General features: G+C 55.4%; 76 protein-coding genes and 4 pseudogenes (1 of these 80 only partly in view). 52 read left to right on the top strand and 28 right to left on the bottom strand.

Translation table 11 applies throughout. From position 1 onward, the window contains the following. The 16 genes and pseudogenes from PGR09_RS07690 to PGR09_RS07615 form a co-directional block, all read left to right on the top strand. On the top strand, positions 1–582 hold a 582-nt coding region (locus PGR09_RS07690), incomplete at its 5' end, for a carbohydrate porin (RefSeq protein WP_430916006.1). Between the two features lie 401 nt (positions 583–983). Then, a complete protein-coding gene (gene tssB, locus PGR09_RS07685) occupies positions 984–1,475 on the top strand; it encodes a type VI secretion system contractile sheath small subunit (protein ID WP_049060966.1) in 492 nt (163 codons plus the stop codon). A gap of 42 nt (positions 1,476–1,517) precedes the next feature. Further along, positions 1,518–3,053: a type VI secretion system contractile sheath large subunit gene (gene tssC, locus PGR09_RS07680; RefSeq protein WP_430916005.1), complete on the top strand. Its 1,536-nt coding sequence runs from the start codon at positions 1,518–1,520 to the stop codon at positions 3,051–3,053. A gap of 119 nt (positions 3,054–3,172) precedes the next feature. Then, positions 3,173–3,664 carry a type VI secretion system effector Hcp gene (gene hcp / locus PGR09_RS07675; protein ID WP_380378152.1) on the top strand — a complete coding sequence of 164 codons (492 nt, stop codon included), beginning with the start codon at positions 3,173–3,175 and terminating at the stop codon, positions 3,662–3,664. Positions 3,665–3,829: 165 nt separating this feature from the next. Continuing rightward, the gene (tssH, locus tag PGR09_RS07670; protein WP_430916004.1) at positions 3,830–6,460 is read left to right on the top strand and encodes a type VI secretion system ATPase TssH; all 2,631 of its coding nucleotides are present in this window, start codon (positions 3,830–3,832) and stop codon (positions 6,458–6,460) included. A gap of 145 nt (positions 6,461–6,605) precedes the next feature. Then, positions 6,606–6,881: pseudogene (locus tag PGR09_RS07665) on the top strand (contractile injection system protein, VgrG/Pvc8 family); the annotation flags it as partial. 41 nt (positions 6,882–6,922) lie between these two features. Next, the gene (tssA, locus tag PGR09_RS07660) at positions 6,923–8,497 is read left to right on the top strand and encodes a type VI secretion system protein TssA (RefSeq protein ID WP_045398046.1); all 1,575 of its coding nucleotides are present in this window, start codon (positions 6,923–6,925) and stop codon (positions 8,495–8,497) included. Between the two features lie 54 nt (positions 8,498–8,551). Next, positions 8,552–8,848 (top strand): annotated as a pseudogene (locus PGR09_RS07655) (type VI secretion system baseplate subunit TssF); the annotation flags it as partial. A 19-nt stretch (positions 8,849–8,867) separates the two neighbouring features. Continuing rightward, complete coding sequence (locus PGR09_RS07650) at positions 8,868–9,053, top strand: hypothetical protein (protein ID WP_015705642.1); 186 nt, start codon at positions 8,868–8,870, stop codon at positions 9,051–9,053. A 203-nt stretch (positions 9,054–9,256) separates the two neighbouring features. Next, positions 9,257–9,805: a DUF3304 domain-containing protein gene (locus PGR09_RS07645; protein WP_430916003.1), complete on the top strand. Its 549-nt coding sequence runs from the start codon at positions 9,257–9,259 to the stop codon at positions 9,803–9,805. Then, positions 9,778–12,204, top strand: coding sequence for a T6SS phospholipase effector Tle1-like catalytic domain-containing protein (locus PGR09_RS07640; RefSeq protein WP_430916002.1), 2,427 nt, complete (start codon positions 9,778–9,780; stop codon positions 12,202–12,204). Before PGR09_RS07645 ends, PGR09_RS07640 begins: the two co-directional genes overlap by 28 nt. 108 nt (positions 12,205–12,312) lie before the next feature. Then, positions 12,313–12,882 carry a DUF3304 domain-containing protein gene (locus tag PGR09_RS07635; RefSeq protein ID WP_430916001.1) on the top strand — a complete coding sequence of 190 codons (570 nt, stop codon included), beginning with the start codon at positions 12,313–12,315 and terminating at the stop codon, positions 12,880–12,882. Between the two features lie 6 nt (positions 12,883–12,888). Beyond that, positions 12,889–13,130, top strand: a pseudogene (locus tag PGR09_RS07630) (type VI secretion system baseplate subunit TssG); the annotation flags it as partial. Beyond that, entirely contained in the window at positions 13,111–13,647 is a 537-nt protein-coding gene (gene tssJ, locus PGR09_RS07625; RefSeq protein WP_316422433.1) for a type VI secretion system lipoprotein TssJ, read from the top strand. The pseudogene PGR09_RS07630 and the gene tssJ, both read left to right, overlap by 20 nt. Before the next feature lies 1 nt (position 13,648). Next, positions 13,649–14,092 (top strand): type VI secretion system baseplate subunit TssE, encoded by a 444-nt coding sequence (gene tssE, locus PGR09_RS07620; protein ID WP_015705635.1) that lies wholly within the window; start codon positions 13,649–13,651, stop codon positions 14,090–14,092. A 20-nt stretch (positions 14,093–14,112) separates the two neighbouring features. Beyond that, on the top strand, positions 14,113–15,453 hold the full coding sequence (locus PGR09_RS07615; protein ID WP_430916000.1) for a VasL domain-containing protein: 1,341 nt from the start codon (positions 14,113–14,115) through the stop codon (positions 15,451–15,453). A 67-nt stretch (positions 15,454–15,520) separates the two neighbouring features. Here PGR09_RS07615 and PGR09_RS07610 read toward each other — a convergent pair whose 3' ends face one another. Further along, entirely contained in the window at positions 15,521–16,087 is a 567-nt protein-coding gene (locus PGR09_RS07610) for a DJ-1/PfpI family protein (RefSeq protein ID WP_045397511.1), read from the bottom strand. A gap of 461 nt (positions 16,088–16,548) precedes the next feature. Here PGR09_RS07610 and PGR09_RS07605 point away from each other — a divergent pair, with 461 nt between their 5' ends. Next, positions 16,549–17,307, top strand: a complete 759-nt coding sequence (locus tag PGR09_RS07605; RefSeq protein WP_063416110.1) for a hypothetical protein — start codon at positions 16,549–16,551, stop codon at positions 17,305–17,307. Between the two features lie 79 nt (positions 17,308–17,386). Here the strand turns inward: PGR09_RS07605 and PGR09_RS07600 are convergent, their stop codons facing one another. Beyond that, entirely contained in the window at positions 17,387–17,581 is a 195-nt protein-coding gene (locus PGR09_RS07600; RefSeq protein ID WP_045397506.1) for a hypothetical protein, read from the bottom strand. 249 nt (positions 17,582–17,830) lie between these two features. Here PGR09_RS07600 and PGR09_RS07595 point away from each other — a divergent pair, with 249 nt between their 5' ends. Continuing rightward, positions 17,831–18,808, top strand: a complete 978-nt coding sequence (locus PGR09_RS07595; protein WP_430915999.1) for a threo-3-hydroxy-L-aspartate ammonia-lyase — start codon at positions 17,831–17,833, stop codon at positions 18,806–18,808. Beyond that, the gene (locus PGR09_RS07590) at positions 18,805–19,431 is read left to right on the top strand and encodes a helix-turn-helix transcriptional regulator (protein WP_430915998.1); all 627 of its coding nucleotides are present in this window, start codon (positions 18,805–18,807) and stop codon (positions 19,429–19,431) included. The genes PGR09_RS07595 and PGR09_RS07590 overlap by 4 nt, the downstream gene beginning before the upstream one ends. 44 nt (positions 19,432–19,475) lie before the next feature. Here PGR09_RS07590 and PGR09_RS07585 read toward each other — a convergent pair whose 3' ends face one another. The 5 genes from PGR09_RS07585 to PGR09_RS07565 all read right to left on the bottom strand — a co-directional run bounded on the left by PGR09_RS07585 (position 19,476) and on the right by PGR09_RS07565 (position 25,926). Continuing rightward, positions 19,476–20,558: an oxidoreductase gene (locus PGR09_RS07585; protein WP_430915997.1), complete on the bottom strand. Its 1,083-nt coding sequence runs from the start codon at positions 20,556–20,558 to the stop codon at positions 19,476–19,478. A gap of 13 nt (positions 20,559–20,571) precedes the next feature. Further along, complete coding sequence (locus tag PGR09_RS07580; RefSeq protein WP_430915996.1) at positions 20,572–21,318, bottom strand: DeoR/GlpR family DNA-binding transcription regulator; 747 nt, start codon at positions 21,316–21,318, stop codon at positions 20,572–20,574. A 188-nt stretch (positions 21,319–21,506) separates the two neighbouring features. After that, positions 21,507–23,324 (bottom strand): ABC transporter ATP-binding protein, encoded by a 1,818-nt coding sequence (locus tag PGR09_RS07575; protein WP_430915995.1) that lies wholly within the window; start codon positions 23,322–23,324, stop codon positions 21,507–21,509. A 3-nt stretch (positions 23,325–23,327) separates the two neighbouring features. Further along, complete coding sequence (locus PGR09_RS07570; protein ID WP_063416108.1) at positions 23,328–24,779, bottom strand: M81 family metallopeptidase; 1,452 nt, start codon at positions 24,777–24,779, stop codon at positions 23,328–23,330. A gap of 13 nt (positions 24,780–24,792) precedes the next feature. Further along, a complete protein-coding gene (locus PGR09_RS07565; RefSeq protein WP_289577718.1) occupies positions 24,793–25,926 on the bottom strand; it encodes an ROK family transcriptional regulator in 1,134 nt (377 codons plus the stop codon). A 232-nt stretch (positions 25,927–26,158) separates the two neighbouring features. Here PGR09_RS07565 and PGR09_RS07560 point away from each other — a divergent pair, with 232 nt between their 5' ends. The 4 genes from PGR09_RS07560 to PGR09_RS07545 are packed head-to-tail and all read left to right on the top strand — an operon-like array spanning position 26,159 to position 30,412. Continuing rightward, the gene (locus PGR09_RS07560) at positions 26,159–27,691 is read left to right on the top strand and encodes an ABC transporter substrate-binding protein (protein ID WP_430915994.1); all 1,533 of its coding nucleotides are present in this window, start codon (positions 26,159–26,161) and stop codon (positions 27,689–27,691) included. A gap of 24 nt (positions 27,692–27,715) precedes the next feature. Further along, positions 27,716–28,636 carry an ABC transporter permease gene (locus PGR09_RS07555; protein ID WP_045397480.1) on the top strand — a complete coding sequence of 307 codons (921 nt, stop codon included), beginning with the start codon at positions 27,716–27,718 and terminating at the stop codon, positions 28,634–28,636. 1 nt (position 28,637) lies between these two features. Further along, positions 28,638–29,498, top strand: a complete 861-nt coding sequence (locus PGR09_RS07550; protein ID WP_047048947.1) for an ABC transporter permease — start codon at positions 28,638–28,640, stop codon at positions 29,496–29,498. Beyond that, the gene (locus PGR09_RS07545) at positions 29,495–30,412 is read left to right on the top strand and encodes an ROK family protein (RefSeq protein ID WP_430915993.1); all 918 of its coding nucleotides are present in this window, start codon (positions 29,495–29,497) and stop codon (positions 30,410–30,412) included. The genes PGR09_RS07550 and PGR09_RS07545 overlap by 4 nt, the downstream gene beginning before the upstream one ends. A 403-nt stretch (positions 30,413–30,815) precedes the next feature. Here the strand turns inward: PGR09_RS07545 and PGR09_RS07540 are convergent, their stop codons facing one another. Next, positions 30,816–31,259, bottom strand: a complete 444-nt coding sequence (locus PGR09_RS07540) for a GNAT family N-acetyltransferase (protein WP_047079062.1) — start codon at positions 31,257–31,259, stop codon at positions 30,816–30,818. Between the two features lie 180 nt (positions 31,260–31,439). Between PGR09_RS07540 and zntB the strand changes: the two genes are divergently transcribed. The 3 genes from zntB (at position 31,440) to dbpA (ending at position 34,281) form a co-directional block, all read left to right on the top strand. Next, positions 31,440–32,423: a zinc transporter ZntB gene (gene zntB, locus PGR09_RS07535; protein WP_045397470.1), complete on the top strand. Its 984-nt coding sequence runs from the start codon at positions 31,440–31,442 to the stop codon at positions 32,421–32,423. 287 nt (positions 32,424–32,710) lie between these two features. Continuing rightward, a complete protein-coding gene (locus tag PGR09_RS07530) occupies positions 32,711–32,893 on the top strand; it encodes a hypothetical protein (RefSeq protein WP_071596126.1) in 183 nt (60 codons plus the stop codon). A gap of 14 nt (positions 32,894–32,907) precedes the next feature. Continuing rightward, the gene (dbpA, locus tag PGR09_RS07525) at positions 32,908–34,281 is read left to right on the top strand and encodes an ATP-dependent RNA helicase DbpA (RefSeq protein ID WP_430915992.1); all 1,374 of its coding nucleotides are present in this window, start codon (positions 32,908–32,910) and stop codon (positions 34,279–34,281) included. A 48-nt stretch (positions 34,282–34,329) separates the two neighbouring features. Here dbpA and ttcA read toward each other — a convergent pair whose 3' ends face one another. The 4 genes from ttcA to nifJ all read right to left on the bottom strand — a co-directional run bounded on the left by ttcA (position 34,330) and on the right by nifJ (position 41,101). Continuing rightward, positions 34,330–35,265, bottom strand: coding sequence for a tRNA 2-thiocytidine(32) synthetase TtcA (gene ttcA, locus PGR09_RS07520; protein ID WP_015366315.1), 936 nt, complete (start codon positions 35,263–35,265; stop codon positions 34,330–34,332). A gap of 213 nt (positions 35,266–35,478) precedes the next feature. Next, complete coding sequence (gene uspF, locus PGR09_RS07515; protein ID WP_015366316.1) at positions 35,479–35,913, bottom strand: universal stress protein UspF; 435 nt, start codon at positions 35,911–35,913, stop codon at positions 35,479–35,481. A 144-nt stretch (positions 35,914–36,057) separates the two neighbouring features. Further along, positions 36,058–37,212, bottom strand: a complete 1,155-nt coding sequence (ompC, locus tag PGR09_RS07510) for a porin OmpC (RefSeq protein WP_047048936.1) — start codon at positions 37,210–37,212, stop codon at positions 36,058–36,060. A 361-nt stretch (positions 37,213–37,573) separates the two neighbouring features. Next, positions 37,574–41,101: a pyruvate:ferredoxin (flavodoxin) oxidoreductase gene (gene nifJ / locus PGR09_RS07505; RefSeq protein ID WP_315710724.1), complete on the bottom strand. Its 3,528-nt coding sequence runs from the start codon at positions 41,099–41,101 to the stop codon at positions 37,574–37,576. Between the two features lie 655 nt (positions 41,102–41,756). On the opposite strand from nifJ, the gene PGR09_RS07500 reads away from it, so the two are divergent. Further along, positions 41,757–42,023 (top strand): putative hemolysin, encoded by a 267-nt coding sequence (locus PGR09_RS07500; protein ID WP_032711780.1) that lies wholly within the window; start codon positions 41,757–41,759, stop codon positions 42,021–42,023. A gap of 16 nt (positions 42,024–42,039) precedes the next feature. Here PGR09_RS07500 and hslJ read toward each other — a convergent pair whose 3' ends face one another. From hslJ to PGR09_RS07485, 3 genes are all read right to left on the bottom strand, one after another. Continuing rightward, positions 42,040–42,462, bottom strand: a complete 423-nt coding sequence (gene hslJ, locus PGR09_RS07495; protein ID WP_047048931.1) for a heat shock protein HslJ — start codon at positions 42,460–42,462, stop codon at positions 42,040–42,042. A 125-nt stretch (positions 42,463–42,587) separates the two neighbouring features. Continuing rightward, complete coding sequence (locus PGR09_RS07490; protein WP_032711778.1) at positions 42,588–43,577, bottom strand: 2-hydroxyacid dehydrogenase; 990 nt, start codon at positions 43,575–43,577, stop codon at positions 42,588–42,590. Positions 43,578–43,723: 146 nt separating this feature from the next. Next, a complete protein-coding gene (locus PGR09_RS07485) occupies positions 43,724–44,224 on the bottom strand; it encodes a DedA family protein (protein ID WP_032708230.1) in 501 nt (166 codons plus the stop codon). Positions 44,225–44,410: 186 nt separating this feature from the next. Between PGR09_RS07485 and PGR09_RS07480 the strand changes: the two genes are divergently transcribed. The 3 genes from PGR09_RS07480 to PGR09_RS07470 are packed head-to-tail and all read left to right on the top strand — an operon-like array spanning position 44,411 to position 47,557. Then, positions 44,411–47,044 carry a YdbH family protein gene (locus tag PGR09_RS07480; RefSeq protein ID WP_047048928.1) on the top strand — a complete coding sequence of 878 codons (2,634 nt, stop codon included), beginning with the start codon at positions 44,411–44,413 and terminating at the stop codon, positions 47,042–47,044. Further along, complete coding sequence (locus tag PGR09_RS07475) at positions 47,041–47,226, top strand: YnbE family lipoprotein (protein ID WP_015366326.1); 186 nt, start codon at positions 47,041–47,043, stop codon at positions 47,224–47,226. Before PGR09_RS07480 ends, PGR09_RS07475 begins: the two co-directional genes overlap by 4 nt. A gap of 7 nt (positions 47,227–47,233) precedes the next feature. Then, a complete protein-coding gene (locus PGR09_RS07470) occupies positions 47,234–47,557 on the top strand; it encodes a YdbL family protein (RefSeq protein ID WP_047048925.1) in 324 nt (107 codons plus the stop codon). Here the strand turns inward: PGR09_RS07470 and feaR are convergent, their stop codons facing one another. Continuing rightward, positions 47,558–48,466 carry a transcriptional regulator FeaR gene (feaR, locus tag PGR09_RS07465; protein ID WP_047048921.1) on the bottom strand — a complete coding sequence of 303 codons (909 nt, stop codon included), beginning with the start codon at positions 48,464–48,466 and terminating at the stop codon, positions 47,558–47,560. Between the two features lie 235 nt (positions 48,467–48,701). Here feaR and PGR09_RS07460 point away from each other — a divergent pair, with 235 nt between their 5' ends. Then, positions 48,702–50,201: an aldehyde dehydrogenase family protein gene (locus tag PGR09_RS07460; RefSeq protein ID WP_047048918.1), complete on the top strand. Its 1,500-nt coding sequence runs from the start codon at positions 48,702–48,704 to the stop codon at positions 50,199–50,201. A 275-nt stretch (positions 50,202–50,476) separates the two neighbouring features. Next, complete coding sequence (locus PGR09_RS07455; RefSeq protein ID WP_348874633.1) at positions 50,477–51,427, top strand: zinc-dependent alcohol dehydrogenase family protein; 951 nt, start codon at positions 50,477–50,479, stop codon at positions 51,425–51,427. Between the two features lie 2 nt (positions 51,428–51,429). Here PGR09_RS07455 and tynA read toward each other — a convergent pair whose 3' ends face one another. Both tynA and paaZ read right to left on the bottom strand, forming a co-directional pair. After that, on the bottom strand, positions 51,430–53,697 hold the full coding sequence (gene tynA / locus PGR09_RS07450) for a primary-amine oxidase (RefSeq protein WP_047038140.1): 2,268 nt from the start codon (positions 53,695–53,697) through the stop codon (positions 51,430–51,432). A 278-nt stretch (positions 53,698–53,975) separates the two neighbouring features. Further along, positions 53,976–56,021 (bottom strand): phenylacetic acid degradation bifunctional protein PaaZ, encoded by a 2,046-nt coding sequence (paaZ, locus tag PGR09_RS07445; protein WP_430915991.1) that lies wholly within the window; start codon positions 56,019–56,021, stop codon positions 53,976–53,978. Between the two features lie 286 nt (positions 56,022–56,307). Here paaZ and paaA point away from each other — a divergent pair, with 286 nt between their 5' ends. The 13 genes from paaA (at position 56,308) to paaY (ending at position 67,457) form a co-directional block, all read left to right on the top strand. Next, the gene (paaA, locus tag PGR09_RS07440; RefSeq protein ID WP_025713674.1) at positions 56,308–57,237 is read left to right on the top strand and encodes a 1,2-phenylacetyl-CoA epoxidase subunit PaaA; all 930 of its coding nucleotides are present in this window, start codon (positions 56,308–56,310) and stop codon (positions 57,235–57,237) included. An 11-nt stretch (positions 57,238–57,248) separates the two neighbouring features. Continuing rightward, complete coding sequence (gene paaB, locus PGR09_RS07435) at positions 57,249–57,536, top strand: 1,2-phenylacetyl-CoA epoxidase subunit PaaB (protein ID WP_004224492.1); 288 nt, start codon at positions 57,249–57,251, stop codon at positions 57,534–57,536. A gap of 7 nt (positions 57,537–57,543) precedes the next feature. Next, positions 57,544–58,299 carry a 1,2-phenylacetyl-CoA epoxidase subunit PaaC gene (paaC, locus tag PGR09_RS07430; protein WP_430915990.1) on the top strand — a complete coding sequence of 252 codons (756 nt, stop codon included), beginning with the start codon at positions 57,544–57,546 and terminating at the stop codon, positions 58,297–58,299. 11 nt (positions 58,300–58,310) lie between these two features. Further along, positions 58,311–58,808, top strand: a complete 498-nt coding sequence (paaD, locus tag PGR09_RS07425) for a 1,2-phenylacetyl-CoA epoxidase subunit PaaD (protein WP_047079065.1) — start codon at positions 58,311–58,313, stop codon at positions 58,806–58,808. A gap of 7 nt (positions 58,809–58,815) precedes the next feature. Next, on the top strand, positions 58,816–59,886 hold the full coding sequence (paaE, locus tag PGR09_RS07420) for a 1,2-phenylacetyl-CoA epoxidase subunit PaaE (protein WP_315710714.1): 1,071 nt from the start codon (positions 58,816–58,818) through the stop codon (positions 59,884–59,886). After that, positions 59,883–60,650, top strand: coding sequence for a 2,3-dehydroadipyl-CoA hydratase PaaF (gene paaF / locus PGR09_RS07415; protein ID WP_315710712.1), 768 nt, complete (start codon positions 59,883–59,885; stop codon positions 60,648–60,650). The genes paaE and paaF overlap by 4 nt, the downstream gene beginning before the upstream one ends. A gap of 2 nt (positions 60,651–60,652) precedes the next feature. After that, entirely contained in the window at positions 60,653–61,441 is a 789-nt protein-coding gene (gene paaG, locus PGR09_RS07410; protein WP_045393862.1) for a 2-(1,2-epoxy-1,2-dihydrophenyl)acetyl-CoA isomerase PaaG, read from the top strand. A 3-nt stretch (positions 61,442–61,444) separates the two neighbouring features. Continuing rightward, positions 61,445–62,866 (top strand): 3-hydroxyacyl-CoA dehydrogenase, encoded by a 1,422-nt coding sequence (locus tag PGR09_RS07405; RefSeq protein ID WP_430915989.1) that lies wholly within the window; start codon positions 61,445–61,447, stop codon positions 62,864–62,866. Then, a complete protein-coding gene (paaI, locus tag PGR09_RS07400) occupies positions 62,856–63,278 on the top strand; it encodes a hydroxyphenylacetyl-CoA thioesterase PaaI (protein ID WP_023279988.1) in 423 nt (140 codons plus the stop codon). The genes PGR09_RS07405 and paaI overlap by 11 nt, the downstream gene beginning before the upstream one ends. Next, positions 63,278–64,483 (top strand): 3-oxoadipyl-CoA thiolase, encoded by a 1,206-nt coding sequence (gene pcaF, locus PGR09_RS07395; RefSeq protein WP_025713681.1) that lies wholly within the window; start codon positions 63,278–63,280, stop codon positions 64,481–64,483. The genes paaI and pcaF overlap by 1 nt, the downstream gene beginning before the upstream one ends. Positions 64,484–64,509: 26 nt before the next feature. Further along, positions 64,510–65,826 (top strand): phenylacetate--CoA ligase PaaK, encoded by a 1,317-nt coding sequence (gene paaK / locus PGR09_RS07390; protein ID WP_047067822.1) that lies wholly within the window; start codon positions 64,510–64,512, stop codon positions 65,824–65,826. A gap of 98 nt (positions 65,827–65,924) precedes the next feature. Continuing rightward, on the top strand, positions 65,925–66,851 hold the full coding sequence (gene paaX / locus PGR09_RS07385; protein WP_026612287.1) for a phenylacetic acid degradation operon negative regulatory protein PaaX: 927 nt from the start codon (positions 65,925–65,927) through the stop codon (positions 66,849–66,851). A gap of 9 nt (positions 66,852–66,860) precedes the next feature. Beyond that, positions 66,861–67,457 (top strand): phenylacetic acid degradation protein PaaY, encoded by a 597-nt coding sequence (gene paaY, locus PGR09_RS07380; RefSeq protein WP_047048885.1) that lies wholly within the window; start codon positions 66,861–66,863, stop codon positions 67,455–67,457. Positions 67,458–67,539: 82 nt separating this feature from the next. Here paaY and PGR09_RS07375 read toward each other — a convergent pair whose 3' ends face one another. The 6 genes and pseudogenes from PGR09_RS07375 to PGR09_RS07350 all read right to left on the bottom strand — a co-directional run bounded on the left by PGR09_RS07375 (position 67,540) and on the right by PGR09_RS07350 (position 73,045). Next, entirely contained in the window at positions 67,540–68,007 is a 468-nt protein-coding gene (locus PGR09_RS07375; RefSeq protein WP_047048882.1) for an HTH domain-containing protein, read from the bottom strand. Between the two features lie 46 nt (positions 68,008–68,053). Continuing rightward, positions 68,054–68,992, bottom strand: coding sequence for an HpcH/HpaI aldolase/citrate lyase family protein (locus PGR09_RS07370; RefSeq protein WP_047079068.1), 939 nt, complete (start codon positions 68,990–68,992; stop codon positions 68,054–68,056). Continuing rightward, positions 68,992–70,065, bottom strand: a pseudogene (locus PGR09_RS07365) (cysteine protease StiP family protein). The gene PGR09_RS07370 and the pseudogene PGR09_RS07365 overlap by 1 nt, the downstream one beginning before the upstream one ends. Position 70,066: 1 nt before the next feature. Next, positions 70,067–70,840 carry a hypothetical protein gene (locus tag PGR09_RS07360; protein ID WP_045393878.1) on the bottom strand — a complete coding sequence of 258 codons (774 nt, stop codon included), beginning with the start codon at positions 70,838–70,840 and terminating at the stop codon, positions 70,067–70,069. Then, positions 70,833–71,963, bottom strand: a complete 1,131-nt coding sequence (locus PGR09_RS07355) for a phosphoribosyltransferase domain-containing protein (protein WP_226473728.1) — start codon at positions 71,961–71,963, stop codon at positions 70,833–70,835. The genes PGR09_RS07360 and PGR09_RS07355 overlap by 8 nt, the downstream gene beginning before the upstream one ends. After that, the gene (locus tag PGR09_RS07350; RefSeq protein ID WP_315710698.1) at positions 71,960–73,045 is read right to left on the bottom strand and encodes an ATP-grasp domain-containing protein; all 1,086 of its coding nucleotides are present in this window, start codon (positions 73,043–73,045) and stop codon (positions 71,960–71,962) included. The genes PGR09_RS07355 and PGR09_RS07350 overlap by 4 nt, the downstream gene beginning before the upstream one ends. A gap of 283 nt (positions 73,046–73,328) precedes the next feature. Here PGR09_RS07350 and PGR09_RS07345 point away from each other — a divergent pair, with 283 nt between their 5' ends. The 6 genes from PGR09_RS07345 to PGR09_RS07320 are packed head-to-tail and all read left to right on the top strand — an operon-like array spanning position 73,329 to position 77,858. Beyond that, positions 73,329–73,919 (top strand): TerD family protein, encoded by a 591-nt coding sequence (locus tag PGR09_RS07345; RefSeq protein ID WP_315710696.1) that lies wholly within the window; start codon positions 73,329–73,331, stop codon positions 73,917–73,919. Next, on the top strand, positions 73,919–75,058 hold the full coding sequence (locus tag PGR09_RS07340; RefSeq protein ID WP_430915988.1) for a TerD family protein: 1,140 nt from the start codon (positions 73,919–73,921) through the stop codon (positions 75,056–75,058). Before PGR09_RS07345 ends, PGR09_RS07340 begins: the two co-directional genes overlap by 1 nt. Before the next feature lie 21 nt (positions 75,059–75,079). Beyond that, the gene (locus tag PGR09_RS07335) at positions 75,080–75,535 is read left to right on the top strand and encodes a tellurite resistance TerB family protein (protein WP_045393888.1); all 456 of its coding nucleotides are present in this window, start codon (positions 75,080–75,082) and stop codon (positions 75,533–75,535) included. A 22-nt stretch (positions 75,536–75,557) separates the two neighbouring features. Next, positions 75,558–76,598 carry a TerC/Alx family metal homeostasis membrane protein gene (locus PGR09_RS07330; RefSeq protein ID WP_045393891.1) on the top strand — a complete coding sequence of 347 codons (1,041 nt, stop codon included), beginning with the start codon at positions 75,558–75,560 and terminating at the stop codon, positions 76,596–76,598. 46 nt (positions 76,599–76,644) lie between these two features. Next, positions 76,645–77,223: a TerD family protein gene (locus tag PGR09_RS07325; protein ID WP_430915987.1), complete on the top strand. Its 579-nt coding sequence runs from the start codon at positions 76,645–76,647 to the stop codon at positions 77,221–77,223. Between the two features lie 59 nt (positions 77,224–77,282). Then, positions 77,283–77,858 carry a TerD family protein gene (locus PGR09_RS07320; protein ID WP_045393896.1) on the top strand — a complete coding sequence of 192 codons (576 nt, stop codon included), beginning with the start codon at positions 77,283–77,285 and terminating at the stop codon, positions 77,856–77,858. Positions 77,859–77,905: 47 nt separating this feature from the next. Here the strand turns inward: PGR09_RS07320 and azoR are convergent, their stop codons facing one another. Further along, positions 77,906–78,511, bottom strand: a complete 606-nt coding sequence (azoR, locus tag PGR09_RS07315) for an FMN-dependent NADH-azoreductase (protein WP_045393899.1) — start codon at positions 78,509–78,511, stop codon at positions 77,906–77,908. 202 nt (positions 78,512–78,713) lie between these two features. Here azoR and hrpA point away from each other — a divergent pair, with 202 nt between their 5' ends. Further along, on the top strand, positions 78,714–82,616 hold the full coding sequence (gene hrpA, locus PGR09_RS07310; RefSeq protein ID WP_289577699.1) for an ATP-dependent RNA helicase HrpA: 3,903 nt from the start codon (positions 78,714–78,716) through the stop codon (positions 82,614–82,616). A 60-nt stretch (positions 82,617–82,676) separates the two neighbouring features. Here the strand turns inward: hrpA and PGR09_RS07305 are convergent, their stop codons facing one another. The 3 genes in view from PGR09_RS07305 to PGR09_RS07295 are tightly spaced (each overlapping or abutting the next) and all read right to left on the bottom strand, a layout consistent with a single transcriptional unit that may run on beyond the window. Continuing rightward, positions 82,677–83,351, bottom strand: coding sequence for an O-methyltransferase (locus PGR09_RS07305; protein ID WP_080957283.1), 675 nt, complete (start codon positions 83,349–83,351; stop codon positions 82,677–82,679). Further along, on the bottom strand, positions 83,352–84,731 hold the full coding sequence (locus tag PGR09_RS07300; protein WP_430915986.1) for an efflux transporter outer membrane subunit: 1,380 nt from the start codon (positions 84,729–84,731) through the stop codon (positions 83,352–83,354). After that, a protein-coding gene (locus PGR09_RS07295; protein ID WP_020078647.1) for an HlyD family secretion protein crosses the window boundary here: on the bottom strand, positions 84,728–85,753 show its 3' portion. The gene runs 60 nt beyond the window's last position; the window shows 1,026 of its 1,086 coding nt (coding positions 61–1,086); its start codon lies beyond the right edge, outside the window; it ends in the stop codon at positions 84,728–84,730. The genes PGR09_RS07300 and PGR09_RS07295 overlap by 4 nt, the downstream gene beginning before the upstream one ends.

Raw genomic sequence — 85,753 nt, 5'->3', positions numbered from 1 at the left:
GAGGTATATGCCAACTACGGCTTTGACTCAAAAGCGGTGGACAGCGACGCGCGCCTCGATGCCTGGCAGGGCGGGCTGGTACTGAGCCATAGCAACGACAGCGGGGTGAACAAAGTTATTCTGCGCTACTCCGACAACTCGGATAACAGCGTCTATAACAAGACCGACGAACTGACCACGGTCTATGCCAGCTTCGAGGGTAGCCATAAATTCACCCAACAGGCGCAGATCGAGTATCTGCTGGCCTTCCACGACTACGACAACGGCAAGGACAATACCGATAACCGTAAAAACTACGGCGCGATCGTCCGGCCGATGTACTTCTGGAACGACGTGCACTCGACCTGGCTGGAAGCGGGCTACCAGCGCGTTGACTACGACCAGGGCGGGGATAACCACGGCTGGAAGCTGACGCTGTCGCAGAACATCGCCATCGGCATGGGGCCGGAGTTCCGCCCGATGCTGCGCTTCTATGTTACCGGCGGCCAGGTGGATAACGAGCACACCGCGAAAGTAGACGGCACCAGCGACGAGCGGCTGGATTCGCTGAACATCGGCGGTATGTTTGAGGCCTGGTTCTGAGAGAATGTTTTTTACGGGAATACCAGACTGGCCTACGCCAGTCTGGTAGTTTTTGACACCCAGAATGCTATTTTATTAACGTCTCTATTAATAGTTCCTTTTAATAATTCATTTATTAAAAGGAATGAGTTTATTTCGACGCTGAAAGTTGAATTTATCACATTTAAATAGTTTCCATCTGTGATTGAGTGAATTATATATTGGTTATCGTGTTGAGATTGCATAAGTTATTGGTTGAAATGATTGCTTGCCGGCGATATTGATCTATGCCAATTAAATGACTTGTTATATCTGGATCTTCGTATCTGCTGGTTGATATATTGCCCTGATTTCTTTAAACATAACGTTGTGAATAAAACGAAATTAACTCCACAATCATTCCTTAAGGAAAAGGGACCGCTATGGCTGATTCATTCCAGAATGAGGTGCCGAAGGCACGTATTAATTTAAAATTATCCTTACATACCGGGGGGGCGCAGAAGAAGGTTGAACTACCGCTTAAACTGCTCACCGTTGGTGATTTCAGTAATGGAAAAGAGTATCGACCATTGGCCGAGCGCCAGAAAATAGATATCAATAAGAATAATTTTAATAGTGTGCTTTCTGAATTTAACCCAGAGATCAATCTCACCGTTGAGAATACGCTGGCTGGGGATAACTCAGAAGACAATGTTAAACTGCGTTTTTCCGATATAAAAGACTTTGAGCCCGAACAGGTTGCCCGGCAAATCCCTCAACTCCGCGCCATGCTGGCGATGCGTAATTTATTACGCGATCTCAAATCGAACCTGCTTGATAACGCTACTTTCAGAAAAGAGCTTGAGAGAATCCTTAAAGATCCAGCTCTGTCCAGCGAATTACGCGCCGAAATGAGTGCCCTTGCCGGGAAGTAAACGGCGGTCATCTCTTTTAATGGATTAACCGGGAATATGCTGATGTCTGTAAATACTGAAACGAACCCCGCACAGGGGCAAACTGCCGTAATGAACAAAGAAAGCGTTTACGCTTCTCTGTTTGAAAAAATCAATCTGAGCCCGGCATCAAGCCTTGGCGATATTAATGTCTTTCTGGACGACACGGCGCTATCAGAGGCCACGACGGGGGAACGCCTGACCGCGGCGATGCAGGTTTTTATGGACTGCATTCGTCAATCCGGCCAGCAGGTGGAGAAACTCGATAAAACGCTTATTGACCACCACATCGCGGACCTGGATTTTCGTATAAGCCGTCAACTTGATGCTGTTATGCATCACCCGGAGTTCCAGAAGGTGGAATCTCTGTGGCGCGGCCTGAAGCAACTGGTAGATAACACCGACTATCGCCAGAACGTGAAAACCGAAATCCTCGATGTGTCCAAAGACGATTTACGTCAGGATTTTGAAGATGCGCCAGAGCTGATACAGAGCGGCCTGTACTGGCATACTTACACCGCCGAATACGACACCCCCGGCGGCGAGCCGATAGGATCGGTAATATCGGCGTACGAGTTTGACGCCAGCCCGCAGGACATGGCGCTGTTGCGTAATATTTCGAAAGTCTCCGCTGCGGCGCATATGCCATTTATCGGCGCCGTAGGGCCGAAATTTTTCCTCAAGGATTCAATGGAAGAAGTCGCGGCAATTAAAGATATCGGCAACTATTTCGATCGCGCTGAGTACATTAAATGGAAATCGTTCCGCGATACCGATGACTCGCGCTATATCGGCCTGGTCATGCCGCGGGTATTGGGCCGTCTGCCGTATGGGCCGGACACGGTTCCGGTGCGCAGCTTTAACTACATTGAGCAGGTAAAGGGGCCGGATCACGAAAAGTATCTGTGGACCAGCGCGTCATTCGCCTTCGCCTCGAACATGGTACGCAGCTTTATTCAAAACGGCTGGTGCGTGCAAATCCGTGGCCCGCAGGCGGGCGGCGCGGTGAAAGATCTTCCCATCCACCTCTATGATCTCGGCACAGGAAATCAGGTGAAAATCCCTTCCGAGGTGATGATCCCGGAAACCCGTGAGTTCGAATTCGCCAATCTGGGCTTTATTCCGCTGTCTTATTATAAGAACCGTGACTATGCCTGCTTCTTCTCGGCTAACTCAACTCAGAAACCCGCGCTGTACGACACCGCGGATGCGACAGCCAATAGCCGTATCAACGCCCGCCTGCCGTACATCTTCCTGCTATCGCGCATCGCCCACTACCTGAAACTGATCCAACGCGAGAACATCGGCACCACCAAAGATCGCCGCCTGCTTGAGCTGGAGCTCAATAGCTGGGTTCGTGGCCTGGTTACGGAAATGACCGATCCGGGCGACGAGCTGCAGGCCTCACATCCGCTGCGTGATGCGAAAGTGGTAGTGGAAGATATCGAGGATAACCCTGGCTTCTTCCGCGTCAAGCTGTTCGCGGTGCCGCACTTCCAGGTGGAAGGCATGGACGTCAATTTGTCTCTGGTTAGCCAGATGCCGAAGGCGAAAGGGTAACACGCCTGTCACTATCCAAGTCGTCTGGCTCGACAGGCTACAGCCTGTCTGGCGACAGACAACACACCTGCGCCATCTCAGGATGATGGCGTGTTAAAAAATGAAATGGAGTAATTAACATGGCAATACCAGTCTATTTATGGTTGAAAGACGACGGCGGGGCGGACATTAAAGGTTCCGTAGATGTGAAAGATCGTGAAGGCAGCATCGAAGTAGTGGCGCAGGAGCATAACCTGTACATCCCGACCGACAACAACACCGGAAAGCTAACCGGCACGCGTATCCACACGCCGTTTCTGTTTACCAAGGAAATCGACTCCTCAAGCGCCTATCTCTACAAGGCGGTGACTACCGGCCAGACGCTGAAGTCTGCCGAATTCAAGTGGTACAAAATCAATGATGCTGGTCAGGAAGTGGAATACTTCAACACCAAACTGGAAAACGTGAAAGTGGTGAAGGTCAATCCGCTGATGCACGACATCAAGAACCCAGCCTACGAGAAACACAGCCATCTTGAGCAGATTGAACTGCGCTACGAAAAAATCACCTGGACCTATAAAGACGGCAACATCATTCATTCCGATTCATGGAATGAACGAACGACAGCCTGACGCCCGAAGCAGGCGGTTCGCCGTCTGCTTTTTTGCTAAGCGCCAGTGACCGTTGGCTTTTAGCAAAAATAATCAGCCTGCCCGACCTTGTGCGCTTTGGTCTCCTGCATCACGGGAAACGGCGATGGGCGGTAGCGTGTCCGGAATCGACAAAGAGAGAGCCTCATGGAAAACCCAGCCATTCTGTTACGCCGTTTAAACCCTTATTGCGCCCGCGCCCTGGAAGGCGCCGCTTCGTTGTGCCAGGCCCGCGCGCATGCGCAAATCCTTCCCGAACACTGGCTGCTAAAACTATTGGAGCAGGGCGAGGGAGACCTGACCGTATTAGCGCGGCGTTATGAGTGGGATATGGACGCTATCTGGCAGGATCTGCTCTCTTTTCTGGAAACGCTTCCGCGCTCGGTACACAGCCGGCCGCAGCTGTCCGGCAGCATCCAGAGCCTGATGCAGGAGGCGTGGTTAAGGGCCTCACTGGCGGGCGAGACCTCTCTACGCAGTGTTCATCTACTGATGGCGTTAGTCAGCAACCCAACGCGGGTGCGCTGTGACAGTCTGTGGCCGCTGTTAACGTTGGGACAAGCGCAGCTTGAACACCTGCGACCACTATTAGATATGCAGTCTGATGAGCGCCCGGAATTACAGCCAGATGAACCAGGCTACGTTGGCGATGTGGAGTTTGTCGGCCGCCCCGTGGAATCGGCCGTGAAGTCCGCTGAGATGACCCCTGCGTTACAGAACGCGCTGGACAAATTTACCCTTGATATCACTGCTCGTGCCCGCGAAGGCAAAATCGACCCGGTCTTTGGTCGCGATAACGAAATTCGTCAAATGGTGGATATCCTGTCGCGCAGGCGAAAAAACAACCCAATCCTGGTTGGCGAACCCGGAGTCGGCAAAACTGCGCTGGTCGAAGGGCTGGCGTTGCGTATCGCGGAGGGCAACGTGCCGGACAGTCTGAAGCCGGTTTCATTGCGTACGTTGGATCTCGGCTTACTGCAGGCCGGCGCAGGCGTTAAAGGGGAATTCGAACAGCGGCTTAAGAACATTATCGAAGCGGTACAGCAGTCTCCTGTTCCGGTGCTGCTGTTTATCGATGAAGCTCATACTATCATCGGCGCAGGCAACCAGGCCGGTGGCGCGGATGCCGCTAATTTGCTCAAACCGGCCCTGGCGCGCGGCGAACTGCGAACTATCGCCGCCACGACCTGGAGTGAGTATAAGCAGTACTTCGAGCGTGATGCCGCGCTGGAGCGCCGCTTCCAGATGGTCAAAGTCGACGAACCGGACGATGACACCGCCTGTCTGATGCTACGCGGGCTGAAATCTCGCTATGCTCAGCATCACGGGGTACATATCACCGATGAAGCCATTCGCGCTGCCGTGACACTTTCCCGACGCTATCTCACCGGCCGCCAGTTGCCAGATAAAGCGGTGGACCTACTGGATACCGCATCGGCCCGCATTCGCATGGGAATCGATACGGTGCCGGAATTGTTGACGCGTATGAAAGCGCAAATCACGGCGCTGGAAATGGAAAAACAGGCGTTGCTGGAAGATGCCATGGTCGGTAGCGGTAGCGACGAAGCGCGGCTGGCGGCAATTGAGCTGGAAGAATCGCGTATTATTTTACAGCTTGGTGATCTGGAAACGCAGTACGGCCTGGAACTGAAGCTGACCGAGCAACTGCTGAGCTGCCGAGCCGATCCTTCCCGCCGCAAGGAGATCGGCGCATTACAGAGCCAACTTGCCAGCGTCCAGAATAACCATCCGTTGCTGGGGCTGGATGTCGATTTACGTACCGTAGCAACGGTGATTGCCGACTGGACCGGGGTACCGCTCTCTTCATTGCTGAAGGACGAGCAGACGGAACTGCTGAGTCTCGAATCTCATTTGGATAAACGAGTGGTGGGGCAGGATATGGCGCTAAACGCCATTGCCAAGAGACTGCGGGCGACCAAAACCGGGCTTGCACCGGATAACGGCCCGCAGGGCGTATTTCTGCTTGTCGGTCCGAGCGGCACTGGAAAAACGGAAACCGCGCTGGCGCTGGCTGATGAGCTGTTCGGTGGTGAGAGATCGCTGATTACCATCAACCTTTCCGAATATCAGGAGCCGCATACGGTGTCCCAACTGAAAGGTTCGCCTCCCGGTTATGTCGGCTACGGTCAAGGGGGTATTCTCACCGAAGCGGTACGCAAACGCCCGTACAGCGTGGTACTGCTTGATGAAGTGGAAAAAGCGCATCGTGATGTGATGAATGTGTTCTACCAGGTGTTCGACCGTGGCTTTATGCGCGATGGCGAGGGACGCGAAATCGACTTTCGCAATACGGTGATCCTGATGACCTCAAACCTCGGCAGCGATCGGCTGATGCAGAGGCTGGAGGAGCGGCCGGAAGCGACAGAATCCGATTTACATGACCTGTTGCGCCCGGTGCTGCGAGAACATTTTCAACCAGCGCTGCTCGCGCGTTTCCAGACCATTATTTACCGTCCGCTCAGCCAACTGGCGATGCGCAAAATTGTCAACATGAAACTCAACCAGGTCAGCCAGCGTTTGTATCGTCACTACGGTATGACAACCGATATTGCCGAAAGCTTGTACGACGCGTTGACGGACGCCTGCCTGCTGCCGGATACCGGCGCGCGTAACATTGACAGCCTGCTTAATCAACAAATTCTACCGGTGCTGAGTCAGCAACTGTTGAGCCATCTGGCGGCAGGGTTGAAGCCGCAGAGCCTTTCTCTGGATGTCGATGAAGAAGGCGACGTGGTCATGGAATTTAGCCACTCCTGATGAGAATTTCTTAGCGTCAACCCCATCCCGGTACAGGATGGCGCGGGCGATGGGCAAGCAGAACACTATCTGCAGGGCATTGCGGTCTTATGGAGAAAAAATATGACCTGGATGAGTTCGTTGGGCCGTGAGCGCAACACAACCGCAGGAGCATAACCTGCATGGTTGGGAATATGAATTTAATCTCAAGCAAAGCTACCCAAAACGCGAACAGATAAACCAGTATCGCGAGAGCGACCTGGCGTTTATTCAGCGCCTGCTGGCTGAAGTCGGCATATTCTATTATTTCACCCTGCAGGAAGAGGCGCAGAGCGAAGTGGTGAATTTCGCCGATGCGCAGCGCACGTTGATATTTGGTAAGACACTCCCCGTCAACAGCCCGTCGGGAATGAGCGACAGCGGGGCGGAGTCCGTATGGGGCTGCGAGGCGGAGAGTGAACAGCGCAGGGAGGATCTTTATTAATGGCATCAGTTCTTACATTGATTAGTGCGAGCCAGGTAGCGCCGGAAGCGCTGGCCGCACAGACCCAGCAGCGTTTGCTGCTGTGGGAAAACTGGCTGCAGCCGGTCACGACCGAGCAACCAACGGGCGATGATCCCGGCTATGACGATGATTTCCAGTTGATGCGCGAAGAAGTGAATAAGCTATCCGGCGCCAATACCGATCTGATTTGTCAGCTTGCGGAAAAGCTGCTGACCACCGTCACCCAGGATATCCGCGTCGCCTCATACTACGCCTGGGCCCGCCTGCACCGCGATGGCGAAGCGGGTCTGGCTGATGGGCTGGAATTACTGGCTGGATTAATGCAGCGTTTTGGCGTGAGTCTACACCCGCAGCGGGATCGCAGCAGGAGAGCTGCCCTTGACTGGCTGGCGAGCCAGCGCATGCTCGACAGCCTGTCGTTATACCCGGAGGTATGCAACAGCGATGCGCTACGTATCACCGGCGCGTTGCTGATCATGGAGCAGACGCAAGAAGGGGCGGTCCCCGGCGCGTTGTGCGCCGCCCTCGAAACCCGGTTAATGAAATCCGGCGGGCCAGAAGCTGTGGTCCCGCAGAATATCAGCGATGCGCCGCTAGCGGCGGTGGGGGGCAGCGCGCCAGTGCTCAGCGGTATCACCTCTGGTCAGGAGCTGCTGACGCAGGCGCGGGTGCTGGCAAAGTATCTCAGCGACCAGCCGGATGGCTGGCTCTCTGCCCACCACCTGATAAAGAGCATTCGCCATGATACGCTGCATCAGTTGCCGCCGTTACTGGCGGACGGCAGAACTCGTATTGATCCGCCAAAACCGGACCAGCGGGCGCTGCTGAAAAGGCTGTATCTCCAACAGAGCTGGATGGAATTACTCGAGCAGGCCAGCGAGATGTTTTCCCGCGGCGCAAACCATCTGTGGCTGGATCTGCAGTGGTATGTTCACCAGGCGCTGTTGAAATCCGGGCGCGACGCGCAGGCCGCTATTATTCAGCATGATCTGCAAGGACTGCTGGCACGTTTGATCGGCCTGGAAGGGTTGGCGTTTAACGATGGTACGCCGTTTGCCGATGAGGTGACGCTGAACTGGATACAGCAACAGGTGCTGGATAATGCAACCATCTGGCTGGACGACACCGCTTCCCGCGCCGTCACCGCTTCCGGCGACGACAACATCCTTCAGTTAGAGCCGGAGGCGCTGGCTCTGGTCGACAGCGATGGCGCTGAGGCGGCGCTGACCTGGCTGCAACATCGTCCGGGTATCACCACCCCCAGAAGCCGCTGGTTACTGCGATTATTGATGGCGCGGATTGCCGAGCAGAGCGGGAAAAACGAACTGGCGCAACATCTGCTGGCGGAACTGGACGTGCTGGCAGCCACGCTGTCACTGGCGCAATGGGAACCGGAACTACTGTTTGAAGTCCGAGCGCGTCATCTGCGGCTGTTGCGCGGTAAGGCCGGACGCAGCGAAACGGAAAGAGCTCGTCTGCAGTCGCAGATGGACCGTTTGCTGGCGGACCTGATTGCTATTGACCCCGCCCGCGCGGCGGTGCTGTGCGTTTAAACGCCTGATGCTCGTCATGGACGAGTAACGGATAACATACGATCGATGATTTAACCTTGTGCTATTTCGATGCTGGATCTCGACAAAGCCGGTACGCCGGATCCCTACGTAGAGCGTCTGTTTGAAGGGGTTGCTTTTTCCATGGAGCGCTTGCGGGAAAAGATTGATGACGACCTGCCTGAGCTTACCGAAGGGCTGGTTAGCATGCTGTGGCCGCACTATCTGCGCACCATTCCGTGGCTATCGGTGGTGGCGCTGACGCCGGAACTACCGACGATGAAGATGGCGGAAACGGTGCCTGCCGGGCTGGAGATATATTCCCGCCCGCTGGGGCCGAAAAATACCGTCTGCTGCGCCGCCTGCGCAGAGCGTGGGGCCGCGTGAGGTACCGTTTATCGACAAGGATCGGCTGGACCACGCGGCGTGGGGCTATGACTTTGCCCACACCGGCATCGTGGCGCAGCTGGGTTCGCCGCAGATGCTGGATTTTTACGATAATAGCGTCCTGCCGGGCCTGCGAGTAAAACAATTATTGAACTTAATATCGGCGAAATAATTAATACACGCACGAACGGATATGAAATAACTGCTGAGAATATTTATCGTGGCCAATATTCATTGACCGCTACAAATATCATCATCAGTTATATATGGAGGTTCATCTATTAGCATAAATACAAGCATTTAATTACGCCATTTATTAATAAGTCATCACTTTGTATTTGTAAGGACACATCAAAGATAAAGCATATCCGTATTTTGCCCGGCGGGCTGGCGGTGCTGGCCGCCGTTTTTCTCTGCCTGCTGACGGCCTGCCGCGACCACAGTCGCGACGGCATGAGCGGCGCTGATATAAATGTCTATAACCACGGTCCGGATGCCATTGTTTCGGTGCAGGTGAACGGCTACGGCGGGCCTGGAGCCAATTCCTACGGCGGCGGCGGCGGCTTCTGCTGTGTGATGGTGCCCAACGACTGGCGGCCGGGGCTGACGGCAAAAATCACCTGGACTTCCGACCCTAACTCCTGGATGAAAATAAGCGATATGCCTGACAACTATTCACAATACTATCAGCGCCATGGACCGATCACCGTTCCCATTGAGCGCTGGGAGAAGGGACAGGCCTGTGGCTTTGAAGTGCATATTTTTCCCTGCGATAAGGTAAGAATTGTTCGTTCTTGTCACGATCGCTCATCTCCGGAATATCCGATACATCGTGCGCCCGATGAGGATGAAAAAGCGAAAAAAATATTATTTGACCATGTTAAGGAGAACATCGTATGTCCGACACCGCAGACTCCACGCTGAATGCCCTGAAGGCGCTTATTGCGGCTTTTCAGACCGGTGCCACTCCGGTCGCAGTCAAAACCTCCACCGCAGAAGCGGCCAGCCTACCGCCAAAGTTTCCCGGGCCGGATGACAAAAAGCCCGCGGATAACTCCACGCAGCAGAAAACCGAATACAACGAGCGCGGCCGCCTGCCAGCGAGCAGAACGCAGACCGAAGGCAACTACGCCAGGCAGTACCTGGAGGGGTATGTTAAAGAGTCCGATCATCAATCGGACAAAAAAACGGAACCGGGCTGCCCCGCCAGCCTGCATATCAGCCTGTTCTTTGACGGTACCTGCTGTAATGAAGAAGATGGTAATGAAGTGTACGGCTCGCGAAACCCGCCGCTGACCAATATCGGCCGTCTCTACCATGCCGCAAACTGGTTAGATAAGGCGGAGAACGACGGCTACTTCAGCTATTACTTTCCCGGCTGCGGGGCGCGCTTTCCGCAGATTGGCGAGAACGAATACTCGCTGGACGGCGAGCTGTTTGCCAACGGCGGTGAGGACCGTATCAACCAGGCGCTGCTTAAAACCTACAGCAGCATTTGCTATGCGGTGAAAAAGGAAAGGATCGAGGACAGCGAACTGGATACCTTTCGGCCTCAGATGGCCACCGTCTGGCCCTTCTCGCGGCTGACCCAGAAGTTCAACCGTAAAAGCGCGCTCGATGAGTTCTGCAACAAGCATCTGGGTGCCGTGGTCAATCAGTGGCCGCGGCAGCCAACACGGCTGCATATCCAGCGCTCGCAGCGGCGCATTGCCAAAATCAAGCTGTTCGTCTACGGCTACTGCCGGGGGGCCGCCACCGCCCGCGCCTTCGCCCGCGGGCTGGAGTCGCTGCTCGATGACGCTAAAATGCCGCTCGATGCGACAAATATGCTGCCGGCGGGGACGGTGGTTCCGGGGGGACCCACGCTGCTGGGCATTCCCGTCAGTATCGAGTTTATGGGACTGCTGGATTCGGTCTCGGCGGTTGGTGTGCCGCATATCCTGCCGTCGGCCACCGGGCATCTGGGCTGGGCGGCCAACAGCCTGCGGCTGCCGACCACCAAAGGCTTCTTAAAAAGCTGCTACCACTTTGTCGCCGGCCACGAGCAGCACGGCGACCTGCCGCTGGACTCCATTCGCGGTCCGGATGGTAAATACCCGGCGGGAGCGGTGGAGGTGGTCTACCCCGGGATGCATGCCGATGTCGGCGGCGACTGTAAGCCTGCGGAGCTCGGCAAGGTGCAGACCGACGCCCGCAGCCTGTTGTCAAAGATCGTGCTGCATGATATGTATGCCGCCGCCTTCGATGCCGGGGCGCCGCTGAGCGTACCTGAAGAAGTATTACCCGGTGGGGCTCAGGACAAAAAATATCGGGTAATGCAAGGCTACGTTGCTGATTATTTCAAAATCTCCGAACAGGCGATCGCCCTGTTTAACGCCTGGCAGCAGGCCGGGGCGCAGCAGGCGGGGGCGAAGACCGAAACGCCGGCCGTCAACGAGGCGGAGGTGGTGGCCATCGCCGTGGCTCAGGGCCGGGATCCGGTCGCCGCGCTGAAGGCGGCTCACGACAAGGCGGATAGCGATAAGGCGAAAGCTGCGGCCGCCGCCGCGAAGCCGCCGGAGAACGGTCCGCTGGGCAAACTGCCGGATCCGGTGTATGTGCCGCTGAAGGCCAAAGCGCTGGAGGTGATGCTGGCGGACCAGCTGAGCTGGATCACCGCCTGGCGCACCGAGCGCTTTGCCAGCCCGCAATACGCCGATAAGTATTATCAGCGTAAGCCTTTTTATCAGCAGGCGCTGAATGAGCAGACCGGCGCGCTGCCGTCGGCGACGGCGCCCGCGGAAAGCGAAGGGCCGCGAGAAGTGCCGTTTATCGATAAGGATCGGCTGGACCGCGCGGCGTGGGGTTATGACTTTGCCCATACCGGTATCGTGGCGCTGCTGGGCCAGGTGCTGCTGGATGTGATCCCCACCACGCAAACCGACCAGCTTGGCGGTCCGCTGGTGGCGGCGCAGGAGTCGGAATATATCCAGATCAAGAAAAGCGGCGATGCCCGGCGGGCGGCGCTGATGGGCTCGCCGACGATGCTGGATTTTTACGATAACTACGTGCATGACACGCTGGCCAAATATAATCATGATCCGCTGCATTCCTCGTTTTCCCACGGTTATTTTGCGTCGCGGACGATTTACGATAACGATGACGATACGTGGGATTCGGTGAAACAATTTGGCCAGCGGGTAAAAGCGATTATTGATATTAATGTTGGCGATATATTAGTGCAGGCGCGAACGGATATGAAAGATCTGAATACGGTATCGGGCGTGCTGGGGAAAATATATCGGGATATAAAAAGCGAGGCTTTTAAAATACTGCTTCCCTGACACTTTAATTACCATATTACTATGGACGGCGTCGTAAAAATAAAAATCTGAAATTACGTCATCTCTTAATAATTCATTACTTTATTTTATTTTTGTAAGGATACATCAATGATAAAGCATACCCGTATTTTGTCCATAGGGCTGGCGGTACTGGTCGCCGTTTTTCTCTGTCTATTGACGGCCTGCCGCGATCACAGTCATGACGGCATGAGCGGCGCTGATATAGCCGTATTAAACCACGGACCTGATGCCATCGTTTCGGTGCAGGTTGATGGCTACGGAGGGCCCAGGGCGAATCCCTACGATGGCGGTGGCGGATTCTGCTGCGTGATGGTGCCTGATGTCTGGCGCCCGGGACTGACGGCAAAAATCACCTGGACCTCCGATCCTAATGCCTGGATGAAATCGAGTGAGATGCCCGATGATTATGAGACTCACTATCAGAAACATGGGCCGATTACTGTCCCCATTGAACGCTGGGAGAAGGGGCAGGCGTGCGGTTTTGATGTGCATATTTTCCCCTGCGATAAGGTGCGGATAGTCCGTTCCTGCTACGGTCGCGCAGATCCGAAATACCCGATACTTCCTCATCCTGATGAGGATAAAAAAGCAGATAACGTTATTTTCAAACATATCAAGGAGGAGATCGTATGTCCGACACCGCAGACTCCACGCTGAATGCCCTGGCTGGGCGCCCATTTGGATGTACGGCTACAGCTGTATGTGGCCCGCCATTTATTACCGGCTGCGCAACGCTCTTGCCAACCCAAAAACGCGGCGCGGTTAGGGCGGACCGCGGTACTGCGCCCGCTTAACGCGCAATACCCTGCTACTGACATTATCACCATTCATCTGGGGCGTTATCAGCGCGTCCGAAAAATATTCACCGAAGGGAGAACGATGAAGATGGCAACTATCGTTGGTAAAAATTGCGCCACATTGCTGCCCATCACTCTCACTGCAGCCTTAACCGGCTGCGGCCTGACGCAGAGCGTAAAAGATGGAGCCGTCTCAGTGACCTACGCTATTTTTTATAAACAGATCAAAACGCTGCATTTGGATATTCGGGCCCGGGAAGGGGTGAACCACAATGCGCAAGGGGCGTCATTGGCAACCGTAGTGCGAATTTACCAACTCAAAGAGCGCAAAGCGTTTGACGCCAGCGATTATCCCTCGCTATTTGCTGACGATAGCCGGGCAATACCAAGCGATTGGCTGGCCCAAAAAGATATCCGTCTACACCCGGGGGAATCCGTGGCGCTGGATATGCCGCTGGAGACGGCGGCGCAATACGTCGCGGTGGCGGGGATGTTTATCGCGCCGGATCGGGTCAAGGACAGCTGGCGGTTAGTGTTGACCCGCGACGACCTCGACCCCGACAAGCCGCGTATTATCGAAGCCGGTCACAACCGGCTGACGCTGCAACCGTTAAAAGGTAACTAAAATGCCGCGCCCCTCACTTTACGACACCCTGTTTGGTAATTTCTCCGGCGGTCTCGATCTGCATCAGATCGGTGAAGAAAATCAGGTCATTTTATCGGTGCTTGATAATATGCAGCGTATCCTCAACTGCCGGGCTGGCACGCTGGCGCATCTTCCGGATTACGGTCTGCCGGATATGACAAAAATTCTCCAGGGGATGCCGGGTAGCGCGCACCAGTTAATGACCACGCTGTCCGCGGTACTGCTCAAATACGAACCGCGGCTGAACAGCCTCCGTGTGGAGATGCTCGAACAGACACAGCCAGGCGAACTGCGTTATGCCATCGACGCGGAACTGAAGGAAATTGGTCTGGTACGCTATGGCACGGAATTTATGCCTGAAGGCAGGGTTCTCCTTCGCCATCTGAAACAGCAACAGTATCTGAATGCCCGCACCGCTATTTAGCCCTCACTCTGGTTACCCCTATGACAACTTATCCTAAGCGTCACCTGATTACCGGCGGCGACCCGCGCACGCTGGCAGACTACGCAAAGCTGCGTGAAGAAATGCACAAACTCAGCCACCCGGCGCGCCCCGACGTTGACTGGCTATACGCAGAACGGCTTTGCCTGTCATTATTTGACCGTAACGGCGTAGAGCTGCAGACCGCGGCTTGGTATACGCTTGCCCGTACGCAGTTAACCGGCTTATGCGGGCTGAATGAAGGACTGGCTATCCTGGAAACGCTGATTACCCGTCAGTGGGGGAGCCTTTGGCCACAGCCGGTACACGCGCGGATGGAAATCCTTAGCGGTTTGGGTAAACGGCTACTGCAAGCGCTGCGTACGCTGACGCTAGCCTATGTCGATCTTAGTTTGATTTATGAGGCGGAAGTGCATCTGAAAGCGCTGGATGCTGCGCTGCAGCGTCTGGAATTAAAGCACGCCAGTCAGTTTGATGCGTTGCTCAATTTTATGCATAACGCGGCTGTACGGCTGGAGAATAGCGATGGCGTGACCAGCGCTGATACCCTACCGCACGTAGTCACGATGGAGAACGCGTCCACCCATTTGGATGAGCGGGTTGAGCGAACAAAGTGGGTTTATATTGCGCCGCCGGAAACGCTGCCAAACGTGCAAGTCGGCAATGAGCGTCAGAACTCTGAAAAACGATGGCGACCTTTTATGGCCGGTATGCTGACGATGCTGGTGCTGACCGCAGCGGCAGGGTGGGGGTGGCAGGCGATGAATCAACCAGATCCGGAACAGCAGCAATTCGCTCTCAGTCTGGCGCCATTGCCGACGGTACTTTCGCCAGATCAGTTACGCTCCTTTTCTCTGCACGCACCGTCAGCAGACAGTGGGATAAAGCAGACCCGGCAGCAGCTTACACATCTGGCTCAACTCAAACCTAATTGGGCCATCGACTATGGCGATCAACTGGTACAACAGGCACTGGCGCTATGGCCGGAGCAGGCGAAAACATTGTCCTCGCAGTGGCGGCAGCAGATCATAGCCGCCGCGCTGCCGGCGGAAAACCTCACCGGGTGGTATCAGGGAATGCAGCAACTGCAGCAATTAACTCAGCGTCTGAATGCCCTGGATGAGCAGAAGGGACAATACCTGACGGTCAGTGAACTAAAATCCGCGGTGTTCGCCATTACTCAGTCCCTTAATCGAACCGTTCCGGCTGAAGAACAGTTACGCCAACTAACGGCGATGACAGAAGGGCAAATCAGCCGCGCCTCGCAGCAGCAACAAGCGGAACAGCACCTGCAGCAGCTGATAGTCTCTTATGCACTAGTAAAAAATAAAACCGTGGAATAGCTTCGCGCAAGGAGTAAGGGCTGGGGGGCATATTGTACCGTAGCGACTCCAGCCCTGGAAAAGGCGCTTACCGCTGCAACACCTCGGCAAATTTAGCAAGCCACTGCGGGTGGGCGGGCCAGGCGGGAGCGGTCACCAGATTGCCATCAACGTGCGCCTGGTCGATACCGATATCGGCGTAATGTCCGCCACTGAGGCGAACTTCGGGAGCGCAAGCTGGATAAGCGCTGCAGGTACGGCCTTTAAGAATGCCGGCGGCCGCGAGAAGCTGTGGGCCGTGGCAGACGGCGGCAATCGGTTTACGCGCAGCGTCAAAAGCCTGTACCAGCTTAATCACCTGCTCATTCAGGCGCAGATATTCTGGCGCACGGCCGCCGGGGATGAGCAGTGCGTCGTAGTCTTGCTCATTGGCGCTATCGAAGTCAGCGTTCAGTACGAAGCGATGACCGGGTTTTTCGCTATAGGTTTGCGCGCCGTCAAAATCATGAATCGCCGTCATAATATAGTCGCCTTTGTTTTTATCCGGGCAGACAGCATCGACCTGATGGCCAATCATCTGTAATGCCTGAAACGGGACCATGGTTTCGTAATCTTCAGCGTAATCACCCACCAGCATTAAAATTTTCTTGCCCATTGCAACAGATCCTTGATGAATAATGATGCCTAAGGTATAGCCTGGTAAAATGAATAATGCCAATGGTTAATGCATGAATAAGAATGAAAGCAGCAATGTCGATAAAATATAGACCTGATGTATCGGATCAAGAGAAATAAATTTAACGCATGAATTAAATTCCGCACCAGGGAAGTTTACATTAAAAAGAAATGATGCCTGAATATTGCGTTTTGCTTTTTTTGTTGACGGGGAGGGGGTATTTGTTAATATCGGCTGGCTCTTTTTATTGGCGTGCGAATCTTTGGGGTATATTCTTTATCTTATGTGTGTGTTGTCTTTTTTACATGCGAGAATATATTCGGATATTTCGAATTGTTGAACGGCGTCAGGTGTTAAAAATGCCTTTTGTTATTGGCGGCATAGTGTAAACCTATTAATTAAATTAATATGTTACGATGAGTAAGCATAATGGAGTATGAATGAATAAAATTCACCGTCTGACATTGATTGGTATTATAATTAACTTAGCCATGTTTCTTTTGGTGCTCAATGAGGTCAACTCGCTTTCAGATTATTATGGCTACGATCGAACGCTGCGTTTGATTAAAGATTTGGTCACAATTGTACTTCCCCTTGCTATAGTTGTTCAGGTGGTAAGCGTTTTTTTATTACCGAAAGTCCCGCGTGTTGGTATTGTGTTTGCTTATATCGGTGGGATTGCTATGGTGCCGATTGGTTTGTTGTTTTTAATCGGTTATCTTTTTAGCTACGAAAGATACTGCAATGCAAACCTTGATGTTTATAACCCTGAAGCAGAGGTTGATATATCTAAGCCTGAAGATAAAAACTATAAATTAACATGCGATACATCCCGATTTGCGCCTACTGGTGCTATTGCTTTATGCATGGGAGTTATTGTGCTGGTGATGGGCGTGGGAATTGGCTATTTATTGGTCGCAGTAGGCATTCTCAATATCTGGAATGGGGTACGCCTCAAGGAGAGCGTTATGATTGGTCTTTCTGGTGATAAATTGATAGTTAAACCAAAATTGTACTCAGATACTTTTATCGTACCGCTGAATGAAATCGTATTAACAGGAAAAGGTGTTACTAATGACACTGTCTCCCTAAAATTCTTACGTACAGGCCGGGCGTTTAGCGTGCGGAAGAAAATGCTGGCAGGTGAGAATATTGATGAATCACTCGAATATATTATTTCAAAAATCCCCACCGCCTGATTGGTTCTCACCAAAGTGAATATAAAACGGCACCTTTGAGGTGCCGTTTAGTCTTTTCTGGCGATATCAAAGGGTTGTGTTAATCCACGTTAGTAAAGTAATCGCGAGCGACGGCTTCCACACGCTTTGCTTCCAGGCCGGTCTTTTCGCTGATCCCGGCGATAAACGGCTTGAACTGCTCGGCCATCACGTGACCGCCGTCCCAATGAGCAACGTAGTAACGGCACTGATAGCGATAAAAGTGGAGGGTCTTTTCTCCTAACGTGTAATACATGACATTCTCCTGTCCAGTGTGTCGGGTTGCGTCCGAAGAAGCTGATGGGGCGTTACCACAATAATCAGGTATTTGATTATATCCTGCTCCCAAATGTGGGAAATTTCCAGCAGGCAATAGGCAAGCGGAGCACATTTTCTTCTGGTTGCGATCGATGCCATTTGCGGTTGAATATTGATCACACATAATGTATTTAATTAGACGAATTGTATTAAATCCTGGTTACTCATTGAACAACAAGGTGAAACAATGACTCTACAACTTCCCGATTATCGCGATGTGGCAGCCGCCGCCCGGCGGATTGCCGGTTACGCCAACTCTACTCCTGTGATGACCTCCCGTACCCTGGATGAGCAATACTCAGCGCAGCTGTTTTTAAAGTGTGAAAATTATCAGCGCATGGGGGCATTTAAATTCCGCGGCGCGATGAACGCGTTGCAACAGTTTAGCCCAACGCAAAAACGGGCCGGGGTAGTGGCGTTTTCTTCTGGTAATCACGCGCAGGCCATTGCACTAGCGGCTAAACTGCTGGACATTCCGGCGACTATCGTCATGCCACACGATGCGCCTGCGGCTAAAGTCGCCGCCACCCGGGGCTACGGTGGTAAAGTCGTTTTTTATGACCGCTACACGGAGGATCGCGAGCAGATCGGTCGCGATCTGGCGCAACAGAATGGGCTAACCCTTATCCCTCCTTACGATCATCCGCACGTGATTGCCGGGCAGGGGACGGCGGCGAAAGAGCTAATAGAAGAGGTCGGTCCGCTGGATGCGCTATTTGTCTGCCTCGGCGGCGGTGGGCTGTTGTCAGGCTCGGCGCTGGCGACGCGTCATCTGTCTCCGGGGTGTAAAATCTATGGCGTAGAGCCCGAAGCTGGCAATGACGGCCAGCAATCTTTTCGTTGCGGCAGCATTGTGCATATTGAGACGCCGAAAACCATCGCCGATGGCGCGCAGACCCAGCATCTGGGGCAATATACTTTTCCGCTAATACAGCAATACGTCGACGATATCCTGACCGTGAGTGACGATGAATTGGTCGCAGCGATGAAATTTCTCGCCGAGCGGATGAAAATGGTGGTCGAACCGACCGGCTGTCTGGGCTTCGCTGCCGCACGGGGCGCCATGGCGCATCTGCGGGGTAAAAAAGTCGGCATTATTATCAGCGGCGGTAATGTGGATATGAGTCGTTACAGCGCTTTATTGGCCACCGGGAACGAATTATGAGTAGCGAGATGTCGCCCTTGCTGGCACAGCTTGATCTCATCGCCCAGGGGTTAAGCGAAACCTTCGCGCCGTTTTGTGAAGTGGTCGTCCATGACCTGACGCATCCTCAACAGGCCATTTTATCAATCCACAATAATCTCTCCGGCAGAGAGGTTGGTCAGCCGGCGACCGAGATGGGGTTAGCGCGGATTGCCAGCGCCGAGTTTCCGGCCGTCGTTGCCAACTATGCCAATCAATTTGCCGATGGCCGTGCGGTGAAAAGTACCTCCATCGGTATTAAGGGCGATAACGGTGAATATGTTGCCGCCCTCTGTCTTAACGTCGATATGACGTTGTTTCGCGGTATGCAGAGCGCGTTGGCGCGCTTTACCGCCACGGAAAGCGCCACGGTGGTTGAGCATCTTGAACCGGGCGGCGCAGCGGCCATTCGCCAACGAATTGATACATTCGCCGCCGAGCGGGCGACGACAGCCAGGGCGCTGAGTGCGACGGATCGTAAAACGGTGATTCAACAATTGCGTAAAGAGGGGCTATTAGATCTGCGCAAATCAATGGAAATGGTCGCGCAGCATCTTGGCATTTCGCGGGCGACCGCCTATTTATACGCCCGACAGGAGAGATAAGCGTAGCGGCCGCGCGGAGCTGCAGCCGCTATTCCATCAAGGAGTTACTGAAGCCCGGTCAGTTCGTCGGTGGTTAACGCCAGCTTTTGCACGCTGCCGCTTTCTGCTGAAGCAACGGCGGCTTCCAGCACCGCCATCACCGCCAGCGCCTGTAGCGGCGGCACCGGGTTGGCGATTTTGCCCTGCAGGGCATCGCGAACCTGAATATAGTACTGACGCTGATCGCCTTTCGGCGTGGCGAGCGTGTGCGCCTGCAGGCTGGCGTCGAACAGCGTCATGCTGTCGTCATCCTGGCCCCAGCTTTCGCTCCCTGGGATGACCCCAGCCAGCAGCTGGCTCTCTTGCTGGTCTGCTTTCAGTTTCACGAGGCTGCCGCTATCGCCGTGGACCGTGAAGCGCGAGACGCCGCCGGCCACCAGCATGCTACAGTGCAAAACCACTTTGTGCTGCGGATAATTCAGCACCACGTGCGCCCAATCGTTGATCTCCGCGCCCTGTCGCAGAGTGGCTATATTGCCTTGTACCGATTGCGGCAGGCCGAAAAGTTGTAGCGTCTGGTCGATCAGGTGCGGGCCGATGTCAAACCACAGGCCGCTGCCGGGCACGTTTTGCTCGCGCCAGCGAACGCGTACTTCCGGGCGGAAGCGGTCGATATGCGACTCGAAATGCTTAACCTTGCCGATCAGCCCCTGCTCGATGGCCTGCTTAACGCCGAGATAATCGCTATCCCAACGGCGATTGTGGAAGACTGAAAGCAGTCGTTGCTTTTCGTCCGCCAGCGCGATCAGCTCGCGCGCTTCCTGCATATCGAGAGTGAAGGGCTTATCCACCACCACGTGCTTACCGGCGTTCAACGCCAGTCGAGCCAGCGGGGCGTGGGTGGCGTTCGGCGAAGCGAGTACCACCAGATCGACATCCGGATGCTGAATGGCCTCTTCCGGAGAAGCGATTACCGTGACATCTGGCAGGTCCTGCTTCACTTTGGCTTCATCGCGGGAGGCGACGACGGCAAGCTTTAACCCCTCGACCGCGTTGATGAGCGGCGCGTGAAACGTTTTGCCGACAAATCCATAGCCGATCAGCGCAATGTTAATAGGTTTACCTGCGCCGGTGATAACTTTATGCATGACTTTCTCCACGTTATTCAGCGTCAGCAATGCTGACCTGCATTGAATTGTCTTCGCCAAGCGCGTGCCATGGCTTGTCGAGGAACAGACGATCGATGTGTTTCAGTTCGGCGACCAGGTATGGCTCGCAGCGATTAAGTTTCAGATGGTCAGCCACCAGCCAGTGCTCGACGCTGGCTGCCAGCATCGCGCGCTTTACCTCCGCATCCGCTTCCTGGCTGGCGCTAAGCCCTTGTTGCGCATGGATCGCGCAGGCGCCGAGAATGGCGATATCCGCGCGGTAACGAGAAAGCAGCGCCAGCGTGGCGCTACCGGCAAACAGCCGCTGCCGCATATCCCATTTTCCGCCAAGTAAAACCAACTCGATATCGGGCCGTTCGCTAAATAGTTGGGCAATATCCAGCGAAGGGGTGATGACCGTCAGCGGTCCTTTTAGATGAGCGGCGACGGCCAGTACCGTGCTGCCGGCGTCTAAAAATAGCGTTGATCCTGGAGGAATCTCACGGGCGACCAGCGCGCCGAGGCGTAGCTTAGTCTCGGGCAGCAGCGCATTGCGCGCCTGACGATTCATAGCTGGAAGATCGAGAGCGATAGCGCCGCCATGGTTTTTCTGTACCAGTCCGCGTTTTTCCAGGTCACTAAGATCGCGGCGAACGGTATCGGGCGAGACCTGCAATCGTTCGACCAGTTCGCTGATACTAATTTGACCGTTTTCGCTCAGTAGTTCGAGTAAAAACTGTTGTCGGGCGGTTTTATGCATAATCGTTGTTCCTGCAAAAGACTGCAATAAGCCGCATAATACAGCATGAAGTGAGAATGTGAATCGCAAAAAGCAGCAAAAAATGCGTTGCCAGCTAAAAGGGGGGATTGTGCATCGCTTTTTGGGAAGGGGGACCGGCTCAGCGCAGACTACAGAGCGTTAAGCCGGTCTATTTAAAGGTACTCCGCTCAGCGCATTACCCAGTGCTGATTACCGACTTGTTCGTAGCGGCGCGTCGGCGGCTGCCAGTCTTTATCGCGAAACGGCGAGGGTAGTTCATCGTTATTGGCTTCGCGCAGAAGATGTCGGCGAGACGGATCGGTTTTCGGGATCGCCGCAATTAACTTCTGCGTATAGGGGTGTTGCGGATTGGCGAAAATTGCCTGCCGCGGGCCAATTTCGATGATTTCGCCGAGATACATGACCGCTACCCGGTGACTGATGCGTTCAATCACCGCCATATCATGCGAGATGAACAGAAAGGCGATTTTCATCGTTCGTTGCAGTTCGATAATCAGGTTGACCACCTGCGCTTTGACCGACACATCCAGCGCCGACACCGACTCGTCGGCGATAATCACCTTGGGATTCATCGCCAGCGCGCGGGCAATGCAGATGCGCTGGCGCTGACCACCGGAAAATTCATGCGGATAGCGGTTAAGCACCGCGACGCTGAGTCCCACTTTCTCAATCAATTCATGGGCGCGCGCCAGCGCCTGCTGGCGTGTGGCGAGGCCATTTTCCAGCAGTGGTTCAATCAACGTTTCCTGGATTTTCAGCCGTGGATTCAGGCTGGCGAACGGATCCTGAAAAATCATCTGGATATCCTGACGCATCCGCTTTTGCTGTTGGCGCCCGGCTTGCAGGACGTCATAGCCATTAAGGCGAACATGGCCGGATTGCGCCTGGACCAGGCGAATGAGACTGCGACCGGTGGTCGATTTACCGCAGCCGGATTCGCCCACCAGCGATAGCGTTTCTCCGGGCCATAGATCAAAGCTAACGTTTTCTACGGCGTGGATATGCCCGGCTAACTGATTAAAAAAGCCTTTTTTAACTGGAAAACGGGTGACCAGATTTTTGACCGATAATACCGGCTCGTTGCTGGTCAGGCTGAGGTCAGGCTCTGGCGGGTAACGACGGATTTCCCCGGTTTGCAGGTTCACCGATGGGAACTTACAGGGGGTCGAGCTTATATCCATTTCACCTGCCGCGGGTACCGAGGCCAGCAGCGTACGGGTATAGGGCTGCTGCGGGGTGGCGAATAGCGTCGGCGTACGCTCGCATTCGATGGCATCGCCGCGAAACATCACCAGCGTATCGTCGGCGGTTTCCGCGACTACGCCCATATCATGGGTAATAAACAGCACCGCGGTATTGTTTTCTGCCTGTAGGGTTTTAATCAGATCGAGGATTTGCCCCTGGATAGTGACGTCCAGCGCGGTCGTGGGTTCATCGGCGATCAGCAGTTTCGGCTTCAGGGCCAGCGCCATCGCGATCATCGCACGCTGGCGCATACCGCCGGAAAACTGATGCGGATATTCATCGAAACGTTGCGCGGCATGCGGAATGCGGACTTTTTCCAGCAGGGCGATGGCCTCCTGCTTCGCCTGCCGCGCCGATAAGCCCTGATGGCGGATAAAAACTTCCGCTATCTGATTGCCGATAGTAAATGCCGGGTTAAGACTGGTCATCGGCTCCTGAAAAATCATCGCCACCTCGGCGCCGCGCACGCGACGCATCTCCTCTTCAGGAAGGTCGAGCAGGGATTTGCCGCCGAGCAGCACCTGTCCCTCGGTACGGCTATGCCGGGCAGAAAGCAGACGCATAATGGCCATCGCCGTCACGCTTTTACCCGAGCCGGATTCGCCGACGATCGCCAGCGTCTTACCTGGATAGAGGCTAAAACAGATATTACGCACCACTTTCTGCCAGCTATCGCCGTGGCGGAATGCGACGCTCAGATTGTCGACGGCCAGCACTGGCGCAGGCGTTTCACGGTTCATGAGTCAGCACTCCCCGGCAAAGGGCGCGCGAGCGGAAACCCGCACCAGTGGGGTGAATTCGAGATCACGCTTAAATGGCCAGGTCGGTGTCAGCATCCGCAGACGCGCCACCCGTTCAATATCCTGATCGACCACCCCTTCCGAGAGCGCCATCAGGTTCGGATTGGCCAACGGCGCCAGCTCCGGCGATAAATAGCCGGATTTAACCACCAGGATTTTCACCTGCCGCGGGTTGAGCCCCAACGCGCTAAAGTCAGCGATATCGTGATACGGGCGTCGGCGGTCGGCTACCACCACGGTAACACCGCCTGTCTGTAGCACCGCCTGATTGGCCGGGCGCTGCGGATCCGCCGCCAGCAGACCGGTGACGGTAAAACGCGCGCTCGCGCTGATACCCGCCGGATCGAGGCTGGCGCCGATAGTCAACTGCAGTTCTGCGCCAATGCCGGCCTCAAAGGCCGCACGCGTCGCCGGCGCGTCGGTAATGCCGGCCACCAGGGTATTTTGCGCCTGCTGGCGTAGCAGTTCGGCGAGCACATCGCCGCGATCGCCGACGCCGCCGCCGGTTGGATTATCGCCAGAATCCGCCAGGATCACCGGGCCCGTGGCGCTGGCGATGGCCTGAGCGACGCATTCGGCGACGCTGCCCGTCCGACAGCCGAAAACAAAATCTTCCCGCGCATCCCAATAGGCCTGCGCCAGTTTTGCGGCCTGTTGCTCCAGTACCGCTCGATCGGTGCCGGTAAAAATGGCCGCGGCGGTGGCGCGCGGTTCATCGGCCCACACGTAGCCGACCATTAATGAGCTATCGAGTACGCCGTCGATCTGGTCGCTGTGCGGCAACATGGCGTACAGGCTTTTTGCCGGTTCATCTTCCGTACTGGTTCGCTCGCCAGGCAGTAATACCGGGATAGGGGCCCACACTATGCCCGGGCGCACGCCGTTTTGCAGACTATTCACCAGCATACTGACCGAACGGCGCATGGTCTCTTCGATATCGATATGCGGCGCGGTGCGATAGGTTGAGTAGATATCGATGGCGTCGATGATGCGCTGGGTCACGTTACCGTGAAGATCGTAGCTGACGGCAATCGGGCAGTCATCGCCGACGCAGGCGCGGGCGGCGGTGATCCAGTCGCCTTCAGCGTCTTCCATACCTTCAACGTACATTGCGCCGTGCATCGCAAGGTACAGGCCGTCGATTGGCAGTTGCGCCTGCAGCCGGCTTAAGAATTCGGCCTTGAACTGTTCATAGGTCTCTCGCGCCACCGGGCCTCCGGGAATCGCCCGGGTGTGCAGCGTCGGCAGAAATGTCGCCGGATAATCGCGTAAAAACTGAAAGTGAGGCGCTTCCAGCAGGGCTTCGCCCTTGACGGTGCGAAACTCCGCTTCATGAGTCAGGACCGGATTAAACGTGCTGCATTCAATATGTATTCCGCCAACGGCAATGCGCATAAGGACCTCGAAATTATCCTGGAAAGAGAACGTGAGTCAGCGCGACGCTCGCCGCGGCGAGCGCCCAGCTGTCCTGAGCCAGCGGACGATAGATAAGCGGCGTTTTTCCCGCCATCCCCGGCAACAGGTTGGTTTCAATGGCTTGTTGCATCACGGTATTCAGTAAACCGTTAAAGCTTTCCGGCTGGTGGGCAAGCATGATCGCCGCCGGATCGTGAGTCTGGATCTGATGTGAAATGGCTAACCCTAACGCATCGCCGGCCCGATGCAGGATCTGGATGGCGGCGCTGTGGCCCTTACGCGCCATGGCTTCCAGTTCATCCAGTTGGTTAGTGTCGATACCGGCCATACGCGCCTGTTCAAAGATGGCGGTGAGAGACGCAATGGTGTCGAGACAGCCACGCTTCCCGCAGCGACAAGGCGTGCCCGCCGGCACGATGGTGCAGTGGGCTATTTCTCCCGCGCCGCCGTGGGCGCCGCGCCAGATTCGGTTACAGATGACCGCCGCGCTGCCGATGCCGCTGCCGTGAGAAATCACCACTGCGCTCTCCAGCTTGCGTAGATGGCCAAAAGTTTTCTCCCAGTTCGCCAGCGCCCGGGTGTCGTTTTCAATCAATACCGGGATCCCGCCGGTCGCGCGGCTTAACAGTTCAGCTAGCGGCACCTGATGCCAGCCCAGCAGCGCCGACTGTACGCAGACCGATTGCGCGGCGTCGACAAAGGCAGACAGGGCAAAACCGATGCCGACCAGCCGTTGGCGCTCGATAAGCGTATCGTTTAACAAACTGCGGATTTCATCCGCCAGTTGCTGGATTAAGGCGGGGATTTCAAGCTGCGGCGTGAGCAGCCGCTCGGCGATTTTCTCACCGCTGGCATTCATCAGTACCAACACCAGCTGATTATCAATCAGCGAGATGCCGATGGCGTAAGCGGCGTCCGGCGCCAGCGAAAGGGTGACGGAGGGGCGCCCCTGGCCGCCGGAAGCGGCCATATCGCTCTCCTCTAGCAGCCCATCGGCCAGCATCTCTTTTACCAGTGCGCCAATGGCCGCTTTACTCATACCCGTCAGGCGGGCGAGGTCTGCGCGGCTGGCGCCTTCCTCGCTACAGACCAAATGAATCAATTGTTGGTGGAGTTTGTTCAGCATAGTTACTCAGCCATAACGCTTTTTTCTGAACATAATCGCGGGCTGGCGCTTTAGCAACCAGTTTATTTTCAAAAATAACTAAACAATCACATATAAGTTAAATTTATTACCTAATTAAGCGTTAATCATGGCTAATATCACATTTATGGGACTCTGTTTTGGGTAAAAAGAAAACCTAATCGCAACATAACAGCCACAACTGGCGACATAACAGACAGGTAGGGGTTAACGGATGAAGGCAATTATGAATAAATTTCGACTTGCCATTCTGGCAGGCTTACTGGCAACCGGCGGGGCGACGGCGCTGCAGGCAGCGACGCTGAACGTGATGCAAAACGAACCTCCGCGTAGCATGGATCCGGGCGACCAAACCGCGACCTTTACCGATACCGTTTTAAAACCGATGTATGAAGGTCTGGTGGATTTGTCGCCGGATTTCAAAATCGCCCCGGCGCTGGCCACCGCCTGGAAGGTCAGCGCTGACGGTAAAGTCTGGACTTTTACCCTGCGTAAAAACGTCACTTTCCATGACGGCTCGCCGTTCAATGCCGATGCGGTCGTCGCCAATATTGAACGACATATCGACCCGAAAGGCGGACTGGCAGCCAGTTCGCGGATGCGCAACGTGATCGCTTCCGTGAAGAAGCTCGATGATGACAACGTCGAGATTACGCTGAAAAAGGTCTATCCCTCTTTCCTCAATCTGTTGACCGGCGGCTCGGCGAAGATGGTGAGCCCCACGGCGGCGAAAGCCGGCACCATTGGCCGTAAAGCGGACGGTACCGGTCCATATATGCTGCAGGAGTATAAAACCGGTGAATACGTGCTGGAGAAGAAAAACCCGAAATACTGGGGCGAGAATCACGGCCCGGATGAGATTAAGTGGACCTGGAGCGCGGAGCCGTCGGTGATGAATATGGCGCTGCTTTCCGGCCAGGTCGATGTGATTAACCCGGTACCGCCGCAGTTTGGTCTGCAGTTGAAAAGCAACCCGCAGGTGAAGCTGGAGCAGGGGCAGGGAGCGTCGGTATTCTGGGTAGCGCTCAACGTTGAGCAAAAGCCGCTGAATGATGTCCGCGTGCGTCAGGCGCTGAACCTGGCGACCGACAAAGAAGCGCTGCTGAAGGCGGTGATGTTTGGTTTTGCTTCTGCCGCCAACTCGCCGCTGGCGCCGGTGAACGAAGGATATGATAAAACCCTCAACGACTATCCGTGGGATCTCGATAAAGCGAAAGCGCTATTAAAAGAGGCCGGGTACCCGCAGGGCTTTGAGATGAACATCGCCGTGCAGGGACCGGATGCGCGTACCGCGCAAATCCTGCAGGCGATGTGGGGCAAAGTTGGCGTGAAACTTAACATCCAGCAGATGGAGAGCGGCGTCTGGAGCAAAGCGGCGTTTGCCCCGGCGGCGGAAAAGTTGGCCAACCGTACCGATGCGGTGCTGGCCTCCTGGTCTTCCGGCCTTAATGGTTCTGATTTGCAACTGCGCCCGCTGTACTACTCACAGAGCGCCGCGCCGGCCGGGGCTAACCTTGGTTTCTACCGCAACCCGCAGGTAGATGAGCTGTTAGATAAAGCCGCGACCACCATGGATAACAACGCGCGTATCGCCGAATATGTGGCGGCGCAAAAGGCCATTATGCAGGACGCGCCGCATGTGATGCTCTATTTCCAGGACGATCTGTACGCCACCCGCGCCACCATTAAAGGCGTGCGGATGGAGCCGGGCGGCGAAATTATCGTAACCGAAGCGCAAAAACCGTAACGCTGGGGTCAGGGTGGAGTTGTTATGAAAGCTTATGTGATTAAAAAACTGCTTTCTTTGCCGCTGATCCTACTGGGCGCATCGCTGATTGTCTTTCTGGCGATCAGGATGCTCCCCGGTGACCCGGCCCGCCTGATGGCAGGGCCGCAGGCCACCCAGGATGATGTCAGCCGTATGCATACGCGCCTCGGCCTGGACGATCCGCTGGCGGTGCAGTATGGCCATTTCGTCAGCGGAATGCTGAAGGGGGATTTTGGCACCTCGCTGAAGTCCGGCCAGCCGGTCTCCACCGAAATGAGCGAGCGGGTTCCTTATACCTTAGGCCTGGCGCTGCTGGCGTGGATGATGGCGGTGATCCTCGGTATTCCCATGGGGATGTGCGCGGCCATTTACCGCAATCATGTTGCCGACCATGTGCTGATGCTGGTGGCGATTGCCGGCGCGTCGATAGCCAACTTCTGGCTGGCGCTGATCGCCATGGATACTTTTTCGGTGAAGCTGGGCTGGCTGCCTTTGCTGGGCGCGGATGGCTGGAAAAGCTATATCCTGCCGTCGGTCTGCCTGGGGATTTTCCCAATGGCGGTAATGTCGCGGATGACCCGCTCCAGTATGGTTGACGTGTTAGGCGAAGATTATATCCGCACCGCGCGGGCCAAAGGGCTGGCGCCGTTTCAGGTCTATTTCAAGCATGCGCTGCGTAATGCGCTGATCCCCATCGTGACCATTATCGCACTCAACTTCGGCAGCCTGATCGGCGGCGCGGTGGTGACCGAGTCGGTGTTTAACTGGCCGGGGATAGGCCGCTATCTGGTGGATTCGGTGCGCTATCGCGATTATCCCGTTATCCAGGGCGTGACGATGATTACGGTGGCAAGCGTGGTGGTGATGAACCTGGTTGGCGAGATGATTATCGCCAGAATCAACCCGAAAATAAGGTTTGACTGATATGTCGGAAATTTCACTCGCCAAATCGCGCAGCGGCGTACTCAGCGGCCTGCGCTGGGGGATGGAGCATCCCTCGCTGACCCTCGGCGGCATCATCGTCGCTTTAATCCTGATATGCGCCATCTTCGCGCCATGGTTAAGCCACTACGATCCCTACGCGCAAGACCTGCTGAATATTCTCTCCGCGCCGTCGGCCGACCACTGGTTGGGCACCGATGACTATGGCCGCGATATCTTTTCCCGCACTATTTACGGCGCCAGGATCTCACTGATTGAAGTGGTGGTCAGCGTGGCGCTGTCGCTACTGATGGGGCTGCCTCTGGGCATCATCGCCGCGTTGTGCGGGAAAAGTGTCGATCACCTGATTATGTGGGTGATGGATGTCATTTTCGCTTTTCCCGGCATCGTGCTGGCTATCCTGCTGGTCAGCGTCCTCGGCGCAGGGTTGCTGAATATGCTGTTGGCGATCGCTATCTTCTCCGTGCCGGTTTACGCGCGCCTCAGCCGTAACCTGACCTTGGGTATCAAGAATATGGAGTACATGGAAGCGGCGCGGGCGCTGGGAATTGGCTATCGCCGACAGATAATTCACTACATTCTGCGTAATACCCTGGGGCCGATTACCGTGCAGGCGACATTGACCGGCGGTTCGGTGATCCTGGCCGCCGCTTCGCTCTCCTTCCTCGGCATGGGCGTGCAACCGCCGATGCCGGAGTGGGGAACGATGATGAGCGACGGGCGTAACTTCCTTGGCATCAGCCTGGGGATTTCGCTGTGGCCGGGGCTGGCTATTGTCTTTTCGGTATTAGGCTTCAACCTGCTGGGCGATGGCCTGCGTGACATCATGGACTCTCGCCTATGAGTAATAGCGTGCTGTGCCTGGATATTGGCGGAACCTTTATTAAAAGCGCTATCTCTCCGGCGCCTGGCCAGGTAGTAATGCCGCGTCAGCGGGCGATGCCGCTGACTTCCTGGCCGGCATTCATCGACGCCGTACAGGAGATTATCGCGCAATATGGCGATGCGATTAGCGGACAGAGTCCGTTGGCGCTCTCCTGCGCCGGAGTGGTGGATGTTGCCAACGATCGTATTCTGTCGAGCAACATTCCGCCGTTTGCCGGTATCGATATTATCCAATCCCTGCAGGCTGAGCTCGGGCGCCCGGTGGCGATGGCTAACGATGCTGATTGTTTTACCCTGGCCGAAGCGCGTTTCGGCGCGGCAAAAGATCTGCCGGTGGTGTTGGGGGTGATCCTCGGCAGCGGGATCGGCGGTGGGATTGCCATCAACGGCAAAATCCTCTACGGCAATCAGGGGATCGGCGCCGAGTGGGGGCACGGACCCATTACGCGCACTCATCTGCGGGGAGTTGAGTTGCCGCGGCTGCCCTGCGGCTGCGGACAGCAGGGATGTCTTGACACCCTTGGCGGGGCCAAAGGGATGCAGCGGCTGCATCAACTGCTCAGCGGTCAGGCGCTAAGCAGTGTCGAGATCGTGACGCAGGGCATGGCCGGAGAAGAGACAGCGGCGTTCACCCTTGAAGTATGGCTTGATCTGGTGAGCGAACCGTTGGCACATGTGGTGAACATTCTCGGGCCGCATAAAATCGTCGTAGGCGGCGGGCTGGCGAGCGAAACGTCGTTGCTGGCGCGCCTTGATATCGCGTTGCGGGCAAAGATTCTGCTGAAGAGCGCCGAGCCACTACTGGTCGCCGGGCAATTTAGTCGCGAAGGGGGATTACTGGGGGCATCGGTGCTGGGCTGGGAAAAATTTTAGCCAGGAATGTGGCAAATCTGACGGAAGCTTCTAGGATTAGAGCCTATCCCAGTAGGCGTAATTGGCGCAGCCAGTTTGAACACGGACAGCGCGCAGAAACCGGAGCGTACACGTAGTACGTGAGGATTTCGAGCACTGCCCTGGTTCAAAATGGCAAGTAAAATAGCCCTAATGGGATAGGCTCTTAGTCTGCTTATAAAAATGGAGTAATAACCATGTGCACCAATTTACACGATAACGCCCGCCGCTATGCGGAAGAGAAAAAATGAACGCTTGCTGCTAATCCCGTCCTGTGCCCGCCCAGACGATGGCAAGGGTTACTACTGTGGATTAGCCGACGACTGATACGAACTAATAAGAACCCGCCAATGGCGGGTTCTCCCTTTATGACGGCCTGACCAACTTACTTGAGCATTTTGTTATAGACGTAAAAATCCGTATCACGTACGAAGCCGCTACGCTCGTATAACGCCTGCGCTTTAGTATTATCGGTTGCCGTGCTAAGCATAATAAATGCTGAATCACTCTCTTTTGCCAGCTGTTCGGCACGGGCAATCAACTGCTGCGCTACGCCGTGCTGGCGGGCAGACTCATCAACGTACAGATCGTAAAGCAGCCAGATGCGCTTCATTTCCAGCGAGCAGAACAGGGGATAGAGCTGGGTAAAGCCCACCGCTTTGCCGTCCATTTCTGCGAAGAAAATGACCGACTCATTCAGTTGCAGGCGCTTAAGGATGAACTCCCGCGCCTGAACGAGATTTTCTTCGACCTGATAGAAACGACGATAGGCGAGATACAGCGGCAGGACGGTATCGACATCCTGGGGCTGGGCTTGATAAATATTCATACTAAAACCTCATTAAAATCACGGATATAATTGTAATACAAATATGATCAGCTGTCGCCAAAAGCGGTATGCTGCCTATTTGTTAGGCGATTGCGATGATTGCGGGAGGCGAAATTCAGCTGAATAGCGTACCTTATGGATTATTCACGCTTTTTACAGGCATGCATTAATGGAGGTTCAGTGGACGCGATTAAGGGCTCGGAGCTGAAAGTGCCGGACGCCATCTTTGCATGGGTGCTCGACGGGCAGGGCGGCGTAAAGCCGCTGGCTGATAACGATAATATCGATAAGAGCAATCCCTGCTGGCTACATCTCAATTATACCCATACCGACAGCGCCGACTGGTTAGCCGCCACGCCGCTGTTGCCGAATAACGTTCGCGACGCGCTGGCCGGGGAAAGTACGCGCCCGCGGGTGACGCGCATCGGCGACGGCGCGCTAATCACCTTGCGCTGTATTAACGGCAGCACCGATGAACGCCCCGATCAACTGGTGGCGATGCGTCTGTATATGGACGAGCGGCTGATCGTCTCCACCCGTCAGCGTAAAGTACTGGCGCTGGATGATGTGCTGGGCGATCTGCAGGAGGGCAACGGGCCGACGGATTGCGGTAGCTGGCTGGTGGAAATCTGCGATGCGTTGACCGATCACGCCAGCGAGTTTATTGAACAGCTGCACGACCGGATTATCGACCTTGAAGATGACCTGCTCGACCAGCAGGTGCCGCCGCGCGGTTTTCTGGCGTTGCTGCGTAAGCAGCTTATCGTGATGCGCCGCTATATGGCCCCGCAGCGCGATGTCTACGCCCGCCTCGCCAGTGAACGCCTGCCGTGGATGAGTGACGATCATCGTCGCCGGATGCAGGATATTGCCGACCGTCTTGGACGGGGGCTTGATGAGATTGACAGCTGTATTGCCCGCACGGCGATCATGAGCGATGAAATCGCACAGATTATGCAGGAGTCGCTGTCGCGGCGGACTTACACGATGTCGTTGATGGCGATGGTCTTTTTGCCCAGCACCTTCCTGACCGGGCTGTTTGGCGTCAACCTTGGCGGTATCCCGGGGAACAGCTGGCATCTTGGTTTTTCGATTTTTTGCGTAATGTTAGTTGTTCTAATTGGTGGTGTTACTTGGTGGTTACATCGTAGTAAATGGTTGTAAGAAATTGTCTTTACAGGCGATTTTGCCGTTGAAACCCCGGCAATATTTGAGCGAAATCAATAAACCTTCTACCCATTCAGGGCAATATCTCTCTCGCAGGTGAATGCAACGTCAAGCGATGGGCGTTGCGCTCCATATTGTCTTACTTCCTTTTTTGAATTACTGCATAGCACAATTGATTCGTACGACGCCGACTTTATTGAGTCGGCTTTTTTTTTGCCCTCTGCCAGCTAACTTCTACGCTTAAAGAATAGTCCTGTAAAGAGAGGGGATAAACTATGCGTAAAATGGCGCTATCATTGCAGTCGATACCCATCGGCCCTGAGCCTAACGATCCGGTGCCCGTTCCCGATCCGCGGCCTCGTCCACACCCGCTTCCCGACCCGCCGCCGGACGATGACCCGATTAAATTGTCGCATCAAGAGCGGAGATCTGCGAGGATACGCGCCTGCAGATTGTCCGCCCTTTAATGCGAGAAAACATTGTGACCGCTTTTTCAACACTGAACCTTTTGCCCGAAGCTCAACTGAACAACCTTAACGAACTGGGATACCACGCGATGACGCCGGTGCAGGCCGCCGCGTTGCCGGCAATCCTGGCAGGGAAGGATGTGCGCGTACAGGCGAAAACCGGCAGCGGTAAAACGGCGGCCTTTGGTCTGGGATTGCTGCAGCACGTTGACGCCGGTCTGTTCCAGACCCAGTCACTGGTTCTGTGCCCGACCCGCGAACTGGCGGATCAGGTTGCTGGCGAACTGCGTCGCCTGGCGCGCTTTTTGCCAAATATTAAAATATTAACCCTCTGCGGCGGCCAGCCTTTCGGCGCCCAGCGCGATTCCTTACAGCATGCGCCGCATATTATTGTCGCCACGCCGGGTCGCCTGCTTGACCACCTGCAGAAGGGGACCGTGTCGCTGGATGCGCTGCAGACGCTGGTTATGGATGAAGCCGATCGCATGCTTGATATGGGCTTCAGCGATGCTATCGATGAAGTGATTCGTTATGCGCCGGCTTTGCGCCAGACTTTACTATTCTCCGCGACCTGGCCGGAAGCCATCGCTGCGATCAGCGGCCGGGTGCAGCGGGATCCGCAGACGATCGAAATCGATAGCGTTGATGCGCTGCCGTCTATTGAACAGCAGTTCTTCGACGTTTCGCAAAGCGGTAAAATCAAGCTGCTGCAAAAATTGCTCAGCCAGCATCAGCCGGCTTCCTGCGTGGTATTTTGTAATACTAAGCGCGATTGTCAGGCGGTGTGCGATGCATTGAACGCTGCCGGCCAGAGCGCGCTGTCGCTTCATGGCGACCTGGAACAGCGTGACCGCGATCAGACGTTGGTACGTTTTGCTAACGGTAGCGCCCGCGTACTGGTGGCGACCGATGTCGCGGCGCGCGGCCTGGATATCAAATCGCTGGAGCTGGTGGTTAACTTTGAACTGGCGTGGGATCCTGAAGTGCACGTCCACCGTATCGGGCGAACCGCCCGCGCAGGCGAAAGCGGCCTGGCGATTAGTTTCTGCGCGCCGGAAGAGGCGCAGCGCGCTAACATTCTTGCCGAAATGCTGCAGATCAAACTCAACTGGGCTAACGCGCCGGCGGGTAATCATATTGCGCCGCTGCAGGCGGAGATGGCGACCCTGTGTATCGATGGCGGTAAGAAGGCGAAGATGCGTCCGGGCGATGTGCTGGGGGCGTTAACTGGCGATATGGGGTTTGATGGCGCCGATATCGGTAAGATCAACGTTCATCCCGCGCATGTTTATGTCGCTATTCGCCAGGGCGTGGCGCAGAAGGCGTATAAGCAGTTGCAAAACGGCAAGATTAAAGGCAAGTCCTGCCGCGTACGTCTGCTGAAGTAAGGGGCGGCAAGTGACGGTCTCCGGCGGTTGCCGGAGACGTGTTGCCTGTTATTTTACTTCAACCACATTCAGACGCAGTTCATCTAACTGAGCGTCTTCTTCTTCCGGCTGCCAGCCCGCAGGCTGCAGCGGGATCTCTTCGCGGTCAAAAGCCAAATCGCCTCCGTCAACCACCGCCGATCCGTGAGTGATGGATTTAAAATCAAACAGATTGACGTCGCTCAGGTGCGACGGCACCACGTTCTGCATTGCGCTAAACATGGTTTCGATACGGCCAGGATAGCGTTTATCCCAATCGCGCAGCATATCGGCGATCACCTGACGCTGCAGGTTAGGTTGGGATCCGCACAGGTTGCAAGGAATGATCGGGAAGCCTTTGGCCTGCGAGAAGCGTTCGATATCTTTTTCGCGGCAGTAGGCCAGCGGGCGGATAACGATATGCTTGCCGTCATCGCTCATTAGCTTCGGCGGCATACCTTTCATTTTGCCGCCGTAGAACATGTTGAGGAACAGCGTCTGCAGGATATCGTCGCGGTGATGGCCGAGCGCGATTTTGGTCGCGCCCAGTTCGGTCGCCGTACGGTAGAGAATGCCGCGGCGCAGACGAGAGCACAGTGAGCAAGTGGTTTTGCCTTCCGGGATTTTCTCTTTAACGATGCCGTAAGTGTTCTCTTCGACAATCTTATACTCAACGCCCAGCTGTTCCAGATACGCCGGCAGAATGTGCTCCGGGAAGCCCGGCTGTTTCTGATCGAGGTTAACGGCTACCAGCGAAAAAGAAATAGGCGCGCTTTTTTGCAGGCTGCGCAGAATTTCCAGCATGGTATAGCTGTCTTTGCCGCCCGAAAGACAGACCATAATACGGTCGCCATCTTCAATCATGTTGAAGTCGGCGATCGCCTCACCGACATTACGGCGCAGACGTTTCTGCAGCTTGTCGATGTTGTATTTTTCTTTTTTACTAATTTCTTGATTTTGCAGCATTTAATAGTGGCTCAATTCATAGTGTGGCATCAGAAGAGCACGCGTTGTGCCAGTCGCTGGAGCAATTCCCGCTGGCGCGTAGCAATGAGTGAGGTCTGATAGAAAACCGTGGCGTGTATGGTACGGATTCGGGGGGGCAATGTCAGCATCTTTCCGGCACTTTAATCCGCGAGGAGTAAAGATAATAAAGCCCGCCGGGCGGCGGGCTTGCGATTATCTGACGACCAGTACCGAGCACTCGGCATGGCGCACTACCGCCGCGGCGTTAGAGCCGAGCAGATAAGTGGTGATGTCCGGGCGATGCGAGGCGATAATGACCAGGTCGGCGGGCAGCGATTTAGCCAGCGCCAGGATCTTATCTTTTGGCGAGCCTTCGGCAACGTGGAAATGCATTCTGTCTTCCGGAATGGCGAAGCCTTTGGCTAATTCGCGCAGTTGCGCTTCCGATTCGGCGCGCAGTTCATCCATTGCCGGCAGTTCAGCGGTATAGGCCATACCCAGAGAGGCGTAGTAGGGTAGCGAAGGGATAACGGTGAGGAAATGCACCTGCGCGTCATCGACGCGTGCTTCGGATTCAACGTGGCGGATCACACGTTGAGTAAATTCTTTATCAGAAATATCGATGGGTACCAGAATCATTCTACTCATAAAACCTCCTGTTTTAATAACCACCAAAACAGTATGCCATCAGGATTGAGGTTCTGCTACTGCGTGAATCACAAATTGGTACGACAACCGGCAATTTATTGTTGGTTTAAGTGAAACGCCCGCCGTGAAAGGCGGGCGCAAGCATTAGAACTGATATACCAGACCCAGTGCTACGATATTGTCGGTAGAAATACCGTTGTCTTTATAGAAGTCGTCATTGCCGTCGAGCAGGTTGATTTTGTAATCAACGTAGGTGGACATATTACGGTTGAAGTAATAGGTCGCGCCGACATCCATATATTTAACCAGGTCTTTATCAGAGTACTGGCCCATATAACTCAGGTCTTTGCCTTTGGATTGCAGGTAAGAGATCGCCGGACGCAGGCCAAAGTCGAACTGGTATTGTGCGGTGACTTCAAAGTTCTGCGTCTTATTGGCGATACCACCGCCATGATCGCTGTTGGTAGAACCATATGGCGTCATATTACGGGTTTCAGAATACATAGTCGCCAGATAAACATTGTTGGCGTCATATTTTAGACCTGCAGTCCAGGCATCCGCTTTGTCGCCCTTGGCGTAGCGATCGCCAACAGTATAGTTTTGCTGGGCGTTTGTACGATCGGATGAAGTATATGCTGCCCCAGCGCTGATACCCATGCCTAAGTCATAGGTAGCGGACAGGCCATAGCCGTCGCCATTGTCATAGCGAATGTCGCCATCGGTGCTGCGGTTATTGGTACCCACATTCATATCTTCAGTATTCTGGTTTTCATTTTTACCCTGATACTGAAGCGCGAAGTTCAGGCCGTTAACCAGACCGAAGAAATCGCTGTTACGATAGGTCGCGACACCGTTGGCGCGGCCGGTCATAAAGTTGTCGGACTGGGTATAAGAGTCGCCGCCGAACTCTGGTAGCATATCGGTCCAGGCTTCCACGTCGTACAGGACGCCGTAGTTACGGCCATAGTCGAATGAACCGTAGTCGCCCGCTTTGATCCCGGCGAATGCAAGACGGGTCCATGCCTGATCGCCGGAGCTTTCGGTGTTGTTGGCCTGAACGTTGTATTCCCACTGACCATAGCCGGTGAGCATATTGTTAATTTGCGTTTCACCTTTAAAGCCGAAACGCAGGTAGGTCTGGTCGCCGTCTTTGCTGGAGTCGCTGGAGAAATAATGTAAACCGTCTACCTTGCCGTAGAGATCTAATTTGTTGCCATCTTTATTATAAATTTCTGCCGCGTGAGCAGCGCCGGCAGCCAATAATGCCGGGATAACCAATGCCAGTGCTTTTCTTTTCATTTGGATATTCCTTTAACTATTTTTGTTTTAACTTCCTGGGTGGAAGTACGGCCATGCTAAAGGAGCGCATTCTGATATGATAAGTATCAATTGTTACAATATAAGTAAATTCTAAAGTAAATAAATATACAGTAATGATAATTTTCCGTATGAATGGTTTGCGGGTAAATATATAAAATAAAAATTATACAATACAGATTGAATATCGTATTCTGACTGCGTTATATGCCTTTATTGTCATTGAATCCTTATATTGTTGCCGTCTCATTCATATTGAATGATTAATTTGTCGGAAAATGACAAGCCCGAATAGATTTACTATTCGGGCTTTTTTTATAGCACCAGATTTGCGTCAGCCGGTTTAGCTTTCGGTTGTCGGTTTCTCCGCTTTACCTGCCAGCTGGGCCAGGAAGTCATAGCGTTTTTGTAGGTCGGCGGCCGCGTCTTTCCACAACTGCTCGGCAACTTCCGGCTGCTGGGCGTTCAGGCGGCGGAAGCGTTGCTCGTTGAGCAGCGTCTCAGCCAGCGCGTCTGACGGCGGGCGTGAGTCCAGCGCCAGCGGCAGCTTACCTTCATCGGCGCGACGCGGGTCGAAGCGGTACAGCGGCCAGAAACCGGTTGCCGTCAGCTGGCGCATCTGGTCATGGCTTAGCGCCAGGTCGTAGCCGTGCTCCTCGCACGGGCTATAGGCGATAATCAACGAAGGACCCGGATAGGCTTCCGCTTCCTGAATGGCTTTCACCGTCTGGTTAAGCTGCGCACCGAGCGAAATCTGCGCCACATAGACATGACCGTACATCATCATGCTCACGCCGAGATCTTTGCGTGCCTTACGTTTGCCGTGCTCGCCAAACTTGGTGACCGCGCCGAGCGGCGTCGCCTTCGATGCCTGCCCGCCGGTGTTAGAATAACACTGGGTATCGAGTACCAGGATATTGACGTTTTCCGTCAGGCTCAACACGTGGTCAAGGCCGCCAAAGCCAATATCATAGGCCCAGCCATCACCGCCGATAAGCCAGACCGATTTCTCAACTAAAGCATCCGCATCGGTGAGCAGCTCTTCGGCTCCGGCTACGCCCGTCAGCGCCTGACGCAGCTCGGCGACCTGTTCGCGGCGCGCTTCCGGCGACGCTTGCGCATGTAGCGCGGCATTCAGTTCAGTCGGCAGCTTATCGGCAAATTCGCTCAACAGCCGCATTACGCGCTGGCGGTGTTGATCGACGGTTAAGCGGAAGCCCAGGCCGAATTCGGCGTTGTCTTCAAACAACGAGTTGGCCCACGCCGGACCGCGGCCGTTAGCGTCAGTGGTATAAGGCGTTGAGGGGAGGTTGCCGCCGTAAATAGAGGAACAGCCGGTGGCGTTGGCAATCAACATCCGATCGCCATACAGCTGGGTCAACAGTTTGATGTACGGCGTTTCGCCGCAGCCGGAGCAGGCGCCGGAGTATTCAAACAGCGGACTAATCAGCTGCGAGGTACGAATATCAATGCGCTCAAGTTTCGTGCGATCGATTTCCGGCAGGTTGAGGAAGTAATCATAATTGACTTTCTCTTCTTCAACGTGCTCAAGGCGTGACATCATATTGATGGCCTTGATGTCCGGATTCTGGCGATCTTTCGCAGGACACACTTCGACGCACAGGTTGCAGCCGGTGCAATCTTCCGGCGCGACCTGCAGAACGTACTTCTGCCCGCGCATATCGCGTGATTTCACATCCAGCGAGTGCAGGCTGGCAGGGGCGTTTTCCATCTCTTGCGGTGAGACCACTTTGGCGCGGATTGCCGAATGCGGACAGGCGGCGACGCAGTGGTTGCACTGGGTACACAGCTCCTCCTTCCAGATAGGGATCTCTTCGGCAATGTTGCGTTTTTCCCAACGGGTTGTGCCCATGGGCCAGGTACCATCTGGCGGCAGCGCGGAAACCGGCAGCGCATCGCCAAGACCGGCAAGCATCGCCGCGGTGACGGTTTTGACAAAGTCCGGCGCGGCATCGGAGACCACTGGCGGACGATTAGGGCTGCTGGCGTTAACCGGCTGCAGCGGCACTTCCGCCAGCGATTCGCGGGCCAGCGCCAGCGCCTGCCAGTTGCGTTCCACCAGCTCCTGACCTTTACTGCTATAACTTTTGGCAATCGCACCCTGCAGTTCGGCCAGCGCGCTGTCGCCCGGCAGGATTTGGGTTAAATGGAAAAAAGCCATCTGCATAACGGTGTTGATGCGCGCGCCAAGGCTGCACTCGCGGGCGATTTTCGCCGCGTTAACCACATAAAAGCGTGCTTGCTTTTGATTCAGCGCGGCCTGTACTTCCTGCGGCAGGCGGGACCAAACCTCATCAGCGCTGTAGGGCGTATTGAGCAGGAAAATGCCGCCGGGCTTCAACCGCTCTACCATCTGATATTTATCGATAAATTGCAGCTGGTGGCAGCCAACGAAATCGGCCTGCGAGATAAGATACGACGAGCGGATCGGTTTTTCGCTAACGCGCAGGTGCGAGACGGTCAGGCCGCCGGCCTTCTTCGAATCATAGACAAAATAGCCCTGCGAGAACCACGGCGTGGAGTTGCCGATAATCTTGATATTGTTTTTGGTCGCCGAGACGCTACCGTCGCTGCCGAGGCCGTAAAACAGCGCTTCCAGCTTCGCTTCCGCAGGTAGCGTGTTTTCCGCCAGCGGCAGCGAAAGGTTCGTCACATCATCGTATATGCCTACGGTAAAACGAGGCTTGGGCTGTGCGGCTTGTAATTCATTGAAGATAGCCAGCACGCATTCCGGGCCAAACTCTTTGGACGAGAGACCATAACGGCCGCCAATAGTACGCGGTAGCGTTTCGCGCTCGCCGCGGTTGAAGGCTTCCGCCAGTGCGGTCATAACATCGAGGTATAGCGGTTCGGCCAGCGCGCCGGGTTCTTTGGTGCGATCCAGTACGGCAACCGCGCGGGCGCTTTCCGGTAAGGCCTGCAGCAGATGCGCGGCGGAGAACGGGCGATAGAGGCGAACTTTCAGCACACCGACTTTTTCCCCACGGCTCAGCAGTTCATCAACGACCTCTTCACAGGTACCGATAGCGGACCCCATGATGACAATAACCCGCTCTGCCTGCGGATGACCGTAAAACTCGAACGGTTTGTACTGGCGACCGGTTGCGGCGGCGAAATCATTCATCGCCGTTTCAACGTGCTCGTACACCGCGTCGTACCACGGGTTGGTTGCTTCACGGGACTGGAAGTAGGTGTCCGGATTGGCGGAGGTGCCGCGAATGACCGGATGCTCCGGGTTAAGGGCGCGTTGGCGATGCTCGGCGATTTTATCCTGCGGCAGCAGGGAACGAATGGTGTCATCCGCCAGCGGAGCGATTTTGTTGATTTCGTGCGAGGTGCGGAAACCATCAAAGAAATGAATAAACGGCACGCGGCTTTGCAGCGTGGCGACATGGGAAATCAGCGCGAAGTCCTGCGCTTCCTGGACGCTGCTGGCGCAGAGCATCGCGCAGCCGGTCTGACGTACGGCCATCACGTCGGAATGATCGCCGAAAATTGACAGCGCATGAGTGGCGACGGTACGGGCGGCGACATGCAGGACAAAAGGCATCAACTGGCCGGCCAGCTTGTACAGCGTCGGGATCATCAGCAGCAGGCCCTGCGATGACGTAAAGGAAGTGGAAAGGGCGCCGGTCTGCAGCGCGCCGTGCACGGCGCCGATAGCCCCGGCTTCCGACTGCATTTCGACCACGCGGGGGACGTCCCCCCAGACGTTTTTCAGCCCATCGCCAGACCAGGCGTCGGCCTGCTCCGCCATCGTTGAACTGGGCGTAATCGGGTAGATGGCGATAACTTCACTCGTGCGAAACGCGACTGAAGCGACCGCGCCATTACCGTCAATCGTAATCATAAGAAGACACCCTTACATTGCGCAAAAAGAAGGGACTCGTGAAACGGCGACGAGTCCTGTTGTTATTTCCATATTTTAGCAAACGCCCGCCGCGACCATTTTCGCATTTGTGTCCTTGGGAATGTCCTTATCTATGTTTGGATCAATTTTTTGGCGGAAAAACAGAAAAGTGGCTGACCAGAGAGCTCAAAAGGTAGTGACGGATACCGGCGATGCATCGCTTAAACAAAGCAAAATATATTTTTAAATTTAATAGCTTTTAGCCAACCGGCAATCGCGTGCTATTTATTTGCTGCGGTGAATTCCCCTCTGCGGCGGAGCGTTCAGTTCAGTTCCCTGTTGGCGAAAATTAGCACGCGAATTAGCTCGAACTGGCTAATTCACCGGGAGGCACCCGGCACCGCAATCATCATGTGCAAACTATGCCGCCCGGTCGCTGCAACCGTGATTTTTTCGTCGGGAAAATATTTCGGGCTGGGATGAAAAGCGCGCTGGTAAGGCGCTTTGCCTGCCGAGATCAAGCTTTAAGCGGAAAATTTGCTAGAAAATGTTAATGAGGCGCATAAATACGTATTTCGCCTCTCGACGGCAGGCGCTGCGCTGCCTATTATTCTTGAGTTTGTTTATTCTAAGATGTTTCTGAAAGGGGGAGAGGATGCGAGCTGCGTTTTTAGTGGGGTGCGCTGCGTTATTACTGTCGGCTTGTAGCAACGAGCCGGTGCAACAAGCCACCGCGGCACACGTACCGCCCGGCATGCGCGCGGCGATGAGCGACAGCGGCCAGGCGAATTGCGCGATGGTTGGCGGTTCATTATCCGTTGCCCGCCAGCTTGATGGCAGCGCTATTGGCATGTGCGCGCTACCGAATGGTAAACGCTGCAGCGAGCAGGCATTAGCGGGCGGAAGCTGCGGAAACTACTAATACGCAACGCGCCTCGCTACATTAAATCGGCGAGTTTATACACCAGTGATTGGTCGGCGGTCGCCAGCGTGAGCTGATTCTCCGTCAGATCGACCTGCGCGCCCTCGCGCAGCATTTTGCTGAGGGTATTATCCAGCGCGTTCCGTTGCGGATCCGCGCACAGCTTACGCGTCATCGCCAGCTGTTCAACTTTTAGCTCGCCGTCAGACAGCTTGCCCTGGCCGCTGAAGCCGTTGCACATCGTGCCTGACACATACATTTTTTCGCCGAAGCTAATTTCCGGCGGCGGCGTCTGGCCTGTCGGTAGCGCCTGGCCGTTAACGCTGGTCAGCACAAAACGGTGATGTTGCAGTTGTTCGGCGTTGGTAGAAACTTTGCTGTTGTATACGCAGCCCGATAGCAGCATTCCCGCCGCCAGCAGTGCAGCAAACTTATTCATTCGTACTCCAAAACATTTGTCATATCAATAAAACGAAAAACAGTGTAACTGTAATGCAGGCAGGATCTGTGGGGATTGTCTGAATGTGCCCCCCGCTAACGGGGAGCACAAAAGGGGAAAGAAGCTTAGACCAGCGCGTTCGGGCAGGTTTCGCCCTTAGCAACCTGCTGAAGATTACTCAACGTTGTTTCGGAAATACCGATCAGCGCTTCAGCCGTCAGGAACGCCTGGTGGCCGGTAAACAACACGTTGTGGCAGGCGGAGAGCCGGCGGAACACGTCATCCTGAATGACATCGTTCGATTTATCTTCAAAGAACAGATCGCGTTCATTTTCATACACGTCCATTCCCAGCGCGCCGATTTTCTGATGCTTCAGCGCGTCGATAGCCGCTTGAGAATCGATTAGCGCGCCGCGGCTGGTATTAATGACCATCACGCCGTCTTTCATCTGATCGAAGGCTGCCTGATTGAGCAGGTGATAGTTTTCGTCGGTAAGCGGGCAGTGCAGCGAGATAACGTCGGACTGCGCGTACAGCGTCGGCAGGTCGACATATTCAACGCCGAGATCCAGCGCCGCCGCGCTCGGATAGGGATCAAACGCCAGCAGGCGCATACCGAAACCTTTAAGGATCCGCAGCGTCGCGACGCCGATTTTACCGGTGCCGATCACTCCCGCGGTTTTACCGTACATGGTGAAGCCGGTCAGCCCTTCCAGCGAGAAGTTGGCATCGCGGGTACGTTGGTAAGCACGGTGGATACGGCGGTTCAGGGACATCATCATACCGATGGCGTGTTCTGCTACGGCTTCCGGCGAGTAGGCAGGAACGCGCACGACGCGCAGACCCAGCTCTTTAGCAGCGTCAAGATCGACGTTGTTAAACCCGGCGCAGCGCAGCGCGATGTATTTCACGCCGTGGGCTTTCAGCTCTTCCAGCACCGGACGGCTACCGTCGTCGTTAACGAAGATACATACCGCTTCACAACCGTTGGCCGTTTTTGCGGTCTTTTCGGTCAGCAGGAAGTCGAAAAATTCCAGTTCAAAGCCGTATGCGTCGTTAACATGCTGCAGATACTTTTTATCGTACTGCTTGGTACTATAAACAGCGATTTTCATAAGGCTTTCCTCTAGTGATAATACCGTCACGGTAGCATAATTAAAATAATCTTACAAATATTAAAAATTAGTTTAATCATCAGGTTATGATATTAATTCTAGAGCATATCGCAGTCTTAAGAAATCTCTTTAAAAGACAATACGTTTCACCAAAAACTAAGGCTAAATGCTCCCGGCGCCAGCAGGATAAATGGCCAGAGTAAACCCGATGCAACGTTGGCCACCTGAAAACGCCATAGCGGCGTACCGCTGGCGCCGGTAACCAGCGGTAACGTTGCTCGCAGCGGCGACAGAAAGCGGCCAAAGAATACCGCCCAACCGCCGTGACGGCGCAGGAATAGCTGGCTGCGCAGCACTCGTTCGGCGCTGAGCCAGCGCAGACGCTGCAGATGATGCTGATAGCGACGGCCAATTTGCCATGAGAGCCAGAATCCGCCGATTGCGCCGAGGCTGGCGCTTAGCCACATTAGCAAGAAATGACCGATACTGGTTGACGCCAACGCCCCGAGCACCAGCAAACCGGAGGTCCCGGGGATCACAAAAGAGATGAGGGCGCAGGATTTACTGAAGGTCAGCAGGAAAACAATCAGTAATACCAATGAATAGTGGCTCTGCGCGCGTTCGATCAGCGAGATAATGAGCTCCACGGAATAACGGCTCCTTATTACCTGTTTTTCCAAGTGTCGCAGGCATAATTTAAACGAAGACTAAATATTTTTTCAGCAGAAATGAGTGCGGCTATCCTTAATCTGGACGTTAACTTTCACTCGCGGGTCGAACGTGCCACAATAGGCGCTTATCGGCTTTTACTTAGAATCAGGATTTGACTGCCCATGAAGGGTAAATATAAAGCCGCTCTTGCGCTGTTATTAGCTCTAATTTTGCTGCCGTTGGCCCTGCTGGCCACATTAACGCATTGGGTTCCGACGCTGGCGGGTATCTGGCTGCCGGTCGGCACGCGGATCTCGCTTGGCGAAAGTCCGCGCCTGACGCGCTCCTCGTTGGTTATCCCCGATTTACGCTACCTGGTGGGCGATTGTGAAATTGCTCGCGTCAGCAACGCGCGTCTTACCCGTCCCAGCCGCTGGCGGTTACACCTGAGTGAACTGGATATCAATAGCGCCTGCCTGGCTAAGGTCCCCTCCAGCGAGCCGCTCTCCGGCGCGCCGCGAACCCTCGCCGAGTGGCAATCGATGCTGCCGTATAGCTGGTTAACTATCGACAATCTGCGCCTGTCGCCGTGGGAAAAATGGCAGGGAAAACTGGTGATGTCGTTGACGCCTGGGCAGCAGGATATCGGTTATTCAGGCAAAGAGGTCACGCTACAGGCGAAACTGCGCGGCCAGACCTTAACGGTCAGCAATTTCAGCGCGCGGCTGGTGGAAGATCAGGCGCCGGTTAAGCTGGTCGGTGAATTCGAAATGCCGCTGGTGCCGGATGGCTTACCGGTCGATGGTCATCTGGTCAGCACTTTCGAATTCCCGCAAACGCCGGGTCTGGTGGATGCGGAACTGGAATGGCAGAAAAATCGCGGCCAGCTGCTGGTCACGCCGCGCGGTGAGGTTGAGCCGATGCTGGATTTGCCTTGGGAGATAACCCCTGAACGTATCACCATCAGCGACGGGCGCTGGAACGCGGTTTATGCCGGCTATCCGCTTAGCGGGCGGGTGGCGCTATCGGTTGGCGACTGGCAAAAAGGCACCGAAGAGATGGAAATCAGCGGCCGGCTCAATGTGTTAACGCACGGTGAAGCCGGTAAGGGGAACGCCGTGCTGAACATTGGCCCAGGTAAGCTAAGCATGGATCACAGCGACATGCCGCTCAGCCTGACCGGCGAAGCCAAGCTCGACGATATGATTTTTTACGCCGTGCTGCCCGCCAAACTCAGCGGGCCGCTAACGACGCCGGAGCTGGCTTTTCATCCCGGCGCGCTGCTGCGCTCGCGCGGGCGGGTGATTGACTCGCTGAATATCGATGAGATCCGCCTGCCGTTGGCGGGAGTGAAAGTGACTCAGCAGGGGGTGGATGGCCGCCTGCAGGCGATACTGCGCGCCCACGAACAGGAAATGGGCGATTTCATCCTGCACCTGGATGGGCAGGCCGACAACTTTATGCCCGACCGCGGTCGCTGGTCGTGGCGATACTGGGGAGATGGTCACTTTACGCCGATGCAGGCGCGCTGGGATGTGAAGGGCGCCGGCGAGTGGCGGGACAGCGCCATTATTCTTAACAGCCTGTCGACCGGGTTCGATAAGCTACAGTACGGCACCATGCTGGTCAGCACGCCGCGCCTGACCCTCGATAAACCCATTCACTGGCTGCGCAATGAACAGCATCCAAAATTCAGCGGCGCGTTGTCGCTTGATGCCGGTAAAACCACTTTCAGCGGCGGCAGCGTTTTGCCGCCGTCAACGCTCAAGTTCAATATTGATGGCCGCGATCCGACCTGGTTCCTGTTTAACGGCTCATTACACGCGGAGAAAATCGGCCCGATTCGTCTGACCGGCCGTTGGGACGGCGAACGCCTGCGTGGCCAGGCCTGGTGGCCGAAACAGTCGCTTAGCGTATTCCAGCCGCTGATCCCGCCGGACTGGAAAATGACCCTGCGTGAAGGTGATATGTATGCGCAGGTAGCATTTTCCGCGGCAGCCGGGCAGGGTTTTGAGGCCGGGGGCCACGGCGTCTTAAAAGGCGGTAGCGCCTGGATGCCGGACAACCAAATCAACGGCGTCGACTTTGTTCTGCCATTCCGCTTCAGCGGCGGAAGCTGGCAGCTCGGTACCCGCCGTCCGGTTTCGCTGCGTATTGGCGAAATCGTCAACCAGTTTACCGCCAAAAATCTCAGCGCCGATCTCCAGGGAACATGGCCCTGGAGCGAGCAGGATCCGCTGGAATTGAGCAACGTCAATGTTGATATCCTTGGCGGTAAGCTGACCATGCAGCAGCTAAGGATGCCGCAGCATCAGCCAGCGCTACTGCGTCTGCAGAATATCTCCAGTAGTGAATTAATCAGCGCCATCAAAGTAAAACAGTTTGCGGTGTCTGGCGCGTTTAACGGCGCGTTACCGTTATGGCTGAACAACGATAAGTGGATCATAAAAGACGGCTGGTTTAGCAACCCCGGCCCGATGACCATGCGTCTGGATAAAGATACCGCCGATGCGCTGGTGGCCGACAACGTTTCCGCCGGCGCGGCGATCAACTGGCTGCGCTATATGGAAGTCTCGAAATCCTGGACGCGTATCAACCTTGATAATCTCGGGAAGCTGACGATGAGCGCGGCGATTAGCGGCACCAGCCGGGTGGACGGAAAAAGCAGCACCGTGCATTTAAACTATACCCATGAAGAGAATATTTTCGATCTGTGGCGCAGCTTGCGCTTCGGCGATAATTTGCAGGCATGGCTTGAGCAGAATGCGAAACTGCCCGCCCCGCGCTGTACGGATACATGTAAGGAACCAAAATGATAAAACTGTTCGCCGCGGCGCTGGCGACCCTGCTGCTGGCAGGCTGTACGCCGCGTATTGAAATCGCCGCGTCCAAGGAGCCGATCACCATCAATATGAATGTCAAAATTGAGCATGAGATTCATATTAAGGTGGATAAGGACGTCGAAAATCTGCTGAAGTCGCGTAGCGATCTGTTCTGAGGCGATAATGAAAAAACGACTGCTGACAGCCACCCTGGCGTTAATGCTGTTGAGTAGCCCGGCGCTGGCGCTGACCTTGAATGAGGCGCGGGCGCAGGGGCGGGTGGGGGAAACGCTGAACGGCTATCTGGCGCCGCTGAAACAGGATGCGCAGACGTTGGCGTTAGTTAAACAGATTAATGCCGCGCGCAGCGAAAGCTATCAGCAACTGGCGGATGACAATAACCTGCCGGTGGATGAAGTGGCGAAAATGGCCGGGCAGAAGCTGGTCGCCCGGGCGCAGCCGGGGGAATATGTGCAGGGTATTAACGGCAAATGGCTGCGCAAATAGTTACCGATAGCGCTTACGGTATTCGCCGGGCGATACGCCGAAGCGCTGCTTAAACGCTGTCGAAAAATGGCTATGGTCGGTAAAGCCCCAACTGTAGCCAATTCCCGCCAGCTTCTCTTCATCATGAGCGTTTTGTAGCGCCCGTGCGCACAGGTCTAGACGCCGGTTCTTAATATACTGCGCGACCACCAGCCCCTTATCGGCAAACAGGCGGTACAGGCTGCGTACCGACATGCCGGTTTCCCCGGCCAGCCACTCCGGACGCAGCTGCTCTGACTGTATCGACTCATCTATCAACGCCATGATTTTTTGAAACTGCTTCTCGCGACGCGTCGGCGGTGCGTCATGCTGCTGTAGCATTGGTCGCAGCAGACAGACGATAGCCTCCAGCGCCGCTTCGCCTTCGCTTTCTGAGAGCGCCGGGCTGCGCATACTTTCTTGCAGCAGCCGTTGGCTAAGCTGGACCATCGGCAGCGTTTTATTCAGCCGGGTGGCGATGCTGATGTCGCTGCCGTGCAGCTGGCTTTCCACGAGCTGGCGGGGCAGCAGCAGCGAAGCCTGTTTTGACGTTTGTTGCCAAAAGATAGAGCAGGGGCGTGAGGCATCAATGAGCGTGATATCGCCGGCCTCAAGCACTACCTGGCGCTCGTCCTGCTCGATAGCCGCCTGGCCCTCGAGCTGAAAAACGGTATAGAACCAGGCGTCGTTGTCGCGTTTAATTTCATTACGGGTGCGGTAAAGATTGACGCCGCGGGCGGTGACGGTACTGACTTTGAGGCTGCCGGTATAGCTTGCATCAATTTCGCCATGGAACGCGCCTTCCAGCGGACGGGCGGCAAAATGGCCGCATACCTGGTTAATCTTCGCTAACCAACGCTGATAGTCCTGCCCGTTTTCTACCGTCGCCATCGTCTGCACCCTGTAAAAATAATGTTTCTGTATTGTTGCATTTACGCCGTGAGTGGCAAGAGCGCAGCGTGGAGTATATGAAAGAACTATTACCTGCGGCACATTTCGCCGCATGCCAGGGTGTTTAATTGCGGGACCTGTCACAGCGGCAAAAATGATTGTCACAGAGAAAAAAGCGCAAATGGCTGACCCGTCCTAGACTGTGTGCACTATCCGCGAACAATAAGGAAGTCGCATGTCCACATCACAGGTCGCGCTGCTCGCCAGCGTACAGCAATTTCTCGACAGACAGCATGGCTTATATATTGATGGCAACCAGCAGGCGGCACAGAGCGAAAAACGCTTAACCGTCTGGGACCCGGCCACCGGCCAGGCGATTGCCACGACGGCAGATGCTAATGCCGCCGACGTTGACCGCGCGGTGATGTCCGCCTGGCGCGCTTTTGTCGCCCGTAGCTGGGCCGGGCGCACGCCGGCCGAGCGCGAGCGGATCCTGCTGCGTTTCGCCGATCTGGTGGAACAGCATGGTGAAGAGCTGGCGCAGCTCGAAACCCTTGAACAGGGTAAGTCGATCAATATCTCGCGCGCGTTTGAAGTCGGTTGCACCCTCAACTGGATGCGCTATACCGCCGGACTGACCACTAAAATCAGCGGCCGCACGCTGGACGTCTCCATTCCGTTCCCGGAAGGCGCGCGCTATCAGGCGTGGACCCGTAAAGAGCCGGTTGGGGTGGTGGCGGGGATTGTTCCCTGGAACTTCCCGCTGATGATCGGCATGTGGAAGGTGATGCCGGCGCTGGCCTCCGGTTGTTCCATTGTGATTAAACCCTCTGAGACCACGCCGTTAACCCTGCTGCGAGTCGCGGAGCTGGCCACGGAGGCCGGGATCCCGGACGGCGTCTTTAACGTCGTCACCGGTAGCGGCGCCGAGTGCGGGGCGGCCTTAACCACCCATCCGCAGGTGGCGAAAGTGAGCTTCACCGGTTCGACCGCCACCGGCAAACAGATTGCCCGCGCGGCGGCCGATCGCCTGACCCGCGTAACCCTTGAACTCGGCGGCAAAAACCCGGCCATCGTGCTGAAAGATGCCGATCCGCAGTGGGTGATTGAAGGGTTAATGACCGGAAGTTTCCTCAATCAGGGGCAGGTATGCGCCGCCAGTTCGCGGATCTATATCGAAGCGCCGCTGTTTGATAACCTGGTCGCTGGCTTTGAGCAGGCGGTCAAGTCGCTGCAGGTGGGGCCGGGAATGGTTGAAACGACGCAAATTAACCCGGTGGTGTCGCAGGCGCACTGCGCCAAAGTGGCCGCTTATCTGGACGAAGCGCGTAAGCAAAACGCCGAGCTGATCAGCGGTAACGTTGGGCCGAATGGTAACGGTTTTTATATTGCGCCGACGCTGGTGATTAATCCGGATGCCGGGCTGCGCCTGAATCGCGAAGAGGTGTTTGGCCCGGTGGTGAACCTGGTGCGCGTCGCCGATGGCGAAGAGGCGCTACGCTTAGCTAACGACAGTGATTTTGGCCTCACTGCCAGCGTCTGGACTCGCGACCTGACTCAGGCGCTGAACTATACCGATCGTCTGCAGGCCGGTACGGTATGGGTCAACAGCCATACGCTGATTGATGCCAACCTGCCGTTCGGCGGGATGAAGCAGTCCGGTACCGGGCGTGATTTTGGTCCGGATTGGCTGGACGACTGGTGCGAAACCAAATCGGTGTGCGTGCGCTACTGATTTTTTGTCGGATGGCGCTACGCTTATCCGACCTACGGTTCGTGCGGCCTGCCTTTAATTTATTCACCACGCTGGCTGACACTACTGGTGCTGGTGATCTCAAAACCCCCCGGTGGCGCTGCCGCTTACCGGGGCTACAGCGCTTTGCGATTTGGTAGCCCGGATAAGGCGCAACGCGCCGCCTCCGGGAAACGCCCCGGTGGTTCGACATACCTCTTCCCCCTGAGCGCTGATTTGCTATGATCGGCGCTCTTTTTTTCTGATGTTGCCCCGCTATGTGGAATGATGCGCTTTGCTATCAGCAGTACGGCGCGCCGGAAACGGTGCTCGCGCTGCATCACCTGCCGTTGCCGCCGCTGGCGCCCGGACGAGTACGCGTGCAAATGCGCTATGCGCCGGTCAACCCTTCCGATCTGATTCCCATTACCGGCGCTTACCGCCATCGTACGACGCTGCCATCGGTAGCGGGTTATGAAGGTGTTGGTGTGGTGATTGAAGACGCGACGAGTGGGTGTCCACGACTGGGGCAGCGGGTTCTGCCGCTGCGCGGCGCCGGAACCTGGCAGCGTTATCTTGATATTGACCCGCGCTGGCTGGTGCCGGTCGCTGAAGAGATAGATGACATCCTGGCCGCGCGCGGCTATATCAATCCGCTGACCGCAATGCTGATGCTGACGCGCTGGCCGGTGGCGGGGAAACATCTGCTTTTGACCGCTGCTTCATCGTCCTGCGCCAGCCTGCTGGGGCAGTGGGCGCTCGCCATGGGCGCGCGTTCGGTAAGCGGTATTATTCGCTCGCCGCAGCACATCCCGCGCTTACAGCAGTATGGCGTCTATCCGCTACTCGAAGGTGACAGGGCGCTGATTGAACAAGTGAGTCAGTACAGCGATCTGGTGTTTGATGCGGTGGGCGGTGAGCTGGCTGACTTTCTGCTATCGGTACTGCCGCAGTCGTCAACGCTTGTCTCTTACGGCTTGCTATCCGGTAAACCGCTCACCCAGACGCGAGGCAGCGCATCGGTACGCAAATTTCATCTGCGGGAGGCCTTACCAACACTCAGCGTCGATGCGTGGCAGGCTGCTTTTACGGCGATCTGGCGACAGCTGTCGACCACGGCGCAGCCTGCAGCGCAGGTGATAAAGCTGCGCGACTGGCATGAAGCGATTGCCGCCGCAGGCCAGCCGGGAAGAAGCGGTAAAATCCTGCTCGATTTTACCGCGGGTTAAGATTATTTTTTCTTCTCGCCAAGCGTTGGGGTTTCGTCAAAGAAGTTCCACGGCTTGAGCAGCGCGTGCGCCCACTCGGTCGGCATGATCGGCCACTCTTCGGCGCGCGCGACGTGCGTGGTGCCGGTAGTAATCCATACGACGTCATCGTGGTTAGTCAGCGACTCATCATCCTTTGCGTACTGGCCTAAGCCGGTATCCTGGGCGGAGCGGTTGGGATATTTTCCTTCCGGATAACGTTCGCCTGGATGGTAGCGCGTCACCCACAGCTGTTTATCCATAAAGCTCAGACGATGATATATCCACTCGTCCGGGGCGAACCTGGCGCCGGTCGCCGCCGGGTGCGTGCCGCCGGCATAAGGGATAATCTGGTAAGAGACCGGGTTACCCATGCGGTTCTCTTTGCTGGTGTTGCTCAGCAGGCGGATGGTGCCCGGGTCGAATTTCTGCGCCGCTTTCTGCTCGCTATCGATTGTGTACTGATTCACCTGCATGGTGCTGGTGCGCGGGCCGCCGGCGGTGTTTGGCTTCACTTCAGGATCCATCGCCACCAGGGTGTTGTTTTCGCCGTCCACGTCGAGGTCGAGGCGGAAATTATAAATATGCTGGTGGGTGGTGCCGACAATATTATGGTCGATCAGCGTCCCGTAGCGGGTATCCTCTTTGGCGCTGGGGTCGTGCATGGTCTTCGCCATCACGCCTTTAACGGCTTCAATCCCGGTGGCGCCGGCATCGATGCCGATGGTGCCGTTGTCGTGGAACACCCAATCAAAGATATAATCATAGTTCCCGACGGTACTGATCCAGCGCACCACCAGTTCCCGGCGTTCGGTGCTGACGTTAGGTTTGCCCATTTCCAGATGCTTATATTCCGGCCCGGCATAGCGTTCGAATATGGCGACCGCGCCTGGAATCGTGGTCGGTTTGCCGGTGTAATCGGCGATAGTTTCATCCAGCAGTACCGCATTCGATGGCGCATCTTTGCCGCGGACGATCGGCGATGTCAGAGTGCCCATGCCGTAATCGCCGGAGTCGAGGTAGGCTTTGAAATACCAGCCGACGTCCGGGTCGCCGTAGGGCACGATCATCCCGCCGAGGGAACCTTCATACATCACCTGGCGTTTTGTGCCGTTATCGTTGTAAGTCACCGTCGAGAGAATGGGCCCGACGCGCGAGTTAAGGCGCAGGTGGAAATCCCAGTTCCGCCAGTGGATGGTATCGCCGGTAATCGTATAGTTTTTGCCTTCCGGTTCGGTAATATCCAGCGGTTTCACCGCCGCGGCGTTGCGGTCCCGGCCATCATAAGGTCGTGGTTCCATTGGGACCGGGATCACCGGGCCTTCTTCAATTTTGATAATTTTCTTCGCTTCAAGGTCGACCACCGCCACCAGGTTTTCAATCGGGTGCGCCCAGTAGTTGCCGTCGCCGGTATCCAGATAACTGACTACCTTCAGCAGACGCGCATCCTGCTGCAGGCCATCTTTGCCATCAAAGTAGCCAACGGTGAGCGGAGTGGTGACCACTTTGCTGGGATCGGTAATACCGTGCTTTTTCAGCACCTCAGCGAATTCGCTGCTGGCATTGATAATGTTCTGCACGCTGACAAAATCATCGAGCAGCACCATCCCGTGGGCGCCTTTAATTGGCGTCCATGAGAGGATTTTTTTGTTTTGCAGATCGACGACGGCTTCAATGACATGTTTGCCATCGAGCATCACCACATCGGCGGTGCGCGGGGCATCAACGGGCGTTCCCTGCAGGGCAAAGGCCCATACCGCCGCCTTGTCCGGTTCGTGTAAGGAAATCTCAGTAAAGCGGGTATTCGGCTGGAACTCCGGCGCGGCTTTAACAATGGTCACCGCTTCACCGATTTCCGCCGCCGAGAGGGAGTTTAACGGGTGAGGGCGCTTTTCTACCTGGAAGGTCTGATCGAGACCGGACTGGAACACATCGTTGATAAAGGTATCGGAGACCCAGGCTTTACCTTCCTTCATTACCACCGGCACCTGTAGATCAAGGGATTTACCGTTGACGATCGCCGTTTTGGCGCCGGGCTTGACTTTGACGTAAGCGCCGTCTTTTATCAGGGTAAACATTTGCGCGTAGTCATCCCACTGCACATCGGCGCCGAATTCCTGCAGCGTTTTATCCAACGGCACCATGTGCGCTTCGCTACCGTGAGCGAAGACCGGTGATTGCCAGGCGCAAATCACCGCGACAGCGAGGGCCAGCGCGGTTTTACGAGGGGAAAACATTAAGCCGTTTGCCATTGTGACCTCATCTTATTGTTGTGTTGTTATTGCCGCTGCGAATGTCGGCTTTGTTACGCTTACCCTAGCAGTCTGCTGCTCAGGAACGTTTGTTTGCTTTTGCCAGCTTGTTTGTCAGTTTTGCCAGACGGACGTAAAAAATGCCTCCGTAGAGGCATTGAGAACGTGCGCCGTTTTTTTTGCCGGGTGGCGGCTGACGCCTTACCCGGCCTACCCAACCGGGTTTGACTGTCTGTAGGCCCGCGCAAGCGCAGCGCCGCCGGGCGATTTTCAGCGCATCACGCCGGGAAATCTCCCTGCTGGCGCGCCACCAGGGTAAGAATGGAATACAGTGCCACCGCCTGCTGGTGCTGGTTAAAAATCTCAACAGCCCATTCAACGACGCCGGTGGCTTTCTCATCGGCGCTGCGCTGACGTTTAACCGTTTTCCGCTTACAGGTCAGGCGAACCTGAATGGTGTCTCCCGGTTTGACGGGTTCAATAAAGCGCAGGTTTTCCATGCCATAGTTGGCGATAACCGGCCCGACGCCGGCATCGACGAAAAGCCCGGCCGCTGCGGAGATCAGGAAATAGCCGTGAACCACCCGCTCGCCGAAAATCGACTCGGCGGCGGCGATTTTGTCCATATGCGCATAGAAATGGTCGCCGCTCAGGCAGGCGAAGTTAACGATATCCGCTTCGGTCAGGGTTCTCCGCGGGGTTAATAAGCTATCGCCGGGCTGGATCTCTTCGAAGTATTTACGGAACGGGTGAATGCGGTCTTCGCTAACCTGCGCGCCACGCACCCACTGCTGGCCGATGGTCGCCAGCATCGTTGGGCTGCCCTGGACCGCGGTACGCTGCATATAGTGTTTCACCGAGCGCAGCCCGCCAAGCTCTTCTCCGCCGCCAGCGCGGCCGGGGCCGCCGTGTACCAGCTGCGGCAGCGGCGAGCCGTGGCCGGTTGACTCTTCCGAGGACTCCTCGTTAAGGATCTGAATACGACCATGCGCGCGCGCGGCGCCAAGGATAAACTCGCGCGCCAGTTCGCCGCTGGCGGTGACCAACGTCCCGGCCAGACTACCGCCGCCGGCGCGCGCCAGCGTCAGCGCATGCTGGCGGTCACGATATGGCATCAGTGTCGCCACCGGGCCAAAAGCCTCAATGGCGTGGACTGCCGGCGTTTCATCCGGCTGTGAGCAGTACAACAGGGTCGGCGGGAAGAATGCGCCGTCAGCATTAAGATCTGCCTGTCCACCAAGCAGCGCTTCGCAGCCGGCGGCAATCAGTTTATTGACGTTATCCTGCACATCCTGACGTTGTTCGCTATTAACCAGGGCCCCCATTTTAACGCCCTCCTGCGCAGGGTCACCGACGGTTACTTTATGCAGGCGGGAGATCAGTGCATCGCTAACCGCATTAATCTGAGCCAGTGGCACAATGATTCTGCGGATAGCGGTACATTTTTGCCCGGCTTTCGCGGTCATCTCGCGGACCACTTCCCGAATAAACAGCGCGAATTCCGGTTGCTCCGGGGTGACATCTTCGCCTAATACGCAGCAGTTGAGCGAATCTGCTTCCATGGTAAAGGGAATGGATTTGGCCACCAGGTTAGGGTGCGACCGTAGCTGCTGGCCGGTGGCGGAAGAGCCGGTAAAGGTCACCACGTCCTGGCTATCGAGATGGTCGAGAAGATCGCCCGCGCCGCCGCAAATCAGGCTGATGGCGCCTTCCGGCACCAGGCCGCTGTCGACAATCGCTTTTACCATCGCCTGGGTGAGCTGGGCGGTAGCGGTTGCCGGTTTAATGATAGCCGGCATACCGGCAAGCCACGTGGGCGCCAGTTTTTCCAGCATTCCCCAGCAGGGGAAGTTGAAGGCGTTGATATGTACGGCGACGCCCGACTTCGAGGTCAGCACGTGACGTGCGGCAAAACCGCCCTGTTTGGAGAGCGGAATTAGCTCGTCCTCCGGCCACAGGATATCGTCCGGCAGTTCGCGACTACCCAGCCCGGCATAAGTGAACAAAGTACCGATACCGCCTTCAATATCCACCCAACTGTCGGCGCGGGTTGCGCCGGTTTGCGCCGAGATGGCGTAGAACTCGGCTTTCTGCTCCAGCAGGTGTTTCGCCACTGCTTTCAGCATCGCGCTACGTTCAATAAAGGTCATCGCCTGCAGGGCTTTGCCACCGCGTTCAATCGCGAAGCGGCGCGCCTGCGCCATATCCAGTCCTTCACTGGTCACCTCCCAAAGCGCCGCGCCGGTAATGGCGTGATGGATAGTACGGGCGCGGCCCCGGCCGGTCTGCCAGGCGCCGGATAAGTAACTGGCTAACTGCTGCATCGCAAATCTCCAAATATGTTACGTGTGATATCTATAAATAGTTCTTTTATGAATCATAAAAATCAAGCCCGTATTTAATATTTTATTAACATTGTGATCGGTGGTTAATTGGTTGTTGTGCTTACATCGCTGTTTTATCTGTCATTTACAAAAGGTTTTGCGGTTATCATCACAAAAAGAACAAACAAAATTTGTGGTTTTATTTAACTAATATGTAACCTTCAATAAACAAAGTGATTCACATAAATGTTTTTATTGTGAATATCGGAATCATAAAGGTGATGACGTGACAGAAGAACAACGCTTTGACCAGCGCATCGCGCAGGAAACGGCCATCGAACCGCAGGACTGGATGCCGGATGCCTATCGTAAGACCTTGATTCGGCAGATAGGCCAGCACGCGCACTCGGAAATTGTCGGCATGCTACCGGAAGGCAACTGGATCACCCGCGCGCCGACGCTGCGCCGCAAAGCGATCCTGCTGGCTAAGGTACAGGATGAGGCCGGGCATGGGCTTTATCTCTATAGCGCCGCGGAAACGCTGGGCTGCGCGCGGGAAGACCTGTATCAGAAAATGCTCGACGGGCAGATGAAATACTCCTCCATTTTTAACTACCCGACCCTCAGCTGGGCGGATATCGGCGTGATCGGCTGGCTGGTCGATGGCGCGGCCATCGTCAACCAGGTGGCGCTGTGCCGAACCTCCTACGGCCCCTATGCCCGGGCGATGGTCAAAATCTGCAAAGAAGAGAGCTTTCACCAGCGTCAGGGATTTGAAGCCTGCATGGCGCTGGCGCAGGGCAATGACGCGCAGCGGCAGATGCTGCAGGACGCCATTAACCGCTTCTGGTGGCCGGCGCTGATGATGTTTGGCCCCAACGATGACAACTCGCCGAACAGCGCCCGCAGCATGGCGTGGAAAATCAAACTGCACTCCAACGACGAGCTGCGTCAGCGCTTCGTCGATAACACCGTGCCGCAGGTAGAGATCCTCGGCATGACCGTACCGGACCCGGATTTGCGCTTTGATGAAGCCAGCGGCCACTACCGCTTCGGCGAAATCGACTGGCAGGAATTTAACGAGGTGATTAGCGGCCGTGGGATTTGCAATCACGAACGGCTGGCCGCCAAACGTAAGGCCTGGGAAGAGGGCGAGTGGGTGCGCGAAGCCGCGTTGGCCCATGCGCAAAAACAGCAGGCCCGCAGCGCGGCATGAGGAGAGAGAACATGAGCAAAGTTTACTGGCCTTTATATGAAGTGTTCGTTCGTAGCAAACAGGGGTTATCCCATCGCCACGTTGGCAGTCTGCACGCCGCCGACGATCAAATGGCGCTGGAGAACGCCCGCGATGCTTATACCCGCCGCAGCGAAGGCTGCTCGATTTGGGTGGTGAAGGCCAGCGAAATCGTTGCTTCGCAGCCGGAAGAGCGCGGCGAATTCTTCGACCCGGCGGAAAGCAAAGTCTACCGTCATCCGACTTTCTATACCGTGCCGGACGGCATGGAACATATGTGAGGCGGCGATGAATACCCCTAACCCCGTAGCCACCTACGCCCTGCGTCTTGGCGACAATGGTCTGGTTCTGGCCCAGCGTTTAGGCGCCTGGTGCGGCCATGCTCCCGAGCTCGAGATCGATCTTGCGCTGGCCAACATCGGCCTCGACCTGCTCGGCCAAGCGCGCAATTTTTTAAGCTATGCCGCCGAGCTTAACGGCTGCGGCGACGAAGATACGCTGGCCTTTGGCCGCGAAGAACGCCAGTTCAGCAACCTGCTGCTGGTGGAACAGCCCAACGGCAATTTTGCCGACACTATCGCCCGCCAGTTCTTTATCGACGTCTGGCACGTCGCCCTGTTCAGCCGCCTGGTGAACAGCCGCGACGCGCAGCTGGCGGCCATTGCCGCTAAAGGGCTGAAAGAGGTGCGTTACCACCAGCGCTTTAGCCGCGGCTGGCTGGAGCGTCTCGGTAACGGCACCGAGGTATCAAATCGCAAAATGCAGCAGGCGGTCGACAATCTGTGGCGCTTCACCGGCGAACTGTTCCTTGCCGATGAAGTAGATCTCCTCCTGGTTGAGCAGGGCATTGCGGTTGATCCGCGCGAGCTTCAGGGTGAATGGCAAAGCGCGGTACACACGGCGCTGCTCGACTCCGGCTTACAGATCCCGCAGGAAGAGGCTTTCCGCAGCGGCGGCAAACAGGGGCTGCACAGTGAACATCTCGGCCCGCTGCTGGCGGAGATGCAGTATCTGCAGCGTTCGCATCCCGGACTGCAGTGGTAAGTGAGGTGACTATGCAACGTCTTGCCGACATCGCTCCAGCAGAGGTTCGTACCATCTGGGGATTATTAAGCGCGATCCCGGATCCGGAAGTGCCGGTACTCACTATCACCGACCTTGGTATGGTGCGCAGCGTCGCGCGCCACGGCGACGGTTGGGTGATTGGCTTTACCCCGACCTATTCGGGCTGTCCGGCGACGGAGCATCTGCTGGGCGAGATCCGCGCGGTCATGAGCGAGCATGGCTTTGTGCCGGTACATATCGTCCTGCAGCTGGATCCGCCGTGGACCACCGACTGGATGAGCCAGGATGCCCGCGAGCGACTGCGCCAGTACGGCATCAGCCCACCGCAGGGGCACGCCTGCCATGCGGATATGCCCGCCGAGGTGAGCTGTCCGCGCTGCGGCAGCACCCATACCTCGCTGATTAGCGAATTCGGTTCCACGGCCTGCAAAGCGCTCTATCGCTGCGACAGCTGCCGCGAACCTTTTGATTACTTTAAATGTATTTGAGGTTGCCATGACGACGTTCCATTCGCTTAAGGTGGCGAGAGTCGAGCCGGAAACCCGCGATGCGGTGACCATCACTTTTGCGATTCCGCAAGCCCTGCAGGCGGACTACTGTTTTCGTCCGGGCCAGCATCTGACGCTAAAAGCCCGTCTGGGCGGCGAAGAACTGCGCCGCTGTTATTCCATTTGTCGCAGCCGCACGCCCGGCGAAATTAGCGTCGCGGTCAAAGCTATCGACGGCGGGCGCTTTTCGCGCTACGCCCAGCACGATATCCAGCAGGGTATGGAGCTGGAAGTGATGGTGCCGCAGGGGCATTTCGGTTATCAACCGCAGGCTGAACGGCAGGGTGAATATCTGGCGATTGCCGCCGGTTCCGGGATCACGCCGATGATGGCGATCATTAGCGCGACGTTGGCGACCGAGCCGCAAAGCCGCTTCACGCTGATCTACGGCAACCGCAGCAGCCATAGCATGATGTTCCGCCAGGCGCTGGCCGATTTAAAAGACCGCTATCCGCAGCGCCTGCAGGTGATACACCTGTTTAGCCAGGAGTCGATGGACAGCGATCTTTTACAGGGGCGCATTGACGGCGACAAACTGCGCCAGCTCTCCGCGCATTTACTGGATTTCAGCCGTTTCGATGACGCCTTTATCTGTGGACCGGCGGCGATGATGGACGACGCGGAAGCAACGTTACGTGAACTTGGCGTAGCGGAGAAATCGATTCATCTCGAACGCTTTAATACACCTGGCGGCAATGTGAAGCGCGCCGCCGGCGTGCAGGCGGAAGGGCGCACGGTAACCATCCGCCAGGACGGGCGCGATCGGCTGATCGCCCTCAGCGCCGAAGACGACAGCATCCTGGATGCCGCATTGCGTCAGGGCGCGGATCTACCATTTGCCTGTAAGGGCGGGGTTTGTGCCACCTGTAAATGCAAAGTGCTGCGTGGCGAAGTGGCGATGGCCGCCAATTACAGTCTGGAAGCGGATGAGCTGGCGGCGGGTTACGTACTGAGCTGCCAGTCGTTACCGACCAGCGGCGATGTGGTAGTCGACTTTGACGCGCGGGGGATGGCATGAGTGACCTGCTGATCCACCGTCATGGCCGGGTGCTACAGCTGACGCTGAACCGCCCGCAGGCCCGCAACGCGCTGAACAATGCCCTCTTAACCCAGATTGCCGAGGTGCTGGAGGCAGCGTCAATTGATGACAGCGTTGGCGTCTGCGTTATCAGCGGTAACGCGCGTTTTTTCGCCGCCGGGGCTGACCTCAACGAAATGGCTGAAAAAGATCTGCCTGCCACCCTTGATGATATTCGCCCACGGTTGTGGGGGCGAATCGATGCCTTTACTAAACCGCTCATCGCTTCGGTCAACGGCTACGCGCTCGGCGCCGGCTGCGAGCTGGCCCTGTTGTGCGACCTGATTGTCGCCGGCGACAACGCCCATTTTGGCCTGCCGGAAATTACCCTCGGCATTATGCCGGGCGCTGGCGGCACCCAGCGGCTGATCCGCAGCGTAGGTAAGGCGCTGGCCAGCCGGATGGTGCTGAGCGGCGAAAGTATTGACGCCCGCCAGGCCCAGCAGGCCGGGTTGGTCAGCGATATCCATCCGGCGGCGTTAACCGATGAGTACGCCCTGAAACTGGCTGCCACCATCGCCCGCCATTCGCCGCTGGCGCTACGGGCGGCAAAACAGTCGCTGCGCCTGTCGCAGGAAGTCAGCCTGCAGGCCGGTCTGCAACAGGAGCGCCAGCTGTTTAGCCTGCTGAGCGCCACCGAGGACCGCCGCGAAGGCATCGACGCCTTCTTACAAAAACGTACACCGGAATTTAAAGGACGCTAATCGTGGAAGCTTTCATTCTCAGCGCAGTGGAACAGGGCGTCATGACCATTACCCTCAATCGCCCGGACCGCCTCAACAGTTTTAACGATCTGATGCATCAACAGCTGGCGGAATGTCTGAAGCAGGCCGAGCGCGATGACGGCATACGTTGCTTGCTGATCACCGGCGCCGGTCGCGGCTTTTGCGCCGGCCAGGATTTGAACGACCGCAATGTCGACCCCAGCGGCCCGCGGCCGGATCTCGGCATGTCGGTAGAACGCTTTTACAACCCGTTAGTGCGCCGTCTGGCGGCGCTGCCGAAGCCGGTCATCTGCGCGGTCAACGGCGTGGCCGCTGGCGCAGGCGCTACCCTGGCGCTGGGCTGCGATATCGTGCTGGCCGCGCGTTCGGCCAAATTTGTGATGGCGTTCAGTAAGCTCGGCCTGGTGCCGGACTGCGGCGGCAGCTGGTTCCTGCCGCGGGTGGCCGGTCGCGCTCGCGCAATGGGGCTGGCGCTGCTGGGCGATAGCCTAAGCGCGGAACAAGCCGCGCAGTGGGGAATGATATGGCAGCTAGTGGACGATTCAGAACTGGCGGATACCAGTCTGCAGCTGGCGCGCCATCTGGCGGCGCAACCGACGTTTGGTCTTGGGCTGATTAAAAAGGCGCTGCTGGCTTCTGAAACCAACAGTCTCGACGCGCAGCTGGACCTGGAGCGCGATTATCAGCGTCTGGCCGGGCGCAGCGATGATTACCGCGAAGGGGTCAGCGCGTTTCTGGCCAAACGACCACCACAGTTCAGCGGGAAATAGGCCATGACAACATCCTTATCCACGGTGGCAGTGATCGGCAGCGGCACCATGGGAGCTGGTATTGCTGAAGTGGCCGCCGCAGCCGGACATCCGGTGCGTATTTTTGATATTAACCCTAAGGCCGTAGGCCAGGCGATAGAGGGTATCGCCGGGCGTCTGGCGTCGCGCGTTGCGCGGGGCAAACTGGCCCCTGAGCAGGCCGACGCGCTGCTGGCGCGCCTGCATCCGGCCCACGATTTAGCCGCGCTTGCCGATGCAGATTTAGTGATCGAAGCGGCCTCTGAACGTCTGGAAGTAAAAAAGGCGCTGTTCGCGCAGCTGGCGGAGATCTGCGCGCCGTCAACGCTGTTGACCAGTAATACCTCGTCTATTTCGATTACCGCCATCGCCGCCGGGGTCAAAAATCCGGAGCGGATGGCCGGGCTGCACTTTTTTAATCCGGCGCCGGTGATGAAGCTGGTCGAGGTGGTGAGTGGCCTGGAGACTTCTGCGGAGGTGGTAGAGCAGCTGTGCCAGTGCGTAAGCGGCTGGGGGAAACAGCCGGTGCGCTGCCGCTCAACGCCCGGTTTTATCGTTAACCGCGTAGCGCGTCCGTTCTACGCCGAGGCCTGGCGCGCGCTGGAAGAGCAGGTTGCCGCCCCTGAGGTTATCGATGCCGCTTTGCGTGACGGCGGCGGTTTTCCGATGGGACCGCTGGCGTTGACTGACCTGATTGGCCAGGACGTCAACTTCGCCGTGACCTGTTCGGTGTTTAACGCCTTCTGGCAGGACCGCCGTTACTTACCGTCGCTCCTCCAGCAAGAGCTGACGCTGGCCGGGCGGCTGGGTAAAAAGAGCGGTCACGGCGTCTATCGCTGGCCCGCGGAGACGCAGCCGGACGCGGCGCTGCCGTCGGTATCTACTGGCGCTCAATCCATTACGGTTGTAAGTGACAACGTCACTGAATTAGATGCTCTCTTGTTGCTGGAGACCGAAGGCGAGACGGCGCTGGCGCTGAGTGTGAAGCACCACCGCCCGGTGGTGGTGTATGACCTGTGCGCCAGCGATACGGTGGTGTTGGCCGCAGCGGCGACCAACGCGCCAGCGGCCACTGATAAGGCCGTGCATTACTTCCAACAGCAGGGCAAGAAAGTGCTACGTATCGCCGATTATCCCGGACTGCTGGTGTGGCGCACGGTGGCGATGCTAATCAACGAAGCGTTGGATGCGGTGCAAAAAGGGGTCGCCAGCGCGCAGGATATCGATACCGCCATGCGCCTTGGCGTCAACTATCCGCAAGGCCCGCTGGCGTGGGGAGAAAGCCTTGGCTGGCGACGGGTGCTGCAACTGCTGGAGAACCTGCAACATCATTATGGCGAGGAGCGCTATCGCCCCTGTTCCCTGTTGCGCCAGAAGGCGCTGATGGAGAAGCACCATGAGCAATGATCCGTGGCGCAACGCGCGCGTGATGTACGAAAAAGATACCTGCGCCAGAAAGATGGGGATCGAACTTATCGAAATGGACGACGGCTTTGCGCAGATGAGCATGACCGTCTCGGCGGACATGCTTAACGGCCATCAAACCTGCCACGGCGGTCAGCTATTTACGCTTGCCGATACCGCTTTCGCTTACGCCTGTAACAGCCAGGGGCTGGCGGCGGTGGCCTCGGCGGCGAGCATTGATTTTCTTCGTCCGGCGTTTGCCGGCGACAGGCTGGTCGCCACCGCCAGAGTTAAACAACAGGGCAAGCTGACCGGCGTCTACGACATCGAAATTGTTAATCAACAGCAAAAGATTGTGGCCCTGTTTCGCGGCAAATCGCACCGCATCGGCGGCACAATCACGGGAGAAGTGTAATGCGCGACGCCTTTATTTGTGACGGGATCCGCACGCCGATTGGCCGCTACGGCGGAGCGCTGGCCGGCGTCCGCGCCGACGATCTTGCGGCGATCCCGCTGCGTGAGCTGCTGAGCCGCAATCCCGGGCTCGACCCGGCAGCGATTGATGATGTGATTTTCGGCTGTGCTAACCAGGCCGGTGAAGATAACCGCAACGTAGCGCATATGGCGACGTTGTTGGCCGGTTATCCGCATACCGTGCCGGGCACCACGATTAACCGCTTGTGCGGATCGGGTCTGGATGCAATCGGTTTTGCCGCCAGGGCGATCAAAGCCGGCGATGCCGATCTGTTGATTGCCGGCGGCGTGGAATCGATGTCGCGCGCGCCGTTCGTGATGGGAAAAGCCAGCGCGCCTTATCAGCGTCAGGCGGAACTCTTCGATACCACGATTGGCTGGCGTTTTGTGAACCCGCTCATGGCGCAACAATTCGGAACTGACAGCATGCCGGAAACGGCAGAGAATGTAGCTGAATTGTTAAATATCAGCCGGGCCGACCAGGACGCTTTCGCCTGGCGCAGCCAGCAGCGCACGGCGCAGGCCCAGCGCGATGGCATTCTGGCGCAGGAAATCGTGCCGGTGCAGATCATCGGCAAGAAAGGCGCGGTCAGCGCGGTACGCGATGATGAGCATCCCCGCCCGGAAACTACGCTTGAGCAACTCGCGCTATTAAAAGCGCCGTTCCGTAAAGGCGGAGTCATTACGGCCGGGAATGCTTCCGGCGTTAACGATGGCGCAGCGGCGCTGATTATCGCCAGTGAACAGCAGGCCAGCGTACAGGGGCTCACGCCGCGCGCGCGTATCGTGGCGATGGCGACGGCGGGTGTTGAGCCGCGCCTGATGGGTTTGGGGCCGGTACCTGCGGTGCGTAAAGTGCTGGAGCGCGCCGGACTCAATATTAACGATATGGATCTGATAGAGCTGAATGAGGCCTTCGCCGCGCAGGCGCTGGGGGTGCTCAGACAACTCGGCGTGCCGGATGATGCGGCGCACGTGAATCCCAACGGCGGCGCCATCGCGTTAGGTCATCCGCTGGGCATGAGCGGCGCGCGGCTGGCGCTGAGCGCCAGCCTTGAGCTGCAACGCCGGGGCGGGCGCTATGCGCTGTGTACGATGTGTATTGGCGTGGGTCAGGGCATTGCCATGATCCTTGAGCGAGTGTGAGCTAATTTACCTGCGAGTACCCTACAATGATAACTACTACAAAATTAGATCCGATTGAAACCGCATCGCGTGACGAACTGCAGGCCCTGCAAACCCAGCGCCTGAAATGGACGCTGAAGCATGCGTATGAAAATGTGCCGATGTATCGCCGCAAATTCGACGCAGCAGGCGTGCACCCTGACGACTTCCGGGAATTAAACGATCTGAAAAAATTCCCCTGTACTACCAAACAAGATCTGCGCGACAACTATCCCTTCGATACCTTCGCGGTGCCGATGGAGCAGGTGGTGCGCATTCACGCCTCATCCGGCACCACCGGCAAACCGACGGTGGTAGGTTATACGCAAAACGATATTGATAACTGGGCCAATATTGTCGCCCGTTCGCTGCGTGCGGCCGGTGGTACAGCGAAAGATAAAATTCACGTCGCCTACGGCTACGGCCTGTTTACCGGCGGCCTTGGCGCGCACTACGGCGCGGAACGTTTAGGCGCGACGGTGATCCCGATGTCCGGCGGCCAGACCGAGAAACAGGCGCAGTTAATCCGTGATTTTCAGCCGGATATGATCATGGTGACGCCGTCCTACTGCCTGAATCTGATTGAAGAGCTGGAACGCCAGATGGGCGGCGATGCCCGCGGTTGTTCATTGCGGGTCGGCGTGTTTGGCGCCGAGCCGTGGACGCTGGCGATGCGCGCGGAAATCGAGCGCCGCCTGGGGATCACCGCGCTGGATATTTACGGTTTGTCGGAAGTCATGGGGCCGGGCGTAGCGATGGAGTGTCTGGAAACCGTTGACGGCCCGACCATCTGGGAAGACCACTTCTTCCCGGAAATCGTCAACCCGGACGACGGTACGCCGCTGGAAGATGGCGAGCATGGCGAACTGCTGTTTACCACCTTGACCAAAGAAGCGCTGCCGGTGATCCGCTATCGTACCCGCGACCTGACGCGCCTGCTGCCGGGAACCGCGCGGACCATGCGCCGCATGGATCGCATCAGTGGACGCAGCGATGATATGTTGATTATCCGCGGAGTTAACGTCTTCCCCTCGCAGCTGGAAGAGGAGATCCTCAAGTTTGAACACCTGGCGCCGCACTATCAGTTAGAGGTGAATCGCCGCGGTCATCTTGATTCGCTGGCGGTACGCGTTGAGCTGAAAGAGAGTGGGCTGGCGTTGAGTCATGAACAACGCTGCCAGATTTGCCATCAGTTGCGTCACCGTATTAAGTCAATGGTCGGGATTTCTACCGATATTACTATCGTCAACTGCGGCAGCATTCCTCGCTCTGAAGGAAAAGCTTGCCGGGTATTCGACCTGCGTAAAGCGGTGGTTAGCGGTTAAATCTCTCCCGGTAACCCGGCTGAGGCCTTTACGCCGTAAGCCGGGAATTTTCTGTGCTATGATTCATAAAGGAAAAATATAACAACAGAATGAATCAGATGAGTAAACTCGACGCCTTTATTCAACAAGCTGTAACGGCGATGCCGATTAGCGGCACGTCATTAATTGCCTCGCTGTATGGCGACGCCTTATTACAACGCGGTGGGGAAGTATGGCTGGGTAGCGTCGCGGCGCTGCTTGAAGGATTAGGTTTCGGCGAGCGCTTTGTCCGCACCGCGCTATTTCGCCTCAATAAAGAAGAGTGGCTCGACGTCGTGCGTATCGGCCGGCGCAGCTTTTATCGCCTGAGCGATAAAGGACTACGTCTGACCCGGCGCGCGGAACATAAAATCTACCGGGCGAACGCCCCGGAATGGGACGGAACCTGGCTGCTGCTACTGTCGGAAGGATTAGAAAAAACGGTTCTGGCGGAAGTCAAAAAGCAACTGCTATGGCAGGGATTTGGCGCGCTGGCGCCGAGCCTGCTGGCCTCGCCGTCGCAAAAGCTGGCCGATGTCCAATCGCTGCTACATGAAGCGGGCGTCGCTGAAAACGTCATCTGTTTTGAAGCCCATTCGCCGCTGGCGCTCTCAAGGGCGGCGCTGCGCGACCGCGTAGAAGAGTGCTGGCATCTCACCGAACAAAATGAGATGTACGAGGCGTTTATCGCATTGTTCCGACCGTTACTGCCGCTGCTGCGCGACAGCGAACCGTCAGAGCTGACGCCGGAGCGCTGTTTCCAGATCCAACTGCTGCTTATCCATTTCTATCGCCGGGTGGTATTAAAAGACCCGCTGCTGCCGGAAGAGCTCCTGCCTGCGCACTGGGCCGGGCAAACCGCGCGGCAGCTGTGTATCAATATTTATCAGCGCGTGACGCCCGGCGCGCTGGCCTTTGTCGGCGAAAAAGGCGAAAGCTCGGTTGGCGAGCTTCCCGCGCCGGGGCCGCTTTATTTTCAACGCTTTGGCGGTTTGCCGGGCGTCTAAGGAGGTTGCATGCCGATTTATCAGATTGATGGGCTGACGCCAGTGGTGCCGGACGAGAGCTATGTTCATCCGACGGCGGTGCTGATTGGCGACGTGATCCTGGGAAAAGGGGTCTATGTTGGGCCAAATGCCAGCCTGCGCGGCGATTTTGGCCGTATTGTAGTAAAAGACGGAGCCAATATTCAGGATAACTGCGTCATGCACGGCTTCCCCGGCCAGGATACGGTGGTGGAAGAGGACGGTCACATCGGCCACGGCGCAATTCTGCACGGCTGCGTGATTGGTCGCAACGCGCTGGTGGGGATGAGCGCGGTAATTATCGACGGGGCGGTAATTGGCGAAAACAGTATTGTCGGCGCATCGGCCTTCGTAAAAGCGAAAGCGGAAATGCCCGCCAATCATTTAATTATCGGCAGTCCGGCGAAAGCGATTCGTACGCTGAGCGAGCAGGAACTGGAGTGGAAAAAACACGGTACCCGTGAATACCAGGTGCTGGTGGAACGCTGTAAGCAGTCGCTGCATCAGGTGGAGCCATTAAAAGAGATAGAGGCCGGGCGTAAGCGTCTGGAATTTGATGAAAACCTGCGGCCAAAATCGGCGAGCTGAATGTGACTATTGTTTTTATTATAGCGTGACCGCTCCGGTACAGGTTTGTTGCCGCCCGGACACGGGGCGGCGAACGTCATAATCAGCGCTTCTGCTTGTAAAAGGAATCAATTAATTCATCAATAAACTTCTGCGCCAGCATCTCTACAGCGCCGCTACGGGTAAGCATCGCCAGGCAGGCCAGGCGGTCCAGTTTACGTAGCACTGAGCGTTTAACCGACAGCGAAATAGCCTTTTTTTGATCCTTATTCAATACCACTTTACCTGATGGCATCGGCATTTTCAGGCCGCTATTGACACGGATCGCTTCTGCCATTCGCTCCATCATATCCTTAGTCAAGGAGCCACTGGCGACAAGTTGATAGGTATGGGCGGCTTTACTATATTTTATTTCCGCCTCATAGGTGTCCCGCAACGTTTTCAACGTTCTTGATAACGTTGGATCCGAACAATCCAGCTTTTCCAGCAGTTCCGCTGAGGATACCGGTTGCCCGTTGCCGAGAATAAGCGCCAGTTTAAAAATGCGCTCTTGTTTACTATTTAATCTCATCCTGAGACCATCGCATTATCCATAGTGGGTGTGTTGATTAATTTATCTAACCCTGGGCTAAAGCATCAGGGGCGAAATCACTAACAATGCCGTAATAGGCTGCTCTGGCCAGAATTGCCGCTGCCCAGTTGCGATGGGTGGCCGGTTCGCACATTGTTCCCTGAGATTTAAACACTGCCTGGCTGGAGTTAAGGATCCGTAGCGCATCAGCGTGTTCGCCGGGTGTGACCATTAGCGCACGCTCAATAGTCAGTAACTGATTGGGATGGATGGCTGTTTTTCCGACCAGGCCGTGGGCCATATCCAGTTGCAATTCCCGCTCCATGATCTCCTGGCTGTCGATATGTTCGCAGACCGGTGCTGTCAGGGCAAAATGATAGGGAGAGAAAACGGATACCAGCATTTTGATAACGTATCCCATTGGCCCGTCATACAGCGTCAGATTACGCGAACGACGAAGCGAGATAACATTCATGAGATCGTTACCACCGATACGCAAGGCAATTATCCTGGCCCGACATGGATGGGCGCTGAGCTCTCCGGCAAGCTGGCGCATTTTCTCGCAATCAAACACCTCTTCGGTTTCCAGCGTTGGCATTATGCTCAAAGGCGTGCTGCCGATCGCGCGCCACCAGCCAGCCAATGAATGATGCGTAAATTTGGGAATGACCAGACCGTCAATGGCCGTTAAATCAAAGTTCTCAATTAGCAGTTTCGCCATGGTTAGATGTCGTGGGCGTATAAATACCAGCGGCCAGTAATGATGCTCTTGCGTTGTTTTGGCACGGGCTAGCTGTATACAGAGGTTTTTGAGGTTTACCAGAGCATGTTTGATATCGCTTTCGTTAACCGAATCTTCAAGACAGATCACTAATGAGCGTAGCCCTTTAATTTTGCCGTCAATAATAGTGGAGGCAATATCGTGGCGAGTGGCGGGCATGTATAGGGTCGCTCCCAGATTCCATGCCGAGAGACGTGTTTTCATTAAAATACCTTCTTAATAATAGTGACGGCGCGGTATTGGCCAATTTCATCGCCAACTTCGCTTATATGAATACCTTTATCGCGGGCTAACGCCATCAGTAGCGCAACATCCGGATCGTTAATGGCGCGCACCAGAACATGATCGGGTACCCTGCGAAGCACCGCGCGCGTTGCTTCTGCGATGCCTGGTTTGATGCGGTTAAGATTGTCGACGGCATATCGTTCAGCGAGATGAAGCACTACCGCTTCGCTTTTGCGTCGAAGTCTGGCTTTCTGCGCTAAATCGGGTTTAATCTGCGCGGCAGAAACTAGCGTCTGTCGATAATTATCAACGGTATCAACTAGTAGTTGGCCGCATTCAAAATCAGCTAAATGATTGCATTGCACACAACCGTGAAAGCCGACCAGTGACCATAGTGAGCGAGAAATCAGACCCGATACCGGCGCCCCCATGATACCGAAGGGGATTAACCAGTCATCGTCAGACGCGGACAACTATGCGCAGCCGCAGGGGTCGGCTAACACCACCAGCTTTGGTTCGGCAGGGTAGCCTTTTCGGCCGTGAAGCGAACGCTGCAGCTGCGAGCGAATGGCGCCTTTACCGGTCCATCCGTCGACAAATACGATACCTTGCGTACCGTGACGATTTTCAATCCATTCAAGTGCGGCGCTATCAATACCGCGATCGCGAATAATGCTGATACCGTAGTGGAAGGACGTTTTACCCGCGTCGCGCAGCGCCCGCTGTAGCATCACCCCCAGCGGGACACCCGCACGCACCAAACTCACCAGGATGATAGGCGTATTGTTGAACTGCGCGATGAGCGTGTGACTGAGCTGCTGCACTTCGTTAGCCATACGTGGCGTTTCGCGCTGTAGGGCTTTGGCAAAAAGATTAAGATGCCACTGACTTGGCGCGGGCTCCTGGCTTAGCAAGTCGGAATAATGCGCTTTACCCGATTGAATCAAAGCCTCTTTTTCATCAACCGACGTCATGGCGATATTCACAGGATTGAGCAAAAAGCGGACGTCATTTTGCGCAAAAGCGCCGGAAAAGTGATGGAGCTTGTGCATATTAAGAACCTGCGAAAATGTGGTGATTGATAGCTGTGGCAAACTGGCTCTGCTGGGGGACGGCAAACCAATGGCAAAGTTGCAAAAAGCGATGGTCGCTAAGACTGTCGCCAAACCCGAGCACCGGGAACGTACCGCGCTGGGCCTGCAATTTATTTATTAGCCAACCGACGGCCAGCCCTTTATCGACAGGCTCCGGTATCCAGGCAACGTTATTGCCGTTGCGGTGAAGATAAAACCCCTGCAGCGTGAAACGCTGCGTCAGCCAGTCGGCAAAAGCGTAGAGCTCGGCGATTCTGGTGCTGTCGCGATGTTTCATCACCAGGTAAACGGGCACGTCGTCATACTCTTCGTTGATGCGCGCCCAGCCGTCGATACCTTGAATAGCCATCTGGGTAGTTATGTCGTGTTGCATGGCTTTAAGTCTGTCAGCATAGGGCGCCAGGATAGCTACCATATGATGTTGCCACTCGGTATCCGGTAGCCCTTCAGGCGTCATGATGACTGCGCCGTGGGTGGTTATAGCCCATGAGCGAAATGGGATTTGCACCCGCGTCAACTCTTCGCTCCCTCTGGCGGTGACGGGGATCAGTTCGGCGTGTTCAAGCAACCAATCGACGAACATGGCCTGAGCTTCGTTCATATAGCTGCGCGGACGCATTTCCCTGTCCAGCGCGGCGCAACGAAAGGGGGCCGCAGAAAGTTCATTGACCATTTTTCGTCTGGTCTGAAATAGCGTATCGTCGAGATCGGAAAATACTACTGGCTTATTCATAAGATAAAATCTCCAGTCGCGAACAAAGCGACTCCAGCGCGTGGACCAGGTGGGGATCAACGCTTTTCGTAGGGGTCTCTATACATAAAATAATGCGATCGAAACGCTGGTGGGCGACGTTGTAGACAAAGTTTGGGATGCCCAGCCCGTAATTATCGTTAAATGACAACAGCGATTGGATCGCCATGCCAGGCGCAATCGGCGAGCGACTGGTCGCGCTGAACTTAACAGTGGCGCCTTGTTGCTCAAGGCGTTCGGCCAGCAAAAATGGTTCCCAGACAAACTCACCGCTGCCCAGTACCAGGATAGTCTCTCCTGTGGTTGCGTTGATCTCGATGCCAAGGTCTGCCGCGGGACGTATCATTCCCAGACGCCCCCACGTCTGGCGCCGGGAAAGAGCATACTCCCCACGCGAGGTGATATTGACGGCAGGCATGTCGGGAGGTGTAGCGTTGGACAGCGGATGCCATTCCCAACGTCCTTTAACTAACGCGATCTGGCTCACCGGCAGGTTACAACGCCTGGCGAAGGCATCGCCGCTCCAGTCGGTAAGCGTCACGGAGACAGCACTTTGCAAATGTGTCAGGTGCGGGTGTAACGCGGACACGAGATTGATGAAGGTATTGCCGGTCGTGGCTTCATCGTCGATGAGCACCAGAGTTTTAGCTTCCAGCACCCGTCGGCGCATCTCTCGATCGTGGGGGAGATAAATCAAATGGTCCGTGGCATGGCTGTGCGCTTCTTTAAATTCGCACAGTAGTTCCGCCTCTTGCGGATGACGCGTAGAGGTGAGATAGATTGCCCGGTCAACGCGTTTGCGGAGTTCGTCAAACACGCCAGCGCCGAGACCAACGGCAGTCTCAGCCATCCCGACGAACAACACCGGACCGGCGAGGTCGGCGGGGAAACTTACGGCAAGCCGCTGGTAAACTGCGCGCATGGTTGCGGGCGAAACAGGAATATGCCGACCTAAAACATGGCTGACAAAGAGAAACGCCCTTTTAGGGTTGCGCCGTTCAGCGATGTCGAACAGTGCATGAAGTTCGTTTTCCTCGCCGTGGTGAAACACGCGTAATTCGCCACTTGAGAGCTGACGGAGGTAGCAGTTTTCGTTTTTCATCATTTCACCTCCGCATTATGCGAAGGCGCAAGCGCATTATTGAGTTTCTGAGGATATAGACAGCTCTCTGTCATGACTCTGATGGTTGCAGGGGTGAATTGATGCGCTACGCGCTGCACAATGTCATCCGCCGTCAGTAAACCCAGCCGCTGCGCGGCGAACAACCCGGGCAAATTCACGCCGCTGTGGCGGGTATACCCAATACCACCGGAGGGGCGTAGATTAATCTCCAGTAAAAGCGGTTTGCCCTCTGTATTGTGACGAGTCTGTACGTTTACCATACCATCAGCATGCAGTGATTCGGCGCAGGCGCAGGCAAGTTCGATCGCCGCTCCTTTATTTTCCAGATACTGCAATGCACCTTCTTTTCGCCTGCCAATGGCTGTCAGTACTTTGCCATGACTAAGCAGCATGTCGACAGAGTATTCTGGACCTGGAAGCCAGGGCATGAGTACCAGTGGAGTAAACGTCTCACTGGTCTTAACGGCTTCAATATATTGTTCCGGGCGGATACGTCGCTGTTCCGGATGATTAATAATACCTGTAGAAAGCGCGTGCTCATCAAATAGCCAAAACCCCGCGCCATAAATGCCGGTAACGGGTTTCACACATAGGCGGCTGCCGGGGAAAGGCGAAGCTTTGAGTAGATATTCCAGCGTGTTGGCATCATTGGCTCGTATGGATGGCACCACGGGAAGCCCACATGCTTGCATGGCTTTTGCAAAGTTGACTTTGTCATCGGCAATATCAAATGTGGACACCTGGCGGGCGCCCGTGGTGAGAGTCACGCCCAGCGCTTCAATCTGCCGTCGGTGCTGTTCGTACCAGCGGCACGCTTTGCCAACCTGAATTGCGGCAATGCCATACTCTTTTACTATTGATGAAATAAATGGCATCCGTGAATTGATGTCGGTGGGTTCACTTAATGAAAAATGTGCCGTTGATAATATTTCATGTCGGGGTTGACTGTGTGAGGCGTAGGTGGTTATAGGATGTTCGTTATTATTGATTGTGAAACCATTAATGCCGAAAATGATATCGCGTTGGGAGGATAGTCCCTCCATAATCCATATTTTTCTTTCCATTGATATTATTTCCACGCGTCCAGCGTTAAATTTAACTGGAGTCTAAAAGCGCTATGTTGGCATGTCAATCATAATATGAGGCGCTTTTTTGTTTTCGGAATGATTATTTATGAAATGAATGTGTTCATATCTCCGTAATGATTTTTAAAATAATTTATCATCGGCGAGTTTTTCTTTTTCTTAATTTTCTAAATTGCCTTGTGTCAGTTCTTTATCATGATATGATTTTTTTGAGTCTTTAACGCATATTGATTTGCTAAATGTATTTAATAGGGAAGAATAAATGGTCTCACTTACTAAAAATCAGACAATATCATTAAGCAAAGTATCTCCGGCATTATCGCAGCTGACTTTTGGTCTGGGCTGGGATCCTCTGCGGGCAAAGAAAAAAGGGCTATTCGGCGGGTTGTTCTCCGGTGGCGCAGGTTCTATCGACCTTGATGCAAGCTGCATTCTATTGAATAAGAATGGCAACGTGCTGGATACCATTTGGTTTGGCCAGCTGAAATCTCGCTGTGGCGCTGTCGTGCATAGCGGCGATAACTTAACGGGAGAAGGTGACGGTGATGATGAAGTCATTCGCGTTAATCTGGAGAAACTTTCCGCTAACGTGGAATATCTGGCCTTTACCGTCAATAGTTTTCGCGGCCAAACGTTTAACGAAGTTGAGAATGCCCATTGCCGCGTGCTCGATCAAAATAATCAGGAATTGGCCCGCTATCAGCTAACCGAGCAAGGTTCTCATACCGGCATTATTATTGCTTCATTAAGCCGCCAGAACGGCAGTTGGGATTTTACCGCCCATGGTCAAGCAACTCAGGGGCGCACCATCGACGATATGAAAAGTGACGTATTACGCATTGTGGTGCGCTAATGAAACTATTATCCGGAGGAAATAGCGCGGTTCCTGTTGCTAACCTTAGTATCAAAATAAGCGCGGGCAGTAGTATTGATGTGTCGTCATTTCGTCTCTATGCCAATAATAAGGTAAGAGGCGATGCGGATATGTGTTTTTACGGCCAGCCGCGAAATGATGATAATACCATTGAGCTGAGTACTAATAATACCGCTACTGTATTTCAGGTAGCATTAGGGCTGCTGCAGGCGGATGTCCAGAAAGTGGCCTTTACCGCAACCTGCGATAATAACAGGACTATCGGTGAATTAGGCCATTTGACGATCGCGGTGGAGCATAACGGTACTACGCTGATTGAGTGTCAGGTCGATGTTCACGGTCGAAATGAAGCAGCGCTGATACTGGGCGAACTTTATCGGCGTAATGGCGAGTGGAAGTTTCGCTTTGTCGCACAGGGATTTACTGGCGGCCTAAAACCGCTCGCTGAATACTATGGCGTTGATATTGCCGATGAAGCCTTGCCCCCTGCAGATGAACCCGTGAAAGTGAACCTCAGTAAGGTCACTTTGACTAAAGAGAAACCGGCAATCAGCCTCGCTAAACGTGACGATTATGGCGAGATACGCGTAAATCTGAATTGGCATCGCCAAAGCTCGGCTACAGGTTTATTTGGTTCATTATTAGGGGCAGGCGCCAGCAGCGTTGATCTGGATCTGGGCGCTTTTGTCGAATTAAAAAATGGCGATTTAAGCGTAGTACAAGCACTGGGTAATGCATTTGGGCGATATCAACAACCGCCTTTTATTCAGCTTCAGGGTGACGATCGCACGGGGGCGGTTAACGATGGAGAATGGATCTGGATCAATGGTAGCGAATGGCAAAAAATTAACCAGATATTAATCTATGCCTTTATTTATGAGGGGGTCGCCAGTTGGGATAAAACAGATGGTGTCGTCACGCTACATGTTCCCGGGCAGCCGCCAATCGAAACCCGACTGACCGAAGGCAATAATCGTCGAACAATGTGCGCTATTGCTCGCTTAGTCAATGATAACGGCGCCATAAAAGTAGAGCGTATAAATCAATATTTCACCGGCCATAAAGAGATGGATCGCGCATTCGGCTGGGGATTCCGCTGGCGAGCCGGTTCAAAATAAAGAAAACCAAGTGAGGGAACGATGGGATTATTCAATAAAGTAAAATCGACATTGAGCGCCAGCCGCGTAGAACTGGTCAAACAGGTTGGGCGATTTAAAAATAAGAAATTCATGCAAGGAACTGTTGCGGTATGTGCTCGTATTGCCGTTTCCAGTGATGGTGTTAGCGCCGAAGAAAAACAGAAAATGATGGGTTTTCTGCGCTCGTCGGAAGAAATGAAAGTTTTTGATACCAACGAAGTAATCGACTTTTTTAATAAATTGGTATCCAGCTTCGATTTCGATATGGAAATCGGCAAAGGTGAAACCATGAAATATATTCTGGCCTTAAAGGATCAGCCAGAAGCTGCGCAATTGGCTGTACGGGTAGGAATTGCGGTGGGTAAAAGCGATGGTAATTTCGACCCGGATGAACAGGCGGCAACCCGAGAAATAATCGCTGCGCTCGGTTTTAACGCTGAAGAGTTTGGTCTTTAACCACAGCACTTAAAGGTATTTCATGGTCTCCACTCATTTAGGTTTTCCCGTTGAAACGGTGAGCGTTTTTATTATTCTCGCCATTGGGGCGATCGTTATTGACCTCGTAATGCATCGTAACGATAGCGTCATATCGCTGAAAAGCGCGGCGTTATGGTCACTATTTTGGGTTGCGGTGGCGATGGTTTTTGCCGGGTTTCTACTGGTGCACCACGGCGCGGAAGTGGCTAGTTTATTTGTTACTGGTTACGCCTTAGAAAAAGTGCTTTCGGTCGATAATCTTTTCGTGATGATGGCGATCTTCTCCTGGTTTGGCATCCCGGAACGCTATCGCCATCGCGTCCTTTACTGGGGAGTGATCGGCGCGATTATTTTCCGCGCTATTTTTGTCGCCATTGGCACAGGACTATTAGCGCTGGGCCCGTATGTTGAAATAGTCTTTGCCTTAATTGTGCTTTGGACGGCCGTCATGATGTTAAAAAGCGGGGAGGAGAGCGATGAAATTGAAGATTACTCGCAGCATCTCGCTTACCGTCTTGTAAAACGTGTATTCCCTATCTGGCCAAAATTAGTGGGGCATGCTTTTTTACTTACCGCGAAAGAGGTCGAGCGTGAACGGGCGAAGCCGGAAAATAAAGATCTCATTATCAGCACCGGAAAGCGCGTCGCGTTATATGCAACGCCGCTGATGCTATGCGTGGCAGTAGTAGAACTCTCTGATGTGATGTTTGCTTTTGATTCCGTGCCGGCCATTATTGCAATAAGCCAGGAGCCGCTGATTGTCTATAGCGCGATGATGTTTGCCATCCTTGGCCTACGTACGCTTTATTTTGTATTGGAGGCACTCAAACATTATTTAGTGCATCTTGAAAAAGCGGTCATCGTATTGCTTTTCTTTATTGCCTTTAAGCTTGGTCTGAACGCCACCGATCATCTTTGGCACCATGGCTATAGTATTTCGGCGACCGCCAGTCTGTATGTCGTTCTACTGGTGCTTATTGTTGGTATTGTCGCCAGTTTTGTCTTTCAGGATAAAAACGAGGAACAGCCAGGGGAGCATTAATTCCTCGCGCTGTCCTTATTCATGTTCACTTTAAAAAGGATTTAATATGAGCGTATCACTGTCAAAAGGCGGTAACGTTTCTCTTAGCAAAAGCGATCCGTCAATGAAAAACGTGCTGGTTGGATTAGGGTGGGATGTCCGCACTACCGACGGCCAGGATTTTGACCTCGATGCATCTGCCTTCCTGTTATCAGAGACGGGAAAGGTGCGCAGCAATAGCGATTTCATCTTCTACAACAACTTAAAATCGGCAGACGGTTCGGTCACCCACACCGGCGACAACCGCACCGGGGAAGGCGATGGCGATGATGAATCGCTAATCATCAAACTGGATATGATCCCGGCCAACGTCGCCAAAATCGTCTTCGTGGTTACCATTCACGATGCACAAATGCGTCGTCAGAGTTTTGGTCAGGTGTCAGGCGCTTTTATTCGCCTGGTCAACAACGATTCACAACTTGAAGTGGCCCGTTACGATTTGACGGAAGACGCTTCCAGCGAGACGGCAATGCTATTTGGTGAACTTTATCGCCATAACGGCGAGTGGAAATTCCGCGCCGTTGGGCAGGGATACGCTGGCGGATTATCCAGCGTCTGCGCCCAGTATGGCATTAATGCATCTTAAAAACCGAGCAGCCCGACCGTCCGTCGGGCCATACAGTAGTTTATAACAGGAGGTTTAAAATGGCTGTTTCCCTCGTTAAAGGCGGTAACGTATCACTCACTAAAGAAGCGCCGTCGATGAATATTGCGATGGTGGGATTGGGTTGGGATGCGCGAGTAACGGATGGGCAAGATTTCGATCTCGATGCATCGGTCTTTATGGTTGGCGAAGATGGCAAGGTGCTATCGGATGCGAATTTTATCTTCTTCAATAATAAGAAGAGTCCTTGCGGCGGCGTAGAACATCAGGGCGACAACCGCACCGGTGAAGGTGATGGCGATGACGAGCAGGTCAAAATCACGCTTTCCCGGGTGGCCGCTGAGGTCAAGAAGCTGGTTTTCTCCGTCACCATCTACGACGCAGAAACGCGGAAACAAAACTTTGGCATGGTGCAGAACAGCTATATGCGGGTGTATAACCACGATAATGGCCAGGAAATTGCGCGCTTTGATCTATCCGAAGATGCATCAACGGAAACGGCGATGATTTTTGGCGAGCTTTATCGTCACGGTGCGGAATGGAAATTTAAAGCGGTTGGTCAGGGATTTGCTGGCGGTCTTGCTGCGCTGGCTTCAGCACATGGCGTTAGCGTTTAATTATTGGCAAGAATAAAACCTCCCGCTGGTGCGGGAGGTTGGTTTTATCAGGCTGCAACCACGCTGTCGATTGCCGCTTTGGCATCGGACTGTGCTTTGGCCGCAACTTCTGGACCATAGGCAATGCCTTCTGCAAACACGAAGTTCACGTCGGTGATACCGATGAAGCCAAGGAAGGTAGAGAGATACGGCGTGACCAGATCGGTTGGCGTATCTTTATGGATACCGCCGCGGCTGGTCAGAACCACGGCACGTTTGCCGGTAACCAGACCTTCAGGGCCTTTCTCGGTGTAACGGAAGGTGACACCTGCACGGGCAACCAGGTCAAAATAGTTTTTCAGCTGAGTCGGGATGTTGAAGTTGTACATCGGCGCAGCGATAACAATCACATCGTTAGCTTTCAGTTCAGCAATCAGCTCATCGGAGAGCGCCAACGCTTCCTGCTGACGCGCAGTCAGCTGAGCATCGCTCGGACGCAGCGCGCCAACCAGTTCACCATCCAGTACCGGAATCGGATTTGCCGCCAGATCGCGCACGGTGACCACGTCGCCCGGGTGTTTTTCGCGCCATTGTTCAACAAAATAGTCGGACAGCTGGCCAGATTGTGAGTACCCTGCAAGAATACTGGACTTCAGAACTAATACTTTGCTCATGGGTGTTTCCTTTTTAATGTGATTGACGGGACAATGCCCTGGTGCCTGGTGACACTGTATTCACAATCATGCCGTAGAGATAGCGCAATATATCGAATCCTATGTTCAGTTTTTTTGAACAAGGCATGAGTTCAACAGATGTGGTAATCTACAGCAATACTTCATAAGAGATTTTTCCGGCAGAGCACTGCCCGATAACGCTATGACAGAACAACAAAAAATTACTTTCTCGCAGCTCTATGCACGGCTTGATGACCTGATGCTGCGCGATAAATCGCGCTACAGCCGCCGCCTGCATGGCGTAAAGAAGGTTAAAAATCCTGATGCTCAGCAGGCCATTCTGCAGGAGATGACGCAGGAGATAGAACAAGCAGCAGGGAAAGTCCTGCTGCGAGAAGCCGCGCGTCCGACGATTACCTATCCGGAAAACCTGCCGGTTAGCCAGAAAAAACAAGAGATTCTCGAAGCGGTGCGCGATCACCAGGTGGTGATCGTCGCCGGTGAGACCGGTTCAGGTAAAACCACTCAGTTACCTAAAATCTGCATGGAGCTGGGGCGCGGCCTGAAAGGCCTGATTGGCCACACCCAGCCGCGTAGACTGGCGGCGCGAACCGTCGCTAACCGCATTGCTGAAGAGCTGCAGAGCGAGCCGGGCGGTTGTATCGGATATAAAGTCCGCTTCAGCGACCACGTCAGCGAAAACACCATGGTTAAGCTGATGACCGACGGTATCCTGCTGGCGGAAATCCAGCAGGATCGCCTGCTGATGCAGTATGACACTATCATTATCGATGAAGCGCATGAGCGCAGCCTGAACATTGATTTTCTGCTGGGCTATCTCAAAGAGCTGTTGCCACGGCGCCCGGACCTGAAAATTATCATCACTTCCGCCACCATCGATCCGGAACGATTTTCGCGCCATTTTAATCATGCGCCGATTATCGAAGTCTCCGGGCGGACTTATCCGGTTGAAGTGCGTTATCGTCCCATTGTTGAAGAGGCAGACGATACCGAACGCGATCAGCTGCAGGCGATTTTTGATGCCGTCGATGAACTGGGGCGCGAAAGCCCCGGCGATATCCTCATCTTTATGAGCGGCGAGCGGGAAATCCGCGATACCGCTGATGCATTGAATAAGCTCAATTTGCGTCATACCGAAGTGCTGCCGCTATATGCGCGTTTATCTAACAGCGAGCAAAACCGGGTTTTCCAGTCGCATAGCGGGCGACGCATTGTCCTGGCGACCAACGTTGCCGAAACGTCGCTGACTGTACCTGGAATTAAATACGTTATCGATCCGGGTACCGCGCGCATCAGTCGCTATAGCTATCGCACCAAAGTGCAGCGCCTGCCTATCGAGCCGGTATCACAGGCCTCCGCTAATCAGCGTAAAGGTCGCTGCGGGCGCGTATCGGAAGGTATCTGTATTCGTCTTTATTCGGAAGACGATTTCCTGTCGCGGCCGGAATTTACCGACCCGGAAATTCTGCGTACCAACCTGGCCTCGGTCATTCTGCAAATGACCGCCCTGGGGCTGGGCGATATCGCCGCGTTTCCGTTTGTCGAAGCGCCGGATAAGCGCAACATCCAGGATGGCGTGCGCCTGTTGGAAGAGCTCGGCGCCATCACTACCGATGAGCAGGCAACGGCTTATAGGCTAACCCCACTGGGCCGTCAGCTCAGCCAGCTACCGGTGGATCCGCGTCTGGCGCGGATGGTGCTGGAGGCACAGAAACATGGCTGCGTGCGTGAAGCGATGATCATCACTTCCGCGCTGTCGATTCAGGATCCGCGCGAGCGTCCCATGGACAAGCAGCAGGCGTCTGATGAGAAACATCGCCGTTTCCACGATAAAGAGTCTGATTTCCTTGCGTTTGTTAATTTGTGGAACTATCTCGGCGAACAACAAAAGGCGCTCTCGTCGAATCAGTTCCGCCGCCAGTGCCGGGTGGATTTCCTCAACTATTTACGCGTGCGTGAATGGCAGGATATTTACACCCAGCTGCGCCAGGTCGTGAAAGAACTCGGCCTGCCTATCAACAGCGAGCCGGCGGAGTACCGGGAGATTCATACCGCGCTGCTGACAGGTTTATTGTCGCATATCGGGATGAAAGACTCCGATAAACAGGAGTACACCGGCGCCCGTAATGCCCGGTTCTCTATCTTCCCAGGTTCCGGTCTATTCAAGAAACCGCCGAAGTGGACGATGGTTGCGGAGCTAGTGGAGACCAGCCGGCTGTGGGGGCGTATTGCCGCCCGCATTGAGCCTGAGTGGGTCGAACCGGTGGCGCAGCATTTGATCAAACGCTCCTATAGCGAACCGCACTGGGAACGGTCGCAGGGCGCGGTGATGGCGACAGAAAAGGTGACCGTTTATGGCCTGCCGATCGTCGCCGCGCGTAAGGTGAACTATAGCCTGATTGACCCGGCGCTGTGCCGTGAGCTCTTTATCCGCCACGCGCTGGTAGAGGGCGACTGGCAGACGCGGCATGTTTTCTTCCGCGATAACCTGAAGCTGCGCGCTGAAATCGAAGAGCTGGAGCATAAGTCGCGTCGTCGCGACATCCTTGTGGATGACGAGACGATGTTCGAGTTTTACGACCAGCGCATTAGCCACGATGTCATCTCCGCTCGCCACTTTGATAAGTGGTGGAAGCAGGCCAGCCGCGAAACGCCAGACTTGCTCAATTTTGAAAAGAGCATGCTGATTAAAGAAGGGGCGGAGCAGGTCAGTAAACTGGACTACCCGAACTTCTGGCATCAGGGCAATCTTAAACTGCGTCTCAGCTATCAGTTTGAGCCCGGTGCGGATGCCGATGGCGTAACGGTGCATATCCCGCTGCCGCTGCTCAATCAGGTGGAGGAAGCCGGGTTTGAATGGCAGATCCCCGGCCTGCGTCGCGAGCTGGTCATTGCGTTAATCAAATCTCTACCGAAACCGGTACGACGGAATTTTGTCCCGGCGCCAAACTATGCGGAGGCTTTTTTAGGCCGCGCGACGCCGCTGGCGTTGCCGTTACTGGATTCGCTGGAGCGTGAGCTGCGTAAAATGACCGGCGTGACTATCGACCGCGAGTCCTGGCAGTGGGATCAGGTGCCCGATCACCTGAAAATCACTTTCCGGGTGGTGGATGACAAAAATAAGAAACTGCAGGAAGGGCGCTCTTTGCAGGCGTTGAAGGACGCGCTGAAAGGCAAAGTTCAGGAGACGCTATCGGCGGTGGCCGACGACGGTATTGAACAAAGTGGGCTGCATATCTGGAGTTTCGGCACGCTGGCGGAGAGTTACGAACAGAAGCGCGGTAATTATAAGGTGAAAGCCTGGCCGGCGCTGGTGGACGAGCGTGACAGCGTAGCCATCAAACTGTTTGATAATCCACAGGAACAGCAGCAGGCGATGTGGCGTGGTTTACGCCGTTTACTGTTGCTCAATATTCCGTCGCCGATTAAGTATCTGCACGAGAAACTGCCAAACAAAGCCAAGCTGGGACTCTATTTCAACCCTTATGGCAAGGTGCTGGATTTGATTGACGATTGCATCTCCTGCGGCGTTGACAAGCTTATCGATGAAGCCGGCGGCCCGGTATGGACTGAAGAGGGCTTTAGTAAACTGCACGATAAAGTGCGCGCCGAACTGAACGACACGGTGGTCGATATCGCGAAGCAGGTCGAGCAGATCCTGACGGCGGTATTTAACATCAATAAGCGTCTGAAAGGGCGGGTAGATATGACGATGGCCCTGGGGCTGTCGGATATTAAAGCGCAGATGACAGGTCTGGTTTATCGCGGCTTTGTGACCGGCAACGGTTTCCGCCGTCTCGGCGATACGTTGCGTTATCTGCAGGCAATTGAAAAGCGTCTTGAGAAGCTGGCAATCGATCCACACCGTGACCGCGCCCAGATGCTGAAAGTCGAGAGCGTGCAACAGGCGTGGCAGCAGTGGTTGAATAAGCTGCCGCCGAATCGCCGTGATGATGACGACGTACAGGAGATCCGCTGGATGATCGAAGAGCTGCGCGTCAGCTTCTTTGCTCAGCAGTTGGGTACTCCGTATCCGATCTCGGACAAACGCGTATTGCAGGCGATGGAGCAAATTACGCCGTAGTTTGGCCGGTTGTCCCCGGTGGCGCTGCGCTTACCGGGGCTACTGGTCAGGTGCCCACGTTTAAGCGTTTACCCACGCCAGAGTAAAGCCGTCCCAGCCTTTATTACCCACGGTCTGCAGCGCCGTTGCCGTCAACCGTGGCTCGGCGCCCATCATCTCAATGAACTGACGCACGCCCTGAACGCGCTCGTCGGCGCTCTGTGGGTTGACCACTTCGCCGTCGCGTACCACGTTATCGCCAATAATTAAGGTTCCTGGGCGGGAATAACGTAGCGCCCAGCGCAGATAATGGGGATTATTCGGCTTATCGGCATCGATGAAGATCAGGTCGAAAGCGGGACATTCGCCAAGCGCCTCCAGGGACTGTAGCGCCGGTCCCTCCCGCAGCGTGACCAGATGATCAACCCCCGCCAACTGCAGATTCTCCCGCGCTACCTGGGCATGATGCGCGTCGGCCTCCAGCGTGAGTAGTTGGCCGTCGGCAGGAAGCTCGCGCGCCATCCAGATGGTGCTATAGCCGCCGAGAGTGCCGATCTCCAGTATTCGCTTAGCTTGGGTAAGCCGTACCAGCAGGGCGAGAAACTGACCCTGATTGGCGGCGACATCGTGTGCCGGCAACCCGGAACGATGGTTGTTTTCGAGTACCCGATCGAGCACAGCATCGCCGGGAATTAAGGCCTCAATCAAATAATTGTCTACTGCCGACCACTGTTGTTGCATATGACGCTTCCCCATTCAGCTCCCTGATGAGTCAGACCAGCCACCTCCCAGCGCCCGGTACAAATCAATCTGCGCCAGCAGAAGATTATTTTTCACCTGCACCACGCTTAATTGAGTGGAGAACAACGTTCTTTGCGCATCCAACACGTCCAGATAAGAAGAGTAGCCGTTACGATAGCGGTTCTGCGCGATACGCAACGTCTCTGCGGCGACCGATTCCTGCTCCTGGAGCTCGGTTAACTGTTCCCCGTAGCGGCTGATGGCATCCAGGCTATCGTTCACCTCTTTGAACGCGCCGCGTACCGTTTTCTCATACCCGTACAGCGCCTGATTGCGCTGGGCCATCGAGACATCAACCTGCGCATTTAGCGCCTGGCGGTTGAGTAACGGCGCCAGAATGCTGCCGCCGATGCTCCAGAGCCGCAGCGGATTATCGAGCAGATCCGGCAGCGTCCGGTCCTGCAGGCTGCCGGTGGCGGTCAGGTTAATTGATGGCAGCAACTGCGCCTGCGACGAGGCAAGGGTGGCATCGGCGGCCACCAGCTGTCGTTGAGCCTGTACAATGTCAGGACGGCGGCTCATTAGCGATGATGGCAGCTGCGAGGGCAGGCGTAGCGGGGTCAGTTGTGCGAACTCGTTACGTTTTACCGAACCGGGATTGTCGCCCAAGAGAACGCTAAGGGCGTTCTCTTGTTGCGCGATTTGATGCTGCAACGGCGGGATCTGCGCCCGCGTGGAGCGTAGCTCTGAATCCGCCTGCATGAGCTCCAGGCGCGAGGTATAGCCGGTTTCATACTGGCGTTTAGCCAGATTCCACGCATCTTCTCGCGATTTCAGCGTTTGGCGGGTGACCCGCAACTGCTCGTCTAATGACAACAAGGTGACGTAGCCGACGGCGACCGATGTCGCCACGGTCAGATTAGCCGCTGCGGCAGCGGCTTTCTGCGCTTCAAGGCTGGCCTCGGCGGCGCTGGCGGCGCTGCGGTTGGCTCCCCATATATCGACGTCATAGCTGGCGGTCAGGCCCCCTTTGTACAGCGTGCTGTGAATGGGCAGGCCAGTCGCGGCAGACTGTGCGCGAGCGCGGGTACCGGTCAGGCTGGCATCAAGCGAGGGGAATAAGCTGCTATTAGCAGCGTAGGCACGCGCCTGATACTCGTTAACCCGCTCACGGGCGATCAGGACGTCGCTGTTGTAGCGCAACGCCCGATCGACATACTGATTAAGCGCGCTGTCGTGGAAATTACGCCACCACACGCCTTCTACCGGGCTGGATGGACCCACATCGGCCCGCCAGGCGGCAGGGATCGCCAGCATGGGCTCCGCGCGTGGTACATCGGCAGACTGACAACCGACCAGCGCCAGCGCCACGGCAAGGGTTAACGGGCGGATCATTGTTTATTCTCCGCGCGGGTATCAATCGTCACCTGCACCGACATACCCGGACGCAGGCGGTGGCTGTTTTTCTGCCCCTCATCGACCGCGATACGGACAGGAATTCGCTGGGCGATTTTGACAAAGTTGCCGGTCGCGTTATCCGGTGAGATCGCGCTGAATTCGACGCCGGTTGCTGGCGAAATACTTTGTACCTTGCCGTGGAAGGTTTCGCTATTCAGCGCATCGACCGAGAAGGTAACCGGCTGGCCGACGCGCACCTCGGCGAGCTGCGTCTCTTTCAGGTTGGCGATAACCCAGTGCTGAGGCGGTACCAGCGAGGTCAAATGCGTCCCCGCGCTGACATAGGCGCCAAGGCGTACGGAGATTTGCCCCAGTTGCCCGGTCGTCGGGGCGATAATCCGCGTATTCTGCAGGTCGATTTCGGCAAGCTCGAGCGCTGCTTTGGCGCTGGCTACATCGGCCTCCAGCGAATCGCGATTGACGATAGTGGACTGCAGATCCTGGCGCGACATCTCCAGCGTGGCTTTCGCCTGTTCGATATCGGCAGCGCCTTGAGCCGCGCTGGCCCGCGCGGAATCGCGTTCGCGAATGGATAACGACCCGTCCGCGGTAAGCTCCTGGACGCGTTTTAAATCGGCCTGGGTTTTCTGATTCTGCGCGCGGGCGTTTTGCAAGGCGGCCTCGTTTTTGGCGATCGTCGCTTCGGCGCTTTTCCGCTGCTGCTGGTTGTTTTTCAGCGCCGCCTGTTTCATCGCCAACGTCGCCTGCGCCTGGTGTACCCGCTGCTTATAGATGCGATCGTCAATCTGGAACAGTACCTGTCCCGGCTGAACGGTATCAAAATCTTTGACGTTCACCGCGGTGATATACCCGTTAACCTGTGGGCTGATAAACGTCGTCTGACCGCGCACATAAGCGTTATCGGTGAACTGACTATGCCGGGTGAAAGGGGGCAACTGCCAGGCGTAAAGAATAACCAATACACCGACGATGCCGATCGCCGCGGCGGTAAAAATAGA

Source organism: Klebsiella sp. 141251, from assembly GCF_050600725.1.
Lineage (GTDB): Bacteria > Pseudomonadota > Gammaproteobacteria > Enterobacterales > Enterobacteriaceae > Klebsiella > Klebsiella aerogenes.
This window is presented reverse-complemented; position numbering and strand designations above follow the sequence as displayed.

Excerpts from the sequence above, each read along its gene's own strand:
- tssB (WP_049060966.1), top strand. The coding sequence starts at position 984 with ATGGCTGATTCATTCCAGAATGAGGTGCCGAAGGCACGTATTAATTTA.
- tssC (WP_430916005.1), top strand. The coding sequence starts at position 1,518 with ATGTCTGTAAATACTGAAACGAACCCCGCACAGGGGCAAACTGCCGTA.
- hcp (WP_380378152.1), top strand. The coding sequence starts at position 3,173 with ATGGCAATACCAGTCTATTTATGGTTGAAAGACGACGGCGGGGCGGAC.
- tssH (WP_430916004.1), top strand. The coding sequence starts at position 3,830 with ATGGAAAACCCAGCCATTCTGTTACGCCGTTTAAACCCTTATTGCGCC.
- tssA (WP_045398046.1), top strand. The coding sequence starts at position 6,923 with ATGGCATCAGTTCTTACATTGATTAGTGCGAGCCAGGTAGCGCCGGAA.
- PGR09_RS07640 (WP_430916002.1), top strand. The coding sequence starts at position 9,778 with ATGTCCGACACCGCAGACTCCACGCTGAATGCCCTGAAGGCGCTTATT.
- PGR09_RS07635 (WP_430916001.1), top strand. The coding sequence starts at position 12,313 with ATGATAAAGCATACCCGTATTTTGTCCATAGGGCTGGCGGTACTGGTC.
- tssJ (WP_316422433.1), top strand. The coding sequence starts at position 13,111 with ATGGCAACTATCGTTGGTAAAAATTGCGCCACATTGCTGCCCATCACT.
- tssE (WP_015705635.1), top strand. The coding sequence starts at position 13,649 with ATGCCGCGCCCCTCACTTTACGACACCCTGTTTGGTAATTTCTCCGGC.
- PGR09_RS07615 (WP_430916000.1), top strand. The coding sequence starts at position 14,113 with ATGACAACTTATCCTAAGCGTCACCTGATTACCGGCGGCGACCCGCGC.
- PGR09_RS07610 (WP_045397511.1), bottom strand. The coding sequence starts at position 16,087 with ATGGGCAAGAAAATTTTAATGCTGGTGGGTGATTACGCTGAAGATTAC.
- PGR09_RS07605 (WP_063416110.1), top strand. The coding sequence starts at position 16,549 with ATGAATAAAATTCACCGTCTGACATTGATTGGTATTATAATTAACTTA.
- PGR09_RS07600 (WP_045397506.1), bottom strand. The coding sequence starts at position 17,581 with ATGTATTACACGTTAGGAGAAAAGACCCTCCACTTTTATCGCTATCAG.
- PGR09_RS07595 (WP_430915999.1), top strand. The coding sequence starts at position 17,831 with ATGACTCTACAACTTCCCGATTATCGCGATGTGGCAGCCGCCGCCCGG.
- PGR09_RS07590 (WP_430915998.1), top strand. The coding sequence starts at position 18,805 with ATGAGTAGCGAGATGTCGCCCTTGCTGGCACAGCTTGATCTCATCGCC.
- PGR09_RS07585 (WP_430915997.1), bottom strand. The coding sequence starts at position 20,558 with ATGCATAAAGTTATCACCGGCGCAGGTAAACCTATTAACATTGCGCTG.
- PGR09_RS07580 (WP_430915996.1), bottom strand. The coding sequence starts at position 21,318 with ATGCATAAAACCGCCCGACAACAGTTTTTACTCGAACTACTGAGCGAA.
- PGR09_RS07575 (WP_430915995.1), bottom strand. The coding sequence starts at position 23,324 with ATGAACCGTGAAACGCCTGCGCCAGTGCTGGCCGTCGACAATCTGAGC.
- PGR09_RS07570 (WP_063416108.1), bottom strand. The coding sequence starts at position 24,779 with ATGCGCATTGCCGTTGGCGGAATACATATTGAATGCAGCACGTTTAAT.
- PGR09_RS07565 (WP_289577718.1), bottom strand. The coding sequence starts at position 25,926 with ATGCTGAACAAACTCCACCAACAATTGATTCATTTGGTCTGTAGCGAG.
- PGR09_RS07560 (WP_430915994.1), top strand. The coding sequence starts at position 26,159 with ATGAAGGCAATTATGAATAAATTTCGACTTGCCATTCTGGCAGGCTTA.
- PGR09_RS07555 (WP_045397480.1), top strand. The coding sequence starts at position 27,716 with ATGAAAGCTTATGTGATTAAAAAACTGCTTTCTTTGCCGCTGATCCTA.
- PGR09_RS07550 (WP_047048947.1), top strand. The coding sequence starts at position 28,638 with ATGTCGGAAATTTCACTCGCCAAATCGCGCAGCGGCGTACTCAGCGGC.
- PGR09_RS07545 (WP_430915993.1), top strand. The coding sequence starts at position 29,495 with ATGAGTAATAGCGTGCTGTGCCTGGATATTGGCGGAACCTTTATTAAA.
- PGR09_RS07540 (WP_047079062.1), bottom strand. The coding sequence starts at position 31,259 with ATGAATATTTATCAAGCCCAGCCCCAGGATGTCGATACCGTCCTGCCG.
- PGR09_RS07530 (WP_071596126.1), top strand. The coding sequence starts at position 32,711 with ATGGCGCTATCATTGCAGTCGATACCCATCGGCCCTGAGCCTAACGAT.
- ttcA (WP_015366315.1), bottom strand. The coding sequence starts at position 35,265 with ATGCTGCAAAATCAAGAAATTAGTAAAAAAGAAAAATACAACATCGAC.
- uspF (WP_015366316.1), bottom strand. The coding sequence starts at position 35,913 with ATGAGTAGAATGATTCTGGTACCCATCGATATTTCTGATAAAGAATTT.
- ompC (WP_047048936.1), bottom strand. The coding sequence starts at position 37,212 with ATGAAAAGAAAAGCACTGGCATTGGTTATCCCGGCATTATTGGCTGCC.
- nifJ (WP_315710724.1), bottom strand. The coding sequence starts at position 41,101 with ATGATTACGATTGACGGTAATGGCGCGGTCGCTTCAGTCGCGTTTCGC.
- PGR09_RS07500 (WP_032711780.1), top strand. The coding sequence starts at position 41,757 with ATGCGAGCTGCGTTTTTAGTGGGGTGCGCTGCGTTATTACTGTCGGCT.
- hslJ (WP_047048931.1), bottom strand. The coding sequence starts at position 42,462 with ATGAATAAGTTTGCTGCACTGCTGGCGGCGGGAATGCTGCTATCGGGC.
- PGR09_RS07490 (WP_032711778.1), bottom strand. The coding sequence starts at position 43,577 with ATGAAAATCGCTGTTTATAGTACCAAGCAGTACGATAAAAAGTATCTG.
- PGR09_RS07480 (WP_047048928.1), top strand. The coding sequence starts at position 44,411 with ATGAAGGGTAAATATAAAGCCGCTCTTGCGCTGTTATTAGCTCTAATT.
- PGR09_RS07475 (WP_015366326.1), top strand. The coding sequence starts at position 47,041 with ATGATAAAACTGTTCGCCGCGGCGCTGGCGACCCTGCTGCTGGCAGGC.
- PGR09_RS07470 (WP_047048925.1), top strand. The coding sequence starts at position 47,234 with ATGAAAAAACGACTGCTGACAGCCACCCTGGCGTTAATGCTGTTGAGT.
- feaR (WP_047048921.1), bottom strand. The coding sequence starts at position 48,466 with ATGGCGACGGTAGAAAACGGGCAGGACTATCAGCGTTGGTTAGCGAAG.
- PGR09_RS07460 (WP_047048918.1), top strand. The coding sequence starts at position 48,702 with ATGTCCACATCACAGGTCGCGCTGCTCGCCAGCGTACAGCAATTTCTC.
- PGR09_RS07455 (WP_348874633.1), top strand. The coding sequence starts at position 50,477 with ATGTGGAATGATGCGCTTTGCTATCAGCAGTACGGCGCGCCGGAAACG.
- tynA (WP_047038140.1), bottom strand. The coding sequence starts at position 53,697 with ATGGCAAACGGCTTAATGTTTTCCCCTCGTAAAACCGCGCTGGCCCTC.
- paaZ (WP_430915991.1), bottom strand. The coding sequence starts at position 56,021 with ATGCAGCAGTTAGCCAGTTACTTATCCGGCGCCTGGCAGACCGGCCGG.
- paaB (WP_004224492.1), top strand. The coding sequence starts at position 57,249 with ATGAGCAAAGTTTACTGGCCTTTATATGAAGTGTTCGTTCGTAGCAAA.
- paaC (WP_430915990.1), top strand. The coding sequence starts at position 57,544 with ATGAATACCCCTAACCCCGTAGCCACCTACGCCCTGCGTCTTGGCGAC.
- paaD (WP_047079065.1), top strand. The coding sequence starts at position 58,311 with ATGCAACGTCTTGCCGACATCGCTCCAGCAGAGGTTCGTACCATCTGG.
- paaE (WP_315710714.1), top strand. The coding sequence starts at position 58,816 with ATGACGACGTTCCATTCGCTTAAGGTGGCGAGAGTCGAGCCGGAAACC.
- paaF (WP_315710712.1), top strand. The coding sequence starts at position 59,883 with ATGAGTGACCTGCTGATCCACCGTCATGGCCGGGTGCTACAGCTGACG.
- PGR09_RS07405 (WP_430915989.1), top strand. The coding sequence starts at position 61,445 with ATGACAACATCCTTATCCACGGTGGCAGTGATCGGCAGCGGCACCATG.
- paaI (WP_023279988.1), top strand. The coding sequence starts at position 62,856 with ATGAGCAATGATCCGTGGCGCAACGCGCGCGTGATGTACGAAAAAGAT.
- pcaF (WP_025713681.1), top strand. The coding sequence starts at position 63,278 with ATGCGCGACGCCTTTATTTGTGACGGGATCCGCACGCCGATTGGCCGC.
- paaK (WP_047067822.1), top strand. The coding sequence starts at position 64,510 with ATGATAACTACTACAAAATTAGATCCGATTGAAACCGCATCGCGTGAC.
- paaX (WP_026612287.1), top strand. The coding sequence starts at position 65,925 with ATGAGTAAACTCGACGCCTTTATTCAACAAGCTGTAACGGCGATGCCG.
- paaY (WP_047048885.1), top strand. The coding sequence starts at position 66,861 with ATGCCGATTTATCAGATTGATGGGCTGACGCCAGTGGTGCCGGACGAG.
- PGR09_RS07375 (WP_047048882.1), bottom strand. The coding sequence starts at position 68,007 with ATGAGATTAAATAGTAAACAAGAGCGCATTTTTAAACTGGCGCTTATT.
- PGR09_RS07370 (WP_047079068.1), bottom strand. The coding sequence starts at position 68,992 with ATGAAAACACGTCTCTCGGCATGGAATCTGGGAGCGACCCTATACATG.
- PGR09_RS07360 (WP_045393878.1), bottom strand. The coding sequence starts at position 70,840 with ATGAATAAGCCAGTAGTATTTTCCGATCTCGACGATACGCTATTTCAG.
- PGR09_RS07355 (WP_226473728.1), bottom strand. The coding sequence starts at position 71,963 with ATGATGAAAAACGAAAACTGCTACCTCCGTCAGCTCTCAAGTGGCGAA.
- PGR09_RS07350 (WP_315710698.1), bottom strand. The coding sequence starts at position 73,045 with ATGGAAAGAAAAATATGGATTATGGAGGGACTATCCTCCCAACGCGAT.
- PGR09_RS07345 (WP_315710696.1), top strand. The coding sequence starts at position 73,329 with ATGGTCTCACTTACTAAAAATCAGACAATATCATTAAGCAAAGTATCT.
- PGR09_RS07340 (WP_430915988.1), top strand. The coding sequence starts at position 73,919 with ATGAAACTATTATCCGGAGGAAATAGCGCGGTTCCTGTTGCTAACCTT.
- PGR09_RS07335 (WP_045393888.1), top strand. The coding sequence starts at position 75,080 with ATGGGATTATTCAATAAAGTAAAATCGACATTGAGCGCCAGCCGCGTA.
- PGR09_RS07330 (WP_045393891.1), top strand. The coding sequence starts at position 75,558 with ATGGTCTCCACTCATTTAGGTTTTCCCGTTGAAACGGTGAGCGTTTTT.
- PGR09_RS07325 (WP_430915987.1), top strand. The coding sequence starts at position 76,645 with ATGAGCGTATCACTGTCAAAAGGCGGTAACGTTTCTCTTAGCAAAAGC.
- PGR09_RS07320 (WP_045393896.1), top strand. The coding sequence starts at position 77,283 with ATGGCTGTTTCCCTCGTTAAAGGCGGTAACGTATCACTCACTAAAGAA.
- azoR (WP_045393899.1), bottom strand. The coding sequence starts at position 78,511 with ATGAGCAAAGTATTAGTTCTGAAGTCCAGTATTCTTGCAGGGTACTCA.
- hrpA (WP_289577699.1), top strand. The coding sequence starts at position 78,714 with ATGACAGAACAACAAAAAATTACTTTCTCGCAGCTCTATGCACGGCTT.
- PGR09_RS07305 (WP_080957283.1), bottom strand. The coding sequence starts at position 83,351 with ATGGGGAAGCGTCATATGCAACAACAGTGGTCGGCAGTAGACAATTAT.
- PGR09_RS07300 (WP_430915986.1), bottom strand. The coding sequence starts at position 84,731 with ATGATCCGCCCGTTAACCCTTGCCGTGGCGCTGGCGCTGGTCGGTTGT.